The sequence below is a fragment of the uncultured Tateyamaria sp. genome (assembly GCF_947488715.1).
Taxonomy (GTDB): Bacteria; Pseudomonadota; Alphaproteobacteria; order Rhodobacterales; family Rhodobacteraceae; genus Tateyamaria.
In genome coordinates this window covers 115344-224517 of sequence record NZ_CANLAG010000003.1, presented here as the reverse complement: position 1 = coordinate 224517, position 109174 = coordinate 115344, and the positions used below count along the sequence as shown (strand labels likewise).

The 109174-nt window shown below is 62.6% G+C and carries 119 protein-coding genes (2 of these 119 only partly in view); 54 read left to right on the top strand and 65 right to left on the bottom strand.

Annotated elements, in window-relative coordinates:
* From trxB to Q0936_RS08995, 3 genes are all read left to right on the top strand, one after another.
* On the top strand, positions 1–943 hold the 3' portion of the coding sequence (gene trxB / locus Q0936_RS09005) for a thioredoxin-disulfide reductase (protein ID WP_299293433.1). The gene continues 32 nt to the left of window position 1, outside the view; 943 of the gene's 975 nt are visible here — the last part of the coding sequence; its start codon lies beyond the left edge, outside the window; it ends in the stop codon at positions 941–943.
* An 82-nt stretch (positions 944–1025) separates the two neighbouring features.
* The gene (locus Q0936_RS09000; protein WP_299293436.1) at positions 1026–2729 is read left to right on the top strand and encodes an adenylate/guanylate cyclase domain-containing protein; all 1704 of its coding nucleotides are present in this window, start codon (positions 1026–1028) and stop codon (positions 2727–2729) included.
* Positions 2730–2856: 127 nt separating this feature from the next.
* Entirely contained in the window at positions 2857–4935 is a 2079-nt protein-coding gene (locus tag Q0936_RS08995) for a bifunctional sulfate adenylyltransferase/adenylylsulfate kinase (protein WP_299293438.1), read from the top strand.
* Positions 4936–4993: 58 nt separating this feature from the next.
* Here Q0936_RS08995 and Q0936_RS08990 read toward each other — a convergent pair whose 3' ends face one another.
* Genes Q0936_RS08990 through Q0936_RS08975 form a run of 4 tightly spaced genes read right to left on the bottom strand, consistent with a single transcriptional unit; the run spans position 4994 to position 7577 of the window.
* On the bottom strand, positions 4994–5863 hold the full coding sequence (locus tag Q0936_RS08990) for a PhzF family phenazine biosynthesis protein (protein WP_299293441.1): 870 nt from the start codon (positions 5861–5863) through the stop codon (positions 4994–4996).
* Positions 5863–6939 carry a hypothetical protein gene (locus Q0936_RS08985; protein WP_299293443.1) on the bottom strand — a complete coding sequence of 359 codons (1077 nt, stop codon included), beginning with the start codon at positions 6937–6939 and terminating at the stop codon, positions 5863–5865. Before Q0936_RS08985 ends, Q0936_RS08990 begins: the two co-directional genes overlap by 1 nt.
* Positions 6939–7163: a DUF1150 family protein gene (locus tag Q0936_RS08980; protein ID WP_299141709.1), complete on the bottom strand. Its 225-nt coding sequence runs from the start codon at positions 7161–7163 to the stop codon at positions 6939–6941. Before Q0936_RS08980 ends, Q0936_RS08985 begins: the two co-directional genes overlap by 1 nt.
* A gap of 3 nt (positions 7164–7166) precedes the next feature.
* Entirely contained in the window at positions 7167–7577 is a 411-nt protein-coding gene (locus tag Q0936_RS08975) for an Hsp20 family protein (protein WP_299141711.1), read from the bottom strand.
* 158 nt (positions 7578–7735) lie between these two features.
* Here Q0936_RS08975 and Q0936_RS08970 point away from each other — a divergent pair, with 158 nt between their 5' ends.
* The 3 genes from Q0936_RS08970 to Q0936_RS08960 all read left to right on the top strand — a co-directional run bounded on the left by Q0936_RS08970 (position 7736) and on the right by Q0936_RS08960 (position 9587).
* Positions 7736–7960 (top strand): DUF465 domain-containing protein, encoded by a 225-nt coding sequence (locus Q0936_RS08970; protein ID WP_299141713.1) that lies wholly within the window; start codon positions 7736–7738, stop codon positions 7958–7960.
* Positions 7961–8029: 69 nt separating this feature from the next.
* On the top strand, positions 8030–8524 hold the full coding sequence (purE, locus tag Q0936_RS08965; protein WP_299293446.1) for a 5-(carboxyamino)imidazole ribonucleotide mutase: 495 nt from the start codon (positions 8030–8032) through the stop codon (positions 8522–8524).
* Complete coding sequence (locus Q0936_RS08960) at positions 8517–9587, top strand: 5-(carboxyamino)imidazole ribonucleotide synthase (RefSeq protein WP_299378035.1); 1071 nt, start codon at positions 8517–8519, stop codon at positions 9585–9587. The genes purE and Q0936_RS08960 overlap by 8 nt, the downstream gene beginning before the upstream one ends.
* Here Q0936_RS08960 and Q0936_RS08955 read toward each other — a convergent pair.
* Complete coding sequence (locus Q0936_RS08955) at positions 9584–10726, bottom strand: alpha-D-ribose 1-methylphosphonate 5-triphosphate diphosphatase (RefSeq protein WP_299294004.1); 1143 nt, start codon at positions 10724–10726, stop codon at positions 9584–9586. The genes Q0936_RS08960 and Q0936_RS08955 overlap by 4 nt on opposite strands.
* Positions 10713–11483: an alpha/beta fold hydrolase gene (locus tag Q0936_RS08950; RefSeq protein ID WP_299141721.1), complete on the bottom strand. Its 771-nt coding sequence runs from the start codon at positions 11481–11483 to the stop codon at positions 10713–10715. The genes Q0936_RS08955 and Q0936_RS08950 overlap by 14 nt, the downstream gene beginning before the upstream one ends.
* Positions 11484–11554: 71 nt before the next feature.
* Between Q0936_RS08950 and Q0936_RS08945 the strand changes: the two genes are divergently transcribed.
* The gene (locus Q0936_RS08945; RefSeq protein WP_299294006.1) at positions 11555–12007 is read left to right on the top strand and encodes an NUDIX hydrolase; all 453 of its coding nucleotides are present in this window, start codon (positions 11555–11557) and stop codon (positions 12005–12007) included.
* Here Q0936_RS08945 and Q0936_RS08940 read toward each other — a convergent pair.
* Positions 11973–12821: a DMT family transporter gene (locus tag Q0936_RS08940; RefSeq protein WP_299294008.1), complete on the bottom strand. Its 849-nt coding sequence runs from the start codon at positions 12819–12821 to the stop codon at positions 11973–11975. The two genes, Q0936_RS08945 and Q0936_RS08940, sit on opposite strands and share 35 nt — an antisense overlap.
* Before the next feature lie 260 nt (positions 12822–13081).
* Here Q0936_RS08940 and Q0936_RS08935 point away from each other — a divergent pair, with 260 nt between their 5' ends.
* Positions 13082–13978, top strand: a complete 897-nt coding sequence (locus Q0936_RS08935; RefSeq protein ID WP_299294010.1) for a LysR family transcriptional regulator — start codon at positions 13082–13084, stop codon at positions 13976–13978.
* Positions 13979–13994: 16 nt separating this feature from the next.
* On the opposite strand, the gene Q0936_RS08930 is transcribed toward Q0936_RS08935, so the two are convergent.
* The 5 genes from Q0936_RS08930 to Q0936_RS08910 form a co-directional block, all read right to left on the bottom strand.
* The gene (locus tag Q0936_RS08930) at positions 13995–14339 is read right to left on the bottom strand and encodes a hypothetical protein (protein WP_299294012.1); all 345 of its coding nucleotides are present in this window, start codon (positions 14337–14339) and stop codon (positions 13995–13997) included.
* A gap of 496 nt (positions 14340–14835) precedes the next feature.
* The gene (groL, locus tag Q0936_RS08925; protein ID WP_299294016.1) at positions 14836–16476 is read right to left on the bottom strand and encodes a chaperonin GroEL; all 1641 of its coding nucleotides are present in this window, start codon (positions 16474–16476) and stop codon (positions 14836–14838) included.
* Positions 16477–16543: 67 nt separating this feature from the next.
* Positions 16544–16831: a co-chaperone GroES gene (locus tag Q0936_RS08920; protein ID WP_299141726.1), complete on the bottom strand. Its 288-nt coding sequence runs from the start codon at positions 16829–16831 to the stop codon at positions 16544–16546.
* A 172-nt stretch (positions 16832–17003) separates the two neighbouring features.
* Positions 17004–17723: a DUF2161 family putative PD-(D/E)XK-type phosphodiesterase gene (locus tag Q0936_RS08915; protein ID WP_299294014.1), complete on the bottom strand. Its 720-nt coding sequence runs from the start codon at positions 17721–17723 to the stop codon at positions 17004–17006.
* Between the two features lie 21 nt (positions 17724–17744).
* A complete protein-coding gene (locus tag Q0936_RS08910; RefSeq protein WP_299378032.1) occupies positions 17745–17918 on the bottom strand; it encodes a hypothetical protein in 174 nt (57 codons plus the stop codon).
* Positions 17919–18247: 329 nt separating this feature from the next.
* Here Q0936_RS08910 and Q0936_RS08905 point away from each other — a divergent pair, with 329 nt between their 5' ends.
* The 6 genes from Q0936_RS08905 (at position 18248) to Q0936_RS08880 (ending at position 22593) form a co-directional block, all read left to right on the top strand.
* Positions 18248–19168 carry a manganese-dependent inorganic pyrophosphatase gene (locus Q0936_RS08905; protein WP_299295138.1) on the top strand — a complete coding sequence of 307 codons (921 nt, stop codon included), beginning with the start codon at positions 18248–18250 and terminating at the stop codon, positions 19166–19168.
* Positions 19169–19178: 10 nt separating this feature from the next.
* A complete protein-coding gene (locus Q0936_RS08900) occupies positions 19179–19559 on the top strand; it encodes a heavy metal-binding domain-containing protein (protein WP_299295140.1) in 381 nt (126 codons plus the stop codon).
* Positions 19560–19721: 162 nt separating this feature from the next.
* Positions 19722–20594, top strand: a complete 873-nt coding sequence (locus tag Q0936_RS08895) for a TIGR01459 family HAD-type hydrolase (protein WP_299295141.1) — start codon at positions 19722–19724, stop codon at positions 20592–20594.
* A gap of 88 nt (positions 20595–20682) precedes the next feature.
* A complete protein-coding gene (locus Q0936_RS08890; RefSeq protein WP_299295142.1) occupies positions 20683–21126 on the top strand; it encodes a MaoC family dehydratase in 444 nt (147 codons plus the stop codon).
* 67 nt (positions 21127–21193) lie between these two features.
* The gene (locus tag Q0936_RS08885) at positions 21194–22126 is read left to right on the top strand and encodes a bifunctional riboflavin kinase/FAD synthetase (protein ID WP_299295143.1); all 933 of its coding nucleotides are present in this window, start codon (positions 21194–21196) and stop codon (positions 22124–22126) included.
* Positions 22123–22593 (top strand): YcgN family cysteine cluster protein, encoded by a 471-nt coding sequence (locus Q0936_RS08880; protein ID WP_299295144.1) that lies wholly within the window; start codon positions 22123–22125, stop codon positions 22591–22593. The genes Q0936_RS08885 and Q0936_RS08880 overlap by 4 nt, the downstream gene beginning before the upstream one ends.
* 237 nt (positions 22594–22830) lie before the next feature.
* On the opposite strand, the gene Q0936_RS08875 is transcribed toward Q0936_RS08880, so the two are convergent.
* Both Q0936_RS08875 and Q0936_RS08870 read right to left on the bottom strand, forming a co-directional pair.
* Complete coding sequence (locus tag Q0936_RS08875; RefSeq protein ID WP_299295145.1) at positions 22831–23628, bottom strand: alpha/beta hydrolase; 798 nt, start codon at positions 23626–23628, stop codon at positions 22831–22833.
* A complete protein-coding gene (locus Q0936_RS08870; protein ID WP_299295146.1) occupies positions 23625–24224 on the bottom strand; it encodes a 2-hydroxychromene-2-carboxylate isomerase in 600 nt (199 codons plus the stop codon). The genes Q0936_RS08875 and Q0936_RS08870 overlap by 4 nt, the downstream gene beginning before the upstream one ends.
* Positions 24225–24330: 106 nt before the next feature.
* Between Q0936_RS08870 and Q0936_RS08865 the strand changes: the two genes are divergently transcribed.
* Positions 24331–25350, top strand: coding sequence for a ribose-phosphate pyrophosphokinase (locus Q0936_RS08865; RefSeq protein ID WP_299295147.1), 1020 nt, complete (start codon positions 24331–24333; stop codon positions 25348–25350).
* A 3-nt stretch (positions 25351–25353) separates the two neighbouring features.
* On the opposite strand, the gene Q0936_RS08860 is transcribed toward Q0936_RS08865, so the two are convergent.
* On the bottom strand, positions 25354–26406 hold the full coding sequence (locus Q0936_RS08860) for a fatty acid desaturase (protein ID WP_299295148.1): 1053 nt from the start codon (positions 26404–26406) through the stop codon (positions 25354–25356).
* Between the two features lie 118 nt (positions 26407–26524).
* Between Q0936_RS08860 and Q0936_RS08855 the strand changes: the two genes are divergently transcribed.
* From Q0936_RS08855 to Q0936_RS08840, 4 genes are all read left to right on the top strand, one after another.
* Positions 26525–27340 carry an ABC transporter substrate-binding protein gene (locus tag Q0936_RS08855; RefSeq protein WP_299295149.1) on the top strand — a complete coding sequence of 272 codons (816 nt, stop codon included), beginning with the start codon at positions 26525–26527 and terminating at the stop codon, positions 27338–27340.
* Positions 27341–27384: 44 nt separating this feature from the next.
* Positions 27385–28146, top strand: a complete 762-nt coding sequence (locus Q0936_RS08850; RefSeq protein ID WP_299295315.1) for an amino acid ABC transporter permease — start codon at positions 27385–27387, stop codon at positions 28144–28146.
* The gene (locus tag Q0936_RS08845) at positions 28133–28861 is read left to right on the top strand and encodes an amino acid ABC transporter ATP-binding protein (protein WP_299295150.1); all 729 of its coding nucleotides are present in this window, start codon (positions 28133–28135) and stop codon (positions 28859–28861) included. The genes Q0936_RS08850 and Q0936_RS08845 overlap by 14 nt, the downstream gene beginning before the upstream one ends.
* Before the next feature lie 140 nt (positions 28862–29001).
* Positions 29002–29466 carry a hypothetical protein gene (locus tag Q0936_RS08840; RefSeq protein WP_299295151.1) on the top strand — a complete coding sequence of 155 codons (465 nt, stop codon included), beginning with the start codon at positions 29002–29004 and terminating at the stop codon, positions 29464–29466.
* Positions 29467–29589: 123 nt separating this feature from the next.
* Here the strand turns inward: Q0936_RS08840 and Q0936_RS08835 are convergent, their stop codons facing one another.
* The 6 genes from Q0936_RS08835 to Q0936_RS08810 all read right to left on the bottom strand — a co-directional run bounded on the left by Q0936_RS08835 (position 29590) and on the right by Q0936_RS08810 (position 35006).
* Positions 29590–29940 (bottom strand): H-type lectin domain-containing protein, encoded by a 351-nt coding sequence (locus tag Q0936_RS08835; protein WP_299141745.1) that lies wholly within the window; start codon positions 29938–29940, stop codon positions 29590–29592.
* Between the two features lie 123 nt (positions 29941–30063).
* Positions 30064–30501, bottom strand: a complete 438-nt coding sequence (locus Q0936_RS08830; protein WP_299295152.1) for a F0F1 ATP synthase subunit epsilon — start codon at positions 30499–30501, stop codon at positions 30064–30066.
* A gap of 74 nt (positions 30502–30575) precedes the next feature.
* Positions 30576–32000 (bottom strand): F0F1 ATP synthase subunit beta, encoded by a 1425-nt coding sequence (gene atpD / locus Q0936_RS08825; protein WP_299295154.1) that lies wholly within the window; start codon positions 31998–32000, stop codon positions 30576–30578.
* A gap of 18 nt (positions 32001–32018) precedes the next feature.
* Positions 32019–32891, bottom strand: a complete 873-nt coding sequence (locus Q0936_RS08820; protein WP_299141748.1) for a F0F1 ATP synthase subunit gamma — start codon at positions 32889–32891, stop codon at positions 32019–32021.
* Between the two features lie 12 nt (positions 32892–32903).
* Positions 32904–34445, bottom strand: a complete 1542-nt coding sequence (gene atpA / locus Q0936_RS08815) for a F0F1 ATP synthase subunit alpha (RefSeq protein ID WP_299141749.1) — start codon at positions 34443–34445, stop codon at positions 32904–32906.
* On the bottom strand, positions 34446–35006 hold the full coding sequence (locus Q0936_RS08810; RefSeq protein WP_299141750.1) for a F0F1 ATP synthase subunit delta: 561 nt from the start codon (positions 35004–35006) through the stop codon (positions 34446–34448).
* Between the two features lie 386 nt (positions 35007–35392).
* Here Q0936_RS08810 and Q0936_RS08805 point away from each other — a divergent pair, with 386 nt between their 5' ends.
* Positions 35393–36862: a hypothetical protein gene (locus Q0936_RS08805; RefSeq protein ID WP_299378029.1), complete on the top strand. Its 1470-nt coding sequence runs from the start codon at positions 35393–35395 to the stop codon at positions 36860–36862.
* Positions 36863–36879: 17 nt separating this feature from the next.
* The gene (locus tag Q0936_RS08800) at positions 36880–37404 is read left to right on the top strand and encodes a DUF3859 domain-containing protein (RefSeq protein ID WP_299295158.1); all 525 of its coding nucleotides are present in this window, start codon (positions 36880–36882) and stop codon (positions 37402–37404) included.
* Here the strand turns inward: Q0936_RS08800 and Q0936_RS08795 are convergent.
* Positions 37401–38144 carry a hypothetical protein gene (locus Q0936_RS08795; RefSeq protein ID WP_299141753.1) on the bottom strand — a complete coding sequence of 248 codons (744 nt, stop codon included), beginning with the start codon at positions 38142–38144 and terminating at the stop codon, positions 37401–37403. The two genes, Q0936_RS08800 and Q0936_RS08795, sit on opposite strands and share 4 nt — an antisense overlap.
* A gap of 81 nt (positions 38145–38225) precedes the next feature.
* Between Q0936_RS08795 and gloB the strand changes: the two genes are divergently transcribed.
* The 3 genes from gloB (at position 38226) to Q0936_RS08780 (ending at position 42492) form a co-directional block, all read left to right on the top strand.
* Complete coding sequence (gloB, locus tag Q0936_RS08790) at positions 38226–38993, top strand: hydroxyacylglutathione hydrolase (protein WP_299295160.1); 768 nt, start codon at positions 38226–38228, stop codon at positions 38991–38993.
* Between the two features lie 206 nt (positions 38994–39199).
* Positions 39200–41521, top strand: a complete 2322-nt coding sequence (clpA, locus tag Q0936_RS08785; RefSeq protein ID WP_299295162.1) for an ATP-dependent Clp protease ATP-binding subunit ClpA — start codon at positions 39200–39202, stop codon at positions 41519–41521.
* Positions 41521–42492, top strand: coding sequence for a M23 family metallopeptidase (locus Q0936_RS08780; RefSeq protein WP_299141760.1), 972 nt, complete (start codon positions 41521–41523; stop codon positions 42490–42492). The genes clpA and Q0936_RS08780 overlap by 1 nt, the downstream gene beginning before the upstream one ends.
* Before the next feature lie 6 nt (positions 42493–42498).
* Here Q0936_RS08780 and Q0936_RS08775 read toward each other — a convergent pair whose 3' ends face one another.
* From Q0936_RS08775 to Q0936_RS08765, 3 genes are all read right to left on the bottom strand, one after another.
* Complete coding sequence (locus tag Q0936_RS08775) at positions 42499–45066, bottom strand: peptidoglycan -binding protein (RefSeq protein WP_299141762.1); 2568 nt, start codon at positions 45064–45066, stop codon at positions 42499–42501.
* Between the two features lie 2 nt (positions 45067–45068).
* Positions 45069–46286: a biopolymer transporter ExbB gene (locus Q0936_RS08770; RefSeq protein WP_299295165.1), complete on the bottom strand. Its 1218-nt coding sequence runs from the start codon at positions 46284–46286 to the stop codon at positions 45069–45071.
* Between the two features lie 74 nt (positions 46287–46360).
* Positions 46361–46891 carry a gamma-glutamylcyclotransferase gene (locus Q0936_RS08765; protein ID WP_299295167.1) on the bottom strand — a complete coding sequence of 177 codons (531 nt, stop codon included), beginning with the start codon at positions 46889–46891 and terminating at the stop codon, positions 46361–46363.
* A gap of 65 nt (positions 46892–46956) precedes the next feature.
* Here Q0936_RS08765 and Q0936_RS08760 point away from each other — a divergent pair, with 65 nt between their 5' ends.
* Positions 46957–47955, top strand: coding sequence for a DUF2125 domain-containing protein (locus Q0936_RS08760; protein ID WP_299295169.1), 999 nt, complete (start codon positions 46957–46959; stop codon positions 47953–47955).
* Positions 47956–47968: 13 nt separating this feature from the next.
* Here the strand turns inward: Q0936_RS08760 and Q0936_RS08755 are convergent, their stop codons facing one another.
* From Q0936_RS08755 to Q0936_RS08740, 4 genes are all read right to left on the bottom strand, one after another.
* Positions 47969–48730, bottom strand: a complete 762-nt coding sequence (locus Q0936_RS08755) for an extensin family protein (RefSeq protein ID WP_299295171.1) — start codon at positions 48728–48730, stop codon at positions 47969–47971.
* The gene (locus Q0936_RS08750; protein ID WP_299295173.1) at positions 48727–49638 is read right to left on the bottom strand and encodes a prephenate/arogenate dehydrogenase family protein; all 912 of its coding nucleotides are present in this window, start codon (positions 49636–49638) and stop codon (positions 48727–48729) included. Before Q0936_RS08750 ends, Q0936_RS08755 begins: the two co-directional genes overlap by 4 nt.
* Positions 49635–50723: a histidinol-phosphate transaminase gene (gene hisC / locus Q0936_RS08745; protein WP_299295175.1), complete on the bottom strand. Its 1089-nt coding sequence runs from the start codon at positions 50721–50723 to the stop codon at positions 49635–49637. Before hisC ends, Q0936_RS08750 begins: the two co-directional genes overlap by 4 nt.
* Positions 50724–51067: 344 nt before the next feature.
* On the bottom strand, positions 51068–51487 hold the full coding sequence (locus Q0936_RS08740; RefSeq protein WP_299141776.1) for a hypothetical protein: 420 nt from the start codon (positions 51485–51487) through the stop codon (positions 51068–51070).
* A gap of 107 nt (positions 51488–51594) precedes the next feature.
* On the opposite strand from Q0936_RS08740, the gene Q0936_RS08735 reads away from it, so the two are divergent.
* Entirely contained in the window at positions 51595–52350 is a 756-nt protein-coding gene (locus Q0936_RS08735; protein WP_299295177.1) for a helix-turn-helix transcriptional regulator, read from the top strand.
* Here the strand turns inward: Q0936_RS08735 and Q0936_RS08730 are convergent, their stop codons facing one another.
* The 5 genes from Q0936_RS08730 to Q0936_RS08710 all read right to left on the bottom strand — a co-directional run bounded on the left by Q0936_RS08730 (position 52351) and on the right by Q0936_RS08710 (position 58117).
* Positions 52351–52983, bottom strand: coding sequence for a DUF3726 domain-containing protein (locus tag Q0936_RS08730; protein ID WP_299295181.1), 633 nt, complete (start codon positions 52981–52983; stop codon positions 52351–52353). It lies immediately after the preceding gene.
* Positions 52983–54665, bottom strand: a complete 1683-nt coding sequence (locus Q0936_RS08725; RefSeq protein ID WP_299295183.1) for a hypothetical protein — start codon at positions 54663–54665, stop codon at positions 52983–52985. The genes Q0936_RS08730 and Q0936_RS08725 overlap by 1 nt, the downstream gene beginning before the upstream one ends.
* Before the next feature lie 18 nt (positions 54666–54683).
* Positions 54684–55679, bottom strand: coding sequence for a membrane dipeptidase (locus Q0936_RS08720; protein WP_299295186.1), 996 nt, complete (start codon positions 55677–55679; stop codon positions 54684–54686).
* Positions 55679–57130, bottom strand: coding sequence for an aldehyde dehydrogenase family protein (locus Q0936_RS08715; RefSeq protein ID WP_299295188.1), 1452 nt, complete (start codon positions 57128–57130; stop codon positions 55679–55681). The genes Q0936_RS08720 and Q0936_RS08715 overlap by 1 nt, the downstream gene beginning before the upstream one ends.
* An 84-nt stretch (positions 57131–57214) precedes the next feature.
* The gene (locus Q0936_RS08710; protein ID WP_299295190.1) at positions 57215–58117 is read right to left on the bottom strand and encodes a LysR family transcriptional regulator; all 903 of its coding nucleotides are present in this window, start codon (positions 58115–58117) and stop codon (positions 57215–57217) included.
* 103 nt (positions 58118–58220) lie between these two features.
* Here Q0936_RS08710 and Q0936_RS08705 point away from each other — a divergent pair, with 103 nt between their 5' ends.
* The gene (locus Q0936_RS08705; protein ID WP_299295192.1) at positions 58221–58565 is read left to right on the top strand and encodes a RidA family protein; all 345 of its coding nucleotides are present in this window, start codon (positions 58221–58223) and stop codon (positions 58563–58565) included.
* Between the two features lie 4 nt (positions 58566–58569).
* On the opposite strand, the gene Q0936_RS08700 is transcribed toward Q0936_RS08705, so the two are convergent.
* A complete protein-coding gene (locus Q0936_RS08700; RefSeq protein ID WP_299295194.1) occupies positions 58570–59055 on the bottom strand; it encodes a DUF2867 domain-containing protein in 486 nt (161 codons plus the stop codon).
* Positions 59056–59220: 165 nt separating this feature from the next.
* Complete coding sequence (gene rpsD / locus Q0936_RS08695; protein ID WP_299295196.1) at positions 59221–59841, bottom strand: 30S ribosomal protein S4; 621 nt, start codon at positions 59839–59841, stop codon at positions 59221–59223.
* Between the two features lie 440 nt (positions 59842–60281).
* On the opposite strand from rpsD, the gene Q0936_RS08690 reads away from it, so the two are divergent.
* The 5 genes from Q0936_RS08690 (at position 60282) to Q0936_RS08670 (ending at position 65439) form a co-directional block, all read left to right on the top strand.
* A complete protein-coding gene (locus Q0936_RS08690) occupies positions 60282–61121 on the top strand; it encodes an EAL domain-containing protein (protein ID WP_299295199.1) in 840 nt (279 codons plus the stop codon).
* A 138-nt stretch (positions 61122–61259) separates the two neighbouring features.
* A complete protein-coding gene (locus Q0936_RS08685; RefSeq protein ID WP_299295201.1) occupies positions 61260–62435 on the top strand; it encodes an acetyl-CoA C-acetyltransferase in 1176 nt (391 codons plus the stop codon).
* 141 nt (positions 62436–62576) lie between these two features.
* Positions 62577–63299: an acetoacetyl-CoA reductase gene (phbB, locus tag Q0936_RS08680; protein ID WP_299141795.1), complete on the top strand. Its 723-nt coding sequence runs from the start codon at positions 62577–62579 to the stop codon at positions 63297–63299.
* A 326-nt stretch (positions 63300–63625) separates the two neighbouring features.
* Positions 63626–64573, top strand: a complete 948-nt coding sequence (locus tag Q0936_RS08675; RefSeq protein ID WP_299295203.1) for a transcriptional regulator GcvA — start codon at positions 63626–63628, stop codon at positions 64571–64573.
* Complete coding sequence (locus tag Q0936_RS08670; protein ID WP_299295205.1) at positions 64570–65439, top strand: EamA family transporter; 870 nt, start codon at positions 64570–64572, stop codon at positions 65437–65439. The genes Q0936_RS08675 and Q0936_RS08670 overlap by 4 nt, the downstream gene beginning before the upstream one ends.
* A gap of 4 nt (positions 65440–65443) precedes the next feature.
* Here the strand turns inward: Q0936_RS08670 and Q0936_RS08665 are convergent, their stop codons facing one another.
* The 3 genes from Q0936_RS08665 to Q0936_RS08655 all read right to left on the bottom strand — a co-directional run bounded on the left by Q0936_RS08665 (position 65444) and on the right by Q0936_RS08655 (position 66656).
* The gene (locus tag Q0936_RS08665; protein ID WP_299141798.1) at positions 65444–65608 is read right to left on the bottom strand and encodes a DUF465 domain-containing protein; all 165 of its coding nucleotides are present in this window, start codon (positions 65606–65608) and stop codon (positions 65444–65446) included.
* 111 nt (positions 65609–65719) lie between these two features.
* A complete protein-coding gene (locus tag Q0936_RS08660) occupies positions 65720–66463 on the bottom strand; it encodes a methyltransferase (protein WP_299295207.1) in 744 nt (247 codons plus the stop codon).
* On the bottom strand, positions 66441–66656 hold the full coding sequence (locus Q0936_RS08655; RefSeq protein ID WP_299295209.1) for a DUF2007 domain-containing protein: 216 nt from the start codon (positions 66654–66656) through the stop codon (positions 66441–66443). The genes Q0936_RS08660 and Q0936_RS08655 overlap by 23 nt, the downstream gene beginning before the upstream one ends.
* Positions 66657–66713: 57 nt before the next feature.
* Between Q0936_RS08655 and Q0936_RS08650 the strand changes: the two genes are divergently transcribed.
* Positions 66714–67712, top strand: a complete 999-nt coding sequence (locus Q0936_RS08650; protein WP_299141803.1) for a polyprenyl synthetase family protein — start codon at positions 66714–66716, stop codon at positions 67710–67712.
* On the opposite strand, the gene Q0936_RS08645 is transcribed toward Q0936_RS08650, so the two are convergent.
* From Q0936_RS08645 to soxR, 4 genes are all read right to left on the bottom strand, one after another.
* The gene (locus Q0936_RS08645; protein ID WP_299295211.1) at positions 67688–68605 is read right to left on the bottom strand and encodes a 4-(cytidine 5'-diphospho)-2-C-methyl-D-erythritol kinase; all 918 of its coding nucleotides are present in this window, start codon (positions 68603–68605) and stop codon (positions 67688–67690) included. The two genes, Q0936_RS08650 and Q0936_RS08645, sit on opposite strands and share 25 nt — an antisense overlap.
* Positions 68592–70304 (bottom strand): tetratricopeptide repeat protein, encoded by a 1713-nt coding sequence (locus Q0936_RS08640; protein WP_299295213.1) that lies wholly within the window; start codon positions 70302–70304, stop codon positions 68592–68594. Before Q0936_RS08640 ends, Q0936_RS08645 begins: the two co-directional genes overlap by 14 nt.
* Before the next feature lie 166 nt (positions 70305–70470).
* Complete coding sequence (locus Q0936_RS08635; RefSeq protein ID WP_299295215.1) at positions 70471–72120, bottom strand: electron transfer flavoprotein-ubiquinone oxidoreductase; 1650 nt, start codon at positions 72118–72120, stop codon at positions 70471–70473.
* 133 nt (positions 72121–72253) lie between these two features.
* Positions 72254–72721 carry a redox-sensitive transcriptional activator SoxR gene (soxR, locus tag Q0936_RS08630; protein ID WP_299295217.1) on the bottom strand — a complete coding sequence of 156 codons (468 nt, stop codon included), beginning with the start codon at positions 72719–72721 and terminating at the stop codon, positions 72254–72256.
* Positions 72722–72794: 73 nt separating this feature from the next.
* On the opposite strand from soxR, the gene Q0936_RS08625 reads away from it, so the two are divergent.
* The 3 genes from Q0936_RS08625 to Q0936_RS08615 all read left to right on the top strand — a co-directional run bounded on the left by Q0936_RS08625 (position 72795) and on the right by Q0936_RS08615 (position 74837).
* A complete protein-coding gene (locus Q0936_RS08625; protein WP_299295219.1) occupies positions 72795–73178 on the top strand; it encodes a VOC family protein in 384 nt (127 codons plus the stop codon).
* A gap of 164 nt (positions 73179–73342) precedes the next feature.
* The gene (gene greA / locus Q0936_RS08620) at positions 73343–73813 is read left to right on the top strand and encodes a transcription elongation factor GreA (protein ID WP_299141822.1); all 471 of its coding nucleotides are present in this window, start codon (positions 73343–73345) and stop codon (positions 73811–73813) included.
* A 4-nt stretch (positions 73814–73817) separates the two neighbouring features.
* On the top strand, positions 73818–74837 hold the full coding sequence (locus Q0936_RS08615) for a hypothetical protein (protein ID WP_299295221.1): 1020 nt from the start codon (positions 73818–73820) through the stop codon (positions 74835–74837).
* Between the two features lie 32 nt (positions 74838–74869).
* Here Q0936_RS08615 and glp read toward each other — a convergent pair whose 3' ends face one another.
* From glp to Q0936_RS08595, 4 genes are read right to left on the bottom strand one after another with little or no spacing between them, the layout of a single operon-like run.
* On the bottom strand, positions 74870–76987 hold the full coding sequence (gene glp, locus Q0936_RS08610) for a gephyrin-like molybdotransferase Glp (protein WP_299295223.1): 2118 nt from the start codon (positions 76985–76987) through the stop codon (positions 74870–74872).
* A gap of 2 nt (positions 76988–76989) precedes the next feature.
* Entirely contained in the window at positions 76990–77481 is a 492-nt protein-coding gene (gene mobB / locus Q0936_RS08605) for a molybdopterin-guanine dinucleotide biosynthesis protein B (RefSeq protein WP_299141830.1), read from the bottom strand.
* Positions 77478–78080 carry a molybdenum cofactor guanylyltransferase MobA gene (gene mobA / locus Q0936_RS08600; protein WP_299295225.1) on the bottom strand — a complete coding sequence of 201 codons (603 nt, stop codon included), beginning with the start codon at positions 78078–78080 and terminating at the stop codon, positions 77478–77480. Before mobA ends, mobB begins: the two co-directional genes overlap by 4 nt.
* Complete coding sequence (locus Q0936_RS08595) at positions 78077–78967, bottom strand: formate dehydrogenase accessory sulfurtransferase FdhD (RefSeq protein WP_299295227.1); 891 nt, start codon at positions 78965–78967, stop codon at positions 78077–78079. The genes mobA and Q0936_RS08595 overlap by 4 nt, the downstream gene beginning before the upstream one ends.
* 50 nt (positions 78968–79017) lie before the next feature.
* Between Q0936_RS08595 and Q0936_RS08590 the strand changes: the two genes are divergently transcribed.
* Together Q0936_RS08590 and Q0936_RS08585 are read left to right on the top strand one after the other, a co-directional pair.
* Positions 79018–79728, top strand: a complete 711-nt coding sequence (locus Q0936_RS08590; RefSeq protein WP_299295229.1) for an AzlC family ABC transporter permease — start codon at positions 79018–79020, stop codon at positions 79726–79728.
* Complete coding sequence (locus Q0936_RS08585; RefSeq protein ID WP_299141848.1) at positions 79725–80048, top strand: AzlD domain-containing protein; 324 nt, start codon at positions 79725–79727, stop codon at positions 80046–80048. The genes Q0936_RS08590 and Q0936_RS08585 overlap by 4 nt, the downstream gene beginning before the upstream one ends.
* 54 nt (positions 80049–80102) lie before the next feature.
* Here the strand turns inward: Q0936_RS08585 and Q0936_RS08580 are convergent, their stop codons facing one another.
* From Q0936_RS08580 to Q0936_RS08560, 5 genes are all read right to left on the bottom strand, one after another.
* On the bottom strand, positions 80103–80711 hold the full coding sequence (locus Q0936_RS08580) for a hypothetical protein (protein WP_299295231.1): 609 nt from the start codon (positions 80709–80711) through the stop codon (positions 80103–80105).
* A 34-nt stretch (positions 80712–80745) separates the two neighbouring features.
* Positions 80746–80880 carry an aa3-type cytochrome c oxidase subunit IV gene (locus Q0936_RS08575; RefSeq protein WP_299141853.1) on the bottom strand — a complete coding sequence of 45 codons (135 nt, stop codon included), beginning with the start codon at positions 80878–80880 and terminating at the stop codon, positions 80746–80748.
* 99 nt (positions 80881–80979) lie between these two features.
* Positions 80980–81444 (bottom strand): DUF6173 family protein, encoded by a 465-nt coding sequence (locus Q0936_RS08570; protein ID WP_299141856.1) that lies wholly within the window; start codon positions 81442–81444, stop codon positions 80980–80982.
* Positions 81445–81447: 3 nt separating this feature from the next.
* Entirely contained in the window at positions 81448–82494 is a 1047-nt protein-coding gene (locus Q0936_RS08565) for an MBL fold metallo-hydrolase (RefSeq protein ID WP_299295233.1), read from the bottom strand.
* A 3-nt stretch (positions 82495–82497) separates the two neighbouring features.
* On the bottom strand, positions 82498–84207 hold the full coding sequence (locus Q0936_RS08560) for an acyl-CoA dehydrogenase (protein WP_299141862.1): 1710 nt from the start codon (positions 84205–84207) through the stop codon (positions 82498–82500).
* Positions 84208–84340: 133 nt separating this feature from the next.
* Between Q0936_RS08560 and Q0936_RS08555 the strand changes: the two genes are divergently transcribed.
* Positions 84341–85276, top strand: coding sequence for an L-threonylcarbamoyladenylate synthase (locus Q0936_RS08555; RefSeq protein WP_299295235.1), 936 nt, complete (start codon positions 84341–84343; stop codon positions 85274–85276).
* A gap of 5 nt (positions 85277–85281) precedes the next feature.
* Here the strand turns inward: Q0936_RS08555 and Q0936_RS08550 are convergent, their stop codons facing one another.
* On the bottom strand, positions 85282–85854 hold the full coding sequence (locus Q0936_RS08550; RefSeq protein ID WP_299141870.1) for a YqgE/AlgH family protein: 573 nt from the start codon (positions 85852–85854) through the stop codon (positions 85282–85284).
* Between the two features lie 155 nt (positions 85855–86009).
* On the opposite strand from Q0936_RS08550, the gene Q0936_RS08545 reads away from it, so the two are divergent.
* On the top strand, positions 86010–86822 hold the full coding sequence (locus tag Q0936_RS08545; protein WP_299141878.1) for a protein-disulfide reductase DsbD domain-containing protein: 813 nt from the start codon (positions 86010–86012) through the stop codon (positions 86820–86822).
* On the opposite strand, the gene Q0936_RS08540 is transcribed toward Q0936_RS08545, so the two are convergent.
* The 5 genes from Q0936_RS08540 to Q0936_RS08520 form a co-directional block, all read right to left on the bottom strand.
* The gene (locus Q0936_RS08540) at positions 86819–90439 is read right to left on the bottom strand and encodes an efflux RND transporter permease subunit (RefSeq protein ID WP_299295238.1); all 3621 of its coding nucleotides are present in this window, start codon (positions 90437–90439) and stop codon (positions 86819–86821) included. The genes Q0936_RS08545 and Q0936_RS08540 overlap by 4 nt on opposite strands.
* Positions 90440–90442: 3 nt before the next feature.
* Positions 90443–91903 (bottom strand): HlyD family efflux transporter periplasmic adaptor subunit, encoded by a 1461-nt coding sequence (locus tag Q0936_RS08535; protein WP_299295242.1) that lies wholly within the window; start codon positions 91901–91903, stop codon positions 90443–90445.
* Positions 91904–91997: 94 nt separating this feature from the next.
* Positions 91998–92540, bottom strand: a complete 543-nt coding sequence (gene moaB / locus Q0936_RS08530) for a molybdenum cofactor biosynthesis protein B (protein ID WP_299295244.1) — start codon at positions 92538–92540, stop codon at positions 91998–92000.
* Positions 92537–93145, bottom strand: a complete 609-nt coding sequence (locus Q0936_RS08525; RefSeq protein ID WP_299295246.1) for a LysE family translocator — start codon at positions 93143–93145, stop codon at positions 92537–92539. Before Q0936_RS08525 ends, moaB begins: the two co-directional genes overlap by 4 nt.
* On the bottom strand, positions 93138–93911 hold the full coding sequence (locus tag Q0936_RS08520; protein WP_299295248.1) for a uracil-DNA glycosylase: 774 nt from the start codon (positions 93909–93911) through the stop codon (positions 93138–93140). Before Q0936_RS08520 ends, Q0936_RS08525 begins: the two co-directional genes overlap by 8 nt.
* Positions 93912–94041: 130 nt before the next feature.
* Between Q0936_RS08520 and Q0936_RS08515 the strand changes: the two genes are divergently transcribed.
* From Q0936_RS08515 to Q0936_RS08465, 11 genes are all read left to right on the top strand, one after another.
* Positions 94042–94986 (top strand): aspartate carbamoyltransferase catalytic subunit, encoded by a 945-nt coding sequence (locus Q0936_RS08515; RefSeq protein ID WP_299295251.1) that lies wholly within the window; start codon positions 94042–94044, stop codon positions 94984–94986.
* On the top strand, positions 94983–95456 hold the full coding sequence (locus tag Q0936_RS08510) for a hypothetical protein (protein WP_299295253.1): 474 nt from the start codon (positions 94983–94985) through the stop codon (positions 95454–95456). The genes Q0936_RS08515 and Q0936_RS08510 overlap by 4 nt, the downstream gene beginning before the upstream one ends.
* The gene (locus Q0936_RS08505; protein WP_299295255.1) at positions 95453–95995 is read left to right on the top strand and encodes a hypothetical protein; all 543 of its coding nucleotides are present in this window, start codon (positions 95453–95455) and stop codon (positions 95993–95995) included. Before Q0936_RS08510 ends, Q0936_RS08505 begins: the two co-directional genes overlap by 4 nt.
* Complete coding sequence (gene pyrC / locus Q0936_RS08500; protein WP_299295257.1) at positions 95992–97275, top strand: dihydroorotase; 1284 nt, start codon at positions 95992–95994, stop codon at positions 97273–97275. Before Q0936_RS08505 ends, pyrC begins: the two co-directional genes overlap by 4 nt.
* Positions 97276–97890: a glycerol-3-phosphate 1-O-acyltransferase PlsY gene (gene plsY, locus Q0936_RS08495; RefSeq protein ID WP_299295259.1), complete on the top strand. Its 615-nt coding sequence runs from the start codon at positions 97276–97278 to the stop codon at positions 97888–97890.
* The gene (locus tag Q0936_RS08490) at positions 97887–98141 is read left to right on the top strand and encodes a hypothetical protein (protein WP_299295260.1); all 255 of its coding nucleotides are present in this window, start codon (positions 97887–97889) and stop codon (positions 98139–98141) included. Before plsY ends, Q0936_RS08490 begins: the two co-directional genes overlap by 4 nt.
* 13 nt (positions 98142–98154) lie before the next feature.
* Entirely contained in the window at positions 98155–98775 is a 621-nt protein-coding gene (locus Q0936_RS08485; RefSeq protein WP_299295262.1) for a LysE family transporter, read from the top strand.
* A gap of 63 nt (positions 98776–98838) precedes the next feature.
* On the top strand, positions 98839–99825 hold the full coding sequence (locus Q0936_RS08480) for a hypothetical protein (protein WP_299295265.1): 987 nt from the start codon (positions 98839–98841) through the stop codon (positions 99823–99825).
* 83 nt (positions 99826–99908) lie between these two features.
* The gene (locus tag Q0936_RS08475; RefSeq protein WP_299141918.1) at positions 99909–100445 is read left to right on the top strand and encodes a MarR family transcriptional regulator; all 537 of its coding nucleotides are present in this window, start codon (positions 99909–99911) and stop codon (positions 100443–100445) included.
* Between the two features lie 24 nt (positions 100446–100469).
* On the top strand, positions 100470–100922 hold the full coding sequence (locus Q0936_RS08470) for a hypothetical protein (RefSeq protein WP_299295267.1): 453 nt from the start codon (positions 100470–100472) through the stop codon (positions 100920–100922).
* A 12-nt stretch (positions 100923–100934) separates the two neighbouring features.
* Entirely contained in the window at positions 100935–101306 is a 372-nt protein-coding gene (locus Q0936_RS08465) for a hypothetical protein (protein WP_299295270.1), read from the top strand.
* Between the two features lie 85 nt (positions 101307–101391).
* On the opposite strand, the gene Q0936_RS08460 is transcribed toward Q0936_RS08465, so the two are convergent.
* The 4 genes from Q0936_RS08460 to Q0936_RS08445 form a co-directional block, all read right to left on the bottom strand.
* Positions 101392–102762, bottom strand: a complete 1371-nt coding sequence (locus Q0936_RS08460) for a glutamate--cysteine ligase (protein WP_299295273.1) — start codon at positions 102760–102762, stop codon at positions 101392–101394.
* 113 nt (positions 102763–102875) lie between these two features.
* On the bottom strand, positions 102876–103412 hold the full coding sequence (locus Q0936_RS08455; RefSeq protein ID WP_299141930.1) for a hypothetical protein: 537 nt from the start codon (positions 103410–103412) through the stop codon (positions 102876–102878).
* Positions 103409–104233, bottom strand: a complete 825-nt coding sequence (locus Q0936_RS08450; protein ID WP_299295276.1) for a GNAT family N-acetyltransferase — start codon at positions 104231–104233, stop codon at positions 103409–103411. The genes Q0936_RS08455 and Q0936_RS08450 overlap by 4 nt, the downstream gene beginning before the upstream one ends.
* Positions 104234–104286: 53 nt before the next feature.
* Complete coding sequence (locus Q0936_RS08445) at positions 104287–105012, bottom strand: 16S rRNA (uracil(1498)-N(3))-methyltransferase (protein WP_299295279.1); 726 nt, start codon at positions 105010–105012, stop codon at positions 104287–104289.
* Positions 105013–105023: 11 nt separating this feature from the next.
* Between Q0936_RS08445 and ubiA the strand changes: the two genes are divergently transcribed.
* The 3 genes from ubiA to Q0936_RS08430 all read left to right on the top strand — a co-directional run bounded on the left by ubiA (position 105024) and on the right by Q0936_RS08430 (position 108274).
* The gene (gene ubiA / locus Q0936_RS08440) at positions 105024–105986 is read left to right on the top strand and encodes a 4-hydroxybenzoate octaprenyltransferase (protein WP_299295282.1); all 963 of its coding nucleotides are present in this window, start codon (positions 105024–105026) and stop codon (positions 105984–105986) included.
* Positions 105987–106047: 61 nt separating this feature from the next.
* Positions 106048–107961: an OmpA family protein gene (locus tag Q0936_RS08435; RefSeq protein WP_299295285.1), complete on the top strand. Its 1914-nt coding sequence runs from the start codon at positions 106048–106050 to the stop codon at positions 107959–107961.
* Positions 107948–108274, top strand: a complete 327-nt coding sequence (locus Q0936_RS08430; protein WP_189369708.1) for a hypothetical protein — start codon at positions 107948–107950, stop codon at positions 108272–108274. The genes Q0936_RS08435 and Q0936_RS08430 overlap by 14 nt, the downstream gene beginning before the upstream one ends.
* Positions 108275–108314: 40 nt before the next feature.
* Here the strand turns inward: Q0936_RS08430 and Q0936_RS08425 are convergent, their stop codons facing one another.
* The 3 genes in view from Q0936_RS08425 to pgsA are tightly spaced (at most 5 nt apart) and all read right to left on the bottom strand, a layout consistent with a single transcriptional unit that may run on beyond the window.
* On the bottom strand, positions 108315–108755 hold the full coding sequence (locus Q0936_RS08425) for a molybdenum cofactor biosynthesis protein MoaE (RefSeq protein WP_299295287.1): 441 nt from the start codon (positions 108753–108755) through the stop codon (positions 108315–108317).
* 3 nt (positions 108756–108758) lie between these two features.
* A complete protein-coding gene (gene moaD / locus Q0936_RS08420; RefSeq protein WP_299295290.1) occupies positions 108759–109004 on the bottom strand; it encodes a molybdopterin converting factor subunit 1 in 246 nt (81 codons plus the stop codon).
* Between the two features lie 5 nt (positions 109005–109009).
* On the bottom strand, positions 109010–109174 hold the end of the coding sequence (gene pgsA, locus Q0936_RS08415) for a CDP-diacylglycerol--glycerol-3-phosphate 3-phosphatidyltransferase (RefSeq protein WP_299295293.1). Its footprint extends 495 nt past the window's final position; 165 of the gene's 660 nt are visible here — the last part of the coding sequence; its start codon lies off the right edge, out of view; the stop codon is at positions 109010–109012.

Here is a 109174-nt window from a genome sequence, read left to right as displayed (position 1 = left end):
CATCGGATCGGGTCCTGCGGGATATACTGCGGGCGTTTATGCGAGCCGTGCGATGCTGGACCCCATTCTGGTGCAGGGCATTGAGCCCGGCGGTCAGTTGACCACCACCACAGAGGTTGAGAACTGGCCCGGTGACACCGAGGTGCAGGGGCCGGACCTGATGGTGCGGATGCAGGACCACGCCAAGGCGATGGGCTGTGAGATCATTGGCGACATCATCACGTCGGTGGATTTCTCGAACCGTCCGTTTGTGGCGCAGTCCGACAGCGGCACGGAATATGTGGCCGATGCGATCATCCTGGCAACCGGCGCGCGCGCCAAGTGGCTGGGCCTGCCGTCGGAGGAGAAGTTCAAAGGCTTTGGCGTCAGCGCCTGTGCGACCTGTGACGGGTTTTTCTATCGCGGTCAGGAGATCGTGGTGATCGGTGGCGGCAACACGGCCGTCGAAGAGGCGCTGTTCCTGACCAATTTCGCGTCCAAGGTGACGTTGATCCACCGCCGCGACGAGTTGCGGGCGGAGAAGATCCTGCAGGACCGGTTGATGAAGAACCCCAAGATCGAGCCGCTGTGGTTCCACCAGCTTGAGGAAGTTTACGGCACCGACAGCCCGTTGGGCGTCGAGGGCATCAAGGTCAAGCATGTGGAGACCGGCGAGATCACCGACATCCCGGCCAAGGGTGTGTTTGTCGCCATCGGCCATGCACCTGCCAACGAGTTGGTCAAGGACGTGCTGGAGACGCATATGGGCGGCTATGTCGTGACCAAGCCCGACAGCACCGAGACATCTATTCCCGGCGTCTTTGCCGCCGGCGACCTGACCGACCACAAGTACCGGCAGGCGGTGACGTCGGCGGGCATGGGCTGTATGGCAGCACTTGAGGCCGAGCGGTTTCTGGCCGAGCACGAGACCGAAGACGCGCCAGCCGTGGCCGAGACCGCCTGAAACCACGCGAGTGTGATCGCCGCTTGACCCCGGCGGCGTCGCTGGCCACGCTGGGCCAAACGGGTCAGTGGGGACACCAAGCATGACACATGTGTTGTGGCGCGGCGGTTTGGGGACGCGCATTCGGATCGTCACCGGGCTGATCCTGATGCTGTATCTGACGCTGCATGTGATCAACCTGGCCGTTGTCCTGATCTCGCCCACGGCGTTTGACACGGTGCAGGCCGCGCGCCTTTGGGTGATCCGGTCGAATGTCGGCACGGCGGTGATCATGGGATCGCTGGTCACGCATATGGCGCTGTCGCTGGCCAAGGTTGTGGTGGCGCGCGGGTTGCGAATGCCGGTGACGGACTGGGTTCAGGTGGTGCTGGGCCTGTTGATCCCGCTGATGCTGGTTGATCACCTTGTCTATACGCGCGGCGCGCATGAGATGCTGGGCGCGACCACGATGCTGGGCTATGTGAACCGGCTGATCTGGGGCACGTCTGATGGTTGGGCGCAGGCCGCGTTGCTGTGTGTGGCATGGGTGCATGGGGCGATTGGTCTGCACATGTGGCTGCGCATGACGGCGTGGTGGACGCGCGCAGCGCCGTGGCTGATCGGTGTGGCGGTCATGCTGCCGACGCTTGGGTTGATGGGCTATGTCACGTCGGCCCGCGTGATCGACGGGCTGCTGAGTGATCCGCGCGCACAGGCCGTGGCCCACCGCGCGTGGAACTGGCCGGATGCCGCCGGGTTCGAGACCCTCGCACAATCTGCGCGCAACATGACCTATGGCGTCTGGGTGGTTCTGGGTGTGGCGGCCACCGCTTTTGTGTTGCGCAGGGTCGTGGCCGCCATCGCCAAGCCCATTCGGGTGCATTACGTGGACGGGCCGAGCGTGCGGGCCCCGCGCGGGCAGACCATCCTTGAGACCTCACATGCCAGCGGCGTGCCGCACACAGCGCTGTGTGGCGGACGCGGGCGATGCACGACCTGCCGGGTGATCGTCGAAGAGGGCCTCGACGACCTGCCACCCCCATCGGAAGCGGAGCGCAAGAGCCTGGCGGCGGTCGGCGCGCCACCCAATGCGCGGCTGGCCTGCCAAGTGCGGCCATCGGGGCCGGTGCGGGTGTTCCGCGTCTTTGACCGCGACGGCAAGAAGGGGCGCGCCCATGCCAGCCAGGGCAAAGAAGCGCGCTTGGCCGTGCTGTTTCTGGACATGCGCGGGTTTACCGCCCGGACGGACGGGCAGTTGCCCTATGACGTGGTGTTCCTGTTGAACCGTTTCTTTGACCGGATTGTGCCACCCATCGTGGCCGCAGGTGGAACGGTAGACAAATACATGGGCGATGGATTGATGGCCGTGTTCGAAACCGAGACCGAGGCCGCATCGGCCCGCGCCGCGATCGCCGCCGTGGGCGGGATCGGTGCCGCGCTGAAGGGGTTCAACGAAACGCTCGCCACAGAGGGGGCAGCACCGGTGTCGATTGGCATTGGCGTGCATCTGGGCACCGTGGTGCTGGGCGAGATTGGTGCGGCGGGTCAGGCCCCACGCACCCTGATCGGGGACACCGTGAACTTTGCCGCGCGGCTCGAAGGCGAGACCAAGCCGCGTGCGGTGCAGGCCCTGCTGTCCATCGACACGCTGGAGGCTGCCGGTGCCACCCCGCCCGAGGACGCATTGGTGTCGCTGTCCCTGCGCGGGCGCGAGGCACCGTTGCGCGCCCTGCCCCTGCCGGATGCGTCGGACCTGTCGATGCTGGGCAGAGATGCAGCGCCAAACATGCGGCCCGTGACCGCCTGATTGCGTGTCCCGCATGGGCGTTGCAGATTAACCACGTTGTTCAAAATCGTCGCAGATGGAAAGTTTGTTCTTTTGTGAACAAACTTTTCCTGACATATGTTCACCCGTGAACGTAAACGAGTCTGTGATGTCTATCGCCGCCCAGAAACCCAGCCCGGACCACGAAGACCAGCTCTTCCTGCTTTTGCGCCAGCTCGACACCGCGCCCAGCGCGTCGCAGCGGGCCATGGCGGATGCGGTTGGCGTGTCGCTGGGTCGGCTGAACGCGCTGTTGCGGGATGCGACCAAGGCCGGGTTTGTCAGGGTCAGCGACCACGACGGACCGGATCGGCGTCAACGCTATGCTTATGACCTCACGACCCGTGGTGCAGCCGAAAAGAACCGGCTGACCGACATATTCCTGACCCGGAAATTCGCGGAATACGATGCAATTTATTCCGAACTGACCGGCACGACCTCCGGTTTCAACCCTTTGAACTACAGGACCAAGTTAATGGAAAACAACCTTGCCCCGATCCCCGAGCTGTATGTCTCGTATGACAGCGCGCAAAAGCTGAAGGTCGAAGCCGCCGACCTCGTGAGCTGGGACCTGACGCCCCGCCAGATCTGCGATCTGGAACTGCTGATGAACGGTGGGTTCAACCCGCTCAAAGGGTTCCTGACTGAGGCCGATTACAACAGTGTCGTTGACACCATGCGCACCGTGGACGGCGCGCTGTGGCCGATGCCCATCACGCTGGACGTGAACGAGAAATTCGCAGGCAGCCTTGAGATCGGTCAGGACATCGCCCTGCGCGACCAGGAAGGCGTGATCCTCGCCACTATGACAGTGACCGACCGCTGGACGCCCAACAAGGCGCATGAGGCCGAGAAGGTGTTTGGCGCCGATGACAGCGCGCACCCTGCCGTGAACTACCTACACAACACTGCGGGCGACATCTATCTGGGTGGCCCGGTGACCGGCATCCAACAGCCCGTGCACTATGATTTCCGCGCCCGTCGCGACACGCCCAACGAATTGCGCAGCTATTTCCGCAAGATGGGCTGGCGCAAGGTTGTTGCGTTCCAGACCCGGAACCCGCTGCACCGTGCCCACCAGGAGCTGACCTTCCGCGCGGCACGCGAGGCACAGGCCAACCTGTTGATCCACCCCGTTGTGGGTCTGACCAAGCCCGGCGACGTCGATCACTTTACCCGCGTGCGCTGCTATGAGGCGGTTCTGGACAAGTATCCGGCGGCCACCACATCCATGTCGCTGCTGAACCTTGCGATGCGGATGGCGGGCCCCCGCGAGGCGGTCTGGCACGGTCTGATCCGTAAGAACCACGGCTGTACCCATTTCATTGTGGGTCGTGACCACGCTGGCCCCGGCTCGAACAGCCAAGGCGAAGATTTCTATGGCCCCTATGATGCGCAGGACCTGTTCCGCGAGCATCAGGAAGAAATGGGCATCGAGATGGTCGACTTCAAACACATGGTTTGGGTGTCGGAGCGCGCGCAATACGAAGCCATCGACGAGATCAAGGACAAGGATGACATCACCATCCTGAACATCTCGGGCACCGAGCTGCGCCGCCGTCTGGCCGAAGGTCTGGAGATCCCCGAGTGGTTCTCTTTCCCTGAGGTGGTCAAGGAACTGCGCCGCACCAAGCCGCCGCGCAACAAGCAGGGGTTCACCGTGTTCTTCACCGGGTTCTCCGGGTCGGGCAAATCCACCATCGCAAACGCGTTGATGGTCAAGCTGATGGAAATGGGTGGCCGTCCCGTGACGCTGCTGGATGGGGACATCGTGCGGAAAAACCTCTCGTCAGAGCTGGGTTTCTCGAAAGAGCACCGTGACCTGAACATCCGCCGCATCGGTTATGTGGCATCCGAGATCACCAAGAACGGTGGTATCGCGATCTGTGCGCCCATCGCGCCCTATGCCACGACCCGCCGGGCCGTGCGCGAAGACATCGAAGCCTTTGGTGCCTTTGTCGAGGTGCACGTGGCCACGTCGATCGAAGAGTGCGAGCGACGCGACCGCAAGGGTCTCTACAAGCTGGCGCGTGAGGGCAAGATCAAGGAATTCACAGGGATTTCCGACCCTTATGACGTGCCTGCCAACCCCGAGCTGAGCGTTGAGACAGAGAATGTGGATGTGGACAACTGTGCGCACCAGGTTCTGCTCAAGCTAGAGAGCATGGGCCTGATTTCGGCGCAATAAGCGACCGTTTGGCAAGATTTGAAAGGCGCGCCTGTCACCGGGCGCGCCTTTTTCGCGTTCAGAGGTGGAGCGTTCCGGACATCAGCACATGCGCCTGCCCCGCGACCACCACGCCAGTGATGGCGTCGCGCGGGCCCAGCACTTCGACCTGCGCCTGACCGGGGCGGCCCAGGTCGTGGCCCTGTTCGGCGGTGAAGGTGGGGGTGTCGATCAGCCCTTCGGACCAGAGATAGGCGGCCATGGCCCCGGTGGCGGAGCCTGTGAACGGGTCCTCCGGCGGGCTGGGCGGGGCCATCAGCAGGCGCGAGAACGTGTGGCCGGTGGCTGTGGCACCGTCGAGGGTGACCCAGAACGGCTCCATCACGTCCGTCCCGTGCACGCCCAGCGCGCCCAGATAGGCGCGGAAGGCCGTCATGTCGAAGCGCAGCGCGCGCAAGGTGGCCTGATCGCGCAGCACGGTGATGCAGAACGGCAGGCCGGTGGAGACGACGCGGGGCGGGTGCAGGATGTCGGAGGCCGCGATGCCACCCACGGCGGCCACCAGTTCAGCTGCGGGTTGCGCGCCGAAGGTCGGGGCCACTTGCGTCATACGCACGGCCATGCCGTCCACCACCACCTGCACTACCCCTGCCCCAGTTTCGAGCGTCAGCGGGCCATCACCGATCAGTCCCCGGTGCCGCAGGGCCGCAACAGAGGCTACGGTGGGGTGGCCGGCAAAGGGGATTTCGCGACTGGCGAGGAAATAGCGCACACGCACATCCGCCACATCAGAGGGGCCGAGAAAGGTGCATTCCACAAGGGACGTTTCGCGCACGAAGGCCATACAGGTCGCGTCATCCAGCGCCGCACCGCCATGCACCACCGCACAACCATTGCCCCCAAAAGCGCGGTCCGAAAACGCGTCTACCCAATCGACATCAAATTGCATCACGGATCCCTTCGTCCAAACCGTCTGGCGGCACCATAGTCACGGCGCAACTCTTCGAACAGGGCGGTGTAGGCGGCGGGTGTCAGGCCAAAGGTCTGCGCAAAGGCATCGTCCTGCGACAACCCGCGCCCCAGGGCACGAAAGTAGTCAAAGAGTGCGTCGGTGCCGTGCCGCTGGGCCAGGAGGTAGGCAGCAAAGCGGGCCACGCCGTAGGCTTCGCTGTCGGTCACGGTGCCTTGTGCATCCAGCCCATCCAGCGTGAGACGACTGCGCCGGGCGGCGGTTTGCAGGTCAAAGAGGTCGGCTCCGTCAGTGGTTTGCTGGCCGGAGACAAATTGCCATTCCACCAGTTCGGCCACCCCTTCGACCATCCAGTGCGGACCAAGCCGCCAGACCCCGTCAACACGCTGCGCCGGGTCGTCAGCGGCCAGAGCATATTGCACCTGATGGGTGTATTCATGGGCCATGACCCGGCGCAGTTCGGGTGCGATGCGCGCCTGCCATGCGGGGTCTTCGACGGTTTGGGGCCAGCAAAACAGCATGTAGGGCCTGTTGGCCGCGCCACCGACGGTGCGACCATTGCACAGGCGCGCCGTGTCGATGGGCCGTGCCCGTGCCGGGCGTTCGAGCTGCATCAGCACATCCACCAGCGCGGGGTCGAAAAAGCCGCCCTCGCCCGCGCCGATGACCGCCACGCGCGTTGCCAGCTCGATGCCCTGGATGTCACGGAAATAGGTCTGGATCGCCTCGAAGGACTGTCGCAAGAGCGCCGTGGCGATGGGCGTTTCGGCGGCAATGATCAGCGGTTTTGCACTGGGCCAGTGGGATTTGAGGGCTGGGTCCGACAGGCCGATTTCGCGGCACCAACTGGTTGCGGTGCCGCGGCGCAATCCAGGAAAGGCGTCGCCCCCACCCCACGCGGCAGCGGCATCACGCACCGAGGGGCGCATGGTGCCGTCGACGGGTCCGGGGTCATGCCCCAGCGCAGAGAGTTGGGACTGAAGGCAGGCCACCCCATCCTGGGCGGCCAGTGGCCCGGCCCATACCGCGAGGGCAAGGGCCAAGACCAACCGCATCAGTGAACGGGCTGCGGCGCGTAGTCGTTCTGAACCGCAAGGGCAAAGGCCAGCTTGCGGTTGGCGACAAGCGCCAGTTGCTGCCCTTCGGCGTCGTGGACGGCAAAGAGCTGGTCCAGCCCTTCGGCCTGATCGCGCACTTCGCGCGGCAGATCATCCACGAGGACCGGTTTGACGTATACCATACGGCCCACATCGGCGTTCAAATCAAAGGGAGTGTTCATGACTTATCCTTTCCGTATGTTGATCGTCTGGACGACGGTTTCGGGTTTGGCGCGTGTCAGGTCGACGTGCAGCAACCCGTTTTCCATCACAGCTTCGCCGACTTCGACCCCGTCGGCCAAAACAAAACTGCGTTGAAACTGGCGTGCGGCGATGCCGCGATGCAAAAATACGCGCCCCTCGCTGTCGTCGCTTTGTCGTCCGCGGATCACCAGTTGGCGGTCCTCGACGGTGATCGACAGGTCCTGTTCGCCGAAACCCGCCACGGCCAGCGTGATCCGGTAAGAAAAGTCGGAGGTTTGTTCGATATTGAACGGTGGGTAGCCTTCACTGCTTTTGGCAGTGCGTTCCAGCAGCCGTTCCAGTTGTTCGAACCCCAACATGTGGGGGTAGGAAGCCAAAGTCATTTTCGTCATGCGACACGTCCTCAGGTACATCAAGCGACAGTCAGGTCCACCCCGTCAGCGGCAGCGGATGTTATGAATATGGGCAGAAACCATGTCTGGAACAAGGTCTAGGCGTATCGCATCGTCGTGATTATATTAAAGGTCGCGCAACGGTTTGGAATCGCATCATGAACGCACCTTCGGACATCTCGATGAAGACGGACGACGTTTTGCGTTTCGAGCTGGAGGTGTTTCGCAGCGAGCACCGTGATCTCGACGAGGCGATCCGCGCGTTGCAGGAAAAAGGCACTGCCGATCAGTTGACGGTGCAGCGGTTGAAGAAGAAAAAGCTGCGGCTCAAGGACAAGATCGCGGTGATCGAGGACCGTTTGACGCCCGATATCATCGCCTGAGCCGGTGCCATTGCCACGCGGGGCGATCTGGCTATAGTGCGCGCTTTCTGATTTGCCGGGGCCTTAATCATGACCGAACCCAAGCCTGTTGTAGGCATCATCATGGGCAGCCAGTCCGACTGGCCCACCATGCGCGAGGCCGCAGAGATGCTGGATGCGCTGGAGGTCCCTTATGAGACGCGGATTGTGTCGGCGCACCGCACCCCGGACCGGTTGTGGGACTATGGCAAGGGGGCCGTTGGCCGGGGCCTCAAGGTGATCATTGCGGGTGCCGGTGGGGCCGCGCATTTGCCGGGCATGATGGCGTCCAAGACGCGGGTGCCGGTGATTGGCGTGCCGGTGCAGACCAAGGCGCTGTCGGGTGTCGACAGCCTCTATTCCATATTGCAGATGCCGCGCGGCTTTCCGGTGGCGACCATGGCGATTGGTGCGGCGGGTGCGGCCAATGCCGGTTTGATGGCGGCGGGCATTCTGGCGGTGTCGGACGCGGATCTGGGCACGCGGCTGGATGCGTGGCGTGACGCCTTGTCGGCGTCGATCCCGGAGGTGCCGCAGGATGACTGAGCCCCTCGCCCCCGGCGCGACCATTGGTATTCTGGGCGGTGGCCAGTTGGGCCGCATGCTGTCCGTCGCAGCCAGCCGCCTTGGGTTTCGCACCCATGTGTTTGATCCCGGCGCCCTGCCCCCGGCGGGGGATGTGGCGCATCTGGTGACCACGGCACCTTACGAGGACAACGATGCGCTTTATGCCTTTGCCAGCACAGTCGATGTCATCACCTACGAGTTCGAGAACATCCCCACGCTGACGCTGGACGCGCTGGAGGATCATGCGCCGATCCGTCCGGGTCGCGAGGCGCTGCGGGTCAGTCAGGACCGGCTGGTGGAGAAAGAGTTTCTCGCAGGTCTGGGTTTGAAAACAGCGCCTTATGCGGATGTGCCGGACATGGCGGCGCTGGCGACGGCATTGGGTCAGATAGGCGCGCCTGCAATCCTCAAGACGCGGCGGTTCGGCTATGACGGCAAGGGGCAGGCCCGGATCATGGATCCCGGCGACGCTCAATCCGCGCTGGACGATATGCAGGGCGCGCCCGCGATCCTTGAAGGGTTTGTGGATTTCAGCCATGAGGTGTCGGTGATTGCCGCACGGGGTCAGGATGGGGCCGTGGCCTGTTTCGATCCGGGCGAGAACGTGCACCGCGACGGCATCCTGCACACGACCACGGTGCCCGCGCGGCTGTCACCCAGTCAGCGCACGGATGCGATCCTGATGGCGGCCAATATTCTGAATGCGCTGGATTATGTGGGTGTGTTGGGTGTCGAGCTGTTTGTGACGCCCGGCGGGTTGATCGTGAACGAGATCGCGCCGCGTGTGCACAATTCGGGCCACTGGACGCAGAACGGCTGTGTCGTGGATCAGTTCGAGCAGCATATCCGCGCGGTGGCCGGTTGGCCCTTGGGCGACGGCGCGCGACACGCGGATGTGGTGATGGAGAACCTGATTGGCGACGATATGGACCGGGTGCCAGAACTGGCGGCGGACCCTGCGACGGCACTGCATCTCTATGGCAAGACAAAGGCCCGCGCGGGCCGCAAGATGGGTCACGTCAACCGGGTCGTCCGCACCTAGGCGGCAACGAACCGCTGGGCCACGTCCCCGGACATGAAACTGATGCGGCCGCCCGACAGTGTGGCCGCAACCCGGTCGCGGGCATCGAGGATCACAAGATCGGCCCGCATGCCCGGCGCAAGCGTGCCACGGTCCGACAGTCCCAGCACCGCCGCAGGACCGGATGACACCAACGCCCAGGCTCCCGCCAGATCAAGCACGCCGCTGCGTTCCAACATCAGTGCGGCCCGACGCGGTGACGGATAATGGTAGTCCGAGGCCAGCGCGTCACACAGCCCCATCATCACAAGATCCAGCGCCGACACGTTGCCCTTGTGCGAACCACCCCGCACCAGATTGGGCGCGCCCAACACCACACCCGATCCCGCCGCTTGCGCAGCCTCGGCGGCCACTTGCGTTTCGGGAAATTCGGCCACTTGCACCCCGCGTGCCTGCCATTTGGCGCGCGTCTCGGCGGTGGCGTCATCGTGACTGCCTAATCGGACCCCCTTCTCGCGCAGTGCATCGCACAACGGGCCAAGTGCGGGTTCGGCGTCCTGCGCCTTGGTGTGCAGGTCGAGCAACATGGCAAAATGATCATCCGGGTTGCGCCCGGCCTTGAGCGCCTGACCGGTCAGACGCGGCGGTTTGCGCCCCTGTGCCAACCGGTCGTGGGGCAAGTGATCGTTGAACACCACGTATTCGATACCCCACTGCGCCACCCGGTCCGGCAACGTGTCGTAGAGCTCAAGCAAGCTGGTCTCAAAGCGCAGTTGCGGGCGCAGGTCGGTCACAAGGTCCGCCCCGGTGTCGCGCAGGGCGGCGAACACCTTGTCCGCAAAGTCGAGGCCGCGCAGCCCGCCTTCCCAACTGACGAATTGGGCCAGCACAGCGGTGGTGATGCCATTGGCAGCCAGCTCGGCCTCGACGGCGACCAGCCCTTCGGCGGTTTCCTTCATCGCGCCGCGCCGGGGTGCCATATGGCGTTCAAACCCGTCGCCGTGCACGTCGATGATGCCCGGCAGCACGCGATACCCACTCAGATCAACGGCGCGACCCGCTGGTGCATCGGCCACCCGCCCATCGGCGATAGAGAGCGGCGCCTTGGACACCCCACCCGGATGCAGGACATCCGCCCCGGTCAGATCAATTGTCAGCATCGCCACGCCCCTGAAAACAAGACCCTTCGGGGCAGCCAAGCTGGTCCAGCACCTCGTCCACCCAACCACGGTCGTGGTCAAAGACACCGATTTCGAGGAATGTCAGCACCTGTGTCATCACGTTGGGGTTGTTCATCATAAAGGTATGCGTGACCGGCAGCACCATGTGATCGGTCATGCCCGCCACACGGGTCGAGGCCACGGACACCTTGCCGTCGTCAGGGCCGGGCAGCAGGGATGAGAAATAAGGGTTGAGCGACTGGTCGCCCGCAATCACGCCCACCGGATAGTCCACCGGTGGCAAGGCGCGCGGCACGCTGTCGGGGCCAGTGCCCAATTGCCCACCCGCAGGGCCATTGAGCCAGCCAAACGCCTCGAGATCACCAAGAGTGTCGACCACCTCGCTGCCCTGATTGGGTGGGCCCATCATCACCACGTGGCCCAGCCGTGCGGGGCGCGGATGTTGCGACAGCCAATAGCGCACGAGGATGCCGCCCATCGAATGAGTCACGAAGTGTACGCGCGTGTCACCGCAGCGCGCCATCGCCTGTGGCACGACGGCGGCGGCCAGCGTCTGCACCGTTTCCGAGGTTGATGGGTAGCCGGGGCGCACAACATCGTAGCCTTCGAGCTTGAGCGCCTGTTCCAGCACCAGCAGCGATGCCTCGGTCCGGGCCAGGCCGTGCAGCAACACAACGCAGTCCGCGCGGGCCATACCGGCGGTCAACAGCACAAAAAGGAGTGTCAGCAGTCTCATGGCGCTTGAGATAGTGGCATCTGCCGCCCTATGGAATGGGGGACGTACCGTCCTAAGGGAAGTTTTCCGCCATGCGCCCCAAGTCTCCGCGCCTCGCCGTGCGTGCCATTCTGGTCGAAGATGGCCGTCTCTTGGTGGTCAATGCCTGGCCGGATGGTCAGAGCCCGCTGATGTGCGCGCCCGGTGGCGGGGTCGAGGTGGGCAGCAGCCTGCCCGACAATCTGGCGCGCGAGATTTATGAGGAAACGGGGATGCGCATTGAGGTGGGCGCGCCCTGTCTGGTGAACGAGTTTCACGATCCGGGCAGCCGTTTTCACCAGGTGGATGTCTATTTTCGCTGCACGGTGGCCGAGGGGTCGCCGCGCCCGGAGGTGTGGGACGATCCGGAGGCCATCGTGACCCAGCGGGCCTGGGTCACACGCGAAGAGCTGGCCGCGTCGCCGCACAAGCCCGACAGTCTGGCGGCCGTGGCCTTTGACGGGACCGGTATCACTTATGACCCGCTGGAGCCTTTGGTGAAGTGACCGCGAGGGCGATGCCGCCCACGACCAGTACGGCCGCAGCGATGACGCTGGTGCTGATCGCTTCGCCCAGCAGGGCCGCACCCAGAGCGATGGCGATGATCGGCACGCTCAGCTGGACCACGGCGGCGGTTTGCCCAGCCAGCTGCGGCAGCACGTGATACCACAGCGCATAGCCGAGACCCGATGTGACTGCCCCCGCCAGAACGGCCAGGCCGATGCCCGTGGGTGCGGCGTGCATGCCCGCGCCCATGAGCAGCACAAGCAGGAGCGGCAAGGCTGTCACGAAGTTGGCGGCTGTGGCGGCCAGCGGGTCGCGCGCGCCCTTGCCTGCCAGCGTGTAGGCGGCCCATCCCAGCCCGGCGATCACCATGAACATGGCCCCCATCACGTCACCGCCTGCGCCCTCACTGGGCCAGAGGGCGATGACCAGCCCGACAAACGCCACCCCCGCCCCGGCCATTTGCCGCGATGACGGCGTGGCCTCGCGCGCGGCAGACCAGGCGAACATGGTGACCTGAACGGTGCCAAAGAGGATCAGCGCACCGAGGCCCGCGTCGAGGGTCACATAGGCCAGCGAAAACCCGATCATATAGGCCGCAAGGCTTGTGGCACCGACTACCCGCCCCGGCGCCACGATCGGCAGCCCCCCACCCCGCACCGTCAGGATCATGCACAGCATCACGGCCCCGGCGAGCACCCGGATGATGGCAAAGCTTGACGGGTCAATGGTGCCGCTGTCCACCGCCATGCGGTTGAGGATCGAGTTGGCGGCAAAGGCCAGCATGGTGAGGCAGGTCAGCAGGATAAGGCGCATGGGCGCGGGTTACGCGGATTGCTCTGCGCCGTCCAGTCACAGATGTGGCAGGTGGATTGCGGGGGCGCGGCGTTGCAGCCATTGGGGTTGAACTTGTGTGACTTGGAGTGGTTCGCAGAGAAGGGCCGGTTTAGCCCTTAGTTCACGGTTTTTGCGTTGCGGCGAATGTCCGTTGTCACGACGGAAGGGCAAGAGCCAATACCGCCTTGCTCATAACCGCGACCGTCACCAGTATTGCAGACCAAATGAATCGGTGAACTATGGCAGTCCCAAACTGGAGTGATTTTCGTGTCGTTCTCGCCTTGAAGAACGAAGGTTCGATTGCGGGGGCGGCGCGCGTTTTGGGGGTCGATGGGTCGACTGTAAGCCGCCGGTTAGCCGCCGCCGAGCATGTCTTTGGGGCAACGATTGTTATCAGGGGCGGCCGTGAATTTACGTTCACACCCGAAGGATTGATCCTCGCCGAAGCCGCTAAGAAAATGGATGCGGTCGTCAATGATGCCCAGATAAGTGTGAGTGGGATGCGACAGCATCCGACCGGTACGGTAAAGATCGCATGCGTTCCTACGGCGGCCCATGTCTTGCGTCCCTTGGTGCAGCAAGTTGCCAAAGCGTATGAAGGCCTGAAAGTCGATCTTATAAGTTCGATCGCTGCATTCGATCTCGCGAAGGGAGAGGCGGATATCGCGGTTCGCACGCGCGCGCCGACTGATCCGGCTCTGGTGGTCGCATATTCCTTTACCTGGGGAAGATGCCTTTATGGATCAAAGATTTACTTCCAGCAGCATGGCCTCCCACAGACACCGGACGACTTGCGCGACCACACGCTTGTGCGGATCGGGACTGGGAATTCACCGTCAAAGCCATCTGCTTTCATAGATCGGTTCGACAATCCTGAGCGCCCGAGCATTCGCGTGGAGAACACGGATTCCGCCCGTTTGATGATTGAGCAAGGCGCAGGCATTGGGGCGCTCTTCTGCGCACATGCAGATGCGAGCAGGAACATCGAACGGGTCTTTCCCGACCCGTTCGACCAAATTGAGTCTTGGGTCATCTATCACGAATCTGCGCGTGGCTCTCAGCGTGTACGTCTTGTTTTGGACGCCTTGGTTGCGTTTCTGAAAGAAAACCGCGCCTTGCTGACAGGTCTGGATTGACCACGATCAACCGCTACTAGCCGTCATAGAAGGTGATCGTTGGCGCGCTAATCACGCCTCCCGCTTTCATCGATGCCTGTAGCGCGGGATCACTTATAAAGGCCTGCGCGCGTTCTGCGCTTTCCCATTTGAACATTGCAATGATTTGATTGGGAAAGCCGGGGAACCTGTTGATCTCGAAACTCAATTCACCTGCGTCCTGGCGGAGTGCCAGATCATTGTCGAACGCGGCGCGCCACGTGTCATAGTTCGTAACCTCAAATGCGACCATCATCCAAACGGGATCGTTGGCAGGCTTTTCGTCAGCCGTTAGCACGGTCGGGGTGAATGCCATCATCAGTGCGAAAAGAAGTCTCTTCATATTGTGTCTCCAAGCAAAAGTAGCCGTGGGCAAGGGTCGCACCAGCGCGCATTTTAACCGTCGACCGACGGGGGTGCCCGGTTCAATCGTCAGAACACTGTGAGGTTGGATGCGAGGCCCGTTGGCCGTGGGGAGAGACTATTTGAGGGCACAGAATGCGTCGATGGGCATCGCTGCAAACACCGCTTGCAGAATTGCAGCGCATTCGGATTAGGCAGAGCGGACATTCATAACATAGGAGGCATTGTCCGTTTCGTCCGCACACCCGACATCCGTTAAACGCATCATTCCAATCCAAGCCAGCCCGTTTGCCGGTACAAACCATCGCAACGTTTTTGGGACCGTTTTCTGCGCAAACGACGCTGTCGGGGCAGATGACGTGACAAAGGCCCCACGAGGGGGCCTTTGCTTTTGGGTTTGACACTTCCCCTGTCGGGACCGTTTTGCGGGCAAAACGACCCTGCCGGGGGACAGACTTCGCTGAAGCGAAGTCTGCTTACATCATGCCGCCCATGCCGCCCATGTCGGGCATTGCGGGCGCGCCGCCGCCGTCTTTGGCGGGCTTGTCGGCAACCATCGCTTCGGTGGTGATCAGCAGAGCTGCGACCGATGCGGCGTCTTGCAGGGCTGTACGCACCACTTTGGCCGGGTCAATCACGCCGAAGGAGAACATGTCGCCATATTCTTCGGTCTGCGCGTTGAAGCCGAATGTGACGTCGTCGCTTTCGCGGATCTTGCCGGCAACCACGGCACCGTCCACACCGGCGTTCTCTGCGATCTGACGCAGGGGCGCTTCGATGGCCTTGCGCACGATCGAGATACCGACGTTCTGGTCGTTGTTGGCGCCTGTCAGACCTTCGAGGCTTTTGGCAGCTTGCACCAGAGCGACGCCGCCGCCCACGACAACACCTTCCTGAACAGCAGCACGTGTCGCGTTCAGAGCATCGTCCACACGGTCCTTGCGCTCTTTCACTTCGACTTCGGTCATGCCGCCGACGCGGATCACGGCAACACCGCCAGCCAGTTTGGCCACACGCTCTTGCAGTTTCTCACGGTCGTAATCGGAGGTGGTTTCTTCGATCTGGCCGCGGATCTGAGCGACGCGCGCTTCGATCTCTGCCTTCTCGCCGTTACCGTCGATGACTGTGGTCTCGTCCTTGGTGATCTGGATGCGCTTGGCGGTGCCCAGCATGTCCATGGTCACGGATTCCAGCTTCATGCCCAGTTCTTCGGAGATCACCTGACCGCCGGTCAGAATGCCGATGTCCTGCAGCATGGCTTTGCGGCGATCGCCGAAACCAGGCGCTTTGACAGCTGCGATTTTCAGACCGCCGCGCAGTTTGTTGACAACCAGAGTGGCCAGCGCTTCGCCTTCAACATCTTCGGCGATGATCAGCAGGGGCTTTTGCGACTGAATGACTTGCTCCAGCAGCGGCACCATGGGCTGCAACGACGAGAGTTTTTTCTCGTGCAGCAGGATCAGGCAGTCTTCGAGCTCTGCGGTCATCTTGTCCGCGTTGGTCACGAAGTAAGGCGACAGGTAGCCGCGGTCGAACTGCATGCCTTCGACAACATCGGTCTCTGTTTCCAGGCCTTTGTTCTCTTCGACGGTGATCACACCCTCGTTGCCGACCTTCTGCATCGCGTCTGCGATTTGCTGACCGATGTCGGATTCGCCGTTGGCCGAGATCGTGCCGACCTGTGCCACTTCGGCGCTGTCGGACACTTCGCGGGCCGCAGCCTTGATCGCGTCGACGACTTTGACTGTCGCCAGGTCGATGCCGCGCTTGAGGTCCATCGGGTTCATGCCAGCGGCAACCGATTTCATGCCTTCTTTGACGATGGCTTGTGCCAGAACAGTTGCGGTTGTTGTACCGTCGCCTGCTTCGTCATTGGTGCGGGAAGCAACTTCCTTCACCATTTGTGCGCCCATGTTCTCGAACTTGTCTTCCAGTTCGATTTCCTTGGCAACCGACACACCGTCTTTGGTGATGCGGGGCGCGCCGAAGGATTTGTCCAGAACCACGTTGCGGCCTTTGGGGCCCAGCGTGACTTTGACGGCGTCTGCGAGGATGTTCACACCAGACAGCATCCGGTTGCGGGCATCTGTGTCGAATTTGACGTCCTTAGCCATGATATTTCTCCTTTGAGAATGTCGTAGTCGTAGGGTGCGCAGTCACTGCGCACCATGCGTCCGGGCTCGATTACTCGATGATGCCCATGATGTCGGATTCTTTCATCATCAGCAGCTCTTCGCCGTCGATGGTGACTTCGGTGCCGGACCACTTGCCGAACAGCACTTTGTCGCCGGCTTTCACAGCCATCTCGATCAGCTCACCGCTGTCCTTGCGGGCGCCGGGGCCTGCGGACACGATTTCGCCCTCGCTGGGCTTTTCCTTGGCGCTTTCGGGGATGATCAGCCCGCCAGCGGTTTTCTCTTCGCTTTCCGTGCGGCGTACCAGCACGCGGTCATGAAGCGGTTTCAATGCCATCTTTGCAGCTCCTTAAGGCTCAAAGTTTCTCCCTTGAGGCCGCTTTCGGCCCCGTTAGCACTCAGCATGTCCGAGTGATAACGACGCGTAGTTAGGCAGACCGGGGACCTGAGTCAACGCCTCTGCGCGCCGTGCCATCGAAAATTCTCTGAAAATTGGAGGGAGCCTGTGCCTAGCCGCCCAGCACATCCCCTGATGCCGCCACGGCGTCAGCACCTTTGGGGGACAGACCGTAGATGCCCTTGTCGACCTTTTCGAACCAGCCGTAGTGGTCGTCGCGCATCATCGTGGTGGCGCGGGCCACACCGGTTTCGCGGGCCACATCCGCGCCTTTGCTGGCACCCACTTCGAACAGGTACATCGCCAGTTTCAGGGCGTCCTGACGGTAGGCAGTGATCAGCCCCACGCGGGTTTGACCGCCGTCGTTGGGATCCCCCACACGGCCCGCGAATTCCCTGAGCAACTGCCCCTGACGCTTGGTGTTCTTGCGCGGTGCATATGGCCCCGGATCGCAATGCACCTGCACCAACGCGTCCGACACGCGCACCGTCATCAGGCCAATCCCGAGGCGGCGGCACAGGCGGGTCATGTCCTTGGCGGATTTCAGGAACCGCTTGCCCTTGCCGCGCGTCACGGCCATGTAGACGTCATCCGTCACCGACAGGCGCGCGACGCATTGATGCACGAGGGTCAAGGAAAACCCCAGCTTCAACTCGACGATCACCGGCGGCTCGGCCCCGCGCAGGGCCACCACATCGGCAGCACCAACCTCGGATTTCACCACATATCCCTGCCCTTCGAGAAAGGCTTTGACGGGCGGGTAAAGATCGGTTTCGCGCTCGGCCACTTGGGTCTGCTCTGGTCTGTTGCGGGCCGCGCAAGGAAACCCCACGCGCGGCCCGCTGGCAAGGGACTAGCGCCCCCCGGTGCGCCCCGGAAAGCGCGGTGGCCGCCCGCCACGCACCTGGGTGCGCAGGTTCTGGCGGTCCGCTTGCGTCACGGCGGGCCGTTTTGCACCCGGCTTGACGGGCGTGGACACAGTTCGGGTGTCGCCGCGCGCGCGGCGTTTGCTGGTTTTTCTGGGCATATGGTGCCTCGTGGGTCTGAAATCTTGGAACATGCGGCGCAATGCGCCACGGATCACATCACCCGCGCGGGGCGGGTCAGGCGGACTTGTCCATTGTCAGATCACTCCTGTCTGAAGGGCGCGCATCAGGGGCGCGGGAACGGGCGTGCGGTTCAGGCCAGTTTGTCCATGTGCAGGGCACTCCTTTTCAGATGCGATAACGGTATCTGGCCGGGCCGCCATGCGTCAAGCGCATACCGCGACATTTGGGCAGGGACACCCCCCGTGACACGGCCACACACCTTGTTATAAGGGCGCAAAATTCATACCCGCCCGAAGGACGCATTCACATGACAACGCTTGTATTTGGCCACAAATCCCCCGACACCGATTCCACCGGATCGCCGATCATCTGGTCGTGGTACCTCAACGAGATCAAGGGCGTCGAAGCCGAGCCGGTGCTGCTGGGCGAGCCGAACACCGAGGCGGCGTTTGTGCTGCAAAAGTGGGACCTGCCCAAACCGCGCATCATCAACGCCGTGGACGCCGACCAACCCGTCGTAATCGTGGACACCAACAACCCCGCCGAACTGCCTGATGCGATCAACGATGCCGACATCACGGCCATCATCGACCACCACAAGCTGGTGGGCGGCCTTGAGACCAAAGGCCCCATCGACATCCGCATCGAGCCGCTGGCCTGCACGGCCACCATCATGTGGAAGATGATCGGCAAGGACATGGCGCAGATGCCCACGGGCGTCAAAGGCGCGATGCTGTCCTGCATCCTGTCGGACACGCTGGAATTCCGGTCGCCCACCACGACACAGGAAGACACCGCGATTGCCCATGACCTGGCCAAGGATCTGGGTGTCGACATCTCGGCCTATGCCTCCGAGATGTTCGAGGCGAAATCCGACGTCTCCGCGTTTTCCGACGCCGAACTGCTGCGCATGGACAGCAAGGAATACGCCGTGGACGGCACGCAGTTCCGCGTCTCCGTTTTGGAAACCACCGCGCCCAAGCTGGTGCTGGACCGCAAGGACAGCCTGATGGCATCCATGGTTGATGTGGCGAAGGAAGACGGCGCGGACGAGGTGCTGCTGTTCGTCGTGGACATCCTGAACGAAGAAGCCACGATGCTGATCCCCAACGACCGGGTGAAAGGCGTGGCCGAGAAAAGCTTTGACGCGACCGTGACAGGCGACACCGTTGTCCTGCCCGGCATCATGAGCCGCAAGAAACAGATCATCCCGAACCTCAAAGTGTAAGAGGCTTCACATGAAAACGACCCTTGTCGCTTGCGCCGCAGCGCTTGTGTTTGTGGCGGCCTGTGATGTGCAGGACGGCCAATACGTTGTACCGGCATCCGGCGAGAAAGCACCGCAAGCGGTTGCCGCGCCAAGCACGCCGGACAGCATTCAGGTTTTTGAAGAGGCACCAAACCGTGCCTTTTCGAGCCTGGGTGAGATCGAGATCGACGTGAACAAACTGACGGCGTTCCATCCCAACCCCACGCGCGAGCAGGCTATCGAACGTCTGCGCCAGGAAGCGGCCAAACGGGGTGCGGACGCGATCATCAACGTGACTGTCGGCGAGGTCAAAATCTCTCCGATCAGTTGGGGCAGCCGCAACGCGACCGCCACAGCGGTCAAGTTCTGAACCTGAACGGACGCGAGATGCGCCTTTCGGAATAGGGCGACATGAACAACTGCTTGCCCCGGTGATCCGGGGCAAGCTGGGCATTTGCAGATATGCCCATTGGTGCTTTCACCATGGACGCCATTGTGGCAGACCGCACGCACCTCAACCTGCGGAGGCTTTATGGCCCAGATCATCACCGCCCTTTCCGAGATTTCCGACCGCTATGACGCGCTGTTCGTCGACCTGTGGGGGTGCGTGCACAACGGCGTGCATGCCCTGCCCGAGGCGGTCGCCGCGTTACAGGCATATCGCGCCAAGGGCGGCAAGGTGGTGCTGGTCACCAATTCGCCGCGCCCCCGCGCTGGCGTGACCAAGCAGCTGGTGCATTTCGGCGTGCCGGATGACGCGTGGGACACCATCGCCACCTCGGGCGACAGTGCGCGCGCGGCGATGTTCCGCGGTGTGGTCGGCTCGCACGTCTATTTCATCGGGCAGCCGGGGGAAGAGAAATTCTTTGAACCCATCGGCGTCATCAAGGAACCCATCGACGTCGAGATGGTGCCGCTGGAGCAGGCGGAGGGCATCGTGTGCACCGGCCCGCGCGATCCCATGGCGGATCCGGACACGATGCGGCCCGAATTCCTGATGGCCAAGCAGCTGGGTCTGAAGCTGCTCTGCGCCAACCCCGACATCGTGGTGGACCGGGGCGAGGTGCGCGAGTGGTGCGCGGGCGCTTTGGCACAGCTTTATACCGAGATGGGGGGCGAAAGCCTCTATTTCGGGAAACCGCATCCGCCGATCTACGATCTGGCACGGCGGCGGTTGTTCGAACTGGGCGTGGACGTGCCCGACAGCGGCATTCTGGCCATTGGCGACGGGGTGCTGACGGACATCGCGGGCGCCATGGGTGAGGACATTGATTCCCTGTTCATCTCCGGCGGGTTGGCCGCAGAAGAGACAAAAACGTCGCACCAGCCGGACGCGGATGCGCTAAGCGCCTATTTGCAAAAGGAAATGAGCGCGCCGACCTTTGCGATAGGGCACTTGCGCTGACATTCTTTTCGCTTGATTTTCTGCGCGCGCAAAGTAATAACCTTGCGTGAACGCCGCGCTTGCGGTCAGAAAGTTACCGGAGCCTGACATGTTGGACAACCTGCCGCGCGGCACAATCTGCATCGAAGATATCGAGATGGGCATGACCCGCCACCTGCGCAAACAGGTGACGGACCGCGACATCGAGATGTTTGCCGAAGTGTCCACCGACCACAATCCGGTGCACATGGATGATGCCTATGCCCGCGACACGATCTTTGCCGGGCGCATTGCGCATGGGATGCTGACCGCCGGTCTGATCTCTGCCGTAATCGGGGAGCAGTTGCCGGGCCACGGGACCGTTTACATGGGCCAGTCGCTGAAGTTCTTGGCCCCTGTGCGCCCCGGCGACATGGTCTATGCCGAGGTCAAGGTGATCGACATCGACTTTGCCAAGCGGCGCGTGCGTCTGGATTGCCATTGTGCGGTGGATGGCAAAAAGGTTCTGATCGGCGAGGCCACGGTGCTGGCGCCGTCGCGCAAGTTCGACTGACACGGCCCCGCCGGTTGGTGGGAAACTGCATCTTGCCCTCGCCTGTGCGCGGGACTAGGCAAGGGCCATGAAGATCATTCGCGACTATCAGTTTGTGGACCCAAGCGATCGCGGCGCGAGCGTGGCGATCGGGAATTTCGACGGCGTGCATGTGGGCCACCGGACGGTGATCGACCTGGCACAGGCCGCAGCGCCCGATGCCCCCTTGGGCGTGCTGACCTTTGAGCCACATCCGCGCGAGTATTTTGCCCCCGACGCCCCGCCCTTTCGCCTGATGAGCCAGGCCGCGCGGGCCAGCCGATTGGACAAGATCGGCATCCGCTATCTCTTTGAATTGCCTTTCCATTCTGGCCTCGCGGGCCTCAGCCCAGAGGAATTTGCACGCGACGTGATCTGTGACGGTCTTGGGCTGGCGCATGTGGTTGTGGGGGCGGATTTCTGCTTTGGCAAAAAGCGCGCAGGCACGGCGCAGGATCTGGTGCGGTTCGGCGATCAGATGGGGTTTGGCGTTACGGTGGCACCACTGCTGGCGCGGGGCGACAAGACGGTGTCGTCCACAGCCATCCGCACCGCATTGACCGAAGCACGGCCAAGGGACGCCGCCGACATGCTGGGCCATTGGCACCGGATCGAAGGGCCGGTGATCGGCGGCGAACAGCGGGGCCGCACGCTGGGCTACCCAACCGCGAACATGTCCATCGAAGGGCTGCATCCGCCAGCTTTTGGCGTTTATGCCGTTCTTTTCAATGTGTTGGACGGGCCACACAAGGGCGCGTATCACGGCGTGGCGTCCATGGGCGTACGCCCGATGTTCGGGGAAAACCTGCCCAATCTGGAAACCTATGTCTTTGATTTCTCTGGCGATCTTTATGGCGCGCCGGTGTCCGTGGCGTTGGTCGAACATCTGCGGGGCGAGGAGAAATTCGACAGCCTTGAGGCGCTGATCACCCAGATGGATGCCGACAGCGCGCAGGCCCGTGCAATTCTGGCCGCCCTATGAGCGATCCGATCCCCCGCGACGGGCTAAGCCCCCGGTTTTGGGAGAAAAAACCGATCTCCAAACTGTCCCGCAAGGAGTGGGAGGCGCTGTGCGACGGCTGCGGCAAGTGTTGCCTGAACAAGCTGGAGGACGAGGACAGCGGCGAGGTGGCGCTGACCCGTGTGGCGTGCCGTCTGCTGGACGATGACACATGTCTTTGCGCGCATTACGACACCCGCCACCAGTTCGTGCCGGACTGCATCGTGCTGAAGCCGTCGAATATCGAAGACCACCTCTATTGGATGCCGCAGACCTGCGCCTACCGGCTGGTGTATCACCGGCAGCCGCTCTTTGACTGGCATCCGCTGATCTCAGGCACGCCGGAGAGTGTGCATGATGCGGGCATGTCGATGCGCGGGCGGACGGTGAGCGAATTCGACGTGGCCGATGACGATTGGGAAGATCACATCATCGACGAGCCGACCTGAGCGGTCGGTCCGTTAACCGGGCCTTTGCGCGCATGCGACGTCCACAAACCGCGCACGCGGGGCGTATAACCGAGCAGTTTGCAAGCCTGAACTGTACAGTTTGTGCGCCGCACACGGGGCAAGTTTCGCAGCCATCTCGGTAAAATGTACAGTTTCAGCCCGAGACTGCACATTTCGGCCAAGGCCTTGATAAATCGTAAATAAAAGTGGTTAACGCGGGTCGATATGCCGCAGTTTTCAGGTCCTGCCCAGCAGGTCCAGCCACACAGCGGCCACTGCATCCGGGTGGGTGATGGGCCCCATATGTCCCACATCAGGCAGTGTGATGTTCGTGGCGTTGGGCAAACGCCGCGCGATCGCGTTGTTCACGGGTGCGGCCATTTTGGACCGGGCCCCTGCGATCAGCAGCGCGGGCATGGTGGCGGCATCAAAGCGGCGGGGGCCAAGCAGGCCCGCGCTGTCGTCCACCAGAAACGGCGCGGAGTGCGTGACGAAGTGGATGCGGTCGGCCATGTACTGTCGGGTCAGGGCCGGGATGTCATCCCAGGCCGGACCTTCGGCCCATGTCGCGTTGAAGGCGCGCGCGGCGGCCTCGGTATTGCCCGCTGCGATGGCCGCATCAAAGGTCGCCGTGTCCTGTTTGTAGCGGGGCAGAAAGGTCGGGTCGTCGGCGATTGCGGGCGCGAAATAAACCGGCTCGTACATCGCAACGCTGCGCACGCGGTCGGCATGTTCGATGGCCAGCCGCAGGGCGACGGTCGCGCCAAAGCTGTGGCCGATAAGGTCGATGGGATCGGGGCCGATGTCGCCCAGCACCGACAGGGCCATGTCGGTGGCGGTGTCGTGCATGATCCCCTGCCCGTCCCAATCGCCGGACTTGCCATGGTTCGGCAGATCGAAGGCGTGCAGGGTGAGGTGGTCGCCCATGTGCTGCGCCAGCCCCCGCCACGCGCCGGAATGGGCGAGCGAACAGTGGATGGCCAGCACGGGCCGCGCGCCGGACCCGAAGGTCCGGCGGTGGATGTGTGGGATCACAGCTTGCCAGAGAGGTGCAGGTCGAGGTCTTCGATCTTGTCCTGGCCCCAGAACCGCTGATCCCCGTCAACGATGTAGAAGGGCGCGCCAAAGGCCCCCTTGTCGATCGCCTCTTCGAGGTTGGCGGCGTAGGTTTCTGCGCCACTCAAAAGGCCGCTGTCGGCAAGGCTGGGGTCGAACCCTGCGGCCTCGAGGCAGGATTTCACCACATCGTCCTGCGCGATGTCCTTGTCCTCGGCCCAGACGGCGCGCAGCACGCCCTGGACCAGCGCGCCCAGATCACCACCGCCTGCGTTTTGCGCCGCGATGATGGCGTAGGACGACGGGGCCGCATTGGTCGGCCAGTGGGCGGGTTTCAGGTTGAACGGCATCTCGTATTTCTTGGCCTGCCGCACCAGTTCCTGCGCCCGGTATTCGATGCGGTTGATGTGCCGGTCCTTGGGCGGGGTGCCGCCCGTGCGCGAAAACAGGGCCATGATGTCGAGCGGTTTGTACGTCACCGTCACATCGTGTTTTGCAGCAACCACTTCGAACCGATTCCCGGCCAAGTAGGCGTAGGGGGACAGTGTCGCAAAGTAATAGTCGATATGGGGCATTAAATTTCTCCGGTTCGGGGTCTTTGGCTTCGCGCGACGGTACGCCCGTGTTAAGCGGTGTCAACATCACGAATCTGTCACATTCGATGCTGCCCGGGGAAGACACATGCCGAATATCGAAGAGCCGAAGCTAATTTCGGGGAATGCCAACCTGCCGTTGGCCAAGGCGATCGCGCGGCGCATGTCGCTGCACCGGGGGGTCAATGTGGGGTTGGTCGATGCCCGTGTGGAACGGTTCAACGACGGCGAGATTTTTGTCGAAGTGTTCGAGAACGTGCGCGGCGAGGATATGTTCATCATTCAGCCGACGTCGAACCCGGCCAATGACAACCTGATGGAACTGTTGATCATGTGTGACGCGCTGCGCCGGTCGTCGGCGGCACGCATCACGGCGGTGATCCCCTATTTCGGCTATGCCCGTCAGGATCGGCGCACCAAGGCGCGCACGCCGATTTCCTCCAAGCTGGTGGCGAACATGCTGGTCGGTGCGGGGATCGAACGGGTGCTGACGATGGACCTGCACGCAGCGCAGATCCAGGGGTTCTTTGATATCCCCGTGGACAACCTCTATGCCTCGCCGATCTTTGCGCTGGACATCAAGACGCAGTTTGCGGGCCGCATGGACGAGTTGATGATCGTGTCGCCGGATGTGGGCGGTGTGGCGCGGGCGCGCGAGTTGGCCAAACGGCTGAACGCGCCCTTGTCGATTGTGGACAAGCGCCGCGAGAAACCCGGCGAGATTGCCGAGATGACCGTGATTGGCGACGTGAAGGACAAGGTGTGTCTGATCATCGACGACATGGTCGATACTGCGGGCACCCTGTGCAAGGCCGCCGAGGTGCTGGTCGAGAACGGCGCAAAGGAAGTGCATTCCTACATCTCGCACGGCGTGATGTCCGGCCCGGCGGTGGAACGTGTGACCAATTCGGTGATGAAATCGCTGGTCATCACCGACAGCATCCAGCCCACCGATCCGGTGAAATCCGCACCCAATATCCGCATCGTGCCCACGGCCCCTGTCTTTGCGCAGGCGATCCTGAACATCTGGCACGGCACGTCCGTGTCGTCCCTGTTCGAGGCCGAGACGCTGTCGCCGATCTATGACGGGATGTACGCCGCCGAGTGACGCCTAGATGGCGTGGGGCAGCAGGGCGTTGACCTCGTCCCGGTAGGGCGTGGCCCCTTCGGGCAGGTCCGGCACGATCACCGCATCCTTGTACCGCAACTGTTTGCGCAGCACCGGGATCAGCCGCCCGAAGGCCGCGGCCAGTGACGGGTCGGGCGCGGGCAGGTCGTGTTTGACGATCTCGTGCAGCGCCGGCAGGTTATAGTATGGCACCATCGTGAACATGTGGTGTTCGACGTGGTAGTTCATGTTCAGGTAGATAAACCGGCTGACCGGGTTCATCAGCACGGTGCGGGTGTTGAGCCGGTGGTCGGAGACGTTTTCCGCCATGCCCAGGTGTTGCAGCACCCCCGTCATCACCCGGTGCCACGCGCCGTAGAACGCAGGCAGCCCGATCACCATCAGCGGCAGGATCGACCCCATCCACAGCGCCAGCAGCAGCGTTGCCCCGTGCAAGCCGAGATGGATGCGGGCCACGCGGGTGATGCGTGCGCGGTCGCCGTCGCGGACATAGGTCTCCTCGCCCGGATGCAACCGCCCCCGCGCGTGCAGGACCATGCGCCGGATCATGTGCCAGCCATCGACCAGCCCGAACACGTTCAGCATCAGCAGCCCCAGATCGGGCGGGCGCATCGCCTGAATTTCCGGGTCGCGCCCGACGACAATGGTGTCGGTGTGGTGGCGCACGTGGCTGTGCCGCCAGACATACGGGTTGCGGAACAGCATGAAGCTGGCGATGTGATAGACGGCGTTGTTCATCCACTCGGTCCTGAACGCCGTGCGGTGGCCGCATTCGTGCCAGCGCGCATCCGCGCCCGAGCCATACATGACCCCGTAGACAAACCAGAACGGCGCGGACCACCACGATGGCCAGAGCGCGATGCCAATCGCCGCGCAGACCGCCATGATCCCCAGCCACAGCAGCGCATCGCGCCCCGCAATCGCGTCGGATTTCTGCATCAGCGCCCGCATCGCGTCCTTGTCGACCTGAGGGCGGAACCAGTTGGGCGTTTGCAGCGCGGGCGTGCTGTCGGTGAGGGAATAGCGCGTGTCCATACCCCGGACGCTAGAAAACACGGCAGGCCCGGTCAATCGTTTCGCGCGGGATCCGAACGGGCTGGACACCTTTGACGGCTTGGCGGAGTATTACCGCAATCACATGGGGAGACATCGCATGAAGACCTTTCTGACCGCCACCATCCTGAGCCTCGCCGCCACCGGCGCCTTTGCCGCGGGCCACTGCGCTGCGGGCAAGACGCTGACCGACGGGACGCTGACCATCGCCACGGGCAACCCGGCCTATTACCCCTGGGTGCTGAACGATGCGCCCGAAGCGGGCGAAGGGTTCGAGGCCGCCGTGGCCTATGCGCTGGCCGAAGAGATGGGATTTGCCGCCGATGCGGTGACATGGGTGCGCACGTCCTTTGACGAGGCGATCCAGCCCGGCGCCAAGAATTTCGACCTGAACATGCAGCAATATTCCATCACCGCAGAGCGCGACAAGGTGGTCGACTTCTCGGCCCCCTACTACACCGCGCCGCAGGCGGTGATGACCACGACGCCCGTGGTCGAAGGCGGGGCCACCGCCACAATGGAAAGCCTCAAGGGCCTGAAATGGGGCGTTGTGGCGTCGACCACCGCCCTGCCCGTCGTGATGGAACAGATCCAGCCGAGCCAGAGCCCGCTGGTCTATGACGACAATGCCAACATCACCGCCGCCATGAAGGCGGGCCAGATTGATGCCGCCCTGTTCGACCTGCCCACCGCGCTGTTCACGGCCGCGGTGTTGATGGACAATGGCGTGGTGCTGGGCCAGTTCGACCCCGCAGCCGCCGAGAACCCGGACCAGTTCGGCATGCTGATGCCCGAGGGTTCTGCGCTGAAGGCCTGTGTGGATGAGGCGCTGGCGGCGATGACCGAGAACGGCACGCTGGCGGCCATCGAGGCGCAGTGGCTGCAAGAGGCAACCGGGGTTCCGCTGATCAAGTGACACGGCGCGCGGCTTACGAGGCGCGGCAGAAACGCCGCGCCAACATGATCGCAGGGGTCAGCACCGCCGTTGTGCTGGCCCTTGTTGTGTTGCTGGTGCCGCTTGCTCCGGGGTGGGAGGCGGTGCGGTCGTCGTTCTTTAACGGCGAGGTGTTTGTGCGGGTGTTCCCGGACCTCTTGCGTGCCTTTGTGCTGGATGTGGCGATTTTCGCGTGGTCGGTGCCGTTGATCTTTGCGCTGGGGCTGGCGATTGCGCTGGCGCGGGGCAATACGAACCCCGCCCTGTTCCCGTTGCGCATCTTTGGCGCGGTCTATGTCGATCTTTTTCGCGGCATCCCTGTGGTTTTGCTGGTCTATCTGGTGGGGTTCGGCATTCCCGGTCTGGGCCTGCCGCGCCCGTGGAATTCGCCCTATATCTGGGGCACCGTCGCGCTGGTCCTGACCTATTCGGCCTATGTCGCCGAGGTTTTGCGGTCAGGCATCGAAAGCATCCACGCCAGCCAGCGCAACGCCGCCATCTGTCTGGGGCTGAGCGAGCGGGACACGATGCGCTATGTCATCCTGCCGCAAGCCATCCGCCGCGTGGTGCCTGCGAATATGAACATGCTGGTGGCGTTGCAGAAGGATGTGGCGCTGTTGTCCTTTATCGGCCCGGTCGAGATTTTGCGACAGGCGGGTATCTTCAAATCCCTGCTGGCGAATTTCACGCCCTATGTGGCGGCAGCGGTGATTTTCCTGTGCATCACCGTGCCCGCGACGCGTTATGCCGATTACCTGATGAACCGGGACCGCGATGCCAGATCCTAGATTATCCCTGCGCGGCGTGACCAAGAGCTTTGGCGAGGTGCAGGTGCTGCGCGGCATCGACATGGACATCGCAGCGGGAGAGATGGTGTGCCTGATCGGCGCATCCGGGTCGGGCAAATCGACGCTTTTGCGCTGCATGAACGGGCTGGAGCCGGTGGATGACGGCGCGGTGTTGCTGGACGGCGTGGACATCGCCGAGCCGGGTTTTGACCTTGGCCCCATACGCCAGCGCATTGGGATTGTGTTCCAGTCGTTCAACCTGTTCCCGCACATGACCGCCTATGAGAATGTGGCGCTTGCCCCCCGCCGAGTGCTGGGTGAGGACGCGCGCGCGCGGATCGAGGCGCTGTTTGCGCGGTTTGGTTTGGCGGATCACATGGCGAAATATCCCGACCAGTTGTCGGGCGGGCAGCAGCAGCGGGTGGCGGTGATCCGGGCGCTGGCGATGCGGCCGCAGACCATGTTGCTGGACGAGATCACATCCGCCCTCGACCCCGAGTTGGTGGGCGAGGTGCTGGATGTGCTGCGCCAATTGCGCGATGACGGCATGACGATGGTGCTGGCAACACACGAGATGGCGTTTGCGCGCGAAGTGGCGGACCGGGTGGTGTTCATGGATCAGGGCGTGGTGGCCGAAGAAGGGGTGCCGGAGCGGATATTTTCCTCTCCTGAACAGGCCCGCACGCGACAGTTTCTGGCGAGCGTATTGCGGTAAAACGGCTGGACTTTGGATGTCTGTTTTGAGCCCAAACCTGCACACTGCTGCGGAGTGCACGAAGGTCCGGTATCCTGTTGCGCGCTAGAAAAACGTGCCGAGTTCGCCTCTTAGTTCGCATGTGTGCGAAAATTTAGTACATGGACAATATGAAAAGCATTTTTGGTTTGTTTGTTGTCTCTTGGTTTGCCTTTGCTTTCTTCGAACTGAGTTTTGATCGCGAGATTTTTGTATCGTACACCGCGTCTGAGGTTGCGGATTACGATCCCGATGCTGGTCAGCCTAGGCTACTTCCAAGGGCGGTGACGGAATATCGAGTTCAACAAGATAGTGTGGTGAGTCGGACAGGGGAATACGTGAGTAAATACAATGACTGCACAGTCTTTGATAGTGACAATTGGACATGCACATATTCCGACGAATCAGGTACTTTCGGTGCGAGGCGGGCGAATTCTTCAGCCGCACTAACCTCGAAAAATTCCCTCATCTTAAATACCTTGATGAAGAAGAAACCCTGTCTCGATTTCGCTATATCATGCTTCAATGCAGATGGGACGCAACGGGTGGCATCGATGCAATTCTCTGCTTGTTCAGACCATTCATGACATAAAAGTTTAAGAGCGGTGTTGCTTCAAAGCGGACGCGAGAAAGTCCAAAGTCAACGGCAGCAAAGTTCGCGAAACCGACCTTCAAATCCCGCAAATGCTGCGCTGAAAGCGTACGCTACCCTAGTACAGATCCCATTCATCTGCCTGCCGCAGCTCGCCCATGGCCATCCAGGCCAGCCGTACGCGCGCCACGCGGGTGTCCCCCCAGGTGCGGAACACAAGGTCAAAGCCGTCATGGGTGATGGTTTCGGCCACGGCGTCCGCCCGAAGCGCAGAAGCGGTGTCCACGTCCCACATCGAGATGGACACATGAACGCTTGGCTCGGTTCGGAAAGGTTCGGAAAACGCGATCCTGCGGCGGCGCTCGCGCTGGCCCCGCCCGGTCCACATTTCACCGCCGTCTTCAAAGTCAGAGAACAGGACGGTGTCGCCCTGATCAATGCCAATGAGGTGGTTACGCAGTCGTTTCATTCGGTCGTCTTCTTGGTCGTCACAGTGTCGTAACACGTCATCACGGCAATTTAACGCCCAAAAAATGAAAAAGGCCCTGCGATCTGCAAGGCCTTTGACGATTTTCTGATGTCCACGCTGGGATCAGAGGTTGGGCTGCTTGGGGCTGAGCCCGATTTCGGACCCAACCGCGACCATATCGGCCAACAGTTTTGCAGCGTCATCCACCGGGCCAGCGTCGCCTTGGGCGGCGGCTTTGGCACGGTCATAGCTGTCCTGCGCCTCATCCATCATGGCGTCCATGTCACCCTGAGTGACGTCGGCGCGTGCAACCGCACGCTCGGCCAGGACGGATACACCGGATTGGCCGATTTCCGCAAACCCGCCGGTGACAACGAATTCGTGGGTCGTGCCACCAGCATCCACTTTTAGCACACCGGGACGCAGCGTTGTGATCGTGGGGGCGTGGTCGGCCATCACGGTCATGTCGCCATCGGCACCAGGGATCTGAACAGATGTCGCATCCATCGACGCAAGGCTGCGTTCGGGCGATACCAAGTCAAATTGCATATCGTTCTCCAATTTGGGGCGGCGGGGTGAACCCCGCCCTACGCCCGGAGATTGAGATGTAGGGCGGGTTTGAACCCGCCTTACGATTAGGCTGCGTCGGCTGCCATTTTCTCGGCTTTGGCTTTCACCTCTTCGATGCCGCCAACCATGTAGAAGGCGCCCTCGGGCAGGTGATCGTATTCGCCAGCAACAACAGCCTTGAAGGACGCGATTGTGTCTTCCAGCGGCACCTGCACACCGTCAGAGCCGGTGAACACTTTGGCCACGTCGAACGGCTGCGACAGGAAGCGCTGGATTTTCCGGGCGCGGGCCACGGTCAGCTTGTCCTCTTCGGACAGTTCGTCCATGCCCAGAATGGCGATGATGTCTTGCAGCGACTTGTAGCGTTGCAGGATCTGCTGGACGTCCGAGGCCACCTTGTAGTGCTCTTCACCCACGATCTGTGGGTCCATCAGGCGCGAGGAGCTGTCGAGCGGGTCCACGGCGGGGTAGATGCCCAGCTCGGAGATCGCACGGGACAGAACGGTTGTCGCGTCCAGGTGAGCAAAGGTTGTCGCAGGCGCGGGGTCGGTGAGGTCGTCCGCAGGCACGTAGACGGCCTGGATCGAGGTGATCGAACCGGATTTCGTCGAGGTGATCCGTTCCTGCATCGCGCCCATGTCGGTCGCCAGTGTCGGCTGGTAGCCCACCGCCGAAGGGATACGACCCAGAAGGGCCGACACTTCGGAACCCGCTTGGGTAAAGCGGAAGATGTTGTCGACGAAGAACAGAACGTCTGTGCCGGACGCATCGCGGAACTGTTCGGCCAGTGTCAGACCGGTCAGGGCCACACGTGCACGCGCTCCGGGAGGTTCGTTCATCTGACCGTAAACCAGGGCCACTTGGGACTCTTCGAGGTTGTCGGGCTTGATCACGTTGGATTCGATCATCTCGTGATAGAGGTCGTTGCCCTCACGGGTCCGTTCCCCCACACCCGCGAACACGGAGTAGCCCGAGTGCACTTTGGCGATGTTGTTGATCAGTTCCATGATGAGAACGGTCTTGCCCACGCCGGCACCGCCGAAGAGGCCAATTTTACCGCCCTTCGAGTAAGGGGCCAGCAGGTCGACGACCTTGATGCCTGTCACCAGGATTTCCGACTCTGTCGATTGCTCGGCAAACTCAGGCGCATCCGCGTGAATCGGGCGCTTTTCTTCGGCCTCGACGGGGCCACCTTCGTCAACGGGCTCGCCCACGACGTTCAGGATACGGCCCAGTGTCTTGGGACCGACGGGGACCATGATCGGGCCGTCTGTGTCGACAACTTCCTGACCGCGGACCAGACCCTCGGAGCTGTCCATCGCGATGGTGCGGACGGTGTTTTCGCCCAAGTGCTGCGCCACTTCCAACACCAGCTTGTTGCCGTTGTTGTCGGTGGTCAGAGCGTTCAGAATTTCCGGCAGGTGGTCATCGAACTGCACGTCAACGACGGCCCCGATCACCTGTGTAATTTTGCCTTTAGCATTTGCCATGTTTCGTCTCCGGTTCTCTTACAGCGCTTCCGCGCCGGAAATAATTTCGATCAGCTCGTTCGTGATCACGGCCTGACGCGAGCGGTTGTACTGGATCGTCAACTGGTCGATCATGTCGCCCGCGTTGCGTGTCGCATTGTCCATCGCCGACATCCGCGCACCCTGTTCGGATGCACCGTTTTCCAGCAGCCCGGAAAAGATGGCGGTGGCTACGGCACGCGGCAGAAGGTCGGCCAGAATGGCCTCTTCGTCCGGTTCGTAATCGTAAAGCGTCTCGCCCGCCTCGAACCCTTCGGGGATCGCAAACGGAATGATCTGCTGTGCGGTCGGGATCTGCGTCACGACGTTTTGGAAGCGCGCAAAGAAGATTGTCGCCACGTCGAATTCGCCCGCATCAAAGCGGCCCAGCACGTCCTTGGCCACGCCCTGCGCGTCCGCATAGGACATGCGTTTGACTTCGGACATATCCACGTGTCCGACGAACATGTCGCCGAAATCACGTTTCAACTGGTCGCGGCCTTTTTTGCCAACGGTCAGGATCTTGACCGTTTTGCCAGCCGCCTGCAGTTCCTGCGCCTTGGCGCGGGCCAGTTTGGCGATGTTCGTGTTGAACCCGCCGCACAGTCCGCGTTCCGAGGTCATCACGACCAGCAGATGCGTGTTGTCCGTGCCCGTACCGCTGAGCAGTTTGGGCGCGCTGTCCGACCCGCCAACCGACGCCGCCAGCCCCGCCATCACGGCTGTGAACCGTTCGGCGTAGGGGCGCGAGGCCTCGGCTGCTTCCTGTGCCCGCCGCAGTTTCGCGGCGGCCACCATCTGCATGGCCTTGGTGATCTTGCGGGTCGATTTGACCGACTCGATCCTGTTTTTCAGGTCCTTGAGATTTGGCATTGCCCGATCTCCTTATGCGAAGGTCGCAGCGAACTCGTCGAGGACCGCCTTCATCTTGTCGACGTTCTCGCCGCCCTTGAACTTGGGATCGTCGTTCGCAATCCACGCAAGGAAGTCCGATTTCTGGCTGCGCAAGAAGCTGAGCAGGCCCGCTTCGAACTTGCCCACATCGCCGACGGGGATGTTGTCGAGATAGCCGTTTGTACCTGCAAAGATCACGCAGACGATTTCGGCGTTGGTCAGGGGCGAGTACTGGGCTTGCTTCATCAGCTCGGTCAGGCGCGCACCACGGTTCAGCAGCTGCTGTGTGGCGGCATCCAGGTCAGAACCGAACTGGGCGAAGGCCGCCATTTCGCGGTACTGAGCCAGCGACAGTTTCACAGGGCCGGCAACCGACGACATTGCGTCTGTTTGAGCCGAGGAGCCCACACGCGAAACCGACAGACCTGTGTTCACGGCGGGACGGATGCCCTGATAGAACAGTTCGGTCTCGAGGAAGATCTGGCCGTCGGTGATCGAGATCACGTTGGTCGGAATAAACGCCGACACGTCGCCACCTTGGGTTTCAATGATCGGCAGAGCCGTCAGCGAACCGGCGCCGTTGTCTTCGTTCAGCTTGGCCGAACGTTCCAGCAGGCGGGAGTGAAGATAGAAAACGTCGCCAGGATAGGCTTCACGTCCGGGCGGACGACGCAGCAGCAGGGACATCTGGCGATAGGACACGGCCTGTTTGGACAGGTCATCATAGATGATCAGCGCGTGGCGGCCATTGTCACGGAAGTGCTCGGCCATGGAGGTCGCGGCGTAAGGTGCCAGGAACTGCATGGGGGCCGGGTCGGACGCGGTTGCGGCCACGACGATCGAGTATTCAATCGCACCGGACTCTTCGAGCTTTTTCACCAGCTGCGCAACGGTCGAACGCTTTTGGCCGACAGCCACGTAGATGCAGTAGAGCTTCTTGCCCTCATCATCGCCTGCGGCGTCGTTGTAGGATTTCTGGTTCAGGATCGCGTCCAGAGCAACGGCGGTTTTGCCGGTCTGACGGTCACCAATGATCAGCTCACGTTGGCCACGGCCAATCGGGATCATCGCGTCGACGGCTTTGAGGCCGGTTGCCATGGGCTCGTGCACCGATTTACGCGGGATGATGCCGGGCGCTTTGACGTCCGCAACCGAACGCGCTTTGGCGCCGATGGGACCTTTGCCGTCCAGGGGGTTGCCCAGACCGTCCACAACGCGGCCCAGCAGTTCGTCGCCCACAGGCACGTCCACGATGGAGTTCGTGCGCTTGACCGTGTCACCTTCTTTGATGTCCCGGTCGGAACCAAAGATAACCACACCGACGTTGTCGGTTTCGAGGTTCAGGGCCATGCCCTGAATGCCGCCGGGGAATTCAACCATCTCACCGGCTTGGACATTGTCGAGGCCGTACACGCGGGCAATCCCGTCACCCACCGACAAAACGCGGCCCACTTCGGCCACTTCTGCTTCCTGACCAAAGTTCTTGATCTGGTCTTTCAGGATCGCAGAAATCTCTGCTGCTTGGATACCCATTTATCCGACCTCTTTCATTGCATTCTGGAGGGAAGAGAGCTTGGAGCGGATCGACGTGTCGATCATCTTCGAGCCCACTTTTACGATCAAACCGCCGATGAGGCTTTCATCGACGGTTGCATTGATAGTGACGTCCTTACCCATGCGGGCCTTGAGCGTCTTGGCGAGCTTGTCGCTCTGTGTCTTGGTCAGCGCCTTGGCGGATGTCACGTCTGCTGTGACTTCGCCTTTGTCTTCGGCGATCACGTCGCGCAGCGCCTGCACCAGTTGCGGCACGACGAACAGGCGACGCTTTTCGGCCATCAGGGCCAGCGTGTTGCCCATCAGGTCACTCAGCTTCGCTTTTTTGGCGATGGCGGTGATGGCGGCGGCCTGTTCCTCGCGGCTGTAGACCGGCGAGTGGATCAGGGCGTTGAAGTCTGCGCTTTCGGCCATGGCCGCGCTCAGCGTTTCAATATCGCCTTCCAGTTTCTTGACGGCTTTGCCCTCTTTGGCAAGCTCATAGACAGCAGTGGCATAGCGTGCAGCAATGCCTGTGGAGATCGAAGCTGGTTCGGACACGTCCACCCTTTCGATGTCTTGGCCCCGGTGTGGTGCTGGAACAGCAGGCCGGGGGCGTTGGATCACCCTGCTTTGCAACAGGGCGTGAAAATCAGGGGGGATGTAGCAGAGGGTTCTCTACCCCGCAACATGTGTTCGTGAACGGGTGTTATGACGGTTTTTCATTGATTTCAGAAGGTTAACCAAAGTGCGACCGTTTGGCCCGATGGAATTGCAAGAAAACTGACACAAAACGCGACCCATCGGGTACGATTCCTGTGCATTTCCCACCGAAATCCGTCAGCCGGTGTGTCATGCAGAATATCCGCCCGGCTGTCCGACCAACTTGACTCTGACCCGCGTCAGTCGCACGCTGGTGGTGTTCGGTAACATCTGGGGGACACATTATGGGCCCGTTTGCACTGCTCGCGCTGCTATCAGGCGCATTGTTCATGACCACAGCGGACGGGTCGGATCCTGAACCCGTCGAAGACCCCGGCATGGAGAAGGATCCTGTTCTGCCGGGTCCCGATCCGCAGGATCCGGGCGACGACATCGGCGCCACATTTGACGCCACCGCAGAAGGGATCACGATTGATGTGGGCGACGACGAGACCGGTCGCCTCGCCTCGATCATCTATGTGGATACCGAGGATGACCCCGACAACTTTATCCAGACCCATGAGGCCCGGTTCTATCTTGTGCCAGAGGATACGGACTGGTCCGCCGCCAGTTGGGAAACGCAGAACGACATTCCCGGCGCGTCCTCGACCAATTTCGAGCTGGACGATTTCGAGGAGACTTTTGGGCTTGAACTGCTGGGGACGGTTCCGCTGGGCACCGAGGGGTTTTCGGCCTTTCCCGAACAGGGCAAGATGGCGGACCGTCTGCCGGACGTCACAGCCAATCGCGACCTTGAGGTCTATTACCTTGAGGCCAACACGGACGGTGATGATCTGATCACCTTTCTACCCGAGGATTTCGTGGTCACGCAGAACGGCGTGCCAGAGGTCGAGGTCGACGCGAACACAACCGGCACCGCCGAGTCCGACTGGTTCACGACGGCGGCGGATGGCATTGCGGTGGATGGCGCGGGCGGCGATGACATCCTTTATGGCCCCAATGCGAATGTCTCGCTGGATGGCGGCGACGGGGACGACCTGATCCGGGCGACCGGCGCGGATGTGGTAGTTGACGGTGGCGCGGGCAATGACAGCCTGGATGCGGCATCCGGCACGGTGACGGGCGGTGCGGGCGATGACAGCATCAGCCTGCATGAAGGCACAGCACGCGGTGGCGCGGGTGATGACAACCTGGTCAGCTATACGGATGCGGCTGCCGATCTCTTTGGCGAGGACGGCGACGACCGATTTACCATATTCGGCGAAGGGTCGCGGGCCTTTGGCGGGGCGGGCGATGATTTCATCGGTGTGAATGCCGGTGCGTCTGCATTTGGCGAGGCCGGGAATGATCACCTGCAAGTGGAATCGGGTGCGACGGCCGAGGGTGGCGCGGGCGATGACCTCTTTACCGTCTGGAACCAGTTCCGCGACGAAGACGGCCCGGCCACTGTCACTGGTGGCGACGGGGCGGACACATTTGATGCCCGCGTGTGGAATGCCGTGAACGGCACGGCGGACGACATCTATATGGAAGTGACCGATTTCGATCCCGCAGAGGACGTTCTGGCGGTGGGTGTCTTCCAGACAACCGGGGTCGAGGTCGACACGGTCGCGGTGAGCGAAGCCGCCGATGGCAGCTTTTCCGAGGTGACGGTGACCTATACCGCGCGTGCGGGTCAGGATCCCGGCATTGCCGTCATCCGCCTGTCGGGCACCACCGGGATGACTGCCGATCAGGTGGTGGTGCTGGCATAGTGGGGCTCCGGGCGGCGATGGCGCTTGTCCTGTGCGGATCAGCGGCGCAGGCGCAGTCTGCACCGGATATCGCGGCGCCGCTTTTTTACCTGACGCATGGGATCAATTGCGTGCCGAAGGCAGGCAAGGTCGTCACCGGGCAGGACACGGTGGACGGCGAGATCATACGATACGAATCCGAAGGGTTGCCGATCCTGATCCAGACCACCCGTGTTCCGGCCAAGGTCGGGATCTCGATGATGACCGCCTTTGGCGTGCACCCGGACACCCCGCCCGGCGTGCTGACAGCCACAGTGACCCATCCGCCCATGGGCGCGCAGAACACGACGCACCAGACGTGGCAGATCGACATCAAGGGCGGGGACCAGAAGGCCATGGGCTACCTTCTTGAGGACACGTTCGAGGAGGTCACCGGCCCGTGGGTCTTTACCCTGCAACTGGAGGGTGCGGCGGTGATGCGCTCCGTTTTCACCCTCGTGCCGCCGGACGATGCGCCCGAAGTGATGGGCCGCTGTTTTCCGGATGCGGTGCCGGGGTCCTAGAGACGGCCAGCAATGGGCGCTGTGACGCCCTGTGGCACCGTCTGGCGGCGTGCTTTGACGCGGCTGACCTTGCCCTTGGGTGGATAGACCAGCTTGGACGCCTCGACCATGAACGCGCCACCCGCCACCATGCCCGGCATGGTGCGCCCGACCCTTTCGAACATTTTGGCCGATTTCATCCACACACGTTTGGCGGATGGGAACTGGTATAGCGCGCCCAGATGCCGTTCCGGCAGGAACTGGTGTTTGCGCAATTGTGTCTCGAGCTGGCCCGCCGAATAGGGCCGCCCGAAACCAAAGGGCGTTCTGTCACGGCGGCTCCATATCCCGGCGCGGTTCGGCACGATGAACAGCGCCTTGCCGCCCGGCCCCAGCACCCGCCACGCCTCTTCCAAAAGATCATAGGCCCGTTCGGATGTTTCGAGCCCGTGCAGCACAATCAGCTTGTCCACATGCCCGGTTTCGATGGGCCATAGCGTCTCCTCGGTCAGGACCGAGACGTTGGCCTTGTCCGCAGGCCACGGCATGACCCCTTGCGGTCCGGGCATCAGGGCGATCACACGCCGCGCATCGGCCAGATAGGGGCGCAACAACGGCACGGCAAAGCCGAACCCGGCCACGGTTTGACCTTTGGCTTCGGGCCAGATTTCGATCATGCGGCGGCGCAAAGAGGCCTGCGCCGCACGCCCAAGGGCGCTGCGATAGTAGAAATTGCGCAAATCCTGCACGTCGAGATGCATTGCCTGCCCTATCACCCTTGTCCTGACCGCGCCCGCGCGCCACCTTTGGTTCAGACCCTACCTGAAGAAAGCGCAAATGCCATGCCCCTCGACATCCGCACGATCCCCTGTCTGGCCGATAACTACGCCTATCTCGCCCATGATGCGGCCACTGGGGCAACCGCGCTGATCGACATCCCCGAAGCCGCGCCAATCCTTGCCGCGCTCGAAGAATTGGGGTGGACGTTGACGGATGTTCTGATCACGCACCACCATGACGACCACATTGACGGGCTGGCTGACATTCTGGCGCAGTACCCCGCCCGCGTGGTGGGTGCGGCTGCGGACACGCACCGGCTGCCCGCGCTGGACCTCAAAGTGGCCGAGGGCGACACCATCACCATCGGGTCCGAAACCTGCACGGTCCTGGACGTGTCTGGGCACACACTCGGCCATGTCGCTTTCCACTTTCCCGCGTCAAACGCCGTGTTCACCGCCGACAGCCTGATGGCGCTGGGATGCGGCCGCGTGTTCGAGGGCACCAAGCCCCAGATGCACGACAGCCTGCAAAAACTGGCCGCCCTGCCCGGCGACACCGTTGTCTATTCCGGGCACGAGTACACCGCGGCCAATGCGAAATTCGCGTTGACCATTGATCCGGACAATCCCGCACTTATATCGCGTGTCCAGCAGGTGACCGAAAAACGCGCATCGGGCCTGCCAACCGTCCCGTCGCTTTTGTCCGAAGAATTGGCGACCAACCCGTTTTTGCGCGCCCACGATCCCTCCATCCAGGCCCATTTGGGCATGACTGGTGCCAACGCCACCGACGTGTTCACCGAAATTCGCACGCGCAAGGACAACTTCTGAGGCGACTATTGAGACGGGGCAGCCCGGTCACGCCCAAATCGCCAACAAAATACGCGCTGCTCGTCAGTTTGTGAGCCTGAGTGCAAAGAAAAGCCTTGAAGCTGCGCGTTGTTCAACCAAACTTAAACACATGAGGCCATGGTTGGTACGGGGCCTCGACATTCCTTGATGCCCCACCCGACCCCGAGCGATAAGGAGCACTGCCCGTGCCTTCATTCTCGACGACACTGGAAAAAGCCATTCATCAGGCTCTTGCGCTGGCCAATGAACGCCGGCACGAATTTGCAACGCTGGAACATCTGTTGCTGGCCCTGGTGGATGAACCCGACGCCCGTCGCGTCATGCAGGCCTGTTCGGTCGACATTGACGAGCTGCGCGGCACGCTTGAGGAGTTCGTGGACGACGACCTGTCAAACCTGGTGACCGACATCGACGGCTCCGAGGCGGTCCCAACCGCTGCGTTCCAGCGCGTGATCCAGCGCGCCGCCATTCACGTGCAGTCTTCGGGCCGCACGGAGGTGACTGGCGCCAACGTCCTGGTCGCGATCTTTGCCGAACGCGAATCCAATGCCGCATATTTCCTGCAAGAGCAGGATATGACCCGCTATGACGCCGTGAACTTCATTGCGCACGGCGTGGCCAAAGACCCTGCTTTTGGCGAGGCGCGGCCCGTATCCGGTGCCCCCGAAGCCGAGGAAGAGGCCCAAGGCGTCACCGAAGGCGAAAAGAAAGAGAGCGCGCTGGCCAAGTACTGCGTGGACCTCAACGAAAAATCCCGCGAGGGCGATATCGACCCGCTGATCGGACGCTCGGACGAGGTGGAGCGCTGCATTCAGGTGCTGTGCCGCCGTCGCAAGAACAACCCTCTTTTGGTTGGCGATCCCGGCGTGGGCAAAACGGCGATTGCCGAAGGTCTCGCGCGCAAGATCGTCGCAGGCGAAACGCCCGAGGTGCTGTCCGGCACAACCATCTATTCGCTCGACATGGGCGCATTGCTGGCCGGAACGCGCTATCGCGGTGATTTCGAGGAACGTCTGAAGGCTGTGGTCACTGAGTTGGAAGAGCACAAGGACGCCGTCCTGTTCATTGACGAAATCCACACCGTCATCGGTGCCGGTGCCACGTCCGGTGGTGCTATGGACGCGTCCAACCTGCTGAAACCTGCCCTGCAGGGCGGCAAGCTGCGCACCATGGGCTCGACCACATACAAAGAGTTCCGTCAGCATTTCGAGAAGGACCGCGCGCTGTCGCGTCGTTTCCAGAAAATCGACGTGAACGAGCCGTCGGTGGAAGACGCCACCAAGATCCTCAAGGGCCTCAAGCCCTATTTCGAAGATCACCACGGCGTAAAATACACCTCGGACGCGATCAAAACCTCTGTCGAGCTGGCCAGCCGGTACATTAACGACCGCAAGCTCCCTGACAGCGCCATCGACGTGATCGACGAGGCAGGTGCCGCCCAGCATCTGGTCGCCGCCGCCAAGCGCCGCAAGACCATCGGCACCAAGGAGATCGAGAATGTCGTGGCCAAGATTGCCCGCATTCCACCGAAAAACGTGTCCAAGGACGATGCGGAGACCCTGAAGGATCTCGAAGCGTCCCTGAAGCGCGTGGTCTTTGGTCAGGACGATGCCATTGTCGCCCTGTCTTCGGCGATCAAGCTGGCCCGCGCGGGTCTGCGCGAACCTGAAAAACCCATCGGCAACTATCTGTTCGCCGGGCCAACGGGTGTCGGCAAGACCGAAGTTGCCAAGCAGTTGGCGGATACGCTGGGTGTGGAAATGCTGCGCTTTGACATGTCCGAGTACATGGAGAAACACGCGGTCAGCCGTTTGATCGGTGCACCTCCGGGATACGTCGGCTTTGACCAGGGCGGCATGCTCACCGACGGTGTCGACCAGCATCCGCACTGTGTGCTCCTGCTCGATGAGATGGAAAAGGCGCACCCGGACGTCTACAATATCCTGTTGCAGGTGATGGACCACGGCAAGCTGACCGACCACAACGGCCGGACAGTCGATTTCCGCAACGTGATCCTGATCATGACGTCGAATGCCGGCGCATCAGATATGGCCAAGGCCGCCATCGGTTTTGGCCGTGACCGGCGCGAGGGCGAGGATACTGCCGCGATCGAACGCACGTTCACGCCCGAGTTCCGCAACCGTCTGGATGCCGTGATCAGCTTTGCGCCATTGGGCAAGGACACCATCCTGTCTGTTGTTGAAAAGTTCGTGCTGCAACTCGAAGCGCAACTGATGGACCGCAACGTGACCATCGAACTGACGCGCCCGGCCGCCGAATGGCTGGCCGACAAGGGCTACGACGACAAGATGGGTGCGCGCCCGCTGGGCCGTGTGATCCAGGAATACATCAAGAAACCGCTCGCCGAGGAACTGCTCTTTGGCAAGTTGATGAAGGGTGGCGTGGTCAAGGTCGGCGTGAAAAACGGCGAACTAGACCTCAAACTGGAAGGCCCGGACAAACCGCGCCTGTCCGGCGACAAACCACCGCTTTTGACGGCGGACTGATGCGCGCGGCTGCGCTTGCCGCCCTGTTGTTTCCCCTCGCCGCCGGTTCTCTGGCGGCGAGGGACATCATTTTGAACCCACCGATTGACTGCGATCTGGGCAGCGCCTGTTTCGTGCAGCAATATGTCGACCACGACCCATCCAACCAGTCGATGGATTTTCGGTGTTCGAACCTCAGCTATGACACACATCAGGGTACGGACTTTGCCCTGCAATCGTTGGAACAGATGCGGCGCGGTGTGAATGTGATCGCCGCAGCCCCCGGCACCGTGCGTGCGACCCGCGATGGCATGAAAGACGAATTGTTCACACGCCAGTCGGCGGCGCGGATCAGTGGTCGCGAATGCGGCAACGGCATTGTCGTCGACCATGGCGGCGGTTGGACAACCCAGTATTGCCACATGAAACGCGGATCTCTCGCCGTCAAAAAGGGCGACCGCGTACGCAAGTCGACCGTTCTGGGCCAAGTTGGATTGTCAGGGCGCACACAGTTTCCGCATGTCCATCTGACCGTGCGCAAGGACGGCAAAGTTGTTGATCCCTTTGACCCCGACAATCAGGTCACATGCGGCGCACCCAGCACCGAGACCCTCTGGCAAAATCCCCTCCCCTATCGACCGGGCGGAATTCTAACCGTGGGGTTTGCCGATGCGGTGCCAAAGTTCGACCGGATCAAGCAAGGCACGGCAGGAGCCGATTCCCTGAAACCCTCTGCCCCGGCCATCGTCGTGTTTGGCTATGCCTTTGGCGGCCGGGCGGGTGACAAAGTACGGCTGGTGATCGACGCGCCGGGCGGACAGATGATGGATGAAACCGTCACATTGGACAAAAATCAGGCGCAGTTTTTTCGTGCAGTGGGGAAAAAACGGACCACATCAGCTTGGCAGTCGGGCACCTATCTGGGCACGGTCAGCCTGTTGCGGGGCAACCGTGTGATCAACACCGAAACCGCGACAGTCACGGTCCAGTAGAACCCGCTATTTCTCAGTGAATTTCAACTCGATGCGCCGGTTCTGCGCGCGTGCGCTGGCCGAGTCTTCGGGGTTGAGGGGCTGGTATTGCCCAAACCCGTTGGCCGACAAACGGTTGGGCGGGATGCCCAAAAAGTTGACCATATATTTGACCACCGACAGGGCGCGCGCCTGGCTCAGTTCCCAGTTGTCGGCAAACTCGCCCGTGCCAGACAACGGCACGTTGTCGGTATGGCCATCGACCCGAATGACCCAGTCGATCTCTGCCGGGATGTCGCCCGCGATGTTGCGCAAAATGCCCGCGATCTTGGCGATTTCGCCTTCACCCGCAGTCGACAATTCCGCGCCACCGGGCGGGAACAACACCTCTGATGAGAACACAAAGCGGTCGCCGACGATGCGCACACCTTCTTGCGTGCCCAACACGTCGCGCAACCGGCCAAAGAATTCCGAACGGTAGCGTTCCAAGTCCTGCGCTTCGGCCTCAAGCCGCTTGCGCTCGGCCTCTTCCAACTCGCGGCGGCGGCGCTCTTCGGCGGCCACACGGGCCAGAGCGGTGTTCAGTTCTGATCCCAGCGATTGCAGTTGCACGTCGCGCGCTGCGTCTCGGGCCACGGCGTCATCCAGCAGGGCCTGCAACTGCCCCAACTGCGACCGCAGGGCTGCGACCTGCTGGTTCAACAATTCGGTCTGCCGCTGTGCCTCAAGCGTCGCGGCCTCTTCGGCGCTCAACGCGTCGCGTGCCGCAGCCAACAGAACCGCCCGGCGGTCCGCCTCGGATGTTTGGTTGGCCAGCGCCGCTTCTGCCGCAGACTTGTCCGCCAATGCAGCGGCAAGCGCGGCCCGCACTTCAGCGGTGTCTGTTCCAAGGTTTTGCAACTCGGCCTCGGCTGCGAGACGTGCTGACAAGGCCGCCGCCAACTGGTCACGCACCTCCTGGTTGCTGCTGCCTGCGGCCTCTGCATCGGCCAGTGCTGCATCCCGCGCAGCGATGGCGCGCGCCAATTGCACCTGAAGATCGTCGATGTCGCCCGATTGCGCCGCCAATTGCCCCTCGGCTGCCAGTTTCGCAGCAACCGCAGCCGCCAAGCGGTCCCGCGCATCCTCCATTTCCAGATTGGACGCAGCGATACGCGCCTCAAGCGTGGTCAGGCGGGCTTCGAGGCGGGCAACCTCTTGGGCGGACGCCGCGCGCGCGCCTTCGGCTTCACCAAGCTGGGCTTGCAGTTCCGCCAATTCGGCGTCGCGGGCCGCCAGCGCCGCCTGCGCATCACCCAATTGCGTCTGCAATGCCGCAGTCGTCGCCGTACCACCATCCAGAGCCGCCTCGGCCGCGTTCAACCGTGCCTCCAGCGTCGATACGGCCGCCGCCCGTTCGTCCAGTTGCCCCAATGCCCGCGCCAGTTGCGCCTCAAGATCCGCAGCCGCAGCTGCCCCACCTTCGGCATTCAGCAACGCGGCTGCCAATTGGGCCTCGAGGCTGGATCGTTCACCGGCAAGGGCCGTATTTTCCGCCTTGGCACCGTCCAATGCGGCCAGTGCGGACGCCAGTTCGCCCTGCAAGCTCTCGATCCGCGCCTCTGCGGATGCCGTGCTGCCTTGCGCGTTTTCCAACCGGACCAGCGCCGCGGCAAGCTGGGCTTCAAGCCCGCGTTGGTCATCGCCCAGCGTCTCATTCTGTTCCCGTGCCAAGGCAAGTGCCGCCATAACCGTCGCCAGTTCTGCGTTCACATCCTTTTCGGCGGCACGTGCCGCCGCCAGCAGGGTCAGAGTGTCCTCGGCCTCTTTGCGTTGGGCCTCCAACGCGAGGGTCATCGCGGTCAACTCGGCATCCGCTGTTTCCAGCCGCGCCCGCAACGCCTCGGCGGCGGCGATATCAGCCAAACGCGCGGCTTCTTCTGCGCTCAGCGCCGCTTGTGCAGCGTCCAAATCGGCCTGCAATCCAGCCGCCTGATCTGCGCTGGCCGCGTTCCGACTGCGCAAATCGGCAATCAGGGCCTGCAACGCCTCGGTGCGCGCAGCGGCAAGACGCGCGGCCTCGGATTGGGCATCAACCTCTGTGCGCGCTTGGGCCAACGCGAGGTTGAGCGCCTCTTGTTCGGACAGCAAACGCGCCTGTTCGGTTTCCAAACCCGCCACATTGGCCAAAGCGCCATCGCGTTCGGAAATGAGGGCCGCCACCTGCGCCTCAAACCCGGTGATACGGGTGCGGGCGGTCTCAAGTGCGGCAGACGCCGCATCCCGTTCGCCTGTCAGCGCCGCAATTTGCGCGGCCTGTGCTGCGACCTGGGCCTGGGCATCGTTCAGAGTCGCGTTCAGCGATGACAGCCGCGCATCCAACTGACTGGACCGCCGTTCCTCTAACCCCAAAGCCTGAGCCAACGCAGCAACCTCAGTCGCCAGTTGATCCAGTTCCGTTTCCTGACCCGTGATCGTTTCGCGCAGCACAAATTGCACCACCATGAAAATGGTGAGGACAAACATCAGGACCAACAACAGCCCGGTCATCGCATCCACGAAACCGGGCCAGATCGATGCCTGGAACCGAGCCCCTGTGCGCCGCGACAGGGCCATGGTCAGCCGTCCCCTTGCACTGGATTATTGCGCGGGCCGCGCCCGCCATTGTTGCCCTGCTTGCGGTTTTGGCCGCGCGGTTGGCTGAGTGCGGTTGCCAGCGCCGAAATGTCGGTGCGCAACTCGGCCATGGTCTCTTGGCGGCCTGCGCTGATCTCTTCGAGGATACGCAGCATCTGGACGTCGATCGACCGCAGACGCATCCGGCTTTCGGCGTCGATACCGTCGCCTGTGCCCTGACGTTCAATCACTTCGATCAGGCGTTCCTGCCCTTCGGCCACGCGGGTCAGTGCATCGCCGCCCGCATCGCGCGCCTGCATTTGCGTGGTCATACGGTCCACCGCATCGGCCAGTTTGCCCAGCTTGTCGTCCACCATGGATCTGCTGATGTCCGACTGTGTGAACATGGTTTGCAGGCTTTCCATCTGCTCGGCCAGATGGTCGATCACGCCCGCCATCGCACTCTGGTCACCGCCGCTTTCGCCTTCGGCACTGAGACCCACACGGGTGATGGAGCTGAGCCATTCCTCAAGCTCGCGGTAGAACCGGTTTTGGCCGTGACCTGCAAACAGTTCCAGCAGACCCACAACAAGCGATCCCGCAAGCCCCAACAGCGACGATGCAAAGGCAACGCCCATGCCATCCAGCTGCGATTCAAGGCCGGTCATCAGACGGCCAAACACCTCAACGCCTGCTTCACCCTCTTGCGGGGCGAGGCTGCGGATGGTGTCGACCAGCGCGGGGACGGTTGTGGCCAGCCCGTAGAAGGTGCCCAAAAGACCGAGGAAAATCAGCATACTGACGATGTAGCGCGTGATTTCCCGCACCTCGTCGATCCGTGTCGCGACCGAGTCGAGGATGGATCGCGTGGACGAGGCCGAAAGCTGCATGCGCGCCCCGCGGGACCGCAGCAGCGACGCCAAAGACGCCAGCAATTGCGGGGCCTTGCCGCTGGCGGTCGGGCCGTCGGCCGCAAACCCTTCGATCCAGCGCACAGAGGTGAACAGTTGGTACACCATCCAGAAACATGACGCGACGCCGATCAGGAACACAAAGGCGATGAACCCGTTCAAATACAGGTTGGCCTGAAACACCGGCAAAACGCTGGGCAATGCGAAAACGGCCCCGCCCCCAAACAGGATCAGGACGCTTAGCATCAAAATAATCTGCCGCACCGGGTGTGAGAAATACGGCTGTGCCTCGGGTGTGGTCTGCGCCATGGGCTGGCTCCTGACCCCTATTCTGCTCTGGTTTCGCGGTAATCTATCGGGTTTTAGGCAAAAGCGCCAAGCATTTATGCCGAAATCGCTGCGACGCGGCGTGACAGCCAATCAAGGTCGGGGTCCGCCACGCCCATGTCCGCCAGATGCTGCGCCGTGTTGTAGAGATAATCACGGTTTGGCCCCCGCCCGCCGACCGCATGCGCGATGATCTGCGCCTGCTCTTCGAGCGGTAGGCCGCCGCAATACTGCGCGTGGTCCGGGTCGATGACATAGGTGACAGCCGTGACGATACGACCGTCGGCCAGCGTCAACTCCAGGTCGCGTTCAAGGTAGGCTGACGAGATCAATTCGCGTGCGCGCAGATATTCCAGCGTGGCATCTTCGGTTCCGGGGGCCACGCGCAGGGCCACACCTGCGCACTGTGCCTCCGGCACGGCATCAAGGGCCAGGACCAACCCCGGCTCCGCCTCGGAACCCCGGTGGTGGATCGACCGCATGCAGAACGACCGCGCCCAGCCGGGCAATGTCGCCATCACCTCTTCGGCCACGTCAAAGCCAGGGTTCCACAACAGGCTGCCATAGCCAAATACCCACATGCTCATTCTCTCTGGTCCTCTTTGCACCGGGTGGGGTAGACCCGATTTCGGATCAGAGGGAAAGAGGGCCAATGCGCAAAATCCTTTGGGTTGTGATGCTGGCACTGCTGGCGTGGTGCGGTTGGTGGTGGCTGGCCTCGGCTGGTTTGCGTGGCGGCGTCGAGGCCTGGTTCGACGACCGTGCCGCCGAAGGCTGGCAAGCCGATCTGGGCACCGTCGAGGGCGGCGGTTTCCCGTTGACCCTGCGTGCGGGTTTGCGCGACATCGCCGTGGCCGATCCTGACGCTGGCCTTGCGGTTGAGACCGCCGCTTTGGACATCAGCGCACCCGCGTGGTGGCCCGGCGACGTAACCGTCCAACTGGATGACGGGCCTATCCTGCTCGCCTCCCCCCTGGGCCGTTCGACACTGACCATGCAGGGCGGAACGATGGCGCTGCAGCTCCATCCCGGCACGGCCCTCGAACTGGAGGCACTGGGTTGGACCGCTGGCGCTTGGCAAGTGAGTGACGCATCGGGTGTGCAAATGTCTGCGGATGCGCTGACGCTCACCATGACCCAGACAGAGGGGGCAACTTACGACCTTGTTGCGCGGGCCGACACCTTTGCGCCCGGCGATGCAACGCGCGCGGCACTGCGCCTGCCCGACAGCATTCCGGCCGCTTTTGACAGCTTGCAAATGCAGGCGACCGTGACGTTTGATACCGCATGGGACCGCCGCGCCCTTGATCAGGCCCGCCCTCAACCGCGCCGCATCGACCTGCATTTGGCAGAGGCGCGCTGGGGCGACTTGCGGCTGAACCTGTCGGCGGCGTTGGACGTTGATCAGACGGGTGTGCCAACAGGCACCGTCGCCATTCAGGCCGAGAACTGGCGTGCCATGCTGGACGTGGCGCAAACCGCAGGCATTCTGCCGCCGCAACTGCGTGGGCAGGCCGAGGGCATCCTGAACGCCCTTGCCGGTGCGTCAGGCAATGCGGAAACGCTGGATGTGGAACTGACACTCGACGGTGGTGCGGTACGGCTCGGCTTTATTCCCATCGCCCCGGCGCCACGGTTGATCATCCGCTGACACAGCGCAGGCGTTACCGGCAGTAAGACCCGCTGCGATACCGCGCCGTGTCAAAGTGGAAGTGGTCACGGTGAAACCGGTCCGCATTGGGGCCAAGCACAGTGCCGAAGGGACCGCACGCCGCCCGGTGCATGGATTTCAGTGCCCGCCCATGCCGCGAATTCCAATCATTGAGAACCGTCAGGCGGGTGCCGTCACGCATGGTAAAGGCAGAGATGTCGATGGCGCGCCCCTTGCCATGTTCCGAGATGCGCGCGCCGGGTTGGTTGTTGCGCGTCCGGCAGGCGTAGTGCGCAGCAACGCGGTATTCCGACAGCCCACCACCGACACGGCGCAGCGCGGGCTTGGCCCCGTTTTCTGTCCATTGCTTCAATGCTTTGGCCGTGTTGCAATCCATCAGCGCGGGTTGGCTCAGCGTGACACCTGCCACTGATTTCAGCCGCACCGCTTCGGCAATGCCGCAGCCCGCGATGCGCCCCGGAACGGCCCCAACGACGTCGCCTTGGAGCTCGGGATCGCCACACACCTGCCCCTTGCGCCGTTCGGCGCGACGCCCCATAGCGCGCTGCACAATGGCACCGGGACGTAAATTGGGGCGCAACGTGCTCTGAGGCACAGGCAGAGCTGCCGCGACAACAACTTGTTCCAGATTGGGCACCGGTACGCTCGTGTTGCGCGCATCTGTTCCCGCCCGCGCCACTGGCCGCTTTGAGATGTCCGGCCCAGCCGCAACAGCGCCCGCCAGAACCACGCATATCAGCGCAAGGGCTCTCACCGCTTGCTCCCACGGCCAAAGTCGGGCGCATCGGTGTCCTGTCCCGCCTCAATGATCCCACGACGAATGGCGCGCGTGCGGGTGAAATAGTCGTGCAGGTGGTCCCCGTCGCCGGTGCGGATGGCCCGTTGCAGGGCAAACAGCTCTTCGGTGAAACGGCCCAGAATTTCCAGCGTCGCGTCCTTGTTTGTCAAAAACACGTCTCGCCACATGGTCGGATCCGACGCGGCAATGCGGGTAAAGTCCCGAAACCCGGCGGCCGAGAACTTGATCACCTCACTGTCGGTCACGCGTCGCAGGTCATCGGCCACGCCAACCATCGTGTAGGCGATAAGGTGCGGCGCATGGCTGGTCACCGCGCAGACAAGATCGTGGTGATCCGGTTCCATCTGCTCGACATTCGACCCCAGCGCCTCCCAAAAGGCGCGCAGTTTCGCAACTGCGGACGGATCACTGCCCTCGGCAGGAACCAAGAGGCACCAACGATTGTCGAAGAGTTCGGCGAAACCCGACTCTGGCCCTGAGTGTTCTGTACCGGCCATGGGGTGACCCGGCACGAAATGCACACCTTCGGGCAAATGCGGACCCACGGCGTCAATCACGGCGCGTTTGACCGACCCGACATCGGTGACTGTGGCGCCGGGGGCCAGATGCGGCGCCATCTCTGCCGCGACCGCGCCCATGACCCCAACCGGCACACACAAAACGATCAGGTCCGCGCCTTCGACGGCTTCGGCCACGCTGTCGCAAACGCGGTCACACAGGCCAATGCGGCGCGCCGTGTCCCGCGTGTCTGCGGTGCGGGCATAGCCCGTGACTTCACCCGCAATCTGCCCACGTTTCATCGCCCAAAACATGGACGAGGCAATCAGCCCAAGCCCGATCAGGGCCACACGGTTGTACATCATGCCGCCGCCTCTTCGCGCCAGCGTGTCAGCGCGGCAATCACGCGGCCCGTTTGGTCCGCGTCCCCAACCGTGATCCGCAAGCCTTCGGGGAACCCATAACCGGCAACCCGCCGCACCAGGATACCATCCGCGTTCAGCGCGGCCTCGGCGGCGTCCGCCTCTGCCACCGACCCTGCGCGGGCCAGTACAAAGTTTGTCTCGCTGTCATCACAGGCCAGACCCAATTGCCGCAACGCACCGGTCAGGCGCGCACGTTGTTCCGCGTTGCGGGCCGCACATTCCGCGACCCAATCGGTATCCAGAACCGCCGCTTTCGAAGCCGCAAGCGCGACGGTCGACAGGTTAAAGGGCTGGCGAATACGGTTCATCACGTCGATCAACTCTTGTGGACCGTAACCCCAACCCACGCGCAAACCGCCCAGACCGTAAATCTTGGAAAACGTGCGTGTCATCAACACGTTGGAACGTATTTCAGCCAGAGAAAGTCCACCATTATACCCGTCTGCATATTCGGCATAGGCCGCGTCGATCACGAGGATCACATGGGCGGGCAAGTCATCGGCCAGCCGCATCAATTCGGCATCAGGCAGGCGTGTGCCAGTTGGATTGCCGGGGTTGGTCAGCAACACAATACGGGTCCGGTCAGTGACCGCACCCAATATCGCATTCACATCCACAACCCGTTCATTTTCCGGCACGCACACGGGGGTTGCCCCCGCCATCTTTGCCAGAATGGGGTACATCGAAAATCCGTGTTCCGTGTGTATGATCTCGTCTCCGGGACCGGAAAACGCCTGTGTCACAAATTGCAGCACTTCGTCCGATCCCACACCGCAAATCACGCGCTCCGGTGCCACACCCCAGGTCTGGGCAATGGCCCCGCGCAGGGACGCGTGATCGGTCGAGGGGTAAAGATGCATACCTGCGGCCGCCTCGGACAGCGCGCGTATCGCGCTCGGGACGGGGCCAGCCGGGTTTTCGTTCGAACTCAGCTTGAGCACATGTTCAACGCCAGCCAGATGCGACGCACCCCCCTGATAAAGGGCGATGTCCATGATGCCGGGCTGTGGCGTTATGCTGGTCATTGGGCTCTCCTTCCCGTGTCGGGCCTGTTTTAGGGGCCAGACCCGGTGGTGACCAGTGACAAAAGCGCCCGCGGCCCCGTCGGGTCGCGCGTGCGGGGGCCGAAAAATCGGCCCCCGGTTCCGCGTGAGTGGAAGCTTGTGAATTGATCGTGCGGTGATCGGGGTCGGCGAACTGCTGCAAGGGCCGCCGAAATAGGCGATACGTCACAGATGCAGTTGGCGCAGGGCATGTGCAGCCGGTCGGGTGCACAGAGGGGTAGGATGATGACTCCAAATCACTTAACCAATACGTCAACCTACCACAGGTTGCATTTTTGCCTAGTCGATTCGTTGCCTACGAGAAATCAGGCGCGTGCTGGCCGCCACAACGGCCCAACAGCCGCCCCAAGAACCAACAGGTTGAACAGCGCGTTGGACGCCGTACCGGATGCAATCGACCCCGCACTGTCCAGAACGTACCACGCCAGCAGACCCGTCAACACGGTCCGCCGCACGCCTTCGGGTGCCGCGTCGTAAACCCACGCCTGCAAACACCAGATCGTGACACCCCACCCAAGCAGGAAACCACCCGCCAGCGCCGACAGAAACCGCGTCCCGTAGGCGTCATATGTCGGCAGGCCGTTCAACGGCCAGCTGATCAGGTCAAGCGTCCACCGCGCAGGCTCTGATGTTGCGGCCATCGTCCCGAAAAAGAACACCGGCCCAAAAGAGCCGATCACCACGGCAGTGATCTTGAGCCAGAATTTGTGGAAGTCTTGGGTCATGCGCTGTCTCCATGTGTTGCGATACGTGGCCTAGGTCAGGTGCAGGACAGCGATCAATTACCTCGCAGGTAATGGTTTGAGGGCACACGACCCGCTAAGCTGCGCGCATGACGGATTTCCCAGGCACATTGCGCACCTGGCGCAAGGCAAGACGCTTTAGCCAACTTGATCTCGCGGGCGAAGCGGACGTGTCCGCGCGCCACATCTCTTTTCTGGAAAGCGGGCGCGCGCATCCCAGCCGCGACATGATCGGGCGGCTGTGCGATGCGCTGACCCTACCGCTGGATGCGCGCAATCAGATGCTGACCCATGCCGGATTTGCCGCACGCTACCCGGCGCGGGCCTGGGATGCGGCGGACATGGCCCCGATCCGTGCCGCCGTGGATCACATGCTCAAGGCGCACGCCCCCTTCCCCGCACTTGCCATCGACAAGCTGTGGACGGTTGTGGACATGAACGGGCCGGCCGCTGCACTTTTTGGCGGTCTGGGGGTCGGGCCCGGCGACAGCCTGCTAGACCTGATGATGTCCGCCAGTTTGCCCGAGGTGATTGAGAACTGGGCCGACGTGGCGCATCACACCTGCCAGCGTTTGCGCACAGAAAGCGCGGCACAGGGTGGCATAGCAGCACTGGACCACGTTGCCGACCACCTTGCCACAGTTCCGCGCCGCCAACGCACGCCCATCGGGCCTGTGATCCCGACCATCCTCAACACCGGCGCGTTTCGTCTGTCGGTTTTCGCCACGATTGCCCAGCTTGGCACGCCCGACGATGTTCTGTTGGATGATCTGCGGGTCGAACTGTACTTTCCCACGGATGCCGCCAGCGCGGCGGTGCTGCGCACTCTGGCGGGCGTGGCCTAGTCAGGCAGGCCCGGCGCCCGCTGCACGCGACGCTTCGGTGTTTGGGGCAAGCGTGCGGTGGCCAAAGTCGATCAACGCCTGCCACGCTTCGAGGTCCGTCGGGCACCGTGCGGGCGCATCCTGTGCAGCCCGCGCCGCCTCTGGCGGAGGCACAACAGTCACCTGATCCGCCCACGCCATGCGTTCATCCCCGTCACCGCCCCAAACAGCGGTGCCATCTGGATACACGTCGCACCAAGAACGCGCCCATTTTACCCGCAAAACCACACCAGCTTGCACCGCCGCCATCGACACAAATGGCACCAATACATCGGGACACGCCGTGCGCCCGAGCGTCACATCGCCCCCGGCCGCAAGAACCGCTGCCCGATCCGACACCGCGGCCCCCGCCGCAATGGGACACACCCAACCGCAAGCGCCACGCCACGGCCCCTCATCCGAGAGCGGCAAGGCGTCGGCATAGCGCACCGTGTCGATCTGAGCCAACAGCGCCGCCAGCAATTCAGGCCCGCGCTTGCCCCAGGCGGACAAGCACCGCGTGGCTTTGCCCGCCTCTTCGGCCAAGCCCCAGGGCAAGCCCGCCCCACGTGCTGCCCGTTTGGACAGGGCCTCAATCTCGTTCAGCGAATACATCACCCGCCCGCCGCCTGCGCGGGATAGGCCCAGTCATCCTCCTGCACATGGCTCAATTCGTGCGGAAACGGCGCGTTCTGGAACATCGTGATCCGCACCCAACGGTCGGATCGCGGGTCGAAATGGGTGGCGCCAAAGAACGACAGTTTGCAGCGCAGCAAGTCAATCGGCAGCATGTCCGCCGCAATCGTGTTGTCGCGGATCTCGGCATAGGGATGGCGCATCGCGATTTGGACCCGCCGCACCATGTGGCGATGTTCCGGGTGGCGCAGCAAAAACGCGGCCACCGGCTCTGTCGACGACCATTGCTGCAAATCCTGCGCAAGCGCCGCCGCATCCCGTGCAGGTGACAACGGTTGCTCATAAGGCTCGATGGGTTCGTCAAACCGTTCACCCAGCCGCGGTTCCAGCTTTTCCTCAGAGGTGTACCAGACCCGCGCGACCTGTGCGGGTGCATCCCAGTCCTGTTCCAGTGCCCAGTCAAACACAGTATCAAGGCCCACGCGCAGGTCGCCGATGCGCATTTGCCCGTCGATGGCAAATTCGGCGTCTTCGTCCGCGCCCATGCCCATGGTCAGGTCATCAACAAGCGCGCCGTAGGGTTCCAGAACCAGCGACACGAGCTGTTCCTGCCCTTCGAGGCTCAGATGCGTCTGCGACCAGTCACACAGCCGATCCCACGGTCTTTCCCCGACCAACGCACCCCCGGCCACATGGTTCTGCACAGCGCCCAGATCAGCGGCAAGCGCAGCGATCTTTTCGACCTGCAACGGGTGCTGTGATGTCCAGATGGCTGTGTTTTCGACCGCCCGCTGCAACACGTCCGCAAACGTCCTTTGCGCGGCCTCTGTGGCAACTGGAACCGCACGCACGCGCGCCAGTGCCGTCTCGCGGGCCGCAATCCAGTTGTTCAGCAGCACAGGATGATTGACGATAAACGGCGCCATACCCAGCCCGGTTGAATTGCCAACACCAAACCGGCGCCGCAGGTCCGGCGCGATGGTCACCGCGGTGTCAGGCGCGCGCAACCGCGCCATGTGTTCCACCAGATCGAGCGTAAAGGCGCGGATCAGGAACACCGTCAACATCTCTGTCTGGAAAGGCTGCGTGCCGGGTGTCAGGTCTGCGGCACCGAACTTGCCCGCGCCATAGACCGCCGTGGTGCGCATCAGATAGCCGACTTGCGTAATCTGCTCTGCATCCGGCTGTTGCCCCGCCGCAAGCCGCGTCAACACGTGCTCAAACAACCGCACGGACCGGTTTGCGCGACTCAACGACAGCTCGGACGTGGACACACGGCCCGCCTCTTGCTTGGGAACATTGCCCGTCAGCCGAACGATATCGTCCTGTGTCGGCACACCGTCGAACAGGGCAAAGGTCGCATCCCAGGCATGCGCAATCACCCGGTCCGAACGTTGATCATCGGGCAGATCATGGCCAAAACAGACGAGGCTCAGTGGACCATCAGGCCCTTTGGCCGTGTAGACAGCAGTGCCAACACCACGGACATCCAGGTCGAACACGGGCCGCTCGAACGTCCACGCCTCGCGGCTGAGTTTGCGCAGCAACGTGCGCATGAAAGACAGCCGACACTGATGAAAGGACCCCATGCGCGCCAGACGCATGACCAGATCGGGACTGCGCAGCGCAGTCTGCGGGGGATGTGCCAGTGGTGATGCCATGTCCTCAGCCTCCTTGCCCTATGCCGAGCCTGCGCCCTGCGGGGTGAAGTTGTCAGCATAAAAGCGGTACCAGTTCCCGCCCATGATCCCAGCGACATCCTCCGCGCTCATGCCCGTGGCGCGCAGACCGTCCTCGATATTGCCGAAATCCCGGTTGTCGCGAAACCACGCGGGCATCGGGGGGAACCCCGGCGCAGCCGCCGATCCCTCGCCATAGTCGATCTCTTTGCTCCAGCGCCCTACGCGCATCCATTCGACCACGCTGTCGGGTTGATCCTGACAGAGATCGGAGCCGATCCCGATCCGGTCCATGCCATAACGGTCCGCCGCGCGCGCCATGGCATCGCAAAACGACTGCAAGGTGCAGTCCGACCCGTCCTTGAGGTGGTGCGGATAAAGCGAAAAGCCCAGCATCCCCCCGTGCGACGTCACCGCCTCGATCACTGCATCACGTTTGTTGCGCAAAGCCGGGTGCCAGTCGTGCGGGTTGGCATGGGTGATGGCAATTGGACGCTCGGACAGCTCTGCCGCCTCGATGGTCGACCGGTCCGCCGAATGGCTCATGTCGATCACAAGGCCCACGCGATTCATTTCCTTGATGACCTGCCGCCCCATGCGCGTGATGCCCGTGTCGTGCGCCTCGTAACAGCCCGTCGCCAGCAACGACTGGTTGTTATAGGTCAACTGCATGAACCGCGCGCCCAGACTGTGCACGATTTCGACCAGACCAATGTCGTCCTCGATTGGGCTGGGGTTCTGAAACCCGAAAAACACCGCCGTCTGACCAGCGGCACGGGCGCGGTCGATGTCACCGGCCCACACCCCCTTGGTGATCAGGTCCGGATGGGCCTCAAACCACCGGTTCCACTGCTCAAAGTTCAGCACAGTCTCACGGAAATTCTCGTGATAGGCGATGGTCACGTGCACCGCATCCACCCCACCTTCGCGCATCTGGCGAAAGATCTTGGGCGACCAGTTGGCATATTGCAGGTTGTCGATCCGGGGCGCTGTCATCACATTGGCGTTCCTGCACTGATGTAGGCCGTCTTGACCGTTGTATAAAACTCCGCCGCCGCCTTGCCCTGCTCGCGCGGCCCATACGAACTGTCGCCGCGCCCGCCAAAGGGCACGTGATAGTCGGTCCCCGCAGTGGGCAGGTTCACCGTGACAACTCCGGTCCGGGCATTGCGGCGGAAATGTGTGGCACGCGCCAGGTTCTGCGTCACGATACCAGATGTCAGACCAAATGTCGTGTCGTTCACCGTGGCCAGGGCGGCCTCATAGCTGTCCACTTTGATCACGGAGGTGAGCGGCGCAAACATTTCTTCGCGGTTGATGCGCATGTCATTTGTCGTGTTCAGAAAGACACCCGGCGACATGTAATAACCGTCATGCGGCATCTGCAGGCGGACACCACCACAGGCCAGCTCGGCCCCCTCGGAACGGCCCAGATCGACATAGGCCAGGTTTTCCGCCAACTGCTGGGCGCTGACCACCGGACCGATCTGCGTGCCGTCCTGCAACGCATGCCCCACGGTCATCGCCTGCGCCCCTGCCACCAGTTTGTCGACAAAGGCGTCGTGAACCGCCGCATGCACAACCAGTCGCGACGACGCGGTGCATTTCTGACCCGTCCCGCCAAAGGCCCCGCCCAGCGCCAGTGACACAGCCAGATCCAAGTCGGCATCGTCCATGACCGCCAGCGCGTTTTTCGACCCCATTTCCATCTGCACGCGCGTCAGGTTCTGAATGGCCGCCGCCGCGATCCCCTTGCCCACCGGCACCGAGCCGGTGAACGAAATCGCGTTGACCTTCGGACTTTCGACCAGTCGTTGCCCGATGTCGCGCCCGGACCCCATCACCAGGCTGAACAGCCCCTTGGGTATATCCTGACGTGATATGATTTCTGTCAGTGCCACGGCAGAGGCCGGCGTGATGTTCGCCGGTTTCCACACAACCGCATTGCCGTAGCAAAGGGCCGGCGCGATCTTCCATGATGCGGTGGCAGTCGGGAAATTCCAGGGCGAGATGATCGCCACGACGCCCACGGGTTCGCGCCGCACGTCAATCTCGACACCATCGCGCACCGAATCCGCGTTTTCACCCAGCTGGCGCAGGCACTCCGCCGCATAGTAGGTAAAGAACTGACCGGCCCGGTAAACCTCGCCCTTGCCTTCGGCCAGCGGCTTGCCCTCTTCCCGGCTCAGAAGGGTGCCAAGCTCTTCGGCGCGCGCCATCATCTCGGTGCCGATGGCCGACAGCACCGCCTGCTTGCGCTCCAGCCCATATGCCGCCCATTCCGCCTGTGCGCGCTGCGCCTGATCAAGCGTGTCATCCAATTGATCCGCGCTCGCTTGGGCAAAGACGCCCACTAGGTCGCTCAGATCCGACGGGTTGTGGTTTTCGATTTGCGAAGTGCCATCAACCCACTCTCCGGCGATGTAGTTCTGTCCATGGTCTTGCATGCCGGTCCCCTGCCCGTTGGTCTTGCGACCTCAGAGTTACGTGCATCCGGCGATTCAGGCACTCGAAATTTTCTGAACCAGGCTTCAGCGATCCTGAACCGGCTCGACCGCCAACTGCGCCGCCCCCTGCATCTGCGCGACCAGCGCGGTAAAGGCCTGCACCGCAGGGGCCAGATGTGCGGGGCGCGCGGTGACCATGTGGACCGTCCGGCGCGCAGTAACATCCGTCAACGGCAGGAACACCAGATCCGACTGTGCCTGTGACAGCGCCATTCGGGGCAGGACGGTGATCCCGACCCCTTCGCGCACAAGGCTCAACAGCGACGTCAGATTTGGCACCCGCATCCGCGACTCGGCAAGGATAGGCTGGAAATCCGGGTCGGTGATCATTTCGCACATGCCGTTGGAAATCAGCCGGTGATCCGCCATGTCGCTCCAGGTCAGGCTGTCCCAATCGCGCGCCAGCGGGGCATCGGCACGGCACACAACACCAAACGCATCGCTGAACAGGGCGCGGCGCGTCATGCCGTCGATCTCGGGCAGTGACCCAATGCCAACATCTGCGCGGTCGCGGGACAACTCGTCCGCTATGGCACCGGAATCCATGTCGCGAATGTCGATCTGGATTTGTGGGTGCGCGGCAACAAAGGCCTGGACGACCGGCGGTAGAACAACACTGGCCACGGAGGGCGTGACCGCCAACCGCAGATAGCCGAACTCGGACCGCGCCATGCCTTCAATGACCGACACGGTTTTGGCAAAATGGCTGACCTCACGGCGTGCCTCGTCATAGATCAACCGCCCCAACGGGGTCAGCCGCGACTTGCGCGCAGTCTCGAACAGGGGTGCGCCCACGTGTTCTTCGAACTGCTTGAGCATCATGGAAACAGCCGACGGCGTGCGCCCAAGCGCCTCGGCAGCGTCCGCAAGGCTGCCGCGCTGCGCGACAGCGGTGAAACACCGCAGCATCTCCAGCTTGATCGCCAAATTCAGCACCCCTGAAGTCAATTCAACTTGTTTCTGTTTGCCTTAACCCGCCTTCCAAGTCCATGAGGGGCGCGCAATGGCAACTGACACAAGGCATCCCCCTATGACTGAACGCATCGACACTGGCGCACGCTCTTCCAAGATCGTGAAACACAACGGCATCGCCTATCTGACCGGTCAGGTGGCCGAAGGCGACACGATCCAGGATCAGGTCCGCACGTGCCTGGCCAATATCGAAACGCTGCTCGACCGTGCCGGTTCATCCAAGGAACATATGCTGCGCGTCACCATCTGGCTGGCAGACATGCAGGATTTCGCCGGAATGAACGAAGTCTGGAATGCGTGGGTGCCCGCCGGTCACGCGCCCGCCCGCGCCTGCGGTGAGGCCAAACTGGCGCGTCCAGAGCTCAAGGTCGAGTTCATCGTGGACGCTGTTTACGACCTGTGATGCGTCAGGCTGCGTGCGGCGGCGACACCGGCGCACGCGCCACCCGCGCAAGCGCGTCGCGGGCAATCAGGATGTGAAACGGCATGATGGCCGCGAGGTAAATCCGCCCGCCCACGTTGTGCGGATGCACCCAGGTGGCCAGCGACACAACTCCGTCCTCGGACCGCACCGACACCCGAAAATCGAGATGTTTGTCGTTGAACCCCGCGATCAACTCGGTCCCGGTTTCACTCTCGACCGGAAACGGGCCCAGCTTGTCCGCAGCATTTGGGCCATCCTGAGACAGTCCAAACGGCGCCGTCACAAGCGCCCGCAACCGTACCAGCGCTTGCGCCCAACCGGGAAAGGCCGTGATGATCTCGGCGGCAGTGCGGGGTGAGGCGGTGCTGGACACGCAATAACAATCCAGAAAGTCGCCGCGCACAACACGCGTTTGCAGCGCACTCTTCGGGGACAAGTTACAGGCAGAAACGCGGGGGCCAGTGAACATGGGGCTCTCCTTGGACAATGCCCTGTCACCCTATGCGCGACTTTGGCGTCCGCCCCTGCGACACGTGCGCATCCTCACAGCGGCAAAACGTCCCGTCGCACAGCAAAAAGGGCCGCCCGATCCGGGCAGCCCTTGAAATCTCGCGAAACAGGTAGTCCTGCGCGCTTAGTTCTTGGCGTAGAATTCGACCACGAGGTTCGGTTCCATCATCACCGGATACGGCACATCGCCCAGCGCAGGGGTGCGCACGAATGTCGCCGTCATCTTGGAGTGATCCGCGTCGATATAGTCCGGCACGTCACGCTCGGGCAGTTGTGTTGCCTCGATCAGAACCGCCAGTTGCTTGGAACGGTCACGCACTTCGATCACGTCGCCTTCCTTCACGCGGTAGGAGGGGATGTTGACCTTGCGGCCGTTTACACGGACGTGACCGTGGTTCACGAACTGACGCGCGGCAAACACTGTGGCCACGAACTTGGCACGGTACACAACCGCGTCCAGGCGGCGCTCCAGCAGGCCGATCAAGTTTTCACCGGTGTCGCCTTTGACACGCTCGGCTTCGGCATAGATGCGGCGGAACTGCTTTTCGGTCAGGTCGCCGTAGTAGCCCTTGAGCTTCTGCTTGGCGCGCAGCTGGATACCGAAATCCGACAGCTTGCCTTTGCGGCGCTGACCGTGCTGGCCGGGGCCATATTCACGACGGTTGACGGGGGATTTGGGGCGACCCCAAATGTTTTCGCCCATGCGGCGATCAATCTTGTACTTGGCAGCTGTGCGTTTTGTCACGGCTGATCTCCTTCGTTCAGGTTTCGAAGGGCGTTGTCCTCTGACCGGATTTTGCCGGACCGACAGGAAACCCCTTGCGGGGGCCACCAACACCAATGAAGCCGCGCTTATACGCAGCGCCAAACCAGAGTCAACGACCTATTCCCCGACGCATCGCGCACCGAATCCAAAGCAATTGAAACGGAGCCACAGAAAAACCAGCGCATCTTTCTATAAAAATCGACCGAACATCACGGCAACATTAACCGCGCCGTGCCAGAACACTGCCGGACCATCGCCGCAGCACGTCCCTAATGATCAATTTTTCAAAGCTATTGGCCCGATGAACCCTTCACTTTGGTTAACAACTAAAATTGGAACAAAATGCAAACATTAAGACCAATTTTACGACCTCACGCCAATGATCACATAACTTTGAGACAAGGGGATGGCTGCTGCCCATGGCCAAATTCAAACCAATTGATCTGCCGTCTGGCGCCGACAACCCGCTCAATGCGGCGGTGATGAACCGGGACCGTGACACACTGGAAATGGTGACACAGGCGGTCAAACATCAACAGACCTTGCTGGCGTTCCAACCTGTGGTGATTGCCCAGGATTCGGGCCGCGTCGGGTTCTATGAGGGCCTGATCCGCGTCATGGACGATACCGGTCGCATCATTCCGGCCAAGGATTTCATGCCCGTCGTCGAACGGGCGGAACTGGGCCGCGAAATAGACGTTGTCGCGCTGAACATGGGCCTGCGCACGTTGCACGAAAACCCGTCGGTGCGGATTTCGATCAATATGTCGGCGCGGTCCATCGGATACCAGCGCTGGATGCAGACGCTGAACCGCTGGCTGAAAAAAGACGCGACCGTCGGCGAACGCCTGATCCTCGAAATCACCGAGGGGTCGGCCATGGACCAGCCTGAACTGGTTGTCGACTTCATGGACCGGTTGAGCGCGCGTGGCATCTGTTTTGCGCTGGATGACTTTGGCGCGGGCTACACCGCGTTGCGGTATTTCAAGGAATTCTTCTTTGACGTGCTCAAGATCGACATGCAGTTTTGCGCGGGCATTGCCGACGATCCCGACACCCAGGTTCTGACACGTGCGATGATCCAGATCGGGCATCACTTTGACATGCTGGTGGTCGGTGAGGGTGTGGAACGCGCCGAAGACGTCGAGATGCTGATGCAATTGGGTGTCGACTGCTTGCAAGGCTACTATTTCCAGGCCCCGCAGGTCCGGCCCGGCTGGCTGGCCAGTGAACGGCGCAAGGCGGGTATGCGCGCCTGAGACACCCTGTCCGTTTGCGACTACGGCGCGAATCCGGTATCGCACGGTCAATCGCGGGGCAATCTGGGGCCCGCACAACGTGCAGACGGACGTGCATGTCTCGGATTTCCTCGTTTAACTGACAGAGGATTTTCCCCCATGACAAACATCGTCATTGCATCTGCTGCCCGAACTGCCGTTGGCAGTTTTGGTGGTTCATTTGCCAACACGCCCGCCCACGACCTTGGCACAACAATGCTTGAGGCCATCGTCGAACGCGCAGGCATCGACAAATCCGAAGTGTCCGAAACCATTCTGGGTCAGGTTTTGACAGCCGCACAGGGCCAAAACCCTGCACGTCAGGCACACATCAACGCAGGCCTGCCCAAAGAAAGCGCCGCATGGGGCATCAACCAGGTTTGCGGCTCCGGCCTGCGCGCCGTGGCATTGGCCGCACAACACGTTCAACTGGGTGACGCCGACATCGTCGCCGCGGGTGGTCAGGAAAACATGACGCTCTCCCCCCACGCCGCAGCCCTGCGCGCCGGTCACAAGATGGGCGACCTGAAATACATCGACACGATGATCCGTGACGGTTTGTGGGACGCCTTCAACGGCTATCACATGGGTCAGACGGCCGAAAACGTCGCCGACCAATGGCAGATCACCCGTGACGCACAGGACGAATTCGCCGTCGCCAGCCAAAACAAGGCTGAAGCCGCCCAAAAGGCCGGCAAGTTTGTGGACGAGATCACACCCTTCACCGTCAAAACCCGCAAGGGCGACATCGTCGTCGATGCTGACGAATACATCCGCCACGGCGCCAACCTCGAAGCCATGGCCAAAATGCGCCCCGCCTTCACCAAAGAGGGATCCGTCACCGCGGCAAACGCGTCGGGCCTGAACGATGGTGCCGCCGGTGCATTGGTGATGAGTGCCGACAACGCGGAAAAGCGCGGCATCGAGCCACTCGCCCGCATCGCATCCTACGCAACTGCTGGCCTCGACCCGTCCATCATGGGCGTGGGTCCGATCTATGCCAGCCGCAAGGCATTGGAAAAAGCGGGCTGGAGCGTCGATGACCTCGACCTCGTCGAAGCAAACGAAGCATTCGCCGCACAGGCCTGCGCCGTGAACAAGGACATGGGCTGGGATCCGTCCATCGTGAACGTGAACGGCGGCGCCATCGCAATTGGGCACCCTATCGGTGCATCCGGCGCGCGCGTCCTCAACACACTGCTCTTTGAAATGCAGCGTCGCGGCGCCAAAAAAGGTCTCGCCACTCTCTGCATCGGCGGCGGCATGGGCGTTGCCATGTGCCTCGAACGCCCCTGATCTGCGTTCCGGCGGTGCCACCGGGCACCGCCACCCCTCCCAAAACTTTTGCCAAAATTGCCATTCGCGAACGTAATAATGTTGCGCTCATCCGGCAATTGAGCGAAATAAAATGAAATTCACTCAAAAGGAGTTCTCCTCATGTCCCGTGTAGCACTTGTCACCGGCGGATCGCGCGGTATCGGCGCGGCCATCTCAACCGCCCTCAAGGACGCAGGTTACAGCGTCGCCGCAACCTATGCCGGCAACGACGAAGCCGCCGCCGCCTTTACCAGCGAAACCGGCATCAAGACCTACAAGTGGAACGTGGCCGACTACGACAGCTCCAAGGCTGGCCTTGAACAGGTCGAATCGGACCTGGGCCCTATCGACGTGGTCGTCGCCAACGCCGGTATCACCCGTGACGCGCCGTTCCACCGCATGACACCCGAGCAGTGGCACGAAGTCGTCGACACCAACTTGACCGGCGTGTTCAACACCGTTCACCCGATCTGGCCCGGCATGCGCGAGCGTAAATTCGGCCGCGTCATCGTCATCTCTTCGATCAACGGTCAAAAAGGCCAGTTCGCCCAGGTGAACTATGCCGCGACCAAGGCAGGCGATCTGGGCATCGTCAAATCGCTGGCGCAGGAAGGCGCGCGCGCAGGCATCACCGCCAACGCAATCTGCCCCGGCTACATCGGCACCGACATGGTCATGGCCGTCCCGGAAAAGGTCCGCGAATCCATCATCGCGCAGATCCCCGCTGGCCGTCTGGGCGAACCAGAGGAAATCGCGCGCTGCGTCGTGTTCCTCGCCTCCGACGATTCGGGCTTTATCAACGGCTCGACCATCTCGGCCAACGGCGCGCAATTCTTCGTCTGATCCGCGCATAGACATGACAAACATGAAAAAGGGCCGGTGCAACACTGCACCGGCCCTTTCCTAATCCCGTAAGATGGCGCGCGCGCATCAGCGGGAAGTCTTGGCTCCGAACAACCAGCTCCAGGCGCCAGCCAGAACCGCACCGCGGTCTGTGTGGGCTTGTTGCATGGCTTGACGAACGGTGGCGTTTGCAGATGTCTCGAACATGGTGTCTCTCCCTTAGGGCGCTGAACGATGTGACTTGAATTGAAATGAATATGCGCGCTGAACCGCCCCACGACAAACGAGACTTTTCATCACGTCACACAAGCTGTACTTAACTGACCATGTCGGATCGCCTGCCCCCTCTCACCGCCCTGCGTGCCTTCGACGCCGCCGCGCGCCACATGTCCTTTGCCAAGGCCGCCGAGGAATTGCACGTCACCCCCGCCGCCCTCAGCTTCCAGATCAAATCGCTGGAACAGCATTTGGGCGCCCCTGTGTTTCGACGTTTGAACCGAGCGGTTGAATTGACCGACGCGGGCAAGGCCCTCGCGCCCGGTGTTCAAGACGGATTTCAAACGCTCGCCGCCGCTTGGCGATCCGCTGAAAGAACGCAAGACAATCATACCCTTACAGTGACAGCAGGCCCGGCGTTTACCTCAAAATGGCTGGCCCCGCTCCTCTACGAATTTGCGCACAGGCACCCGGAGATTGAATTGCGGTTCTCCGCCTCGCTCAAGCTCATGGACTTTGGTCGTGACGCCATCGACGTGGCCATCCGCTTTGGGCGTACCACGGACGAGGGGCTCTATTCCGTGCCTCTGGCCCAGGAATGGGTCTGCCCCGTGATGACCCCCGCCATGGCCGAACGGTTTCCGACCCCCCAAAGCCTGACAACTGCGCCGCTGATCTTTGACGACAGCATAAATTACCTCAACCCGCGCAGCGACTGGGAAACCTGGTTCCGGGCGATGGGGATCGAACACGCCCCTACCCACGGGCCGCGGTTCAGCCAGGCGGATCACGCCGTTGACGCCGCTCTGGCCGGGGTGGGCGTTGTGCTGGGACGGCGCGCGCTTGTGGTCAAGGATCTGAATGACGGGCGACTTGTGGCCCCCTTTCCGGTCGCGCTCGACACCGGCGCGCGTTTCCGGTTCCTCTGTGCAAGCGGGGCCGAAACACGGCCCCATATCGCCGCGTTTCGGGACTGGATTATTTCCGAAATAGAAAAGAACGCGCATATAACCAACGCGATGACACGCGTACCTGCCTCGGATTATCAACGCCCATGACACGCGGCACAGCCACCTGGATCGGATTTGGCGCGGTTGTCCTCTGGGGCACGTTGGCCCTGTTTACGGTCGGTTCCGCGCCCACGCCCCCGTTCCTGTTGAACGCTATTTGCTTTTTGATCGGCGGCACATTGGGCATGATCTGGACCGCCGCCACCGGTGGGCTGTCGCAACTGCGCGCGGTGCCGTTGCGCGTCTATGCCTTTGGGACGCTTGGGCTTTTTGGCTATCACGCGCTCTACTTTTCCGCGCTGCGCCTCGCCCCCGCCGCCGAGGCCAGCCTGATCGCCTATCTCTGGCCCCTGTTGATTGTTCTGTTGTCCGGGCTGTTGCCGGGGGAAAAACTGCGCGCGGGCCATGTGGTCGGCGCGGTGGTCGGGTTTGCGGGTGCCGCCCTGATCGTCACAGGCGGCGCGAATGGGTTCGAGGCAGACGCCCTGCCTGGTTACGCATTAGCGCTGGCCTGTGCGCTGACATGGTCGAGCTATTCGGTTGTATCGCGCCGGTTCGGCACGGTGCCGACGGCGTCAGTGGCGGTGTTTTGCCTCGCCAGCGCGGCTTTGTCCGTGCCGCTTCACCTGATGACCGAGCAAACGGTTTGGCCCCAGGGCCTGTTGGGCTGGGCCAGCGCGGTTGCCCTGGGCCTCGGGCCGGTGGGCCTTGCGTTTTATGTGTGGGACATCGGGGTCAAACGCGGCGATATCCAGATTCTCGGCACCGCATCCTATGCGGCGCCGTTGCTGTCGACTGTGGTCCTGGTGGTGGCTGGCGTTGCGGCGCCCAGCGTATCGCTGGCCGGGGCCGCAATCCTGATTACAGCCGGTGCGCTTCTGGCCGCACGTGCGAGCTTTAGGTCACGGGGTTAGTCCATCAGCCGGACAGGCGCGTGATCTCTTCTTTCAGTTTCAGCTTTTGCTTTTTCATCGCGGCAACTTCGACGTGATCCGTGCCGGGGGATCGCTGGGCCAAGTCAACCTGATCGCTCAGGCTCTGGTGCTTCTTTTTCAACTCTTCGAGATGGGCTGTGATGCTCATGTAGTCCTCCTTGCTGACAAAGTGCACGTCCAGCCAAGCACAAGATATGCGCCAAGTCACGCCGCACGCGCAGCATGTGGACAACTCAATCAGTGCAACCTTAACGAAAGATTAAAGCGCCAGAGCAGCACCGTCGCGCAAAACTGCTTGAATTTCAGGGGTATAGCTGTCGCCATCCCGTTCATGCTGCGCCCCTTCGTGTAAAATGATCGGAGAATGGAGGCGAAATTCCGCCCGCCCATCCTTGCGCGCCCGAAAAATCACCAGCTCTGCCGGTTTTCCGACCCGTGGGGAAATCGGCCAGATTTCCGGCGATCCAAGGCGACCCTGCGCCCCGATCAGCATGTCCGGCACCCGCTCGGCCCGGTGGATCATGTGCAGGAAACCCTTGTGACGCAACCGCCGCGCGGCGACATCAATCCACTGTGCCAGCGGTGTGTCGTGGCCCCGTCCGCCCTCGCGGCCCTGATCGGTGGCGCTGTGTCCCGCCGTACGGTCAAAATAGGGCGGGTTGGCAACCACATGATCAAAACTGCGCGCCCGCAGGTCTGCAGGCAGGGCGGTGATGTCCGCCGTTTGCGTGGGCAAGCCATTGCGCGCGGCCAGCGCCGCGTAATCGCTCTGGCGCTCCACCCCCATCAACGCCAGCCCAGGCACCCGCTCGCCCAGACACAGCGCAATCGCGCCAACACCACACCCCAGATCCAGAACCGACTGCCCCGCCTTGGCCGGAATACTCGCCGCCAGCAACACCGGATCGACGCCCGCGCGATAGCCCGCGCGCGGCTGCCACAGATGCAGCCGTCCGCCCAGAAAGGCGTCGTGGGTCAGATCACTGTCCGAGGTCGATCTCATTGTCCTGCATCACCCGCAGAGCTGCGTCATATTCGTCGGCCCGCACCATCAGCCGCCGGGGGAAAATTCCGATGCCACCTTCGAGGATGCTCATATTTACGTCCATCTGAAAGCAGGCTATATCCTCGCCCTCGAGAAGGGCCGTGGCAAAGGCGATGATCGTCGGGTCGGTGCTGCGCAAAAGTTCCTTCATATCATGGATGTAGGGGCATCCCGTCGCAAATGTCGAGGGGGTGCATTGGGGCAAGGTATGGACGCATCTGACATCGCAAAACCGCATGACCGTCTGGCGGCATGGCTGGCGGATGATCTGGAGGCTGTAAATCAGCTGATTCAGGACCGTATGGCGTCCAAACACGCGCCCCGCATCCCCGAGGTCACGCGCCATCTGGTCGAGGCGGGCGGCAAGCGTTTGCGCCCCATGCTGACGCTCGCAACGGCGCACATGTGCGGCAACACCAGCCCCTATCACGTGCATCTCGCCGCGACGGTCGAGTTCATTCATACCGCCACCCTGCTGCATGACGACGTGGTGGACGAAAGCGCCCAGCGCCGGGGTCGCCCCACGGCGAACCTCTTGTGGGACAACAAATCATCGGTGCTGGTGGGGGACTATCTATTTTCCCGCAGTTTCCAGCTGATGACAGAGACAGACAACATGCGCGTCCTGCGCATCCTGTCCGATGCCTCCGCCACCATTGCAGAGGGCGAAGTGCTGCAAATGACCGCCGCTCAGGATCTGGCCACCGACGAGGCGGTCTATCTGCAAGTGGTGCGCGGTAAGACCGCCGCCCTGTTTTCCGCCGCCACCGAGGTTGGTGGCGTGATCGCGGGCGCGGATGATGCAACAGTGCAGGCGCTTTTTGATTATGGCGACGCGCTTGGCGTGTCGTTCCAGATCGTCGATGACCTCTTGGACTACCAAGGCATGTCCGCGGCCACAGGCAAGAACGTGGGCGACGATTTCCGCGAACGCAAACTGACCCTGCCGGTGATCAAGGCGGTGGCACAGGCCGATGCCGAGGAACGCGCGTTCTGGTCACGCACCATCGAAAAGGGCAAACAGGACGACGGCGACCTCGATCACGCGCTGGCGCTTTTGCACAGACACGGCGCGCTTGATGCGACCAAGGATGACGCAATCGCCTGGGCCAGCAAAGCCAAACAGGCGCTGACCACCCTGCCCGATCACGACCTGAAGACGATGCTCGTGGATCTGGCCGACTACGTTGTTGAACGGATCAACTGAGGCACAGCGCGCCTGCCACCGTTCAAACGCCCTGCCTGCACCCACCAACCGGGGTGCGCCGCGCGGATCGCCTCTGCGGCATCCGTGGCCATGTGCATCCGGTCAAACAGGCCAAAGCACGTTGCCCCCGACCCTGACATCCGGGCCAGTTGGCACGGCCCGCTGTGTTCCAGCGCCGCCAAAACATCACCAATCTGCGGGCAGTCCTGAATGGCCGCGGCCTGCAAATCGTTGCGCTGCGTCCGCATCCATGCCAGCGCCGCATCCCGGTCATCAAAGGGTGCGGGCCATGGCTCCAGCGCCGGATTATCTTTTGCCTCCAACCGTTTAAACACGGCGGGCGTGGACACCTGTACGCGCGGATTGACCAGCACAACCGGATAGGCATGCAGGTCCGGCACGGGCGTGATCTGTTCCCCGATGCCCTGCACACGGGCCGGGTCGCTGAGCACACACATCGGCACATCGGCCCCGATCTCCAGCAGATCCTGCGCATCCTGCGGGGTCGGATCACGTGGCACATCCCGCCCCTCAACCGCCGCACGCAGCCTCAGCAAGCCGCGATAGGTCGCCGCCGCGTCCGCCGACCCACCGCCGATGCCCGACGCCATCGGCAGGTGTTTCTCCAACTGCATCGAGAGCGGCCTGTCTGGCGTCCAGAACTTCGTGGCCGCATGCCACATGATGTTGCTGTCGCTTTCCAGCTCCGGCGCAGCCTCCGGCCCGGTGACCTCAAAGGCCTTGTCGCGCCAGTCCGCATGCAGGGTCACACGGTCCCCGATATCCGCAAAGGCCACCAGACTGTCGAGCAGGTGATAGCCATCCGCCCGTTGCCCGGTCACATGCAATGTCAGATTGATCTTGGCCGGGGCAAAGACCTCAACCGTCGTCATTTACCACCTGCAACGGTGCCGCGCCTTCTTCTTCCAGCACCTTGTCCAAACCCACCTCGAGCTTGTGGCGCATCCGGTCGGGATCGGCCTCTGCATCCGCGTCTTCGGGATCGACAAAGGACAGCGCGCGCATCCACTGGAACTGTGCCTCGCGCACGCGTCCCACGGCCCAATACACATCGCCCAAATGGTCGTTCACCACAGGATCCACCGGCATCAGTTCCACCGCCCGCTCCATGTGGCCCACCGCTTCTTCGTAGCGGCCCAACCGGTAAAGAACCCAGCCCAGACTGTCGACGATATAGCCCGACTCGGGGCTGGCCGCGACGGCCTCTTCGATCATGCCCAACGCCTCGTCCAGCTTGATCTGCTTTTCCACCAGCGAGTAACCAAGGTAATTCAGCACCTGCGGCTGGCCGGGGTTCAACTCCAGTGCACGGCGGAAATCAGCCTCCGCACGGGTCCAGTCCTTGCTCCGCTCCAGCGAGATCGCGCGCGCATAATGCAGGAACCACGCACCGCGCTCGCCTTCTTCGGTCAGGTCGATGGCGATGTCATAGGCAGCGACCGCTTCTTCGAAACGGTCTTGCTGGCGCAGAACGTCACCAAGGGTGGAATGCACAATCGGCAGATCGCCGAACCGCTTGGCCAGTTGCTCCAGCACTTCGATCGCCGCATCAGGCTTGCCCGATTGGCGCAAGGCGGCGGCGCGCCCCAGTTCAGCGGCGTGAAAGGCCGGGTGATCGTCCGGCACCTGTTTGTAGGCCGCGTTGGCGAGGGCAAACTGCTCCATCTCTTCGAGCAGGTCGGCATTGAGCAACAGCGCGTCCACGTGATCGGGCCGCAGATGGCGCGCCACGCGGCCATAGATCAGTGTGTAATCCGGCCCCGCCTCCTGACGCAGTGCGCCCGCGAGGGAATAGAACACCTCGGCCGCACCATCGCGGGGCGAGGTGATGTGGGTGAATGTCAGGCGTTCGTCCGCCTCCAGCGCCAGTACCATCGCGCTCAGTTCCGGGTCGGTGGAGTTGCCAAAGGCCGCGCGCAGCGAGGCGATGGCGTCGTCATTGCGGCCCAGTTGCGACAGCACCTCGGCGCGCGCCATCGCACCCCGACGCGTTTGTTGCAACGGCCCCGCCTCGTCGGAAAACAGCGCCTCCGCCGCCTCGAAATCGCCCAGACCCGCCAGCGCCATCGCCTTGTGATACATGGCAAAACCGCGCACACCGCGTTCGCCTGCAATCTCGTCAAACCCGGCCAGACCGCCATCAACGTCTCCGGCACCGATCCGCGCCCAGGCCACCAAGAGCCCATCGACCAACGGCCCAATGCCCAGCGTTTCCACGTCCCGCGCAAGAAAGCTGTCATAATCCTCACGCGCCAGCAGGTCCGCAATCACCGCCATATGCGCCGATTGGCTGCGCAACCCGCGCGTCTCGATCTGTTTGGCAATCGGCACTGCCCGGTCAATGCGGCCCATCCCCAGATGCGAGGTCACGGACGCCTCCATGAGACCTGGACTGTCCGGGGTGCGTGCCAGGGCCTGCGTGTAATACCGCGCCGCCGCCTCAAAGTCGCTGTTGCGCGCGGCCTGACGTCCGGCAAGGTAGGGACCCGCAATGGATTGCGCCAGACCGGACTGCGCGGTCAGAGTGACAAGGGCCGCCAATGCGGCGCTGCTGAGAAGCGATCGGATCACGGGTACAACACTGCCTTTATTTGTGGTTTCCCGCACACGCTAACACGTCTGACGCAGGGTGCAACGCGGCCTCGCGAAATGGTCATCATATCTGCAAACGGGCGCGCAAAACGACAAAACGCCGGGCACGATGGCCCGGCGTTCCGTGTTGCAGTGTGCCCGTGGGTCACATGTTCGGATAATTCGGCCCATCCCCGCCCTGCGGCGTGGTCCAGGTGATGTTCTGGCTGGGATCCTTGATGTCACAGGTCTTGCAGTGCACGCAGTTCTGAAAGTTGATGACAAAGCGCGTGTCCTTGCCCTCTTCCTCGACAAACTCATACACGCCCGCTGGACAATACCGCGCCGAAGGGCCCGCGTATTTGGCCAGGTTCACACCCACCGGCACCGTGTCATCCGTCAGACGTAGGTGCGCAGGCTGGCTTTCTTCGTGGTTGGTAAAGCTAAAGGCGACGTTGGTCAGCCGATCAAAGGACAGCTTGCCATCCGGCTTCGGATAATCGATCGCCGTGTGCTTGCTGGCCGCATCGGTGGCATCCGCATCGTTCTTGCCATGCCCCAACGTGCCGAACAGTGAAAAGCCCATCGTGTTGGTCCACATGTCCAGACCGCCACCAACCAGCGACGCAACCAGACCGTATTTCGACCACAACGGCTTGACGTTGCGCACCTTTTTCAGGTCTGCACCAATCGCGCCCGTGCGCACCTCGGCCTCATAGGCCGTCAGCTCGTCACCCGACCGCTCCGCCTTGATCGCATCGAATGCGGCCTCGGCTGCGGCCTTGCCCGACAGCATCGCGTTGTGGTTGCCCTTGATCCGCGGCACGTTGACCATACCCACCGAACAACCCAAGAGCGCCACACCCGGTGCCACCATCTTGGGCATCGACTGGTATCCGCCTTCGGAAATGGCACGCGCGCCATAGGCCACGCGCTTGCCGCCCTCGAGCAGGTCCGCAACCATCGGGTGATGCTTGAACCGCTGGAATTCCATGTAGGGGAACAGATGCGGGTTCTTGTAGTTCAGGTGAACAACAAAGCCCACGTAAACCTGATTGTTCTCAAGGTGATAGATGAACGACCCACCGCCCGCATTGGACCCCAGAGGCCAGCCCATCGTGTGCGTGACAGACCCTTCGCGGTGCTTGGCCGGGTCGATCTCCCAGATCTCTTTCATGCCAAGGCCGTATTTCTGCGGCTCCTTGCCCGCCGACAGGTTGTACTTGCCGATCACTTCCTTCGACAGCGACCCACGCACACCCTCGGACAGGAACACGTACTTGCCGTGCAACTCCATGCCCGGCTCGGTGCCCTCACCAATGGACCCGTCCGCCTCAAGGCCAAAGACCCCCGCCACAACGCCCTTCACCTCGCCATTGTCACCGTAGACCAGCTCGGAACAGGCCATGCCGGGGAAAATCTCGACGCCCATCTCTTCGGCTTGCTCGGCCATCCAGCGGCACACATTGCCCATCGACACGATGTAGTTGCCGTGGTTGTTCATCAGCGGCGGCATCGGGAAATTGGGAATACGGATCTGACCCGCCTCGCCCAGCATGTAAAAGCTATCGTCCTTGACCGGCACGTTCAACGGCGCGCCTTTTTCCTGCCAATCCGGGATCAACGCATCCAACCCCGACGGATCCAGAACAGCCCCCGACAGGATATGCGCGCCGACCTCGGACCCCTTTTCCAGAACGACCACGTTCAGATCCGCATCCAACTGCTTGAGGCGAATGGCTGCCGACAGGCCCGCAGGCCCCGCACCAACAATCACCACATCATATTCCATCGCTTCGCGTTCGATCTCTGCCATATCCGGCGGCTCCCTTTTCGCTCCTGCGCACACGCGCAAATTTTCCCGTCGCTAGCTTACAGCTGCCCGTTGCGCAACTTCGTGCCTTGCTGTCGTGAAAAAATCCAGAAAAAATTCACGAAACGACGACACGTTATACGGATTCCTGCCCCGCCGGCGCATCCCCCAGCAAATAACGCGGCCCCTTGCCATATCCATGGGCCTGATCCGCCGGGTTATACAGCGCACATGCCTCAAGGCTCAGACACCCGCAGCCGATACAGCCGTCCAACGTATCGCGCAGCTTTTCCAACCGCGCGATGCGGTCGTTCAACCCATCCCGAAACGTCCCACTGATGCGCGCCCAATCCGCCTTTGTCGGCGCACGGTGCCGGGGCAACCGGTCCAACTCGACCCTGATCTGGGCCAGGGTAAAACCGAACTGCTGCGCCACCATGATGAAACTCAATCGCCGGATGTCCGCGCGCTGGAACCGGCGACGCCCGCCTGCATTACGCCACGGGGCCACCAGACCTTCGTCTTCGTAATACCGTATCGCAGACACCGCGAGGCCCGTCCGCGCCGCAATATCGCCAATGCTCAAACCTTCTGAAACACCCATCCAAAAAAGTCCTTGACCTCAAGTTGACTTGAGGTCGGACACTACCCCCAGACCACAGCAAAAGGAAAGCGCAATGACCGCACACCTCGAACACACCAACTACACTGTCACCGACCCTGATGCGACCGCGCGCTGGATGTGCGACCTCTTTGGCTGGCATGTCCGCTGGACAGGTGGCTCGCGCGATGTGGGCTACTCGGTCCATGTGGGCACCGACACCCACTACCTTGCACTTTACGTGCCCAAGGACGGTGGCCTCGCCGCGCGCGAGGACAATTACACCACCACCGGCGGGCTCAACCACATCGCGGTGGTTGTGGACGACATCGCCGCCATGCGCGACCGGGTTGTCGCCACAGGGTTCGAACCGGGCGAACACTACGATTACGAACCCGGCCAACGGTTCTACTTTCATGACCATGACGGCATCGAATACGAAGTGGTGCAATACGACTGACCCCTTCCTTTCGCATCAAATACCTCGGGGGAGGCCGCAGGCCGGGGGCAGCGCCCCCATGCAAATCCACTTGCATTCCCCCGCCCCATTGGGTCAGGTATCGTCCATCGCATGTACCGGCGGCTCCCATTGCGGGGCCGCCGCTCGCAATTAGGACGACGCAGATGGAAAAGATCCCAATGACCCGCGCCGGTGCGACCGCACTGGAAACGGAATTGAAACATCTCAAGACCGAAGAACGGCCCGCCATCATCAAGGCGATTGCCGAAGCACGCGAACATGGCGACCTGTCCGAAAACGCCGAATACCATTCGGCCAAGGAAAAACAGTCCTTCATCGAGGGCCGGATCAAGGAACTCGAAGGCGTGATTTCGCTGGCCGACGTGATCGATCCCTCCAAGATGTCCGGCGCCATCAAATTCGGCGCAACCGTCACGCTGGTGGACGAGGACACGGACGAAGAAAAGACCTACCAGATCGTTGGCGAATACGAGGCCAACATCGAAAAGGGACTTCTGAACATTAAATCGCCTATCGCACGGGCGTTGATCGGCAAAGAAGAGGGCGACAGCGTCGAGGTGCGGACACCCGGCGGTGAAAAGTCCTATGAAGTGCTGAAAATCGTCTATAGCTGAGGCCATGGCCGACAAATCCGCATCACAGTCACGCCCGACACCGCTCGGGATCTATGACAAGCCCAGACAGGGCGGCGTCACCGGGATCGAGGTGGCGGCGCTTGTGATGTCGGCCATCTGGCTTGTGGGCGCTGCCGCCTACTTCATGCTGTCGGGCGAGGACACGGCCACCACCGGCGAAGGCTTGCGTTTTCTGATCACGATGCTGGCGGTGTTCATGCCTGTGGCGATGATTTGGGTGGCGGCGACCGCCGCGCGCTCGTCCCGCGTCATGCGCGAAGAAAGCCAACGTCTCCAAGCCGCCATTGACGCCATCCGGCAGGCCTATATCGCGCAAAACCAGGGTCGCAACATCTCGGACGAACCATCGGTTGCGCGCAAGCTCGATGAAATCGCCGCCGCCACACGCAACACCGAAACGGCACTTGCCACGTTCCAGACCAGCCGCCGCGACGACCCGGCTCCGGCCCGTGCGTCGGCTGCGCTCACAGCCGAAGAAACCGGTGATCAACCGACCCTCGCCCTCGGCACCACCGCCGAAGAGATCGCGCCGCCGCTTGAGACGGAATATTTCATCCGCGCGCTGAACTTTCCCGAGACCGCCGAAGACGAAGAAGGCTTTGCCGCCCTCCGCAAGGCCATGCGGGACCGCGAGACTGCGCAGCTGATCCAGGCCGCGCAAGACATCCTGACCCTGCTCAGCCAGGACGGCATTTATATGGATGACCTGCGTCCCGACCGGGCGCGTCCCGAAATCTGGCGCCAGTTCGCCGAAGGCGCGCGCGGGCGTCCGGTCGCAGCACTTGGCGGCGTGCGGGACCGGTCGTCACTGGCCTTGACGGCGGGCCGGATGAAACAGGACCCGATCTTTCGCGATGCCGCGCACCATTTCCTGCGCCGCTTTGACAAGACGATTTCAGCCTTTGCCCAAACCGCAACCGATGCCGAAGTGTCCGCGCTGAGCGACACACGCACCGCACGGGCGTTCATGTTGCTGGGACGTGTGGCCGGCACGTTCGACTAGAACCACCGCGCCCACCAGACCACCAAGTCACATCAGATCCCGAACCCGCCCCATGGGATGAAACGCACCGGATCGCCGGGCGCGATCTCTGCGGCGGCGTCGGGCAATTCGACCAGCCCCTCGGCCCAGCTGAGACCACTGATCCGCCCGGACCCTTCGGAGGCAAAGACCTCGGCACGCCCGTCGCGCATCCGTGCGCGCAGGTATTCGCGGCGCCCCGCCTTCTTGGACTTGGTGAACCCCGCGGGGACATCAAAGCCCTGCGGTGCGCGCCACGCGGCCCCTGCCATCTGCGCCAGCGCCGGGCCTGCAAACACCAGGGTGCACACCATCGCCGCCACAGGATTGCCCGGCAGGCCAAAGACCGGAACGCCCTGCCACATCCCCAGAGCCAAGGGGCGACCGGGTTTGATCGCGATACGCCAGAGCGCCATTGCGCCCGCTTCGGTCAACAGGGCCGACACGTGGTCATGATCCCCCGCCGATGCGCCACCGCTGGTCAGGATCACATCCGCCTGCGCACCCGCCGCCGCGTCGAGCCGCGCACGCAAAGCCGCGCGGTCGTCCGGCACACATCCCAGATCAACGGGAACATGCCCCATCTGGGCAATCAGCCCCATCAGCATCGGGCGATTTGCATCGTGGATCTGTCCGGGCCGCGCCACAGCCCCCGCAGGTACCAGTTCGTCACCGGTGGACAAAACCCCCACCCGCAACTGCGCATGAACCGCCACCTCGGCCACGCCCACCGCCGACAACAGTGCAAGGTCGGCAGCGGTCAAACGTCGCCCGCGAGACAGCACCACAGCGCCCTCTTGAACGTCCTCGCCCGCCTTGCGGGTGTTGGCCCCCTGCCGGATGGGACCGACAAAGCGGATAGCGCCATCCGCGACGCTCACGTCCTCTTGCAGGATCACGGTGTCGACGCCGGGTGGCAGGGCCGCACCAGTCAGGATGCGGATGGCTGTCCCCGCGGGGACAGCGGTGTCCGGCACCGCGCCTGCCGCCATATCTGCGGCCACAAGCGATATCTGGTGGGGTCCCGGACCCCTGCCGTTCATAAATCCGTAACCATCCACCGCCGTGTTTGCGAGGGGTGGATGCGCGCGGCGGGCCACCACATCGCGCGCCAGTACGCGGCCCAGAGCATCCGCAACAGCCACGTCTGCCTGCCCGACAACCGGGCCCAGACGCGCGCGCAAATCGGCCAGCGCGGTGTCCACAGGCGTCCAATCCACACCCGGCGGCAAGGCAAAACAGTCATTGCGCAACGGCACCGGTGCATCGCCAAGAGCGGCCCTCAGGACGTCCTCGTGACCAAGCCCGAGGATCCAGCCCTCTGTCCGGTCACCTTCGCGCAGCATCGCGTCGAGCGCGTCCGGTGCCACCCCAGCAAAAGCATCCGCCAACACGCGCACTTGCGCGCGGTCCTTGATCTCGTCCGGGCCTTGCCGCGCGGCCACATCCGGGGCCAGCATCGAGGGATAGATTTCGGCCAGGACAATCGGCGTGTCCGGCACCTCGAACGGGCTGACCGACAGCGTAGCGCCGTATCGCGCGCGCAGCCCCTGCAACCGCGCAATCCCCAACAGCGCCTGCGACCCGACAGACCCGGTAGTGAAGAGTTTCCAACAGGGTTGAGCGGAGGCGATGCGCGTCTCGACCTGCCGCCGTTCCGGCAGACCGTGACCGTGGCGCGCAGTACCTTTGGTTGGCAGGTCGTCGTCTGCCAGACCTTCGGGACAGCCCCAGAACGGGCCAACGCCGGGAAACTGACGGTTGAACATGCGCGCCACGTCAAAGCGGTTGTTGGCGTTGTTGTCCGCGTCTTCAATCCGGTCCGCGAGCGTTTCCCAAAGGACAAGCGGGTCATCCGACCCCGCGACAACCCGGCCAAATCCGGCGGGATAGCCAAAGGGAAAATCAAACCCGGCCAGCACCCTTTGACCGGCATCAAGTGCGGCGTCGAAGTGTCGGCACAGGGTCTGGACCGCATCGGCGCGGGTGCGGTGGTAGGTGCAGGTTGTGGTGCCGTTTTCGGCCACGGCGATCCAGATGGCATCGGCCGACGGTGTCACCCGCGACGGGGTTTTTGAGGCGGACCAGTCGACGATGATGACCTTGTCAAATCCCGGCATTGGTTCGGCCATGATCACAGCCCCACCTGGTGCAGGATGAAATCGGCAATGGAGCGCGTGTCGTTCAGGTCGAACACGGGCCGGTCGAGCGACAGGGGGGTGTCACTGGCCACGGCCTGAATGGTGGGATCATCCGGCGCGATCAGCGGATTGCCGGTGGCGGCGCGGTGGGCCTCAATCTTGGGGTGGGTGTCACGTTTGTACCCTTCGATCAGGACCAGATCGACGGGCGAGAGTTTCGTCAACAGGTCGGTCAGCGTCGGTTCAGGGGCATCGCGCAGCTCGTGCATCAGAGCAAAGCGGTTGCGCGAGGCCAGCAACACTTCGGTGGCGCCCGCAACGCGGTGGCGGTGGCTGTCCTTGCCCGGATGGTCCACATCGAAGGTGTGGTGCGCGTGTTTGACCGTGGACACCGACAGGCCGCGCCCGGTGATCTCGGTCACGAGCCGTTCCATCAGGCCGGTTTTGCCTGCGTTTTTCCAACCGACGACGCCGTAGATGTTCATAGCATTGCCTCGGCGCGGGTCAGGTCGTCGGGTGTGTTGATGTTGAAGAATGCGGCCTCGTCCGGAAAGGACGCGGTGCGGGCGCCGTGCGTGTCAGTCCATTGGACAACTTTGCGTACGCCCTGGTCCAGTGCCGCGCGCAGGTCATCACGCAGCGCCACGGGCCAGAGGCCGAAGGTCGGGTGCCGGGCCATGCCGCGTTTCGGATCGGGTGTAGCGGCCAGCGCAAGCGGGTGTGTCATCCCCTCGGTTGCCAACTGCAGGCGCGGAACGAGGTCGCAGGGAAAGAACGGCGTGTCAGCGGCGACCGTCACGATGGTGTCCGCCCCCTGTTCAGCGGCCCAGTCGAGCCCCGCCAGCACACCTGCCAGCGGACCCGCAAAGCCCGATACGCTGTCGGCAATCACCGGCAGGTTCAGGTGGCGCAGGCGGGTCGGGTCGCCATTGGCATTGAGCGCCATGTCCGACACCTGTGGCGACAGCCGGTCCATCACATGATCCATCAGGGTTTGCCCGCCCAGCGTGCGCAGCCCCTTGTCACCGCCGCCCATGCGGGTTGCCTGCCCTCCGGCGAGGATGATGCCGACGGGCGGGATCATGTGCGCGCCCCTTTGCGCCCGCTCTTGCGGCCCTCGTCCGGGACGGTTGATGGGTCGATGTCACGGATCAGGCGGGTTTCACCGCTGAGGCAAACGAAACGCTGGCCGCGCATCCGCCCGATCAGCGTCAGACCCACCTGTTGTGCAATCTCGACCCCCCAGGCGGTAAAGCCCGAGCGGGAGGCAAGCACAGGGATGCCCATCATCGCCGTCTTGATCACCATTTCAGAGGTCAGTCGCCCCGTGGTGTAGAGGATCTTGTCATCCGCGGTTACGTCATTGGCCATCATCCAGCCCGCGATCTTGTCCACCGCGTTGTGACGGCCCACGTCCTCCATATAGACCAGCGGCTGATCGCCCTGGCACAGGACCGTGCCGTGGATGGCCCCCGCCTGCAGGTAGAGCGACGGCGTGCGGTTGATCCGGGCCGCCAGCGCATAAAGCCATGAGGTCCGCACCGGGGTGGGCGGCAGGCGCACATCGTCCAGCCCTTCCATCATGTCACCGAACACGGTGCCGACGGCGCAACCGCTGGTGCGCGTCTTTTTCTTCAGCTTGTCTTCGTGATTGGTGGTGCGGGCCGTGCGCACGACAATGGTGTCCAGTTCTTCGTCATAGTCGACGCCCGTGATCTCATCGTCGGCGGTCAACATGCCCTGATTGCGCAGAAACCCAAGTGCGAGGTAGTCGGGGTAGTCGCCGATGGTCATTGCGGTGACGATTTCCTGCGCGTTGAGAAAGATGGTGAGGGGCCGTTCCTCGACCACGGACAGGTCCACGGGCGCGCCGGTCTGGTCGTGGCCCTGCACAGGCCGCGTCAGCCGTGTGGCCGCGGGATCGGGGGCGATCAGGTAACCGTCCAAATCAGTGTCTTGAGCCAATTGCATCCCCGATGTGTGATGGTTACGTGTGGTGCCATTCAATCTAAGGCGCGTGCATGTCCACCACCACCACCAAATCCGCCTTTTGGGCCGGCGTTCGCGACGGAGCGCCCTTTGTCGTGGTGGCCGGACCCTTTGCGATGCTGTTCGGCGTGCTGGCCACAGAGGCCGGGTTGAACGTGTTCGAGGTCATGAGCTTTTCGATCGTGGTGATCGCGGGGGCGGCGCAATTCACCGCGCTGCAACTGATGCAGGACGAAGCGCCCACTGTGATCGTGTTGATTTCGGCATTGGCGGTGAACCTGCGGGTGGCGATGTATTCCGCGGCCTTGACGCCGTTTCTGGGCACAGCCCCGCTGTGGCAACGGATCTTTGCGGCCTACCTGCTGGTCGATCAGAGCTATGCGCTCAGCCATGCCAAGTTCGACGCTGTGCCAGAGATGACGGTGCCGCAACGCATGGCCTACTTCTTTGGCACCTGTACGCTGGTGATGATCGTGTGGTTTGCATGCAGCTATGCCGGCGCCGCCCTTGGCACGTCGCTGCCACCGGGCATCCCGTTGGACTTTGCCCTGCCCATTGCTTTCCTGTCGATGGTGGCCCCGATGATGCGCACGCTGCCGCACCTGATCGCTGCAGGTGTGGCGGTGGTGGTCAGCCTCCTGGCGGCAAGCATCCCCTATTCGCTTGGCCTGATCGTGGCTGGCGCACTTGGGATGATGGCGGGCGCACAGGCCGAACTGTGGCTCAAGGGGCGCGCGCCATGATCGACAAAGACACACTGTGGCTCGTCATCTTCGGCCTCGGCGCAGGCAGTTTCCTGCTGCGCTTCACCTTCCTAGGCTTTGTCGGTGACCGTCCCCTGCCCGACTGGCTGCTGCGCCACCTGCGCTACACGGCTGTTGCGATCCTGCCCGCGCTGGTGGCACCACTGGTGGTCTTTTCCGGCGAAGACGGACAGACGGAGCCGACACGAATCGCCGCTGCCATTATCACACTGGCCGTGGGCATCTGGACCAGAAACGTCTTTGCCGCCATCGGCGCAGGCGCGATCACCCTCTTTGCACTGGTCTATGGTCTGGGCTGACGGGACGGTGGGCGGGGCGTCTTTGCCCAAAGGGCAAACAGCGTCCGCACAGCGTCAATCCGGGATCACGATACCGGCGACACCGTCCACGATTGTGCCATCATCGTCTTCAAAATACTTCTCTTCCACCACACCGGGATAGGCGGCCATCTGCTCCATCAGGTTGGTGGGAAAGAACGTCACGTCGATGCTCTCGAATCCGGGGATCTGCTGCATCAGCGAGGTGGTGGCATTGGTGCAAAAGGCGCGCGGCACGGCCCCGTTTGTCTGCACCAACTGCAAGGCAACCGCCGCCTGTTCGGGGGTCAGTTCCACGGTCTGAGAGACGACGTGAAACGTGCTGCGCGCATGCGCGCTCTTGTAGCCCTTGAGCACGGCAGGCGTCACGCCATACAGCACGTCTTCCTGCTCGGGCACACGTTCGTTCACGAACGACCCTGCCGGGTCAAAGATCACCCGTTGCGCGCCGTTGATCATCAGGGCCGAATGCGCGCCCTTGCCGTTTCGGTTGCTGACCATGGTCATCAACGTCATCGTGTTAGGCCCCGGCGCGCGGTAGGCCGATGCGGCCACGCGGTCATCCGACGCATAGGGGATTGCAGGGGCTTCGGCACAGGCACCAAGGGCCAGAACCACAGCCAAAACCGCAAAAACACGCATCATCCGCACTCCACCACGCTCGCAGGTCAGGCTGGGATCAGCTGATAAAGATTGCCATGCCGACGATCAGCACCAGAATCGCGACCACCGACCATGTCGTCCACTGCATGAACGCGTCAAAGGTCTTTTCGTGGGTCTTTGTGTCCATCTCGCCGTGTTTGTGGTCCGACATGTCCGCTTCCTTCTCTGTTGGCTTGGCCGGGCTTTAGCGCATCTGGCGCAGCCTGTCACTGCGTCTTTGGCGCGCGGGCCGGGTTGCGATATGCGCCCGTCAGGCGCTGCCGTCTTCGAGGTCCTGGGCCAGCCGGAAACCGATGCGGTTCGGCTCGGCCTGTTCCACCGATTTGGGCAAGGCCCGTAGCATCACGTTCAACTGGCTGACATGTTGCACAAGCTGGGTTTTGGACCCGGTCGGGTCGCTACCGTAGAACGTGATGATGTCCGGATCGAAATAGCCCATGCCCTCGATGCGCATCACGCCGACCTCGCCCCCGGCAAAGCCCATCGCCGCCTCATGTTCATTGTCGAGGCTTTCCTCGAAATTCTTGAGATACATGATGATCCGCTCATAGGCCCATTGCGCCGGACTTTTCTTGGCTGCAGGCGTTTTCTGCACGCCCTTTGGCACGGGTTGGTCGGCGGCGTTGCGGGCGTTGGGGTCGGCGTGGACCTCGTGACGGCGGGGGATGGCTTCGGCCTCGGCGGCTTCGGCGGTTGTCTTGATTTCGTCACTCATGGTTCAGTCCTTGCGCTGGTACACCCACGCGCCGTCGTCCCGTTTGGTCCGACTGGCGCGCCCCTCTTGGTAAAGGTGCGACAGATGCGCGATGGCTTCAACCAGGGCCAGGCCATATTCGCCTTCGCCGATCTTGCGCTTGAACAGCGGAACAAAGCATTGGGCCGCCGATTTCGGCGTGTCGATATAGTCGATCAGCCGCGCAAGTGCGCCGTGGTGATTGTCGATCAGCTGCCGCATCCGCGTGGGCAGGCCGGTGAACGGCAGCTTGTGGCCGCCCAGAACAAGGTGATCGTCGTGCGCCAGCGGGGCCAGACGTTCGCAGGCCTCGAGCCAATCGCCAATCGGATCGGCCATGGGTTCGGTGGCGTAGACGCCAGTGTTCGGGCTGATCGAGGGCAGGATTTGATCGCCCGAGATCACCAGATTGTCATCGCGGCTCCAGAAGGTCGCGTGTTCCGGCGCGTGGCCGTTGCCGATGTGGATGTCCCACGCCCGCCCGCCCATGCGAATCGTGTCGCCCTGTTTGATGCGGGTGTAGCCCAGCGGCATGGGCGCCACGATGTCCCCGAAGTTGAAGGGGCGTTCGTTGGCGCGTTGGTCCAGAATGGCCGGGTCCATGCCTGCGCGGCGGTAAAATTGCAGCGTTTCGGCCACGGGCCGGTCCTGTACGTCCAGCGTCAGCATCCGCGCAAAGAGCCATGCCGTCCGCGTTGTGATCAGTTCGGCACCAAAGTCGCGTTGCAGCCACCCGGCCAGCCCCACATGGTCGGGGTGGTGGTGGGTGACGATCACGCGCGCGATGGGCTTACCCCCCAACGGGCCATCCATCAGCGCCTGCCAGATGCCACGCGTCTTGTTCGAGGCAAAGCCGGTGTCGATCACCGTCCAGCTGTCGCCGTCATCCAGCGCATAGACGTTGACGTGGTCCAGTTTCATCGGCAGCGGCAGGCGGCACCAGAGCACGCCGGGTGCCACCTCTGTGGCGCTCCCGTGTTCGGGCGCATCGGCCCACGGATATCTCAGCCCCGCAGGCGCGCCGTCGGCCACGCCTCAGGCCGCCAATTCGTCGACGGACAACGCATAGAGATCACCGGCACCCGCCTGTGCATGGGCCAAAAGCCCCACATGCTCCGGCAACAACCGCTGGATATAAAAGCGCGCCAGTTTCTCGCGCGCGCCACCCGCATCGGCCACCGCCGCCTTGAGGTGGACATGGCCGCCCAGCACGCGGGCAAAGGCCTTGAGGTACGGCACGGCCCCAGCAAAACGGTCCTGCAGATCGCCCTGCCCGTTCAACCAGTCGGTCGCTTCGCGCAGCGATTCCGACGCCTGCCAGACCGCATCCGCCAGGTCGGGGAATTGCTCTTTGGCAGCTTCGGCGTGCTCTTCGATTTCGTCCAGCAGACGGTTTGCCGCCTCGCCGCCGTCCATCATCTTGCGTGCCACAAGGTCCATGGCCTGAATGCCGTTGGTGCCTTCGTAGATCGCGGTGACGCGGACATCGCGGCTGTATTGCGCCGCACCCGTTTCCTCGACAAAGCCCATGCCGCCGTGGATCTGCACGCCCTGATGGGCGACGTCCATGCCGACCTCGGTGCCAAAGGCCTTGGCGATGGGCGTCAGAAAGGCGGCGCGTGCTTTCCATTCGGCATCACCGGTGGCGGTGGTCATGTCGATGGCCACGGCACAGGACAGCGCGATGGCGCGGGCGGCGAACACATCCGCCTTCATCCCCATCAGCATCCGGCGCACATCAGCGTGGTCGATGATGGTGCCTGTCTCGCCCTTGGTCTTGCCCTGTTTGCGTTCCAGCGCATAGGCCAGCGCGTGTTGGTAGGCCCCTTCGGCGGCACCTACACCCTGTCCGCCCACACCCAGACGGGCGTTGTTCATCATAGTGAACATGGCCGCCATGCCGCCCCCTTCGGGACCAACCAGCCAACCGGTTGCACCGTCGTATTGCATCACGCAGGTGGGCGAGCCGTGCAGGCCCATCTTGTGTTCGAGGCTGACCACCTTGAGGCTGTTGGCCACGCCAGCATTGCCGTTCTCGTCCGGCAGGTTGCGCGGCACGAGGAACAGGGAAATGCCCTTGGTTCCTGCAGGCGCGCCCGGCAGACGGGCCAGCACCAGGTGGCAGACATTGTCGGTAAAGTCGTTGTCGCCCCAGGAAATATAGATCTTTTGGCCCGTCACGCTGAACGTGCCGTCGCCGTTGTCTTCGGCCTTGGACGTCAGCGCGCCCACGTCCGATCCGGCCTGCGGTTCGGTCAGGTTCATCGTGCCGGTCCATTCACCGGAAATAAGCCGGGGCAGGTACAATTCCTTGATCGCGTCGGAGGCGTGGTGTTCCAGCGCCTCGATCTGGCCCTGGCTCATCAGCGGGGCCAGCTGCAGCGACAGGCAGGCCGCCGACATCATCTCGTTCACCGCTGTGGTCACTGTCATGGGCAGGCCCATGCCGCCATATTCGGGGTCCGCCGCGATGCCGACCCAACCACCTTCGGCGATGGCCTTGTATCCATCGGCATAGCCGGGCGACGTGCGCACCACGCCGTTTTCGAGCCGCGCGGGGTGCAGATCGCCGGGGCGTTGCAGCGGGGCCATGATGTCCTCGCTCAATTTGCCCGCTTCGGTCAGGATGGCGGCGGTTACGTCGCTGGTCGCCTCGGAAAAGCGGTCCGTTTTGACCACTTGTCCCAGGCCGACCACGTGATCGAACAGAAAGGTATAGTCGTCGACGGGGGCGCGATAAGGCATGAGGCAGGCTCCGGAAGATATCTTGGCAAGCGCGAGGGCTGCGCGTAAATGGGCGTCTTTGAAATCATAAATGCGTTTGCGCGGAGCGTATCGCAACGTGAACGCGGCGTCACGGGGTGGGGAGAGAGGAACAATGGTGCAATTCACGACGCACAGGCTTGCCCCCGACGCAGATGGATTGGATCGCGCGGCCACGTTGCTGAAAGAGGGGGCGTTGGTCGCGTTCCCGACCGAGACGGTCTATGGTCTGGGCGGAGACGCGCGGGATGGCACGGCCGTTGCGGGCATCTATGCCGCCAAGGGGCGGCCCAGCTTTAACCCCCTGATTGTGCATGTTCCGGATCTGGAGACGGCGCAACGCTATGGCCGTTTCGATGCGGCCATGCTGGCCTTGGCGCAGGCATTCTGGCCCGGCCCTCTGACGCTGGTGGTGCCATTAGGCGACGCGCACGGCCTGTCGTCACTGGTGACGGCGGGTCTGGACACGGTGGCGTTGCGGGTTCCAGCACAACCCATCGCGCGCGCCCTGTTGCAGCAGTTTGGCGGCCCGATTGCGGCACCCTCCGCCAATCCGTCGGGGCGGATCAGCCCAACCACAGCCGATCATGTCATGGCGGGGCTGGATGGCCGTATTGCGGCGGTTCTGGATGGCGGCCCCTGCCCGGTGGGCCTCGAATCGACCATTGTGGGTGGCGCGCCGCTGGCGTTGTTGCGTCCCGGTGGTCTGGCGGTCGAAGAGATCGAAGCGGTTGCAGGTCCGCTGGCCACGGCCAAAGGCGGGATCACGGCGCCCGGACAGCTGGTATCGCATTACGCCCCGCGTGCGGCGCTGCGTTTGAATGCCAACCATGCGCATCCGGGGGAGCAGTTGTTGGGGTTTGGCCCGATGCAGTCCGACCTGAACCTGTCCATTTCCGGTGATCTGGTTGAGGCGGCGGCGCATTTGTTTGACCATCTGCACCGGTTGGACGCATCTGGACGCCCGATTGCCGTCGCCCCGGTGCCCGAGATTGGGCTGGGGCGCGCCATCAATGACCGGCTGCGCCGTGCGGCGGCCCCGCGCGATTGAGTGGATCAGGCGCGGCCTGCGGCCCCCGACAGGCCCAGCGGGTCGATACCAAGCGACTTGACGGCTGACATCCATTTGTCCCCATCGACAGTGCCAAACACGAGGCCCGGATCGGCATCCACCGTCAACCAGCCGTTGCGCGCAATCTCGGCCTCGAGCTGGCCTGGCCCCCACCCGGCATAGCCGAGCATGACCAGAGCGCGGTCAGGTCCGTCGCCTGCGGCGAGGTCTTCGAGCACGTCGAGGGTGGCGGTCATCCCGAACCCGTCGCAGACATCCAGCGTTTTCAGGCGGGATTGGTAGTCGGTGCTGTGCAGCACAAAGCCGCGCGCGGTTTCGACCGGGCCGCCAAAATGCACAGGCATCAGGCGGCGGGCCCGTGCAGCGGTAATGTCGAGTTGGTCATAGAGTTCGCCCATCGCCATGTCTTCGGCGGGTTTGTTGACGATCAGGCCCATCGCCCCTTCGGCGGAATGCGCGCACAGAAACACGACCGAGCGGTCAAAACGCGGATCCCCCATGCCCGGCATCGCCACCAAGAGTGCGCCTGTGAGGTCAAGCGTGAGGGGTTCGGGCATGTGCGGTCCTGTTTTGGGTGGGGTCGCATCGTGTGGTGTCGGTGCCAGCATGCCGCGCGGGCCGCAGCGGGACAAGGCCTGTCGGCACCACAGGCAGGGGGTCGCGCACCGGATCGTGACTTGGAATTTATCGCGGCGCGCGGCATCTAGGGGGCATGACAGTGCGCTTTTCCATTCTGGCCGCCGGTGCAATCTGTGCCGCTGCGGCATCCGCCCATGCCCAATCGGGGTTTGACGATGTTGTTCAGGCCGAGGTCCTGCAAGGTTGGGACTTGCCCGATGGGCGACGTGTTGCCGCCCTGCGCCTGACGCTGGCACCGGGGTGGAAGACCTATTGGCGGGCACCCGGTGATGCGGGCATTCCACCTCATTTCGACTGGGGCCGCGCGCGCAATTTGCGGGATGTGTCCGTCACCTGGCCGACGCCGAATGTCTATGTGGAATACGGGCTGCGGTCGATCGGCTACACCGGTCAGGTGGTGATCCCGGTTTATGTGACGCCTGCGCGTGCGGGCAAGCCCGTGCGCCTGCGCAGCACGATGTCGCTTGGGGTCTGTGCCGAGGTTTGTCTGCCGCATCAGATTGAGTTCGACACACTCCTTGACGCGCCGGATGCCAGCCCGACACCGGCCATTGTCGCGGCCTTGGCGGACGTTCCCTATTCGGCAAGCGAGGCAGGTGTCAGTGCAGCCACCTGTACGTTGCGCCCAACGGATCGCGGCATGCAGATCGAGGCGCGCGTCACCTTGCCCGACACAGGTGGGCGCGAGGTTGCCGTGATCGAACCCGGTGTTCCCGGCGTCTGGGTCAGCGAGGCCAAGACCACCCGCCGCGGCGGCACGGTCACTGCCGTGAGCGAGATGGTGCATCAAAAGGGCGGTGCCTTTGGCGTGGACCGGTCGAATGTGCGGATCACCATTTTGGGTGGCCACTACGCCGTGGACATCAAAGGCTGCACGGGCAGCTAGGCTGTTGCCCGCCGCCACCGCATGATCTGGAACACCAGCGCGGCAAGCACGTAGGCGGCAAAGGCCAGCGCCATGACACCTGCCGAAAACAGCGCCAGCGCGGCCATCATTGGCGACATGCCTGCCACCTGAGGCACGGCCTGCGCGATCTCGGGCAGCAGAACGCCGCGCCAGATCACGTGGCCCAGCGTTGCCGCGAACCAGCCCAACACGATGGCCCACAGCCCGACAAAGCCCCAACGCACCGGGGGCGCAGGCGCAGTCAGCCCGCGCCGCATCGCGCGGATCTGACGCCCGATGTCGTGCTGCACGGCGACCAGTGCCGGCACCACAAGCAGCACCAGCACCATGCCAAAGCCCAGACCGTAGACCAACGTGATGATCGTGGGTTTGAGGAACTGGGCCTGCTGTGACGTCTCATAGAGCAGTGGCGCCATGCCCAGCACCGTCGTCAACGTGGTGAGGATGACCGGGCGCAACCGGTCCGACGCGCCGTCGATGATGGAGGGGAACAGTCCACGGTCCTTGGCGTAATCGTCGATCGTCGTGACCAGCACGATGGAATCGTTGATGATGATCCCGGTCATGCCCAACAGGCCCACCACCGTGAACATGCTCAGCGGCACGTCCCATACGTTGTGACCATAGATCGTGCCGACCAACCCGAACGGAATGATCGCCATCACCACCATGGGCCGCGTCCAACTGGAGAACACCCACGACAGCACCAGGTAAATCCCCGCCAGACACAGGATCAGCCCGGTCAGCGCATCGTTGAGAAAGTCGTTTTCCTGTTCGCTCAGGCCCGCCTGCCGAAACTCGACCTGCCGTTCGGCGGCGATGGTGGGCAGGATGTCTTCGGCCAGGGCATCGTTGATCTCGGTCGCGCGGGCCGGGTCGTCTTCGGAGATGTCGCCGGTCACGGAAATCAGCCGTACCCCGTTTTCGCGGCGCACAGTGGAAAAGCCGGTGCGGCGTTCGACACTGACAATGTCGGCCAGCGGCACATATGTCCCGTCAGGTGTGCGCATCTGGGTTCGGTCCAGAAAGTCAGCCGTCAGTTCACCATCGGGCAGTTCCACGCGGATTTCGGCGCTGCGGGGGCCATCGGGATAGGTCGCCGCCTCGATCCCGTTCAAACGGTCGCGCAACGCCCGGCCCAATGTGTCGATGGTAAAGCCAAGCGCCTGCCCTTGCGGTGTCAGGTCGAGGATCAACTCTTCCTTGTCGTAGGCCAGATTGTCCTCGACCGCGCTCACTTCGGGGTATTGCAGAAGGGCGCGTTTGAGGTCTTCGGACGCGGCTTTGAGCGTGTCGGTGTCATTGCCAAAGAACTCGACATCCAGCGCATCACCGCCCGGCCCCGACCGCCAGCCACGAAAGCTGACTGTTTCGGCGAGGGGATGATGCACAACCGCGTCTTGCAAGGCCGCCACAAAGGCAAAGGACGAATAGGGGCGCAAGTCGGCGTCGATCAGCTCGATCGAGATGCCACCCAGCAGGTCGTTGTCCTTGCTGGCCGTCCCGGCGAGGCCGCGTCCGGCATTACCACCGATTTCGGCAATCACATAAGCGATGGGGTTGCGCCCGTGTTCGGCCTCGTATTCCTGACCCAGCGCCTCGGTGGCGCGCTGCATCTCGCGCATCATGGCAAGGGTGTCGGCGCGCGTGGCCCCTTCGACCATGGCAAAGTTGCCGGTGACTGACCCACGTTCAGGCGCGTTGAAGAACCGCCATTGCACATCGCCGGTGATGAACAGCGCGGCCTGCCCCGCCAGCACCACGCAAACACCGGCCAACACAGCATAGCGCGCGGCAATCACACCGGCCATGAAGGGGCGGAACAACCGCTCGCGCATCCATTCAAACGCGCCGTTCACGATCAGCGAGGCCGTGTCGAGGCCCAACGTCCCCATCGTCGCGATCCAGCGGACCTTGCGCGGGCGCGGCACCACGAGGAACAGGGCCGCGAGCGCAATGGGGCCTGTGGCCAAATAGGGTGCCGCAGCGCGCCAGTCGGTCAATGTGTCAGGCCAGATCACAAAGCTGGCCGCGCCGGTGGCCACGGCGGACAATGCGGCGAGGCTGCCCAATGCGATGGCGAGTTTGATGCGGCTGAAGCGGCGCCCGTCGGAGGCGCTGAGCGCGTGGCCCATATGGTGTGGCAGGATCAGGAAACATTCGACCAGCGACGCCACCAGCACCACAATCACGGTGAAGGGAATGTCGGCAATCAGGTCTCCGAAACGCCCACCGACAGCGACCAGTCCGAAAAAGGCGATCACGGTTGTCAGTGTCGCGGCAAAGACCGGCATCGCCATGCGCCGCGCAGCATTTTCAGCCGCCACAAGAGGCGGTTCACCATAGGCGCGGTAGCGGTGGTCCGCATGTTCGCCCACCACGATGGCATCATCCACTACAATCCCCAGCGTGATGATCAGACCAAAGAGCGAGATCATGTTGATCGTGAGGCCGCCAATATACATCAGCGCAATCGCGGCCATCAGCGCCACGGGGATGCCTGCGGCCACCCAGAACGCCGTGCGCCAGTTGAGAAACAGGAACAGGAGCGCCACAACCAGTCCCAAGCCCACGCGGGCGTTGTCGACCAGGATGTCGAGCCGGCCCGAGATCGCCTCGGCCCGTGTGCGGATCAGTTCGACCGTGACGGCGGGTGGCAAGGTGGATTTGAGGGCTGCGGCGACCTCTTCGACCTGGGCCTGAACGGCGATGGCGTCGCCCCGGTTGGACCGGTCCACGCGGATCGACACAGCGGGGTCCGCGCCGACAAAATAGCTGCGGTCGCGGTTGGACCCAAGCCGGTCGATGGTGGCGACATCGCGGATGCGCAGTTTGGATCCGTCGGGGTTGGAGCGCAGGACAATGCCGCCGATCTCGTCCGGTGTGCGTTTCTGGGTACCCGTGCGCACGCGCGCATTTGCGCCGGTCACGTCGCCTGCCGGGTCCGTGTCGACTTCGGCGGCAATGGCGGCGGCGATTTCGGCCATCGTGACTTCGTGTGCGATCAGGTTGAGCGAGGGGACTTCGACCAGTGTTTGGGGGGCTGCGACACCGCGAATGGTTGTTCGCGTCACCCCTTGGGCAAAGAGGCGCACCACCAGTTCGTCGGCAAAGAGACCAAGTTGCTCGGGATCGACAGGGCCGGTGATGACCACGTCCGTGACCCGGTCGCGCCACGCGCCCCGCCGCACGGTGGGTGCATCCGCATCGTCAGGCAGGGTGGTCACGGAATCCACGGCAGTTTGCACGTCGTCCGCAGCCCGCCCCATGTCCCACCCCGGTTCAAAGTCGAGCGTGATCGTGCCAGTGCCCTCGCGGGCGTTGGCGGACGATGATGCCACGCCTTCGACCACCAGAAGGCTGGGTTCCAGCACCTGAATGATGGCCGCATCAACGTCTTCGGCCCCGGCCCCGTCCCAGCGGATTGTCACAGAGACATTGTCGACGATGACATCCGGAAAGAACTGCGCGCGCATGTTGGGAATCGCCACAGCGCCCGCAACCAGCATGACCAGCAGCAGTAGGTTCGCAACCGTGCGGTGCCGCACAAAGTAGCTGAGGATGCCGCCAGCGGCTTTGGGGATACCGCGCGCCATGCCCTATCCTCCCATACGGCTTTCGATGCGGGCGACCATCTGGGCGGGCACGCGCGCCTCGCTCAGGCGCGACAACACGCGGGCCTTGGCCTCAGCGGGCATACGCTGGTTCCCCTCGACAAAGGCGACGAGGCGGGCGCGCCGCTCTGCGGACAGTTCGAGCATTTCGGGTTCGGTCGGCACGGCGTTTGCCTCGGCCGGACGCAGGGCGCGCACGGAAATGCCCGCGCCAAGCAGTGGCGAGCGTGCCTCGACCACGTCCCGACCGATGATGTCCGGGCTGCGGACCAGAATGTCGTCACCCTGCCGACGCAGCAATTGTACCTGAACCGACTCCAGCCTGCTCTCGGGTCCCAACACCAACACAGTGTCATTGGCGTCGATGGCCGATGCTGGCAGCCGGACAACGTTGTCGAGCGGCGGCTCCTGCACAGTTACAGTTACAAAGTCACCGGGAATGAACCCGCGTGACGTGTCCAGCCGGGCAAAGACAAGCCGCCCCGTTTGCATATCAGCAGCACCTGCGCTGGCGCGGCTGATTGTGCCCGTGGCATTCAGGTCGACACCCGCAACATCCAGCGTCGCGGTCACCGGCGCGGGCAGCAAAGCGCCATCCGCATCCAGCAGCCGCGCGTATTGCGCCGTGGACACACGAAACGCGACCTCAAGCGCCGTGGGGTCGATCAGCACAGCCAGCTTTTCATTGGCAGAGGCAAGGCGGCCTGCGACCACTTCGGTTTCGCTGAGCGTGCCGTCAAACGGTGCCGTCAAAGTGGTGTCATCAAGCGCGCGCTGCGCCTCGCCCAGCGCGATGCGGGCACGGGCCAGACGGGTGATGGACTGGTCAATGCGGGCCTCGGCAGCCGTGACGGCCTGGCGGCGCGACAGCACGGATTGACGCGCAGACGACGCGGCCAGTTCCGCGCTTTCTACTGCTGCGGCGGTCCCGACGCCTCTTTCCGCCAGATCCACCTGGCGCGCATAGGCGCGTTGCTGCAAATCGGCTTGATCCTGCGCGGCGGTTTCCTCGTCACGGGCCAATTCAAGCGCGCGTTCGGCATCGCGTACCTCTGCCTCTGCATCGCGCAGATCAGCACCGGCGCGGTCAAATGCCGCCTGTGCATCCGCAGGATCAATGCGCACCAGCACCTGACCCGTCGTGACGGCACCGCCATCCTCAAACCCCGGAGCAAGCTCAACAATCCGTCCCGACACAGCCGCACGCAATTCGAGACGCCTGCGGCTCTCGACCTCGCCAAAGGCCTCGAGAACCGGCGTTTCGGTCCCCGGTTCGGCCCGCACAACACCCACGGCAAACACACGCTCGCGCGCGGGCGGTGCCTTGCTTTCGCGGGCCAGACGATCCTGCACCGCTGTGCCAACCAGCTGCCCCGCATAGGCCAGCAGGCCCAGCGACAGCGCCGCCAGCACAAGTCCGATCAGGCTTTGCCTCAGAAATCGCATCTTTTCACGCCTTTACCCGCAGGCCATGTTGCACGTTACAAGGTAGAACCGTCGCAGAAAATACCAAGCAACAAAGCTGTTACGTGCCTGCGCGCTATTTCCGTCGCTGATGTTCGTCAAGACGGGGTAAAATTTCGACAAAATTACAGGGCCGGTGCCGAAAATCGAGTTGCCGCCCCAGAATTTCGTCCCACGCATCCTTGCATGCGCCCGGACTGCCCGGCAGGGCAAAGAGGTAAGTGCCGTTGCAGACGCCACCTGTTGCGCGGCTTTGCACAGCGCTGGTGCCGATCTTTTGCATGGACACGATGGTGAACACGGTGCCAAAGGCGTCGATCTCTTTTTCATAGACATCGCGGTGCGCCTCAACTGTAATATCGCGCCCGGTCAGCCCGGTACCCCCGGTGGACAGCACGACGTCAATCTGCGGGTCATTGCACCACGTGCGCAACTGATCCGCGATCTGGTCCCGTTCATCCGGCAGGATCTTGCGATCCGCCAACACATGACCGTCCTTGGTCAGGCGGTCCACCAGCACGTCGCCGGATCGGTCCTGCGACAGATCACGGCTGTCGCTGACGGTCAGGACGGCAATGCGGACAGGGATGAAATCTAGGCTGTCGTCGATGCGGCTCATGCGCGCTCCAATATGGCGAGGCGGGCGGCGAGGCCCACGAAAACGGTGGCGGTGATCCAGTCCAGCACACGGCTGCCACGAGCCAGCCGCTGACCCAGACCGCTGGCGAACACGCCAACAAGACCGTTGATGACGAACCCGCCGAGGCTGAGCATCGCACCAAAGATCAGGAACTGGCCCAGAACGGACCCCGCCTGCGGCACAACAAATTGCGGGACAAAGGCCAGCACGAACAGGATCACCTTGGGATTGGTGAGGTTTACAAACAGGCCAGTGCGAAAGGCCCACGCCGCACTGACAGGGGGCGCATCGGTCACAGCACGGTGGCGCAGGGTCTGGACGGCCAGCCACACCAGGTAGGCAACACCAACCCAGCGGATGACCTCGAACGCCAGCGGCACCGTGGCCACCAGTGCACCAAGGCCCAGCCCCGCCAAGAGCGTATGCACAAAAGCCCCCAGCGCGATACCCCCGCTGGCGGCGATGGCCGCACGCGGTCCCGAGCGCAACCCTTGCCCAAGACAGAACGCCATATCCGCACCCGGCGTCAGGTTCAGCGCCAGACCGGCAGGCACAAAGGCCAGCAGCATCACGGGATCAACCATCGCGCAACCGCGCCTGCAGGCTCAGCAAGTCGGCCCAGGCCTCGCGTTTGGCGGCCGGATTGCGCAGCAAATAGGCCGGGTGGAACATCGGCAGCGCCTGTCGGCCCTGCGCCTGCGTCCAGTCACCGCGCAGGCGTGTGATGCCGCGCTTGCCCAGAAGGGCTTGGCATGAATGGTTGCCCATGACCATCAACACATCCGGTGCCGCCAACGCGATGTGCCGGTTCAGAAACGGCTGCATCATCGCGATCTCTTCGGGCTTGGGGTCGCGGTTCTGTGGCGGGCGCCATGGCAACACGTTGGTGATATACACGTTTTCGCCGCGCGACAGGCCGATGGCGGCGAGCATCTTGTCCAATAGCTGCCCGGCCCGCCCGACAAACGGTTTGCCCTGCATGTCCTCATCGCGCCCCGGCGCTTCTCCGACAATCATCACGCGCGCACCTGCCACACCATCGGAAAAGACCAGATTGCGCGCCCCACGCTTGAGCTCACAATGCTGAAACGCCCCGAGCGCCGTGCGCAACTCATCGAGAGTTTGCGCCGCATCTGCGGCCTCTTGGGCAACGGCAACCGGGTCAAAGCGGTCCTGTACAGGCATCGGCGCAACGGCCGCCTTGCCCGGACTGTCAGGTGCCACAGGTTTCGCAACAGCGGCGGGCACGGCATAGCGATCCACGGGCGTGTCCGCGATACACTCGTCTGCGCCCAGCTCAATCTGCCAGGCTAGCGCCGCGAGGGTGCTATGATACTCTGCCGATTCCATGGTGTGATCCTACGCTGGGCAGCGGGGAACCGGAATGCCCATTCATTGTTCCTCAAATATGCAAATCCAACCGCTTGCCGCCACCACATGCCCGCGCCTATAACCGCGCAGGCCACGCCAAGGGACTGCCATGACCTTTACCCACCGACACCTTCTGGGCATCGAACATCTGCGCGCCGAGGAAATCGTGACCCTGCTCGATCTGGCCGAGGATTACGTGACGCTTAACCGGGCTGACGTAAAACACGGCGATGCGCTCGCCGGTCTGACCCAAATCAACATGTTCTTCGAAAACTCCACCCGCACACAGGCCAGTTTCGAGTTGGCGGGCAAACGGTTGGGTGCGGATGTGATGAACATGGCGATGCAGGCCTCGTCCATCTCGAAGGGCGAGACCCTGATCGACACCGCCATGACACTGAACGCGATGCACCCCGACCTGCTGGTGGTGCGGCATCCACATTCCGGCGCGGTCGACCTTTTGGCGCAGAAGGTGAACTGTGCCGTGCTGAACGCGGGCGACGGGCGCCATGAGCACCCGACGCAGGCCCTGCTCGATGCGCTGACCATCCGGCGGGCCAAGGGGCGTCTGCACCGCTTGAACATCGCCATTTGCGGCGACATCGCACACAGCCGCGTTGCCCGGTCCAACATCATCCTGCTCGGCAAGATGGAGAACCGCATCCGCCTGATTGGCCCACCAACGCTGATGCCTTCGGGTATCGCAGAGTTCGGCTGCGAGGTTTATGACGACATGGCCCAAGGCCTTCAGGACGTGGACGTCGTGATGATGCTGCGTCTGCAACGCGAACGGATGGACGGCGGTTTTATCCCCTCGGAACGCGAATACTATCACCGCTACGGCCTGGATGCCGATAAACTGGCCCATGCCAAGCCCGACGCCATCGTGATGCACCCCGGCCCCATGAACCGCGGGGTCGAGATCGACGGCACGCTGGCGGACGACATCAATCGCAGCGTTATTCAGGATCAGGTTGAAATGGGGGTCGCCGTGCGCATGGCCGCCATGGACCTGCTGGCACGCAACCAACGCGCCTTGCGGGGTGCGGCATGACGCCTGTCGAGGCCGATCTGATGCCCGGCGAGACATTGCTGGTGTCGTGGAAGATCTCTGCCCGATCGTTTCTCGTGCGGGCGGGTGTAATCGTTTCGGTCTGGGTTGTGATTGGCCAGGCCGCCAGCCTTGGTCAGAGCCTGCAAACAACGCTGTTGGCACTGCCGGGGGCGGTGATCGTGGGCCTGTTTTACATGTGGGTGTTCGGAGAACTGGACATCTGGGGGCAGAACCGACGCACGGACTGGCACCTGACAGACCGGGCCATTCACATCGTGCCGGGCGACGACTTACCGTCGCGACTGGCGCTGACAGACATTCGACGCATCAACCGTTGGCCGTGGTGGTCGCTGGTGATCCGATTCAACAGCGGAACGGCAACAACCATACCGATCCCGCCAAAGCCTGCGGCGCTGCGCACGCGTATTCTGGATGCACGGGTCCGCGCACTGCCCGAGGGGGCGCAATGACCCCAAAGATCGACATACCCGCCCATGAACACGGCGCCATCCGTGTCTTTTCGCTGTCCATGTCCGACGACGCCGCACGCGCGCTCAAAGATGACGCGGCACAACTGGTCGAGATGCTGGGCGTGCCGGTGGACGCCGACCATATCGAAGTCTTTGCACTGTCCGACCTCGACGGGGTTGGGCTGGCCGGTTATCTGGCTGACGGTCATGCGGTGCCTGACGCGGAATTGGCCCCGGACCGGATCAAGCTGGACAAGTTGGGCGGCTGGGTGATGATCGTCTATTCCCGCGCTTTCAGCGGCGCGGCCACAACCTTGGCCCCTGCGCCTGCGCTGACATTGATCGGCGCCTATGGCACACCCGGCACAAATTGGCAGGCCACCGAAACAATCACGTCGGAGGCGGCCAAACCCTACTCTGCCCCACCTGAAACCGTGAAAAAGCACCCCTCGGATGCGGCCATGTCGGGCCGGATCGCGATGATTGTCTTGATTGGGCTCGCCCTATTCACATGGCTCTTTATATGGATCGCCGGATGACTGACATATTGTTCAAAAATGCCAAGCTGGTCGACCCTGAAGCAGGCACAGTCACAACCGGCGCTGTCGCCGTCTCGGATGGTCGGATCAGCGGTATCATCACGGACGGCAGCGACCTGCCTGAAGCGCGCGAGACGGTGGATTGCAACCGCAAGCATCTGGCCCCCGGCATCATCGACATTGGCGTCAAGGTCTGCGAGCCCGGTGAGCGGCACAAGGAGAGCTTTGGCTCTGCCGGGCTGGCTGCGGCAGCGGGTGGGGTCACCACCATGGTCACGCGCCCTGACACCGATCCGGCCATCGACAACCCGGAAACATTGGAGTTTGTGATCCGCCGCGCCCGCGAGGCCGCACCGGTCAACGTCTTGCCCATAGCTGCGCTGACCAAGGGGCGGTTGGGGCGCGAAATGACCGAGATCGGGTTCCTGCTGGATGCGGGTGCAGTCGCGTTCACCGATTGCGACAATGTGGTGACAGATCACAAGGTCTTTGGCCGGGCACTCAGCTATGCGCGCAGTCTGGGCGCGCTGGTGTTGGGCCACCCGCAGGATCCGGGCTTGAGTGCCGGAGCTGCGGCAACGTCGGGCAAGTTTGCCTCGCTCCGCGGCCTGCCTGCTGTGTCACCGATGGCGGAGCGGATGGGCCTTGACCGTGACATCGCGATGATCGAGATGACGGGCGCGCGATACCACGCCGACCAGATCACCGCCGCGCGCGCCCTGCCCCCGTTGGAACGGGCCAAGGCCAATGGGTTCGACATCACCGCTGGCACGTCGATCCACCATTTGACACTGAACGCGCTGGACGTGGCCGACTATCGTACGTTCTTCAAGATCAAGCCGCCGTTGCGCGACGAGGAGGACCGGCTGGCCATGGCCGAGGCGGTGCAATCGGGCCTGATCGACGTGATCAGTTCCATGCACACCCCGCAGGACGAAGAGAGCAAACGCCTGCCCTTTGAGGCCGCAGCGTCCGGGGCGGTCGCTTTGGAAACTCTGTTGCCCGCCGCGATGCGCCTGTTTCATGCGGATCAGATCGACCTTCCAACGCTGTGGCGCGCGATGTCGCTGAACCCGGCCAAGCGGTTGGGTCTGGACAGCGGGCGGCTGGCTGTGGGTGCACCTGCGGATCTGGTGGTGTTTGACCCGCACGCGCCCTTTGTGATGGACCGCGCGACGTTGCAGTCGAAATCGCGCAACACCCCCTTTGACGGCGCACGGATGCAAGGTAAGGTCCTGCAAACATTTGTCGCTGGCCATTCCGTTTATCAAAGATCCTAAATGCCCATCATCGAAAGCACCTTTGCAACTCTCGCCCTGTGGGCGGTGATTGGTTACGTCCTTGGGTCTATCCCGTTTGGAATGGTTTTGGCGCGGGTGATGAACCTGGGCAATCTGCGCGACATCGGGTCGGGCAATATCGGCGCCACCAACGTGCTGCGAACCGGCAACAAGACGGCGGCGGCGCTGACGCTGCTGCTGGATGCGGGCAAGGGTGCGGCGGCGCTGCTGTTGGCGCGGGCGCTGACGGGGGCGGAGGATGCGGCACAACTGGCTGGTCTGGCCGCGATGTTGGGGCATTGCTATCCCGTTTGGCTTGGGTTTCGCGGGGGCAAGGGTGTGGCGACATTCCTTGGCCTGTTGCTGGCCTTGCATTGGCCGGTAGGCATCGCTGCGTGTATCGCGTGGCTGGTCGGAGCCGGGATCAGCCGGATTTCATCCATGGGGGCATTGGTCGCTGCCGCGGCGTCGACCTTTTTCATGATGTTTCTGGGCAAGCCTGACGCACTGTTTCTGGGTGTGATCCTGACGCTGCTGATCTTTTGGCGGCACAGGGCCAACATCAGCCGCATCCGCGCAGGCACCGAACCCAAGATTGGTCAGAAATCCGGGTGAGCTTTGCCACACAATTGGCGGCGCTGCCGGAGGGCACGTTCACCGGCCTCGTACACGGGCGGCGGTACGTGGTGACCAAATCCAGCTTTTCCAACGGCAAATCCGTGAAACTTGTCGCCGAGGAATTGGGCGGCACAGACTACATCAGCCTCAACTGGTATGATCTGGCGCGCGGCAGCGTGGTCAAGCCGTGTGAGATGCCCGAAGCCAAGGTGCGCGCCTTTGTAGACGTGCTGGTCGTTGCACCCTAGGGTGTTGTGCATCATGGATATCAATCTGCCTCTCATTCTGCTTGCCGCCTTGCTGGCTGGTGGCAGCCCCGGCCCTGCGACATTGACCATTGCAGGCACGTCGATGGCATCGGGCCGTCGCGCGGGCCTTGCCGTTGCGTCCGGTGTGACCACTGGGTCGTTCGTATGGTCCGTCTCGGCAGCCTTTGGGCTGGGGGCAATCATGTTGGCCAATGCGTGGCTGTTTGAAATCGTGCGCTATGCCGGGGCCGCCTATCTGGGCTGGTTGGCCCTCAAATCGGCGCGCGCCGCATGGCTGGGCGCCGCGCTCAAGGTGCCACCGGTCAGTCCTCGGTCGATGCGGGGTCACTATGCCAAAGGGTTGGGCCTGCACCTGACGAACCCAAAGGCGGTGCTGTTCTTTGGCGCGCTCTATTCGGTGGGTGTGCCGCCGGACACGCCGGTCACTGCGCTGTTGGTCGTTATCCTGTCCGTGGGCGCGCAGAGTTTCATCGTTTTTCACGGTTATGCGTTCATCTTTTCGTCTGCTCCGATGATGCGCGCCTATACCCGCGCCAAGCGGCTGTTCGAGGCGGCCTTTGCGCTGTTCTTTGGGGCCGCTGCGTTGCGCATTCTGACGGCACGCGTGGTGTAGCTACAGAAACCTGTTGAATTTGTTCAAATATTTCGACCTCCTTTGGCGGAAGGAGGACAGGTCATGGCGTTTTGCGGGTATCGGACGGGTGTGGCACTGGACCACGCGCAACGGAACTGGGACGGCACGGGGCCGCGCCCGCTGGCGTGGAGTGCCTGGTATCCCTGCACTGACACCTCAGGCGCAGCGCCAACCAAAACGTTCTTTGATCCCGGCGACGTGGTGCAGGATGCGACCGTGGTCGGATCGGACCGTCTGCCCGTTGTTTTGTTGTCGCATGGGACGGGCGGGTCAGCAGAAAGCCTGGGCTGGATCGGTTGCGCGCTGGCTGCGGAAGGGTATGTGGTGATTGGTGCCAATCATCATGGCAATTCGGGCGTCGATGTCCGCCCGGAGGGGTTCCTGTGCTGGTGGGACCGCGCCGCTGATATGAGTGCGCTTTTGTCTGAACTTGCGCACCATGGCCCGTTTGCGAACCGTCTGGATACGGCGGCCGTCACTGTGATCGGGTTCTCGCTTGGGGCTTACACAGCGCTTGCGTTGGTCGGGGCCAGAACGGCGTGGCAAAGGTTTGAGGCATGGCACGCCGAAAACGGGACCCACCTGGAAGGGCCGCGCGAATGCCCGGATGTGATGCAGTCCCTGCCAGATCTTATGGCAAACAGTGCCGTGTTCCGCGCGTCCTGGGACCGGCAGGAAGCGGACTATACCGATCCGCGTGTAGATTGTGTGATCGCAATTGCGCCCCCACCCCCTGTGCGTGCGTTTTCCGAGACATCTTTGCGTGACATCGCCACCCCGGTCCATCTGATCACTGCGCAACTTGATGCCGAGGCGCCAACAGAACACGGCGCAGACTGGCTGGCATCGTATAACCGAGCGTTTGTGCACCATGATATGGGTCCGGGTGTGGGCCACTATACGTTCCTTGGACTACCCGCAGACGCAAATCTGGCACAACAGATCGACATTTTTACAGACCTCCCCGGCATTGACCGCGCCGACGTGCACGCCAGTACCGTGCGTATTATCCTGAACGCGCTGCCGTGACGCACCTGCGGTCGAATTGCGTTGACTCTACATTCATGTCTGATATTTCTGTCACAACAGAAAATTCAGCCTGAGTCGAAAAGATGCACCTGACCCCCGCCATGCAAGACTTTATCCTCCACTGGGGGGAGATGGGCCAAAAATGGGGGACCAATCGGTCGGTGGCGCAGATTCACGCGCTGTTGCACATTTCGCCGGACCCGCTGAGTGCGGATGATATCTGTGAGTTGCTGAACCTTGCCCGGTCCAACGTATCGACCGGCCTGAAAGAGTTGCAAAGCCTTGGCTTGGTCCACAGCTCGCGCAAATTGGGGGATCGTCGGGACCATTTTCATTCGATCCGCGACATGTTCGACCTGGTGCATACCGTCGTGGAAAGCCGCCGGGCGCGCGAATATGCCCCCACTCTGAAAGCCTTGCAGAAGGTGCGGCAGGAGGCCGAGGCCGACGCCACGCCCACCGCTGTCAAGGCGCGCATCGCCGACACGTTGGAAACGATGCAGATGTTCGACGACTGGTACGCAGAGGTGAACCGCCTGCCCCGGTCCGTACAGTTGGCATTGGTCAAGATGGGTGCGCGCATTGCGCGGTTCTTGCCCAAGGCCAAGTCGCCCGACTAAAAAATTTGGATGGAGATTTCTCTGATGACAGAAACGTTGAAAGTTGCTGAAAGGATTGCACAAGGTCCGAGATACGCAATTGATCCTGTTGCCTTTGCGGGGGCGTTGATTGGCGCGCCTGTTTTGGTGGCGGTCTTGGGGTTTTGGGTTTTTGGTATCCCCGTCTTTGCCCTGATCTTTGGCGGCCCTGCCTATCTCGTCTTTGGCACGCCGATCTTGTTGATCTACTTGCACCGTCACCCCGGTACGCCAAACGGCGCGGGCCAGTTGGCCCTTTTGGCCGCGATCATCGGCTGCGGGATCGCAGCCCCTGTGATGCTGATAACCGGTGACGTGGATACCTTGCCCGCTCTGGCCATTGCGAGTGTGTTTGTTGCCGGGTTCGCCCTGATCTGGGGCGCAACCTTTGGCATGCTCTACAATCGTTGGCGCAGCGACCTGTCGCGCCAGCCTCTGCCTCCGTTTCTCATAAACTGAAAGGAATACACCATGCTGACCATCAGCCTTGTCTACTTTAACCTTGCCTTGGGTGCTGTTGCGGCACTGGCCGTCATGATCCTGCGGATCGCGGCACTGGCGGAAATCTGCGATGCAGGCCCTGAAAGGGCGCATGCCGCAGGGATCACTGTGGCGACCGGCTTTGCCGCCATCGGTGCAGGGGGTGTCATTCTGATCGGAGCGGGCCTGTTTGTGCTGCCGGACGCGCCCTATGCGGCGCTGATGCTGGCGCTCGGCTTGGCCGCGTTGTGCCTGGGGCTAGGGTTCACCCATGCAATCGGCACCCTGCGTGCGGTGTTGGCACCGCCATTTGTGCCCGATCAACCCGCGCCTGAACCGATGGTTGCTGCACCGGCGAAATAAGTTGAAGAGAGCGGTGCGCAGTAAATGCGCACCCTACACAGCCGGCACACAGGCCGTAGGGTGCGCGTTCATCGCGCACCTTTCGTCAGTAGGAATAGTCCGCAAACACCCGCGTGACATCGCCGTCCCAATCGCCGTGGAACCGTTCGATCAATTCATCCGCCGGGACTTTGCCGGTTTCGACACTTTCCTGAAGCGCGTTCAAAAAATGTGTTTCGTCCGGGATCAGGCCACCGGCACCGGGCCGCGCGCGCGCCTTGAGACCGGCATGGGAAATCGCCACGGCCTCGCGCGCCAGATCGTGCATGCGGACGCCGTTTACTTCGGCTTGCAACCCGTCGACCGAGGCCGCCACACGCAAACCTTCGCGGGTCTCGGCATCCAGCCCTTTGACCAGATCCCACGCCGCATCCAGCGCCGTTTGATCATAAGTCAGGCCCACCCAGAACGCAGGCAGAGCGCACAGACGCCGCCAAGGGCCGCCGTCGGCACCGCGCATTTCGATGAACTTCTTGACCCGCGCCTCGGGGAATGCGGTGGTCAGGTGATCCGCCCAGTCGCTGAGCGTCGGTGTCTCACCGGGGAGGGCGGGCAATTTGCCCTTGAGGAAATCGCGGAACGACATGCCCAGTGCGTCGATGTATTTGCCGTCGCGGTAGACAAAGTACATTGGCACATCGAGCGCATATTGCACCCATGCCTCGAACCCGAACCCATCCTCGAAGATGAACGGGATCATGCCCGTGCGCGCCGGATCCAGATCGCGCCACACGCGGCTGCGCCAGCTTTTGTGACCGTTCAGCCCACCCTCGAAGAACGGGGAATTGGCAAAGAGGGCCACGGCAACGGGCTGCAACGCCACGGCCACGCGCATCTTTTGCACCATGTCCGCCTCGGAACTGAAATCGAGGTTCACCTGCACGGTGCAGGTGCGGCGCATCATGGTACGGCCCATCGTGCCGACCTTGCCCATATAGGCGTCCATCAGCTTGTAGCGCCCCTTGGGCATGAGGGGCATTTCCTCGTGGCTCCAGTGTGGGGCTGCGCCCAGACCGATAAAGCCCACGCCGATCTCATTGGCGATGTCCATAACTTCGCGCAGGTGGCTGTTCACCTCGTCGCAGGTTTCGTGGATCGTCTCGAGCGGGGCGCCCGACAGCTCCAGCGCGCCACCCGGTTCCAGAGAGATGTTCGCGCCATCCTTTTCCAGCCCGGTCAGCTTGCCCGCCTCACGCAGTTCGAGCCAGCCGTGCCGATCCCGCAACGCACCGAGCACCGCCTCGATGGAGCGCGCGCCCTCAAACGGCAAGGGTTTCAACGTGTCGCGGCAGTAGCCGAATTTCTCGTGCTCGGTCCCGATGCGCCAATCTGATTTGGGTTTGCACCCGTCTGCGAGGTATTGGGCCAACTGGTCGTGGTGTTCGATCGGCCCGCCGCCGGATTGAGGAATGGACATGAGGGGCGCTCCACGGTTGTTCTTAGGGTCAAGGCATGCTGGGATTTGCCGGGGGTGTCAATGCGCCCTCGCCGTGCGTCAGGTCACGGGGATGTGCGCGCAGGTGCAGAGCCTCAGGCGCGGCCCAGTGGTTCCATCTGTGCCAGCGTCGGCGCGGCGCGTTCCCAGATAACCACGGGTGCGGCGGGTGCCGCGCGCAACTGGGCCAACATATGTTCGGTCTTGAGCCCCGGCAGAGCCGCAAAAGCGTCAAAGAGCGCGTCGGCCCCGTCCGCATCCACAGGGATCAACAACGGGGGATGTTCAGGTTGCTGCAACAGCCAATGCGCAGGCCGTTGCGCACCGTCGAGCGTCAGCCGTGCCAATTCGCGCATCGCGATTGTGCCGCCGGTGAGTGGGCCAAAATAGGTCACTTGCCCTTCGTCGACCTGTACAGTCCCCAGGCCCCCGCCCGCGCCACGAAAGCGCCCGCGCTGCAACCCGATCACGATCAGCGCGCCTGCGCCAACCAGCAGGACAGGTGCGATCCATCCCAAGAGCCCACGCGGACCGGCCAACCACCAAAGCGCAAGCACCGCGAGTGCAATGCCAACCAGCACTTCGCGCCACCGCCACATGGCCGCGTTGGCCTCGGGTCTGACAAAGCTCATGCGTGATCTCCGATCTCGGTTGGGGCAGCCAGCAAGGCCACACGGTAGTCCCCGACCCGTTGATAGCCAAGCGCCTCATAGGCATGAGCCGCCGCAGTATTGTTGGCAAAGAGAACGGACTGTGCCGCGCCGTCCTGTATCGCGGCACGACGCAACAGACCTGCGACGGCGCGTCGGGCATACCCGCGCCCGCGCAGCCCATCCGGGGTAAAGACGCCGCCGATTTGTACCATGTCAGCCACGTGGGCATTGATCGCGGCCATCGCAACGGGCTGGCCTGCGTCCTCCAGAATGACAATGTGTGCGGCACCGATGGCCGCCGCCGCCCGCGCGCAGGCGCTGTCAGTAGGCGCATCTGTCGGTGGGGCCATGCCGGTGTCTGTCTCGTAGGCCGTAAACCACTGTTTCAGCATCGGCACATCACCCGCATGCGGCGTTCGTACGTCGGCGGGGTGGTCCACAAGGTCAGCGATGTTCAGATGATAAAGCGGCTCGTCCGCGAGCAGTTGGAATGGCCCGTGCGCCAGACCACAGGCGGCAAGGCACGCCTGAACCTGGGCCGGAACGCCAGTCATACCCCGGACTGTCCTGCCGCTGATTGCCTGTGCGAAACCGGTCCATTCCGCCGGTTGTGCCGCTGGTGCCTGGGCCATGAGATAGCCGCCATTTGTTAAGCCAAACACGCCTGATACGCCATCCGCATCCCTTGTCAGAAAAAACGACGTGCCATGTGGGTGACTGGTTTCATCCGTGCCGCATGCTGCCAAATTGGAGCGCAGAAACATGGACGTCGCAGCGTGGCGCGCCAGAAATTCGTCCATCTTCACAACGTCTTGTGTCGTCGCCTGCCGCAAGATGCCTGGGGATGGGCCTGTCACGCCCAGTCCCCCAATTGTTGTTGCCAGACCGTCAACGCGGCCACAGCGGCCGTGTCAGCACGCAGGATGCGCGGCCCCAACTGGACCGGGTGCGCCGTTTCACGTGCATGCAGGCGGGCGCGCTCGGCCTCTGAAAACCCACCTTCGGGGCCAATCAGAATGGCCCAGGGCCCTGAAATACCCGGCAATGCTGACGCCGCAGATGCACCAGCGAGCGCCTCGTCACAGAACATCAACTGCCGGTCACCGAGATCGGCCAAGACCCGGTCCAATCGCGCCAAGTCCGTAACTTCGGGGACAAATGTGCCGCCGCATTGCTCTGCTGCTTCGACCGCGTGGGCCTGAAGCCGCGATTGTTGAATACGGCCCGCATTCGTGAACGCGGTTTGCACCGGCACGATGCGCCGTGCGCCCATTTCAGTCGCCTTTTCTACGATGAAATCGGTACGTGCCTTTTTGATCGGCGCAAAGATCAGCCACAGGTCCGGCGGCATCTGCAATTGAGCGGTTTGGACGTCGCACTGCAACACACCGCCACGCTTGCCCGCCTCAGTCACAGTGGCGCGCCATTCGCCGTCGTGGCTGTTGAACAGCAAAACCGCCGCCCCAACGCCAAGGCGCATGACCCCAAACAGATAATGCGCCTGATCCCGCGACAGGACGACAGATTGCGCAGCACCCAAAGGGTGATCTACATAAAGGCGGACTTTCGCTTCACTCATAAGGCCTACATATGACCAACCTGAGCCCATCACCAGATGGTCACGTCGCGGATGCGGTAAAAGGCAATTGGGTGGACACCTATGCCCCGGCGGCAACGCGCCCCTATTTGCGGCTGAGCCGCGCGGACCGGCCCATTGGCACGTGGCTGTTGTTGTTGCCGTGCTGGTGGGGGTTGGTTCTGGCGATGCTGCACGATCAGTCCCCCCGATGGGAAGATGCGTGGATCGCCATCGGCTGTGCGCTGGGGGCGTGGTTGATGCGCGGAGCGGGTTGCACGTGGAACGACATCACCGACCGCGATTTTGACGACAAGGTGGAACGCACGCGGTCGCGGCCGATCCCTTCGGGGCAGGTCAGCGTGCGGGGTGCCGTCGCATGGATGTGCGCGCAGGCCCTGATCGCCTTTGGCATATTGTTGACGTTTCATATCAACGCGATCCTGCTGGGCGTCTTGGCCTTGGTGCCGGTCGCCGTCTACCCGTTCGCCAAAAGGTTCACGTGGTGGCCACAGGTCTTTTTGGGACTGGCATTCAACTGGGGGGCGTTGCTGGCTTGGACGGCGCATACCGGCAAACTCGAGGCACCGGCAGTTGTTTTGTATCTGGCGGGCATTGCCTGGACACTGTTTTACGACACGATTTACGCGCATCAGGATACGGAAGATGACGCCTTGATCGGCATCAAGTCCACTGCACGGCTCTTTGGTGCGAACACGGCTCCGTGGCTGCGCCGGTTTCTCATGGCGACCGTGGGCCTGATGGGAATTGCCGTGATTTTTGCCATGCTGGACGAGGCATCGGTGCTGGCGCTGGTGATTGCGCTGGGTGGACCGTGGGCCATGGGATGGCACATGGCGTGGCAATTGCGCGGCCTCGACATCGAAAACCCGGACAAATGCCTCCAGCTTTTTCGGTCCAATCGCGACACCGGCATGATTCCGCTCGTGTTTTTTTGCGCCGCGCTGCTCGTTTGATTGAAACAAGCCGCCAAGGGGCTTAGACCCAATACGACTGACCCCAAGCAAAGGCCCGCCCATGCGCCTGTCCTCGCTCCTCGTGATTGTCGGCACGTTTGCCGTCGCAGCCCTGCTGTCGCTGGTGGCAGCCAATCTGTCCGTCAAACTGATCGAGGAAAGTTCAGAGATCGGCGTGCGTGATGCGCTGGATGGGCGCGGCATGACATGGGCCGAGGTACAGGCCGATGGGCTGCAGGTCACACTGGCCGGGATTGCCCCGACTGAGGCGGTGCGCTTTGCCGCCCTGTCCACGGCAGGTACGGTGGTGGATGCCGCGCGGGTGATTGACGACATGCAAGTCGAAGCCGCCGCCGCAATTGCGCCACCCCGTTTCTCCGCTGAGGTTCTGCGCAACGACGCTGGCCTGTCCATCATTGGTCTGATGCCTGCATCGACCAACCGCGACGACGTACTCGACCGCGTTCGTGCGATCAGTGGTGATTTACCCGTAACGGACCTGATCGAGGTGGCCGACTATCCGGCGCCAGACGGTTGGGCGGACGCCTTGGGCTTTTCATTGACCGCGATGGAGCGTTTGCCCCGCGCCAAGGTTTCGGTGTCTGCAGGTCGCGTGGCCATCACGGCGATCACCGACAGCGCGGAAGAAAAGGCCAAGCTGGAGGCGCAGTTGAACCGGGCCGCACCACCCGGACTGCGCGTGCGCCTCGACATCGCAGCGCCGCGGCCCGTGATCACGCCGTTCACCTTGCGGTTGGTCAAGGATGACACGGGCACACGTTTTGACGCCTGTTCTGCGGACACAGACGCCAGCCGTACGCGCATTTTGAACGCAGCATTCGAGGCCGGGCTGACCGGGCCAGGCACATGCACAGTTGGCATGGGTGTGCCCAGCCCGAACTGGGGCGTGGCGGTTGAGCAAGCCATCGGCGCATTGGCCAATCTGGGCGCGGGCACGATTACGTTTTCCGACGCCGACATCACCTTGGTTGCCGCCGAAGGCACTGCACAAGGCGATTTTGACCGTGTGGTGGGCGAATTGGAAAACCAACTGCCTGAGGTCTTTGCCCTATACGCCAAACTGCCGGAGACTGTGGACCCGGACCAGGGCCCACCTGAGTTCGTTGCAACCCTCAGTCCAGAGGGCCTGGTGCAACTGCGCGGGCGGCTGACCGATGACAACCTGCGCAATGTGGCCGACAGCTACGCGAAGGCCGCGTTTGGGTCCGCCAATGTCTACACAGCCACCCGCGTCGTCGATGACCTGCCCAACAGCTGGCCGGTGCGGGTGCTGACGGGCTTGGAGGCGTTGGCGCAGCTGTCCAACGGCGCCGTGACCGTCACGCCCGACACGGTGGCAGTGTCAGGCAACACCGGCAATCCCAAGGCCAGCACAACCATCGCGTCGCTTTTGGCAACCAAGTTGGGTGAGGCCGAAGACTTCGACATCAGCGTAACCTACCAGGAAAAACTGGACCCGGTGGCCGCGCTGCCGACGCCGGATGAATGCGAGGCCGAAATCTCGGGCATTCTGGCTGGCTCCAAGATCACATTTGAACCCAGCAGTGCCACGATCGACGCCTCTGCGCTTGGGACGATGGATGACATCGCCGAAGTGCTGCGAGAGTGTGGCGACATCCGGTTGGAAATTCAGGGCCATACGGACAGCCAGGGCCGCGAGGAAATGAACCTCAACCTGAGCCAGGCGCGGGCGCAATCGGTTTTGAACGAGCTGCGTGCGCGGCGCGTTCTGACCGCCAGCTACTCGGCCAAGGGCTACGGCGAAACCGATCCAATCGCGGACAATGAGGGCGAAGAAGGCCGCGAAGCAAACCGCCGCATCGAATTCAAGCTGATCCGCCCTGCTCCGACTGCGCCCGAAGGTGAAACAACGCTGGAATCCATCGCGGGAACAAGCGATACAGGCGAAGCAGCGACCGAAGACACGACAGGAACATCCGATGAGCAGAACTGAGTTTGTCATTGCGACAGCCATCATTCTCTTCATTGCGTTCTGTTTGGGCTGGTTTGCCAACTGGCTGATCCACCGGTTCACCCGCGTGGCCGCCGGCGACGTGGCCGAATTGGACCGGATGAGCCAAGAGCTGCACGAGGCCGAAGAAACGCGTGATCAGGCGATCACCTACCTGCAACAACGTGAGGCGGAACTGACCAATCAGTTGAGCCAGACCGAAGCAGAATTGCGCGCTGCCATGGACGGACTGCGCGACGCGCGTCACGAGGCCGAAGAGCTGCGCGCGTGGATCGACCGCCAACAGGCGAGCTGACCATCATTTCAAGATAGTGCGGGACGGGCAGGTCGCTGGATCACCAGCGGCGCAGCGCGTCCTCGTCCGCATCCTTGGCGTCGACCCAACGCGGTGTACCCGCGACGATTTCGCGTTTCCAGAAAGGCGCGCGGGATTTGAGGTAGTCCATCAGGTATTCCGCCGCTTCAAACGCATCTTTGCGATGCGGGGCTGCGGTTGCGACCATCATAATCATCTCACCCGGTGCCAAACGTCCATGCCTGTGGATCACCAGCGTATCCTCCAGCGACCAACGCGTTGTGGCTTCGGACGCGATGTCTGTCAGTGCGGCTTCGGTCATGCCGGGATAATGTTCGATCTCCATCGCGTCGAGACCGCCCGCCACGTCGCGCACCACACCGGTGAAGGTCACAATCGCACCCGAACGGCTTTGGCCCTTGGCAAACGCATCCGCCTCGGCCCCGAGATCAAAGGGTGCTTCCTGAACAACGACGCGCATGGGTTAGCCGCCGGTCATCGGTGGGAAAAACGCGACCTCGCGCACGCCGTCAAGCGGGGTGTCAAAATCGCTCAAAACCTGATCCACAGCCACGCGCAATGCGGTGATATCGGCAAAGGCGGCGGCATAGCGGTCCTCGCGGACGCGCAATTCCTCGACCAGATCCATGACCGTTGCTGCATCCGTCTGGACCACCTCGCGTGGCAGGCCAATGCGTTCGCGCACCCATGCGAAATACAACACATCCATGGCTCTTATCCTTTCAGATAGGGGGTCGCCTTGCGGAAATAGTCCCAGCCCGTGATCAAGGTCAGCGCAGCCGCACCCCACAACAACCACAACCCGATCCGGCCTGACCAATCGGCGCCTGCCAGTTTCCAGCCTAGGCCCTGAACGTCCGGTTGATCCCCGTTCAGGAT

Bases quoted from the DNA above. Each gene is read 5' to 3' on its own strand.
- Q0936_RS09000 (WP_299293436.1), top strand. From the start codon at position 1,026: ATGACACATGTGTTGTGGCGCGGCGGTTTGGGGACGCGCATTCGGATC.
- Q0936_RS08995 (WP_299293438.1), top strand. From the start codon at position 2,857: ATGTCTATCGCCGCCCAGAAACCCAGCCCGGACCACGAAGACCAGCTC.
- Q0936_RS08990 (WP_299293441.1), bottom strand. From the start codon at position 5,863: ATGCAATTTGATGTCGATTGGGTAGACGCGTTTTCGGACCGCGCTTTT.
- Q0936_RS08985 (WP_299293443.1), bottom strand. From the start codon at position 6,939: ATGCGGTTGGTCTTGGCCCTTGCCCTCGCGGTATGGGCCGGGCCACTG.
- Q0936_RS08980 (WP_299141709.1), bottom strand. From the start codon at position 7,163: ATGAACACTCCCTTTGATTTGAACGCCGATGTGGGCCGTATGGTATAC.
- Q0936_RS08975 (WP_299141711.1), bottom strand. From the start codon at position 7,577: ATGACGAAAATGACTTTGGCTTCCTACCCCCACATGTTGGGGTTCGAA.
- Q0936_RS08970 (WP_299141713.1), top strand. From the start codon at position 7,736: ATGAACGCACCTTCGGACATCTCGATGAAGACGGACGACGTTTTGCGT.
- purE (WP_299293446.1), top strand. From the start codon at position 8,030: ATGACCGAACCCAAGCCTGTTGTAGGCATCATCATGGGCAGCCAGTCC.
- Q0936_RS08960 (WP_299378035.1), top strand. From the start codon at position 8,517: ATGACTGAGCCCCTCGCCCCCGGCGCGACCATTGGTATTCTGGGCGGT.
- Q0936_RS08955 (WP_299294004.1), bottom strand. From the start codon at position 10,726: ATGCTGACAATTGATCTGACCGGGGCGGATGTCCTGCATCCGGGTGGG.
- Q0936_RS08950 (WP_299141721.1), bottom strand. From the start codon at position 11,483: ATGAGACTGCTGACACTCCTTTTTGTGCTGTTGACCGCCGGTATGGCC.
- Q0936_RS08945 (WP_299294006.1), top strand. From the start codon at position 11,555: ATGCGCCCCAAGTCTCCGCGCCTCGCCGTGCGTGCCATTCTGGTCGAA.
- Q0936_RS08940 (WP_299294008.1), bottom strand. From the start codon at position 12,821: ATGCGCCTTATCCTGCTGACCTGCCTCACCATGCTGGCCTTTGCCGCC.
- Q0936_RS08935 (WP_299294010.1), top strand. From the start codon at position 13,082: ATGGCAGTCCCAAACTGGAGTGATTTTCGTGTCGTTCTCGCCTTGAAG.
- Q0936_RS08930 (WP_299294012.1), bottom strand. From the start codon at position 14,339: ATGAAGAGACTTCTTTTCGCACTGATGATGGCATTCACCCCGACCGTG.
- Q0936_RS08920 (WP_299141726.1), bottom strand. From the start codon at position 16,831: ATGGCATTGAAACCGCTTCATGACCGCGTGCTGGTACGCCGCACGGAA.
- Q0936_RS08910 (WP_299378032.1), bottom strand. From the start codon at position 17,918: ATGCCCAGAAAAACCAGCAAACGCCGCGCGCGCGGCGACACCCGAACT.
- Q0936_RS08905 (WP_299295138.1), top strand. From the start codon at position 18,248: ATGACAACGCTTGTATTTGGCCACAAATCCCCCGACACCGATTCCACC.
- Q0936_RS08900 (WP_299295140.1), top strand. From the start codon at position 19,179: ATGAAAACGACCCTTGTCGCTTGCGCCGCAGCGCTTGTGTTTGTGGCG.
- Q0936_RS08895 (WP_299295141.1), top strand. From the start codon at position 19,722: ATGGCCCAGATCATCACCGCCCTTTCCGAGATTTCCGACCGCTATGAC.
- Q0936_RS08890 (WP_299295142.1), top strand. From the start codon at position 20,683: ATGTTGGACAACCTGCCGCGCGGCACAATCTGCATCGAAGATATCGAG.
- Q0936_RS08885 (WP_299295143.1), top strand. From the start codon at position 21,194: ATGAAGATCATTCGCGACTATCAGTTTGTGGACCCAAGCGATCGCGGC.
- Q0936_RS08880 (WP_299295144.1), top strand. From the start codon at position 22,123: ATGAGCGATCCGATCCCCCGCGACGGGCTAAGCCCCCGGTTTTGGGAG.
- Q0936_RS08870 (WP_299295146.1), bottom strand. From the start codon at position 24,224: ATGCCCCATATCGACTATTACTTTGCGACACTGTCCCCCTACGCCTAC.
- Q0936_RS08865 (WP_299295147.1), top strand. From the start codon at position 24,331: ATGCCGAATATCGAAGAGCCGAAGCTAATTTCGGGGAATGCCAACCTG.
- Q0936_RS08860 (WP_299295148.1), bottom strand. From the start codon at position 26,406: ATGGACACGCGCTATTCCCTCACCGACAGCACGCCCGCGCTGCAAACG.
- Q0936_RS08855 (WP_299295149.1), top strand. From the start codon at position 26,525: ATGAAGACCTTTCTGACCGCCACCATCCTGAGCCTCGCCGCCACCGGC.
- Q0936_RS08850 (WP_299295315.1), top strand. From the start codon at position 27,385: ATGATCGCAGGGGTCAGCACCGCCGTTGTGCTGGCCCTTGTTGTGTTG.
- Q0936_RS08845 (WP_299295150.1), top strand. From the start codon at position 28,133: ATGCCAGATCCTAGATTATCCCTGCGCGGCGTGACCAAGAGCTTTGGC.
- Q0936_RS08840 (WP_299295151.1), top strand. From the start codon at position 29,002: ATGGACAATATGAAAAGCATTTTTGGTTTGTTTGTTGTCTCTTGGTTT.
- Q0936_RS08835 (WP_299141745.1), bottom strand. From the start codon at position 29,940: ATGAAACGACTGCGTAACCACCTCATTGGCATTGATCAGGGCGACACC.
- atpD (WP_299295154.1), bottom strand. From the start codon at position 32,000: ATGGCAAATGCTAAAGGCAAAATTACACAGGTGATCGGGGCCGTCGTT.
- Q0936_RS08820 (WP_299141748.1), bottom strand. From the start codon at position 32,891: ATGCCAAATCTCAAGGACCTGAAAAACAGGATCGAGTCGGTCAAATCG.
- atpA (WP_299141749.1), bottom strand. From the start codon at position 34,445: ATGGGTATCCAAGCAGCAGAGATTTCTGCGATCCTGAAAGACCAGATC.
- Q0936_RS08805 (WP_299378029.1), top strand. From the start codon at position 35,393: ATGGGCCCGTTTGCACTGCTCGCGCTGCTATCAGGCGCATTGTTCATG.
- Q0936_RS08800 (WP_299295158.1), top strand. From the start codon at position 36,880: ATGGCGCTTGTCCTGTGCGGATCAGCGGCGCAGGCGCAGTCTGCACCG.
- Q0936_RS08795 (WP_299141753.1), bottom strand. From the start codon at position 38,144: ATGCATCTCGACGTGCAGGATTTGCGCAATTTCTACTATCGCAGCGCC.
- gloB (WP_299295160.1), top strand. From the start codon at position 38,226: ATGCCCCTCGACATCCGCACGATCCCCTGTCTGGCCGATAACTACGCC.
- Q0936_RS08780 (WP_299141760.1), top strand. From the start codon at position 41,521: ATGCGCGCGGCTGCGCTTGCCGCCCTGTTGTTTCCCCTCGCCGCCGGT.
- Q0936_RS08775 (WP_299141762.1), bottom strand. From the start codon at position 45,066: ATGGCCCTGTCGCGGCGCACAGGGGCTCGGTTCCAGGCATCGATCTGG.
- Q0936_RS08770 (WP_299295165.1), bottom strand. From the start codon at position 46,286: ATGGCGCAGACCACACCCGAGGCACAGCCGTATTTCTCACACCCGGTG.
- Q0936_RS08765 (WP_299295167.1), bottom strand. From the start codon at position 46,891: ATGAGCATGTGGGTATTTGGCTATGGCAGCCTGTTGTGGAACCCTGGC.
- Q0936_RS08760 (WP_299295169.1), top strand. From the start codon at position 46,957: ATGCGCAAAATCCTTTGGGTTGTGATGCTGGCACTGCTGGCGTGGTGC.
- Q0936_RS08750 (WP_299295173.1), bottom strand. From the start codon at position 49,638: ATGATGTACAACCGTGTGGCCCTGATCGGGCTTGGGCTGATTGCCTCG.
- hisC (WP_299295175.1), bottom strand. From the start codon at position 50,723: ATGACCAGCATAACGCCACAGCCCGGCATCATGGACATCGCCCTTTAT.
- Q0936_RS08740 (WP_299141776.1), bottom strand. From the start codon at position 51,487: ATGACCCAAGACTTCCACAAATTCTGGCTCAAGATCACTGCCGTGGTG.
- Q0936_RS08735 (WP_299295177.1), top strand. From the start codon at position 51,595: ATGACGGATTTCCCAGGCACATTGCGCACCTGGCGCAAGGCAAGACGC.
- Q0936_RS08730 (WP_299295181.1), bottom strand. From the start codon at position 52,983: ATGTATTCGCTGAACGAGATTGAGGCCCTGTCCAAACGGGCAGCACGT.
- Q0936_RS08725 (WP_299295183.1), bottom strand. From the start codon at position 54,665: ATGGCATCACCACTGGCACATCCCCCGCAGACTGCGCTGCGCAGTCCC.
- Q0936_RS08720 (WP_299295186.1), bottom strand. From the start codon at position 55,679: ATGACAGCGCCCCGGATCGACAACCTGCAATATGCCAACTGGTCGCCC.
- Q0936_RS08715 (WP_299295188.1), bottom strand. From the start codon at position 57,130: ATGCAAGACCATGGACAGAACTACATCGCCGGAGAGTGGGTTGATGGC.
- Q0936_RS08705 (WP_299295192.1), top strand. From the start codon at position 58,221: ATGACTGAACGCATCGACACTGGCGCACGCTCTTCCAAGATCGTGAAA.
- Q0936_RS08700 (WP_299295194.1), bottom strand. From the start codon at position 59,055: ATGTTCACTGGCCCCCGCGTTTCTGCCTGTAACTTGTCCCCGAAGAGT.
- Q0936_RS08690 (WP_299295199.1), top strand. From the start codon at position 60,282: ATGGCCAAATTCAAACCAATTGATCTGCCGTCTGGCGCCGACAACCCG.
- Q0936_RS08685 (WP_299295201.1), top strand. From the start codon at position 61,260: ATGACAAACATCGTCATTGCATCTGCTGCCCGAACTGCCGTTGGCAGT.
- phbB (WP_299141795.1), top strand. From the start codon at position 62,577: ATGTCCCGTGTAGCACTTGTCACCGGCGGATCGCGCGGTATCGGCGCG.
- Q0936_RS08675 (WP_299295203.1), top strand. From the start codon at position 63,626: ATGTCGGATCGCCTGCCCCCTCTCACCGCCCTGCGTGCCTTCGACGCC.
- Q0936_RS08670 (WP_299295205.1), top strand. From the start codon at position 64,570: ATGACACGCGGCACAGCCACCTGGATCGGATTTGGCGCGGTTGTCCTC.
- Q0936_RS08665 (WP_299141798.1), bottom strand. From the start codon at position 65,608: ATGAGCATCACAGCCCATCTCGAAGAGTTGAAAAAGAAGCACCAGAGC.
- Q0936_RS08660 (WP_299295207.1), bottom strand. From the start codon at position 66,463: ATGAGATCGACCTCGGACAGTGATCTGACCCACGACGCCTTTCTGGGC.
- Q0936_RS08655 (WP_299295209.1), bottom strand. From the start codon at position 66,656: ATGAAGGAACTTTTGCGCAGCACCGACCCGACGATCATCGCCTTTGCC.
- Q0936_RS08650 (WP_299141803.1), top strand. From the start codon at position 66,714: ATGGACGCATCTGACATCGCAAAACCGCATGACCGTCTGGCGGCATGG.
- Q0936_RS08645 (WP_299295211.1), bottom strand. From the start codon at position 68,605: ATGACGACGGTTGAGGTCTTTGCCCCGGCCAAGATCAATCTGACATTG.
- Q0936_RS08635 (WP_299295215.1), bottom strand. From the start codon at position 72,120: ATGGCAGAGATCGAACGCGAAGCGATGGAATATGATGTGGTGATTGTT.
- soxR (WP_299295217.1), bottom strand. From the start codon at position 72,721: ATGGGTGTTTCAGAAGGTTTGAGCATTGGCGATATTGCGGCGCGGACG.
- Q0936_RS08625 (WP_299295219.1), top strand. From the start codon at position 72,795: ATGACCGCACACCTCGAACACACCAACTACACTGTCACCGACCCTGAT.
- greA (WP_299141822.1), top strand. From the start codon at position 73,343: ATGGAAAAGATCCCAATGACCCGCGCCGGTGCGACCGCACTGGAAACG.
- Q0936_RS08615 (WP_299295221.1), top strand. From the start codon at position 73,818: ATGGCCGACAAATCCGCATCACAGTCACGCCCGACACCGCTCGGGATC.
- glp (WP_299295223.1), bottom strand. From the start codon at position 76,987: ATGGCCGAACCAATGCCGGGATTTGACAAGGTCATCATCGTCGACTGG.
- mobB (WP_299141830.1), bottom strand. From the start codon at position 77,481: ATGAACATCTACGGCGTCGTCGGTTGGAAAAACGCAGGCAAAACCGGC.
- mobA (WP_299295225.1), bottom strand. From the start codon at position 78,080: ATGATCCCGCCCGTCGGCATCATCCTCGCCGGAGGGCAGGCAACCCGC.
- Q0936_RS08595 (WP_299295227.1), bottom strand. From the start codon at position 78,967: ATGCAATTGGCTCAAGACACTGATTTGGACGGTTACCTGATCGCCCCC.
- Q0936_RS08590 (WP_299295229.1), top strand. From the start codon at position 79,018: ATGTCCACCACCACCACCAAATCCGCCTTTTGGGCCGGCGTTCGCGAC.
- Q0936_RS08585 (WP_299141848.1), top strand. From the start codon at position 79,725: ATGATCGACAAAGACACACTGTGGCTCGTCATCTTCGGCCTCGGCGCA.
- Q0936_RS08580 (WP_299295231.1), bottom strand. From the start codon at position 80,711: ATGATGCGTGTTTTTGCGGTTTTGGCTGTGGTTCTGGCCCTTGGTGCC.
- Q0936_RS08575 (WP_299141853.1), bottom strand. From the start codon at position 80,880: ATGTCGGACCACAAACACGGCGAGATGGACACAAAGACCCACGAAAAG.
- Q0936_RS08570 (WP_299141856.1), bottom strand. From the start codon at position 81,444: ATGAGTGACGAAATCAAGACAACCGCCGAAGCCGCCGAGGCCGAAGCC.
- Q0936_RS08560 (WP_299141862.1), bottom strand. From the start codon at position 84,207: ATGCCTTATCGCGCCCCCGTCGACGACTATACCTTTCTGTTCGATCAC.
- Q0936_RS08555 (WP_299295235.1), top strand. From the start codon at position 84,341: ATGGTGCAATTCACGACGCACAGGCTTGCCCCCGACGCAGATGGATTG.
- Q0936_RS08550 (WP_299141870.1), bottom strand. From the start codon at position 85,854: ATGCCCGAACCCCTCACGCTTGACCTCACAGGCGCACTCTTGGTGGCG.
- Q0936_RS08545 (WP_299141878.1), top strand. From the start codon at position 86,010: ATGACAGTGCGCTTTTCCATTCTGGCCGCCGGTGCAATCTGTGCCGCT.
- Q0936_RS08540 (WP_299295238.1), bottom strand. From the start codon at position 90,439: ATGGCGCGCGGTATCCCCAAAGCCGCTGGCGGCATCCTCAGCTACTTT.
- Q0936_RS08535 (WP_299295242.1), bottom strand. From the start codon at position 91,903: ATGCGATTTCTGAGGCAAAGCCTGATCGGACTTGTGCTGGCGGCGCTG.
- moaB (WP_299295244.1), bottom strand. From the start codon at position 92,540: ATGAGCCGCATCGACGACAGCCTAGATTTCATCCCTGTCCGCATTGCC.
- Q0936_RS08525 (WP_299295246.1), bottom strand. From the start codon at position 93,145: ATGGTTGATCCCGTGATGCTGCTGGCCTTTGTGCCTGCCGGTCTGGCG.
- Q0936_RS08520 (WP_299295248.1), bottom strand. From the start codon at position 93,911: ATGGAATCGGCAGAGTATCATAGCACCCTCGCGGCGCTAGCCTGGCAG.
- Q0936_RS08515 (WP_299295251.1), top strand. From the start codon at position 94,042: ATGACCTTTACCCACCGACACCTTCTGGGCATCGAACATCTGCGCGCC.
- Q0936_RS08510 (WP_299295253.1), top strand. From the start codon at position 94,983: ATGACGCCTGTCGAGGCCGATCTGATGCCCGGCGAGACATTGCTGGTG.
- Q0936_RS08505 (WP_299295255.1), top strand. From the start codon at position 95,453: ATGACCCCAAAGATCGACATACCCGCCCATGAACACGGCGCCATCCGT.
- pyrC (WP_299295257.1), top strand. From the start codon at position 95,992: ATGACTGACATATTGTTCAAAAATGCCAAGCTGGTCGACCCTGAAGCA.
- plsY (WP_299295259.1), top strand. From the start codon at position 97,276: ATGCCCATCATCGAAAGCACCTTTGCAACTCTCGCCCTGTGGGCGGTG.
- Q0936_RS08485 (WP_299295262.1), top strand. From the start codon at position 98,155: ATGGATATCAATCTGCCTCTCATTCTGCTTGCCGCCTTGCTGGCTGGT.
- Q0936_RS08480 (WP_299295265.1), top strand. From the start codon at position 98,839: ATGGCGTTTTGCGGGTATCGGACGGGTGTGGCACTGGACCACGCGCAA.
- Q0936_RS08475 (WP_299141918.1), top strand. From the start codon at position 99,909: ATGCACCTGACCCCCGCCATGCAAGACTTTATCCTCCACTGGGGGGAG.
- Q0936_RS08470 (WP_299295267.1), top strand. From the start codon at position 100,470: ATGACAGAAACGTTGAAAGTTGCTGAAAGGATTGCACAAGGTCCGAGA.
- Q0936_RS08465 (WP_299295270.1), top strand. From the start codon at position 100,935: ATGCTGACCATCAGCCTTGTCTACTTTAACCTTGCCTTGGGTGCTGTT.
- Q0936_RS08460 (WP_299295273.1), bottom strand. From the start codon at position 102,762: ATGTCCATTCCTCAATCCGGCGGCGGGCCGATCGAACACCACGACCAG.
- Q0936_RS08455 (WP_299141930.1), bottom strand. From the start codon at position 103,412: ATGAGCTTTGTCAGACCCGAGGCCAACGCGGCCATGTGGCGGTGGCGC.
- Q0936_RS08450 (WP_299295276.1), bottom strand. From the start codon at position 104,233: ATGGACGAATTTCTGGCGCGCCACGCTGCGACGTCCATGTTTCTGCGC.
- Q0936_RS08445 (WP_299295279.1), bottom strand. From the start codon at position 105,012: ATGAGTGAAGCGAAAGTCCGCCTTTATGTAGATCACCCTTTGGGTGCT.
- ubiA (WP_299295282.1), top strand. From the start codon at position 105,024: ATGACCAACCTGAGCCCATCACCAGATGGTCACGTCGCGGATGCGGTA.
- Q0936_RS08435 (WP_299295285.1), top strand. From the start codon at position 106,048: ATGCGCCTGTCCTCGCTCCTCGTGATTGTCGGCACGTTTGCCGTCGCA.
- Q0936_RS08430 (WP_189369708.1), top strand. From the start codon at position 107,948: ATGAGCAGAACTGAGTTTGTCATTGCGACAGCCATCATTCTCTTCATT.
- Q0936_RS08425 (WP_299295287.1), bottom strand. From the start codon at position 108,755: ATGCGCGTCGTTGTTCAGGAAGCACCCTTTGATCTCGGGGCCGAGGCG.
- moaD (WP_299295290.1), bottom strand. From the start codon at position 109,004: ATGGATGTGTTGTATTTCGCATGGGTGCGCGAACGCATTGGCCTGCCA.